112 protein-coding genes and 4 tRNA genes (2 of these 116 cut by a window edge) are annotated in these 115343 nt (G+C 55.4%); 33 read left to right on the top strand and 83 right to left on the bottom strand.

The window, feature by feature from the left end; genetic code table 11:
• The 6 genes from Q8O73_RS01540 to Q8O73_RS01515 form a co-directional block, all read right to left on the bottom strand.
• A protein-coding gene (locus Q8O73_RS01540) for a UPF0262 family protein (RefSeq protein ID WP_305553874.1) crosses the window boundary here: on the bottom strand, positions 1–177 show its start. Its footprint begins 312 nt before the window's first position; the window shows 177 of its 489 coding nt (coding positions 1–177); it begins with the start codon at positions 175–177; its stop codon lies beyond the left edge, outside the window.
• A gap of 38 nt (positions 178–215) precedes the next feature.
• Positions 216–1511, bottom strand: coding sequence for a histidinol dehydrogenase (hisD, locus tag Q8O73_RS01535; protein WP_305553870.1), 1296 nt, complete (start codon positions 1509–1511; stop codon positions 216–218).
• Complete coding sequence (gene hisG, locus Q8O73_RS01530; RefSeq protein WP_305553867.1) at positions 1501–2163, bottom strand: ATP phosphoribosyltransferase; 663 nt, start codon at positions 2161–2163, stop codon at positions 1501–1503. Before hisG ends, hisD begins: the two co-directional genes overlap by 11 nt.
• A 59-nt stretch (positions 2164–2222) precedes the next feature.
• Positions 2223–3509, bottom strand: a complete 1287-nt coding sequence (gene murA, locus Q8O73_RS01525; RefSeq protein ID WP_305553864.1) for a UDP-N-acetylglucosamine 1-carboxyvinyltransferase — start codon at positions 3507–3509, stop codon at positions 2223–2225.
• Positions 3510–3569: 60 nt separating this feature from the next.
• Positions 3570–4124 (bottom strand): dCTP deaminase, encoded by a 555-nt coding sequence (gene dcd, locus Q8O73_RS01520; protein WP_305553861.1) that lies wholly within the window; start codon positions 4122–4124, stop codon positions 3570–3572.
• 112 nt (positions 4125–4236) lie between these two features.
• A complete protein-coding gene (locus Q8O73_RS01515) occupies positions 4237–4437 on the bottom strand; it encodes a hypothetical protein (RefSeq protein WP_305553858.1) in 201 nt (66 codons plus the stop codon).
• A 172-nt stretch (positions 4438–4609) separates the two neighbouring features.
• Between Q8O73_RS01515 and Q8O73_RS01510 the strand changes: the two genes are divergently transcribed.
• Positions 4610–4684: transfer RNA gene (locus tag Q8O73_RS01510), tRNA-Thr, on the top strand.
• Positions 4685–4707: 23 nt separating this feature from the next.
• Positions 4708–4782: transfer RNA gene (locus Q8O73_RS01505), tRNA-Thr, on the top strand.
• 83 nt (positions 4783–4865) lie between these two features.
• Here Q8O73_RS01505 and Q8O73_RS01500 read toward each other — a convergent pair.
• Both Q8O73_RS01500 and Q8O73_RS01495 read right to left on the bottom strand, forming a co-directional pair.
• Entirely contained in the window at positions 4866–6143 is a 1278-nt protein-coding gene (locus tag Q8O73_RS01500; RefSeq protein ID WP_305553855.1) for an oligosaccharide flippase family protein, read from the bottom strand.
• Between the two features lie 6 nt (positions 6144–6149).
• The gene (locus Q8O73_RS01495) at positions 6150–7181 is read right to left on the bottom strand and encodes an NAD-dependent epimerase (RefSeq protein WP_305553852.1); all 1032 of its coding nucleotides are present in this window, start codon (positions 7179–7181) and stop codon (positions 6150–6152) included.
• Positions 7182–7402: 221 nt separating this feature from the next.
• Here Q8O73_RS01495 and Q8O73_RS01490 point away from each other — a divergent pair, with 221 nt between their 5' ends.
• Together Q8O73_RS01490 and Q8O73_RS01485 are read left to right on the top strand one after the other, a co-directional pair.
• Positions 7403–8176 (top strand): putative metalloprotease CJM1_0395 family protein, encoded by a 774-nt coding sequence (locus tag Q8O73_RS01490; RefSeq protein ID WP_305553849.1) that lies wholly within the window; start codon positions 7403–7405, stop codon positions 8174–8176.
• 301 nt (positions 8177–8477) lie between these two features.
• The gene (locus Q8O73_RS01485) at positions 8478–9131 is read left to right on the top strand and encodes a response regulator transcription factor (RefSeq protein ID WP_305553846.1); all 654 of its coding nucleotides are present in this window, start codon (positions 8478–8480) and stop codon (positions 9129–9131) included.
• Between the two features lie 70 nt (positions 9132–9201).
• On the opposite strand, the gene Q8O73_RS01480 is transcribed toward Q8O73_RS01485, so the two are convergent.
• From Q8O73_RS01480 to Q8O73_RS01450, 7 genes are all read right to left on the bottom strand, one after another.
• On the bottom strand, positions 9202–11166 hold the full coding sequence (locus Q8O73_RS01480) for a response regulator (RefSeq protein ID WP_305553843.1): 1965 nt from the start codon (positions 11164–11166) through the stop codon (positions 9202–9204).
• Between the two features lie 116 nt (positions 11167–11282).
• On the bottom strand, positions 11283–13043 hold the full coding sequence (asnB, locus tag Q8O73_RS01475) for an asparagine synthase (glutamine-hydrolyzing) (protein WP_305553840.1): 1761 nt from the start codon (positions 13041–13043) through the stop codon (positions 11283–11285).
• Positions 13043–14068: a glycosyltransferase gene (locus Q8O73_RS01470; protein WP_305553837.1), complete on the bottom strand. Its 1026-nt coding sequence runs from the start codon at positions 14066–14068 to the stop codon at positions 13043–13045. Before Q8O73_RS01470 ends, asnB begins: the two co-directional genes overlap by 1 nt.
• Positions 14065–15096, bottom strand: coding sequence for a glycosyltransferase family 4 protein (locus Q8O73_RS01465; RefSeq protein ID WP_305553834.1), 1032 nt, complete (start codon positions 15094–15096; stop codon positions 14065–14067). The genes Q8O73_RS01470 and Q8O73_RS01465 overlap by 4 nt, the downstream gene beginning before the upstream one ends.
• Before the next feature lie 6 nt (positions 15097–15102).
• Positions 15103–15858, bottom strand: a complete 756-nt coding sequence (locus Q8O73_RS01460; RefSeq protein WP_305553919.1) for a glycosyltransferase family 2 protein — start codon at positions 15856–15858, stop codon at positions 15103–15105.
• Positions 15859–15863: 5 nt separating this feature from the next.
• The gene (locus Q8O73_RS01455; RefSeq protein WP_305553831.1) at positions 15864–16823 is read right to left on the bottom strand and encodes a glycosyltransferase family 9 protein; all 960 of its coding nucleotides are present in this window, start codon (positions 16821–16823) and stop codon (positions 15864–15866) included.
• Between the two features lie 2 nt (positions 16824–16825).
• Complete coding sequence (locus Q8O73_RS01450) at positions 16826–17872, bottom strand: glycosyltransferase (protein ID WP_305553828.1); 1047 nt, start codon at positions 17870–17872, stop codon at positions 16826–16828.
• 163 nt (positions 17873–18035) lie between these two features.
• On the opposite strand from Q8O73_RS01450, the gene Q8O73_RS01445 reads away from it, so the two are divergent.
• Positions 18036–18941, top strand: coding sequence for a folate-binding protein YgfZ (locus tag Q8O73_RS01445; RefSeq protein ID WP_305553825.1), 906 nt, complete (start codon positions 18036–18038; stop codon positions 18939–18941).
• A 46-nt stretch (positions 18942–18987) separates the two neighbouring features.
• On the opposite strand, the gene ppdK is transcribed toward Q8O73_RS01445, so the two are convergent.
• The 6 genes from ppdK to Q8O73_RS01415 form a co-directional block, all read right to left on the bottom strand.
• Positions 18988–21657, bottom strand: a complete 2670-nt coding sequence (ppdK, locus tag Q8O73_RS01440; protein WP_305553822.1) for a pyruvate, phosphate dikinase — start codon at positions 21655–21657, stop codon at positions 18988–18990.
• Between the two features lie 47 nt (positions 21658–21704).
• Positions 21705–23768 carry a glycine--tRNA ligase subunit beta gene (gene glyS / locus Q8O73_RS01435; protein WP_305553819.1) on the bottom strand — a complete coding sequence of 688 codons (2064 nt, stop codon included), beginning with the start codon at positions 23766–23768 and terminating at the stop codon, positions 21705–21707.
• Between the two features lie 3 nt (positions 23769–23771).
• Positions 23772–24647 carry a glycine--tRNA ligase subunit alpha gene (locus Q8O73_RS01430; protein ID WP_305553916.1) on the bottom strand — a complete coding sequence of 292 codons (876 nt, stop codon included), beginning with the start codon at positions 24645–24647 and terminating at the stop codon, positions 23772–23774.
• A 258-nt stretch (positions 24648–24905) separates the two neighbouring features.
• Positions 24906–25115, bottom strand: coding sequence for a hypothetical protein (locus Q8O73_RS01425; RefSeq protein ID WP_305553816.1), 210 nt, complete (start codon positions 25113–25115; stop codon positions 24906–24908).
• 59 nt (positions 25116–25174) lie between these two features.
• Positions 25175–25972 carry a tRNA1(Val) (adenine(37)-N6)-methyltransferase gene (locus Q8O73_RS01420; protein ID WP_305553813.1) on the bottom strand — a complete coding sequence of 266 codons (798 nt, stop codon included), beginning with the start codon at positions 25970–25972 and terminating at the stop codon, positions 25175–25177.
• A gap of 9 nt (positions 25973–25981) precedes the next feature.
• A complete protein-coding gene (locus tag Q8O73_RS01415; protein ID WP_305553810.1) occupies positions 25982–26233 on the bottom strand; it encodes a DUF2007 domain-containing protein in 252 nt (83 codons plus the stop codon).
• Positions 26234–26405: 172 nt separating this feature from the next.
• On the opposite strand from Q8O73_RS01415, the gene Q8O73_RS01410 reads away from it, so the two are divergent.
• Both Q8O73_RS01410 and Q8O73_RS01405 read left to right on the top strand, forming a co-directional pair.
• On the top strand, positions 26406–27416 hold the full coding sequence (locus Q8O73_RS01410) for a polyprenyl synthetase family protein (RefSeq protein WP_305553807.1): 1011 nt from the start codon (positions 26406–26408) through the stop codon (positions 27414–27416).
• A gap of 86 nt (positions 27417–27502) precedes the next feature.
• Positions 27503–27579, top strand: a tRNA-Pro gene (locus Q8O73_RS01405).
• 68 nt (positions 27580–27647) lie between these two features.
• Here the strand turns inward: Q8O73_RS01405 and Q8O73_RS01400 are convergent.
• Positions 27648–28352 carry a TetR/AcrR family transcriptional regulator gene (locus Q8O73_RS01400; RefSeq protein ID WP_305553804.1) on the bottom strand — a complete coding sequence of 235 codons (705 nt, stop codon included), beginning with the start codon at positions 28350–28352 and terminating at the stop codon, positions 27648–27650.
• On the opposite strand from Q8O73_RS01400, the gene Q8O73_RS01395 reads away from it, so the two are divergent.
• The 5 genes from Q8O73_RS01395 (at position 28347) to Q8O73_RS01375 (ending at position 32719) form a co-directional block, all read left to right on the top strand.
• Positions 28347–28967, top strand: a complete 621-nt coding sequence (locus tag Q8O73_RS01395) for an NAD(P)H-dependent oxidoreductase (protein WP_305553801.1) — start codon at positions 28347–28349, stop codon at positions 28965–28967. The genes Q8O73_RS01400 and Q8O73_RS01395 overlap by 6 nt on opposite strands.
• Before the next feature lie 164 nt (positions 28968–29131).
• Positions 29132–29208: transfer RNA gene (locus Q8O73_RS01390), tRNA-Pro, on the top strand.
• 348 nt (positions 29209–29556) lie between these two features.
• Entirely contained in the window at positions 29557–30612 is a 1056-nt protein-coding gene (locus Q8O73_RS01385) for a TRAP transporter substrate-binding protein (RefSeq protein ID WP_305553798.1), read from the top strand.
• A gap of 108 nt (positions 30613–30720) precedes the next feature.
• On the top strand, positions 30721–31308 hold the full coding sequence (locus Q8O73_RS01380) for a TRAP transporter small permease subunit (RefSeq protein WP_305553794.1): 588 nt from the start codon (positions 30721–30723) through the stop codon (positions 31306–31308).
• Positions 31309–31327: 19 nt separating this feature from the next.
• Entirely contained in the window at positions 31328–32719 is a 1392-nt protein-coding gene (locus Q8O73_RS01375; protein ID WP_305553791.1) for a TRAP transporter large permease subunit, read from the top strand.
• A 77-nt stretch (positions 32720–32796) separates the two neighbouring features.
• Here Q8O73_RS01375 and Q8O73_RS01370 read toward each other — a convergent pair whose 3' ends face one another.
• Positions 32797–33933 (bottom strand): DUF2336 domain-containing protein, encoded by a 1137-nt coding sequence (locus Q8O73_RS01370; protein WP_305553788.1) that lies wholly within the window; start codon positions 33931–33933, stop codon positions 32797–32799.
• A gap of 262 nt (positions 33934–34195) precedes the next feature.
• Here Q8O73_RS01370 and Q8O73_RS01365 point away from each other — a divergent pair, with 262 nt between their 5' ends.
• Positions 34196–34591: a cytochrome c family protein gene (locus Q8O73_RS01365; protein ID WP_305553785.1), complete on the top strand. Its 396-nt coding sequence runs from the start codon at positions 34196–34198 to the stop codon at positions 34589–34591.
• 57 nt (positions 34592–34648) lie between these two features.
• Here the strand turns inward: Q8O73_RS01365 and Q8O73_RS01360 are convergent, their stop codons facing one another.
• Positions 34649–35380 (bottom strand): hypothetical protein, encoded by a 732-nt coding sequence (locus Q8O73_RS01360; RefSeq protein ID WP_305553782.1) that lies wholly within the window; start codon positions 35378–35380, stop codon positions 34649–34651.
• 118 nt (positions 35381–35498) lie between these two features.
• Positions 35499–36323 (bottom strand): SUMF1/EgtB/PvdO family nonheme iron enzyme, encoded by an 825-nt coding sequence (locus Q8O73_RS01355; protein WP_305553781.1) that lies wholly within the window; start codon positions 36321–36323, stop codon positions 35499–35501.
• Positions 36324–36719: 396 nt separating this feature from the next.
• On the opposite strand from Q8O73_RS01355, the gene Q8O73_RS01350 reads away from it, so the two are divergent.
• The gene (locus tag Q8O73_RS01350; protein ID WP_305553779.1) at positions 36720–37037 is read left to right on the top strand and encodes a hypothetical protein; all 318 of its coding nucleotides are present in this window, start codon (positions 36720–36722) and stop codon (positions 37035–37037) included.
• 84 nt (positions 37038–37121) lie between these two features.
• Here the strand turns inward: Q8O73_RS01350 and Q8O73_RS01345 are convergent, their stop codons facing one another.
• The 6 genes from Q8O73_RS01345 to Q8O73_RS01320 form a co-directional block, all read right to left on the bottom strand.
• Positions 37122–37550, bottom strand: a complete 429-nt coding sequence (locus Q8O73_RS01345) for a universal stress protein (protein WP_305553777.1) — start codon at positions 37548–37550, stop codon at positions 37122–37124.
• A 14-nt stretch (positions 37551–37564) separates the two neighbouring features.
• Complete coding sequence (locus Q8O73_RS01340; RefSeq protein WP_305553775.1) at positions 37565–40168, bottom strand: TRAP transporter permease; 2604 nt, start codon at positions 40166–40168, stop codon at positions 37565–37567.
• A gap of 181 nt (positions 40169–40349) precedes the next feature.
• The gene (locus Q8O73_RS01335) at positions 40350–41327 is read right to left on the bottom strand and encodes a TAXI family TRAP transporter solute-binding subunit (RefSeq protein ID WP_305553773.1); all 978 of its coding nucleotides are present in this window, start codon (positions 41325–41327) and stop codon (positions 40350–40352) included.
• 214 nt (positions 41328–41541) lie between these two features.
• A complete protein-coding gene (locus Q8O73_RS01330) occupies positions 41542–42390 on the bottom strand; it encodes a 3-keto-5-aminohexanoate cleavage protein (protein WP_305553771.1) in 849 nt (282 codons plus the stop codon).
• Positions 42387–43727: an aspartate aminotransferase family protein gene (locus tag Q8O73_RS01325; protein ID WP_305553770.1), complete on the bottom strand. Its 1341-nt coding sequence runs from the start codon at positions 43725–43727 to the stop codon at positions 42387–42389. The genes Q8O73_RS01330 and Q8O73_RS01325 overlap by 4 nt, the downstream gene beginning before the upstream one ends.
• Entirely contained in the window at positions 43724–44629 is a 906-nt protein-coding gene (locus Q8O73_RS01320) for a MurR/RpiR family transcriptional regulator (RefSeq protein WP_305553769.1), read from the bottom strand. The genes Q8O73_RS01325 and Q8O73_RS01320 overlap by 4 nt, the downstream gene beginning before the upstream one ends.
• Before the next feature lie 276 nt (positions 44630–44905).
• Between Q8O73_RS01320 and Q8O73_RS01315 the strand changes: the two genes are divergently transcribed.
• Entirely contained in the window at positions 44906–46009 is a 1104-nt protein-coding gene (locus Q8O73_RS01315) for a response regulator (protein ID WP_305553768.1), read from the top strand.
• Here the strand turns inward: Q8O73_RS01315 and Q8O73_RS01310 are convergent.
• Both Q8O73_RS01310 and Q8O73_RS01305 read right to left on the bottom strand, forming a co-directional pair.
• Positions 45994–47802, bottom strand: a complete 1809-nt coding sequence (locus Q8O73_RS01310; RefSeq protein WP_305553767.1) for an asparagine synthetase B — start codon at positions 47800–47802, stop codon at positions 45994–45996. The genes Q8O73_RS01315 and Q8O73_RS01310 overlap by 16 nt on opposite strands.
• 11 nt (positions 47803–47813) lie before the next feature.
• Positions 47814–48119 carry a ribbon-helix-helix domain-containing protein gene (locus Q8O73_RS01305; RefSeq protein WP_371135025.1) on the bottom strand — a complete coding sequence of 102 codons (306 nt, stop codon included), beginning with the start codon at positions 48117–48119 and terminating at the stop codon, positions 47814–47816.
• A gap of 18 nt (positions 48120–48137) precedes the next feature.
• On the opposite strand from Q8O73_RS01305, the gene Q8O73_RS01300 reads away from it, so the two are divergent.
• A complete protein-coding gene (locus tag Q8O73_RS01300) occupies positions 48138–48914 on the top strand; it encodes a phosphodiesterase (RefSeq protein WP_305553766.1) in 777 nt (258 codons plus the stop codon).
• Positions 48915–48923: 9 nt separating this feature from the next.
• Here Q8O73_RS01300 and queG read toward each other — a convergent pair whose 3' ends face one another.
• From queG to Q8O73_RS01250, 10 genes are all read right to left on the bottom strand, one after another.
• Positions 48924–50054: a tRNA epoxyqueuosine(34) reductase QueG gene (queG, locus tag Q8O73_RS01295; RefSeq protein ID WP_305553765.1), complete on the bottom strand. Its 1131-nt coding sequence runs from the start codon at positions 50052–50054 to the stop codon at positions 48924–48926.
• A 111-nt stretch (positions 50055–50165) separates the two neighbouring features.
• Positions 50166–52655 carry a TonB-dependent siderophore receptor gene (locus tag Q8O73_RS01290; RefSeq protein ID WP_305553764.1) on the bottom strand — a complete coding sequence of 830 codons (2490 nt, stop codon included), beginning with the start codon at positions 52653–52655 and terminating at the stop codon, positions 50166–50168.
• 146 nt (positions 52656–52801) lie between these two features.
• Positions 52802–53794 carry a FecR family protein gene (locus Q8O73_RS01285; protein ID WP_305553763.1) on the bottom strand — a complete coding sequence of 331 codons (993 nt, stop codon included), beginning with the start codon at positions 53792–53794 and terminating at the stop codon, positions 52802–52804.
• Between the two features lie 122 nt (positions 53795–53916).
• Positions 53917–54453, bottom strand: coding sequence for an RNA polymerase sigma factor (locus Q8O73_RS01280; protein WP_305553762.1), 537 nt, complete (start codon positions 54451–54453; stop codon positions 53917–53919).
• 138 nt (positions 54454–54591) lie between these two features.
• A complete protein-coding gene (gene queF / locus Q8O73_RS01275; protein WP_305553727.1) occupies positions 54592–55059 on the bottom strand; it encodes a preQ(1) synthase in 468 nt (155 codons plus the stop codon).
• Positions 55060–55061: 2 nt separating this feature from the next.
• Entirely contained in the window at positions 55062–56204 is a 1143-nt protein-coding gene (gene tgt, locus Q8O73_RS01270) for a tRNA guanosine(34) transglycosylase Tgt (RefSeq protein ID WP_305553724.1), read from the bottom strand.
• Positions 56201–57253 (bottom strand): tRNA preQ1(34) S-adenosylmethionine ribosyltransferase-isomerase QueA, encoded by a 1053-nt coding sequence (gene queA / locus Q8O73_RS01265; RefSeq protein WP_305553721.1) that lies wholly within the window; start codon positions 57251–57253, stop codon positions 56201–56203. Before queA ends, tgt begins: the two co-directional genes overlap by 4 nt.
• Before the next feature lie 86 nt (positions 57254–57339).
• Positions 57340–57885, bottom strand: a complete 546-nt coding sequence (locus Q8O73_RS01260) for a queuosine precursor transporter (RefSeq protein WP_305553718.1) — start codon at positions 57883–57885, stop codon at positions 57340–57342.
• A 228-nt stretch (positions 57886–58113) separates the two neighbouring features.
• Positions 58114–59643, bottom strand: coding sequence for an inorganic phosphate transporter (locus tag Q8O73_RS01255; RefSeq protein WP_305553715.1), 1530 nt, complete (start codon positions 59641–59643; stop codon positions 58114–58116).
• A 175-nt stretch (positions 59644–59818) separates the two neighbouring features.
• Entirely contained in the window at positions 59819–63349 is a 3531-nt protein-coding gene (locus Q8O73_RS01250) for an AsmA family protein (RefSeq protein ID WP_305553712.1), read from the bottom strand.
• Between the two features lie 331 nt (positions 63350–63680).
• Between Q8O73_RS01250 and Q8O73_RS01245 the strand changes: the two genes are divergently transcribed.
• The 4 genes from Q8O73_RS01245 to Q8O73_RS01230 all read left to right on the top strand — a co-directional run bounded on the left by Q8O73_RS01245 (position 63681) and on the right by Q8O73_RS01230 (position 66945).
• Positions 63681–64517, top strand: coding sequence for a DUF2189 domain-containing protein (locus tag Q8O73_RS01245; RefSeq protein ID WP_305553709.1), 837 nt, complete (start codon positions 63681–63683; stop codon positions 64515–64517).
• Positions 64518–65024: 507 nt separating this feature from the next.
• A complete protein-coding gene (locus Q8O73_RS01240; protein WP_305553706.1) occupies positions 65025–66107 on the top strand; it encodes a lipid A deacylase LpxR family protein in 1083 nt (360 codons plus the stop codon).
• 72 nt (positions 66108–66179) lie between these two features.
• Positions 66180–66617 carry a MerR family transcriptional regulator gene (locus Q8O73_RS01235; protein WP_305553703.1) on the top strand — a complete coding sequence of 146 codons (438 nt, stop codon included), beginning with the start codon at positions 66180–66182 and terminating at the stop codon, positions 66615–66617.
• Positions 66544–66945, top strand: a complete 402-nt coding sequence (locus tag Q8O73_RS01230; RefSeq protein WP_305553698.1) for a carboxymuconolactone decarboxylase family protein — start codon at positions 66544–66546, stop codon at positions 66943–66945. Before Q8O73_RS01235 ends, Q8O73_RS01230 begins: the two co-directional genes overlap by 74 nt.
• An 84-nt stretch (positions 66946–67029) precedes the next feature.
• Here the strand turns inward: Q8O73_RS01230 and Q8O73_RS01225 are convergent, their stop codons facing one another.
• The 3 genes from Q8O73_RS01225 to Q8O73_RS01215 all read right to left on the bottom strand — a co-directional run bounded on the left by Q8O73_RS01225 (position 67030) and on the right by Q8O73_RS01215 (position 70582).
• A complete protein-coding gene (locus Q8O73_RS01225) occupies positions 67030–68433 on the bottom strand; it encodes an FAD-linked oxidase C-terminal domain-containing protein (protein WP_305553695.1) in 1404 nt (467 codons plus the stop codon).
• 114 nt (positions 68434–68547) lie between these two features.
• Positions 68548–69732, bottom strand: a complete 1185-nt coding sequence (locus Q8O73_RS01220; RefSeq protein ID WP_305553692.1) for a VWA domain-containing protein — start codon at positions 69730–69732, stop codon at positions 68548–68550.
• 4 nt (positions 69733–69736) lie between these two features.
• Positions 69737–70582 (bottom strand): MoxR family ATPase, encoded by an 846-nt coding sequence (locus Q8O73_RS01215; RefSeq protein WP_305553689.1) that lies wholly within the window; start codon positions 70580–70582, stop codon positions 69737–69739.
• 249 nt (positions 70583–70831) lie between these two features.
• Here Q8O73_RS01215 and Q8O73_RS01210 point away from each other — a divergent pair, with 249 nt between their 5' ends.
• On the top strand, positions 70832–71818 hold the full coding sequence (locus Q8O73_RS01210) for a helix-turn-helix transcriptional regulator (RefSeq protein ID WP_305553686.1): 987 nt from the start codon (positions 70832–70834) through the stop codon (positions 71816–71818).
• A 55-nt stretch (positions 71819–71873) separates the two neighbouring features.
• Here the strand turns inward: Q8O73_RS01210 and Q8O73_RS01205 are convergent, their stop codons facing one another.
• The 3 genes from Q8O73_RS01205 to Q8O73_RS01195 form a co-directional block, all read right to left on the bottom strand.
• Positions 71874–73145, bottom strand: coding sequence for an MFS transporter (locus tag Q8O73_RS01205; RefSeq protein ID WP_305553683.1), 1272 nt, complete (start codon positions 73143–73145; stop codon positions 71874–71876).
• 56 nt (positions 73146–73201) lie between these two features.
• Positions 73202–73900: a TetR/AcrR family transcriptional regulator gene (locus Q8O73_RS01200; protein WP_305553680.1), complete on the bottom strand. Its 699-nt coding sequence runs from the start codon at positions 73898–73900 to the stop codon at positions 73202–73204.
• A 108-nt stretch (positions 73901–74008) separates the two neighbouring features.
• Positions 74009–74257 (bottom strand): DUF2798 domain-containing protein, encoded by a 249-nt coding sequence (locus tag Q8O73_RS01195; protein WP_305553677.1) that lies wholly within the window; start codon positions 74255–74257, stop codon positions 74009–74011.
• A 97-nt stretch (positions 74258–74354) separates the two neighbouring features.
• Here Q8O73_RS01195 and Q8O73_RS01190 point away from each other — a divergent pair, with 97 nt between their 5' ends.
• Positions 74355–75311, top strand: a complete 957-nt coding sequence (locus Q8O73_RS01190; protein WP_305553674.1) for a LysR family transcriptional regulator — start codon at positions 74355–74357, stop codon at positions 75309–75311.
• On the opposite strand, the gene Q8O73_RS01185 is transcribed toward Q8O73_RS01190, so the two are convergent.
• The 3 genes from Q8O73_RS01185 to Q8O73_RS01175 form a co-directional block, all read right to left on the bottom strand.
• Positions 75263–76144 carry an MBL fold metallo-hydrolase gene (locus tag Q8O73_RS01185; protein ID WP_305553671.1) on the bottom strand — a complete coding sequence of 294 codons (882 nt, stop codon included), beginning with the start codon at positions 76142–76144 and terminating at the stop codon, positions 75263–75265. The two genes, Q8O73_RS01190 and Q8O73_RS01185, sit on opposite strands and share 49 nt — an antisense overlap.
• 26 nt (positions 76145–76170) lie before the next feature.
• The gene (locus Q8O73_RS01180) at positions 76171–76614 is read right to left on the bottom strand and encodes a TIGR01244 family sulfur transferase (RefSeq protein ID WP_305553668.1); all 444 of its coding nucleotides are present in this window, start codon (positions 76612–76614) and stop codon (positions 76171–76173) included.
• 62 nt (positions 76615–76676) lie between these two features.
• Complete coding sequence (locus Q8O73_RS01175; RefSeq protein ID WP_305553664.1) at positions 76677–77330, bottom strand: peroxiredoxin; 654 nt, start codon at positions 77328–77330, stop codon at positions 76677–76679.
• A gap of 191 nt (positions 77331–77521) precedes the next feature.
• On the opposite strand from Q8O73_RS01175, the gene Q8O73_RS01170 reads away from it, so the two are divergent.
• Positions 77522–78343 (top strand): hydrogen peroxide-inducible genes activator, encoded by an 822-nt coding sequence (locus tag Q8O73_RS01170; protein WP_305553661.1) that lies wholly within the window; start codon positions 77522–77524, stop codon positions 78341–78343.
• Between the two features lie 74 nt (positions 78344–78417).
• On the opposite strand, the gene Q8O73_RS01165 is transcribed toward Q8O73_RS01170, so the two are convergent.
• Entirely contained in the window at positions 78418–78861 is a 444-nt protein-coding gene (locus tag Q8O73_RS01165; RefSeq protein ID WP_305553659.1) for an Lrp/AsnC family transcriptional regulator, read from the bottom strand.
• A gap of 137 nt (positions 78862–78998) precedes the next feature.
• Between Q8O73_RS01165 and Q8O73_RS01160 the strand changes: the two genes are divergently transcribed.
• Positions 78999–79889: a DMT family transporter gene (locus Q8O73_RS01160; protein WP_305553656.1), complete on the top strand. Its 891-nt coding sequence runs from the start codon at positions 78999–79001 to the stop codon at positions 79887–79889.
• Between the two features lie 64 nt (positions 79890–79953).
• Here Q8O73_RS01160 and alaS read toward each other — a convergent pair whose 3' ends face one another.
• From alaS to Q8O73_RS01060, 20 genes are all read right to left on the bottom strand, one after another.
• Positions 79954–82614, bottom strand: a complete 2661-nt coding sequence (gene alaS, locus Q8O73_RS01155) for an alanine--tRNA ligase (RefSeq protein ID WP_305553653.1) — start codon at positions 82612–82614, stop codon at positions 79954–79956.
• 174 nt (positions 82615–82788) lie between these two features.
• Positions 82789–83301: a GNAT family N-acetyltransferase gene (locus tag Q8O73_RS01150; RefSeq protein ID WP_305553650.1), complete on the bottom strand. Its 513-nt coding sequence runs from the start codon at positions 83299–83301 to the stop codon at positions 82789–82791.
• Positions 83302–83330: 29 nt separating this feature from the next.
• Positions 83331–83471 (bottom strand): entericidin A/B family lipoprotein, encoded by a 141-nt coding sequence (locus Q8O73_RS01145; RefSeq protein WP_305553647.1) that lies wholly within the window; start codon positions 83469–83471, stop codon positions 83331–83333.
• A 158-nt stretch (positions 83472–83629) separates the two neighbouring features.
• Positions 83630–83806 carry a DUF1328 domain-containing protein gene (locus tag Q8O73_RS01140; protein WP_305553644.1) on the bottom strand — a complete coding sequence of 59 codons (177 nt, stop codon included), beginning with the start codon at positions 83804–83806 and terminating at the stop codon, positions 83630–83632.
• 98 nt (positions 83807–83904) lie between these two features.
• Complete coding sequence (locus tag Q8O73_RS01135) at positions 83905–84045, bottom strand: entericidin A/B family lipoprotein (RefSeq protein WP_305553641.1); 141 nt, start codon at positions 84043–84045, stop codon at positions 83905–83907.
• Positions 84046–84269: 224 nt separating this feature from the next.
• Positions 84270–85352 carry a recombinase RecA gene (gene recA / locus Q8O73_RS01130; protein WP_305553638.1) on the bottom strand — a complete coding sequence of 361 codons (1083 nt, stop codon included), beginning with the start codon at positions 85350–85352 and terminating at the stop codon, positions 84270–84272.
• Positions 85353–85509: 157 nt separating this feature from the next.
• Positions 85510–85989: a nickel-responsive transcriptional regulator NikR gene (gene nikR / locus Q8O73_RS01125; protein WP_305553635.1), complete on the bottom strand. Its 480-nt coding sequence runs from the start codon at positions 85987–85989 to the stop codon at positions 85510–85512.
• A 331-nt stretch (positions 85990–86320) separates the two neighbouring features.
• Positions 86321–87220, bottom strand: coding sequence for a DMT family transporter (locus Q8O73_RS01120; RefSeq protein ID WP_305553632.1), 900 nt, complete (start codon positions 87218–87220; stop codon positions 86321–86323).
• A 125-nt stretch (positions 87221–87345) separates the two neighbouring features.
• Entirely contained in the window at positions 87346–88485 is a 1140-nt protein-coding gene (locus Q8O73_RS01115) for a sulfotransferase (protein ID WP_305553629.1), read from the bottom strand.
• The gene (locus Q8O73_RS01110; RefSeq protein WP_305553626.1) at positions 88482–89225 is read right to left on the bottom strand and encodes a hypothetical protein; all 744 of its coding nucleotides are present in this window, start codon (positions 89223–89225) and stop codon (positions 88482–88484) included. Before Q8O73_RS01110 ends, Q8O73_RS01115 begins: the two co-directional genes overlap by 4 nt.
• A 48-nt stretch (positions 89226–89273) precedes the next feature.
• Complete coding sequence (locus Q8O73_RS01105) at positions 89274–89540, bottom strand: hypothetical protein (RefSeq protein WP_305553623.1); 267 nt, start codon at positions 89538–89540, stop codon at positions 89274–89276.
• Positions 89537–90919, bottom strand: coding sequence for an arylsulfotransferase family protein (locus tag Q8O73_RS01100; RefSeq protein WP_305553620.1), 1383 nt, complete (start codon positions 90917–90919; stop codon positions 89537–89539). The genes Q8O73_RS01105 and Q8O73_RS01100 overlap by 4 nt, the downstream gene beginning before the upstream one ends.
• A 319-nt stretch (positions 90920–91238) precedes the next feature.
• A complete protein-coding gene (locus Q8O73_RS01095; protein ID WP_305553617.1) occupies positions 91239–93740 on the bottom strand; it encodes a PAS domain-containing sensor histidine kinase in 2502 nt (833 codons plus the stop codon).
• Between the two features lie 207 nt (positions 93741–93947).
• Positions 93948–94838: a class A beta-lactamase gene (gene bla, locus Q8O73_RS01090; RefSeq protein ID WP_371135024.1), complete on the bottom strand. Its 891-nt coding sequence runs from the start codon at positions 94836–94838 to the stop codon at positions 93948–93950.
• Between the two features lie 93 nt (positions 94839–94931).
• Positions 94932–96002 carry a flagellar biosynthesis protein FlhB gene (gene flhB, locus Q8O73_RS01085; RefSeq protein ID WP_305553614.1) on the bottom strand — a complete coding sequence of 357 codons (1071 nt, stop codon included), beginning with the start codon at positions 96000–96002 and terminating at the stop codon, positions 94932–94934.
• A 29-nt stretch (positions 96003–96031) separates the two neighbouring features.
• Positions 96032–96796 (bottom strand): flagellar biosynthetic protein FliR, encoded by a 765-nt coding sequence (gene fliR / locus Q8O73_RS01080; protein WP_305553611.1) that lies wholly within the window; start codon positions 96794–96796, stop codon positions 96032–96034.
• Between the two features lie 35 nt (positions 96797–96831).
• Positions 96832–97101: a flagellar biosynthesis protein FliQ gene (gene fliQ / locus Q8O73_RS01075; RefSeq protein WP_305553608.1), complete on the bottom strand. Its 270-nt coding sequence runs from the start codon at positions 97099–97101 to the stop codon at positions 96832–96834.
• Positions 97102–97266: 165 nt separating this feature from the next.
• Positions 97267–97587, bottom strand: a complete 321-nt coding sequence (gene fliE / locus Q8O73_RS01070; protein ID WP_305553605.1) for a flagellar hook-basal body complex protein FliE — start codon at positions 97585–97587, stop codon at positions 97267–97269.
• A gap of 34 nt (positions 97588–97621) precedes the next feature.
• Complete coding sequence (flgC, locus tag Q8O73_RS01065; RefSeq protein WP_305553602.1) at positions 97622–98029, bottom strand: flagellar basal body rod protein FlgC; 408 nt, start codon at positions 98027–98029, stop codon at positions 97622–97624.
• Between the two features lie 29 nt (positions 98030–98058).
• The gene (locus tag Q8O73_RS01060; RefSeq protein ID WP_305553599.1) at positions 98059–98463 is read right to left on the bottom strand and encodes a flagellar basal body protein; all 405 of its coding nucleotides are present in this window, start codon (positions 98461–98463) and stop codon (positions 98059–98061) included.
• A 295-nt stretch (positions 98464–98758) separates the two neighbouring features.
• Between Q8O73_RS01060 and csrA the strand changes: the two genes are divergently transcribed.
• The 5 genes from csrA to fliP all read left to right on the top strand — a co-directional run bounded on the left by csrA (position 98759) and on the right by fliP (position 101131).
• Entirely contained in the window at positions 98759–99022 is a 264-nt protein-coding gene (gene csrA, locus Q8O73_RS01055; RefSeq protein WP_305553596.1) for a carbon storage regulator CsrA, read from the top strand.
• A gap of 108 nt (positions 99023–99130) precedes the next feature.
• Complete coding sequence (locus Q8O73_RS01050; RefSeq protein WP_305553593.1) at positions 99131–99556, top strand: EscU/YscU/HrcU family type III secretion system export apparatus switch protein; 426 nt, start codon at positions 99131–99133, stop codon at positions 99554–99556.
• A complete protein-coding gene (locus Q8O73_RS01045; RefSeq protein WP_305553590.1) occupies positions 99546–99866 on the top strand; it encodes a hypothetical protein in 321 nt (106 codons plus the stop codon). Before Q8O73_RS01050 ends, Q8O73_RS01045 begins: the two co-directional genes overlap by 11 nt.
• Before the next feature lie 108 nt (positions 99867–99974).
• Positions 99975–100343: a flagellar biosynthetic protein FliO gene (locus Q8O73_RS01040; RefSeq protein ID WP_305553587.1), complete on the top strand. Its 369-nt coding sequence runs from the start codon at positions 99975–99977 to the stop codon at positions 100341–100343.
• Positions 100340–101131 (top strand): flagellar type III secretion system pore protein FliP, encoded by a 792-nt coding sequence (gene fliP / locus Q8O73_RS01035; RefSeq protein ID WP_305553584.1) that lies wholly within the window; start codon positions 100340–100342, stop codon positions 101129–101131. Before Q8O73_RS01040 ends, fliP begins: the two co-directional genes overlap by 4 nt.
• Positions 101132–101167: 36 nt before the next feature.
• Here fliP and Q8O73_RS01030 read toward each other — a convergent pair whose 3' ends face one another.
• The 10 genes from Q8O73_RS01030 to Q8O73_RS00985 form a co-directional block, all read right to left on the bottom strand.
• On the bottom strand, positions 101168–102490 hold the full coding sequence (locus tag Q8O73_RS01030) for an SEL1-like repeat protein (protein ID WP_305553580.1): 1323 nt from the start codon (positions 102488–102490) through the stop codon (positions 101168–101170).
• Positions 102491–102561: 71 nt separating this feature from the next.
• Entirely contained in the window at positions 102562–106020 is a 3459-nt protein-coding gene (locus Q8O73_RS01025) for a hypothetical protein (protein WP_305553577.1), read from the bottom strand.
• Positions 106021–106022: 2 nt separating this feature from the next.
• Positions 106023–106748 (bottom strand): flagellar motor protein MotB, encoded by a 726-nt coding sequence (locus Q8O73_RS01020; RefSeq protein WP_305553574.1) that lies wholly within the window; start codon positions 106746–106748, stop codon positions 106023–106025.
• Positions 106748–107572, bottom strand: a complete 825-nt coding sequence (locus Q8O73_RS01015; protein WP_305553571.1) for a flagellar motor protein MotB — start codon at positions 107570–107572, stop codon at positions 106748–106750. Before Q8O73_RS01015 ends, Q8O73_RS01020 begins: the two co-directional genes overlap by 1 nt.
• Positions 107573–107613: 41 nt before the next feature.
• Entirely contained in the window at positions 107614–108273 is a 660-nt protein-coding gene (locus Q8O73_RS01010; RefSeq protein ID WP_305553568.1) for a chemotaxis protein CheZ, read from the bottom strand.
• 17 nt (positions 108274–108290) lie between these two features.
• Positions 108291–108677: a response regulator gene (locus tag Q8O73_RS01005; protein ID WP_305553565.1), complete on the bottom strand. Its 387-nt coding sequence runs from the start codon at positions 108675–108677 to the stop codon at positions 108291–108293.
• Positions 108678–108867: 190 nt separating this feature from the next.
• Positions 108868–109578: a MotE family protein gene (locus tag Q8O73_RS01000; RefSeq protein WP_305553562.1), complete on the bottom strand. Its 711-nt coding sequence runs from the start codon at positions 109576–109578 to the stop codon at positions 108868–108870.
• 183 nt (positions 109579–109761) lie between these two features.
• Positions 109762–110403: a DUF6468 domain-containing protein gene (locus Q8O73_RS00995; RefSeq protein ID WP_305553559.1), complete on the bottom strand. Its 642-nt coding sequence runs from the start codon at positions 110401–110403 to the stop codon at positions 109762–109764.
• Complete coding sequence (gene fliM / locus Q8O73_RS00990) at positions 110403–111524, bottom strand: flagellar motor switch protein FliM (protein ID WP_305553556.1); 1122 nt, start codon at positions 111522–111524, stop codon at positions 110403–110405. The genes Q8O73_RS00995 and fliM overlap by 1 nt, the downstream gene beginning before the upstream one ends.
• A gap of 39 nt (positions 111525–111563) precedes the next feature.
• Entirely contained in the window at positions 111564–112091 is a 528-nt protein-coding gene (locus tag Q8O73_RS00985; protein ID WP_305553554.1) for a flagellar basal body-associated FliL family protein, read from the bottom strand.
• A 326-nt stretch (positions 112092–112417) separates the two neighbouring features.
• Between Q8O73_RS00985 and flgF the strand changes: the two genes are divergently transcribed.
• The 4 genes from flgF to flgH all read left to right on the top strand — a co-directional run.
• Entirely contained in the window at positions 112418–113158 is a 741-nt protein-coding gene (flgF, locus tag Q8O73_RS00980; RefSeq protein ID WP_305553551.1) for a flagellar basal-body rod protein FlgF, read from the top strand.
• Positions 113159–113223: 65 nt separating this feature from the next.
• A complete protein-coding gene (gene flgG / locus Q8O73_RS00975; RefSeq protein WP_305553548.1) occupies positions 113224–114009 on the top strand; it encodes a flagellar basal-body rod protein FlgG in 786 nt (261 codons plus the stop codon).
• Between the two features lie 37 nt (positions 114010–114046).
• Positions 114047–115000, top strand: coding sequence for a flagellar basal body P-ring formation chaperone FlgA (gene flgA, locus Q8O73_RS00970; RefSeq protein ID WP_305553545.1), 954 nt, complete (start codon positions 114047–114049; stop codon positions 114998–115000).
• Positions 115001–115097: 97 nt separating this feature from the next.
• Positions 115098–115343: the start of a flagellar basal body L-ring protein FlgH gene (gene flgH / locus Q8O73_RS00965; RefSeq protein WP_305553542.1), read on the top strand. 528 nt of this gene lie beyond the right edge of the window; only the first 246 of its 774 coding nucleotides appear in the window; it begins with the start codon at positions 115098–115100; its stop codon lies off the right edge, out of view.

Here is a 115343-nt window from a genome sequence, read left to right as displayed (position 1 = left end):
CAGATGCACAGAATACGGGCCTTCAAACCCGCCTGCCGGTTCAAAATGATTGTCTTCGAGCAGGTCGTAAATCGCCACGGCCTGTTCATGTTCGACCTCGGGGCGGCGACGGACGGTATATTTTTCGTCCAGATAGATCCCGGCGATGGATTGGGTGTTTAATGTGCCTGTTGCCATCTCTATCTCCTGCGCCTTTGCCCCTGTTGAGTCCCAGCTTACATGCGGTTGGACCGGATCGCTACTGAAAGTCCATGCGCCTGCAAACCTTCGCTTTCGGCCAGCCTGATTGCCGCCGGGCCAATTTTTGCCAGGGCCTCGGGCGTGCATTTGATCAATGACGACCGTTTGACAAAATCCAGAACGCCCAACCCCGATGAAAACCGCGCAGATCGTGCCGTTGGCAACACATGGTTTGGCCCGGCGACATAATCGCCGATGGCCTCGGGCGTGTAGCGGCCCAGAAAAATCGCCCCGGCATGATGGATCTGATCCGCCATGCCATCCGGGTCATCCACCGCCAGTTCCAGATGTTCCGGTGCCAGCCGGTCCACCAGTGCCGGAGCCTGCGACAAATCATCAACCAGAACAATTGCACCAAAGTCGCGCCAGCTTGCCCCGGCAATTTCGGCGCGTGGCAGGGTTTCCAGATGTTTGTCAATCGCCACCTGAACCCGGTCGGCAAAGCCGGCATCATCGGTAATCAAAATCGATTGTGCCACCGGGTCATGTTCCGCCTGCGACAGCAAATCTGCCGCCACCCAGGCCGGATCATTGCTGCCATCTGCCACCACCAGAATTTCCGACGGCCCGGCGATCATATCAATACCGACCTGCCCGAAGACCCGGCGTTTGGCCGCCGCCACAAAGGCATTGCCCGGCCCGACGATCTTGTCCACCGGTTTGATGGTTTCGGTGCCATAGGCAAGGGCGGCCACCGCCTGCGCCCCGCCAATCCGGTAAATTTCATCCACCCCGGCAATGCGGGCAGCGGCCAGAACCAGCGGGTTCATTTTATCATCGGGGGTCGGCACCACCATCACCAGCCGCGCCACCCCGGCGACCTTGGCGGGAATGGCATTCATCAGAACCGATGACGGATAGGACGCCAGCCCCCCCGGCACATAAAGCCCCGCCGCCGAGACCGCCCGCCAGCGCCAGCCCAGTTCGACGCCATCGGCATCGGTATAGCGCGCATCTTCGGGCATCTGTTTTGCGTGATAGGCCCGAATGCGGGTCGCCGCCGTTTTCAGGGCCGCCAGCAAGTCCGGCTCGATAGATGCCAGGGCCGCATCCACCTCGTCCCGGCTGACTGCCATATCGGCGGCCGAGATATTCACCCGGTCAAACCGGTTGGTATATTCGACCACCGCCGCATCGCCGCGTTTGCGCACATCAGCAATGATATCGGCGACAACGGCGTCAACATCGGCATCCGATTCGCGCTTCATCCCCAAAAGATTCTGAAAGGCGGATTCAAAATCCGCATCGCGCGTGGAAAGTCTAAGCACCATTGCACACCTCGGAAAAACGGTCGATCCACGGCTGAATTTCGGTCGGGCGGGTTTTCAGCGCCGCCCGGTTGACGATCAGGCGCGATGTCACATCGGCGATATGTTCGATTTCACGCAAGCCATTGGCGCGCAGGGTATTGCCGGTTGACACCAGATCGACAATCCGGCGGCACAGGCCCAGCGTCGGGGCCAGTTCCATCGCGCCATTCAGTTTGATGCATTCGGCCTGAACGCCGCGTGCCGCAAAATGACGGCGGGTCACATGCGGATATTTGGTGGCAACCCGGACATGCGACCAGCGCGACGGATCATCGCCCTCGACCATTTCTTCGAGTTCCGCCACGGCCAGACGGCAATGACCGATATTGAGATCCAGCGGCGCATAAATTTCGGAATAATCAAATTCCATCAGCACATCATTGCCGCACACCCCGATATGGGCGGCGCCAAAGGCCACAAAGGTCGCAACATCAAAACTGCGCACCCGGATGATATCGATATTGGGATGGTTGGTGGCAAAACGCAGCGCCCGGGATTTCGGGTCGTCAAAGGCGGCCTCGGGTTCGATCCCGGCGGACCGGACCAGCGGCATTACCTCGTCAAGAATGCGGCCCTTGGGCAGGGCCAGCACCAGCTTTGCGTCGTCACTCATCACTTGTTCGCCTTGCATGCATTTCAATCCGACCTGCGGGGCAATGATGCCCCGTGCCGTTATCCCTTGACCCGTTCGATCTGCGCGCCGCAGGCCGCCAGCTTTTCTTCCAGCCGTTCATAGCCGCGATCCAGATGATAAACCCGGCTGATCACGGTTTCGCCTTCGGCGGCCAACCCGGCCAGCACCATCGATACCGATGCCCGCAAATCGGTTGCCATGACTTCGGCACCGGACAATTTTGACACACCGCGCACGATTGCCGAACGGCCATGCACATTGATGTCCGTACCCATGCGGCTTAATTCCGGCACATGCATGAACCGGTTTTCAAAAATGGTTTCCGTGATCATGGATGCGCCATTGGCCACCGCCATCAGCGCCATGAATTGCGCCTGCATGTCCGTCGGGAAACCGGGAAAGGGTTCGGTCATCACATCGACCCCTTTCAGGGTCGCACGGTTGCCGCGCACGATCATGCCCGTGTCGGTTGCCTCAACCACCACCCCGGCCATCCGCATGACATCGATCAGGGCTTCGACCAGATCGATCCGGGTGCCGGTCAGTTCAATCTCGCCACCGGTAATGGCGGCGGCAATTGCATAGGTGCCGGTTTCAATGCGGTCCGGCACCACCGAATATTCCGCCCCGTGCAGGCGCGGCTTGCCGGTGACTTTCAGGGTATCGGTGCCGATCCCGTCAATTTCAGCGCCCATCGCCACCAGACAATGCGCCAGATCAATAATTTCAGGTTCCCGTGCGGCATTGGCAATCACCGTCACCCCGTCGGCCAGCGATGCCGCCATCAGGGCATTTTCGGTGCCACCGACGGTGACTTGCGGAAACAGGATATGGCCGCCCTTCAGGCCTTCGGGCGCACGCGCCTCGATATATCCCTCGGTCAGGATGATTTCAGCGCCCATTGCTTCCAGCGCCTTGAGGTGCAAATCAACCGGGCGGTTGCCAATCGCACAGCCACCAGGCAAGGACACGCGGGCAACGCCGCAACGGGCAACCAGCGGCCCCAGAACCAGCACCGATGCCCGCATTTTACGAACCAGATCATAGGGGGCGGTGGTCGAAACGATTTCCTTTGCCCGCATGTCCAGAACCCGACCGGTATGGCCGCCATTGGGTGCATGACCGTTCAGATGCAGGGACACACCATGCTGGGTCAGCAATTTGGCCATCGACGTGATATCGTCCAGATGCGGCAAATTTGACAGCGACAGGGTGTCGTCTGTCAGCAGGCTGGCGGCCATCAATGGCAGGGCGGCATTCTTGGCACCGCCAATGGCGATTTTACCCTGCAACCGGCGACCACCGGAAATCTTGATCTTGTCCATTCAATCCTCATCCGGTCGCGCCTGTGCGCGACAATTTTGTCTGTGTGCGTGCTGCGTTTATCACAAACGCGGCAATGTCACACCTTTCTGGCCCATATATTTTCCGGCGCGATCCGCATAGGAGGTTTCGCACAGGCTGTCGGCTTTCAGGAAAATAAACTGACAGGCCCCTTCATTGGCGTAAATTTTGGCGGGCAACGGCGTGGTATTGGAAAATTCCAGCGTCACATGCCCTTCCCATTCCGGTTCCAGCGGCGTGACATTGACGATAATACCACACCGCGCATAGGTCGATTTTCCCAGACAAATGACCAGTGTGTCGCGCGGAATGCGGAAATATTCCACCGTGCGCGCCAGGGCGAAACTGTTGGGCGGGATCACGCAGACATCGGTCTGACGGTTGACAAACCCCTGATCGGAAAAATTCTTGGGATCGACAATCACCGAATCGACATTGGTGAAAATTTTGAATTCATCGGCGACACGGGCGTCATAGCCATAGGAACTGACACCGTAGGAAATCACACCTTCTCGGCGGAACCCGTCCACAAACGGCTCGATCATGCCGTTTTCCTGCGCCTGCTGGCGTATCCAGTGATCTGGCCGTACCGACATTTTCACGCCCTCTGTTTTAAATTTGCCCTTGCGCCCATCGTTTTACCCGCCCCGGGCCTGCAAGATCAACCAGCCGATGCACCGTCATGGATTTGGCGATGATTTTTTGTCGTCAGGATGCCTTGTCGTCACCATCATCTGCGGCCTCGGACAGATTGGCATCATCATTGTCACTGCCATTATTGTCGTCATCGGCCTTGCGCGATCTTTGCTGTTGCTTGCGCCGTGCCAGATTGGCGCGCAGGGCTTCGGCCTCACGTTTCAGGCGCTGGGGTGAGGGGATCGGTTTGGGTTGTTTCTTTTTTGGGGTCATCTGACAATCTGCTGATAATTTTCTGTTTCCACCAATGGTCAGGCCTGCCTTGCAAAACGGCTTGAACCCGGTGAAAGGCAAGACCGGAACCTTCCGGCACTTTGCGCACATATTCGGGCTTGACCAGACGCTAGGCAGTAGCCTATAACCCGCCCGCACTGCAAGGGTTCTTGCTGCCGTAGCTCAGGGGTAGAGCACTCCCTTGGTAAGGGAGAGGTCGAGAGTTCAAATCTCTCCGGCAGCACCATTTCCCACCCCGCCCTGCATCATGCTGCCGTAGCTCAGGGGTAGAGCACTCCCTTGGTAAGGGAGAGGTCGAGAGTTCAAATCTCTCCGGCAGCACCATTTCCAAAATCGACATTATTGCCCGATGGCGGCAACAGGTTAGCTTCGGGATAATACAGACGTCTTGTCTCGCCCCAGATTTCTCAAAACAGATTGCGTACTGACATTAGCGTCGGGTCGATACCAAGTGTTTTCCGGCACAGTATCGCAAGCATCACCGGATATCCGGCAATCGACAAAGATGCGACGGTCACACCTCCGCCCAGACCATATTGTTGCATGGCAACAAACAATCCAACCAACGTGACAACCGCCCAGACTGCAACGATTTTGGTCGCAGCCCGGTGGATTCCTGTCATATTAAGCAAGGAAATCCCCGGCCCCGCGGCAGCATGAATGATGTATGCAATCAACATCATGCGCAAATATGACACAGCCCCTTGGTAAGCATCCCCAAATACAGATAGCAAAAAAGGAGCAAATACATAGAAAACTGTGCAAACCGGCAATGCAACAGCCATGGAAAAAGCCGTTGCCCTGGTTACCAGAGACTGCAATTCTTTGTTGTTACCTGCTGCCATAGCCTTTGAAAGAAAAGGTGTTATGACCGAATTAACCGCTGTAAGTGCAAATGCAACCAGCATGGCAAGGCGCATGACAGCACCAAGTTCGCCAGCATCAAATGCGGAGAGGAGCATACCGGCAAGAATAACCGGGGACTGATTAAGAAGTGCTATCGACAAATTAGAGAAAAGAACATTCCATCCAAGCTGCAGCCAATGGCGAATTTCTTTCATTCCAATATTAAAATGCCCTTGCCAGTTGATATGCCGCCCCTTTATCACCAGCCATAGGCACGTCATATTGGCGAAAAAAAGTGCGGCAGCATAAGCACCAATGATGGAAAGCAAGGTAAGCTTCTCGGTCAGGGCAAACTGTAGCAGTAGCAATATTGTACCAAATGCGAATGGTCGTGCAATCGCCTCGCTGGCAACAGCTCTTGATACATTTGCATCGGCACGGATCGCGCTTTGCATAACCGCAAGACCGACTGAAAGCGGCAAACATATTCCGGCTGACAATCCGATCCACCACGAATAGTCGCGAATATAAATCAGGATGCCGCACAAAATCGCGCCACCCAGGATTGAGAGAAAGCCAGAAAACAACAGGACGAAACGCTGCATGCCACTGACAAGGTTTTTGCGGCCTTCCTGCCTGTATTTAGGCAAGAACCGGACAATTGCAGCATCCATCCCGAATGTCGCAACAGGAGTGGCGGTAATAATCAATCCGAGAACGACGCTAAAAAAGCCAAACAGTTCCTGCCCGCCATATCGCGAGATAAAGACACTGGCCAAAAACATCATCCCGGCGGAAAATGCGTTGGCGAACAGGACGAAGAAACTGGCGAATTTCACGAGAATTTACCCGTAAAAAGTCCGATACCATTCGACAAATTTTGTAATCCCGGTTTCGATGGATGTTGCAGGCTTGAAACCCACTGCATCGGTCAGGGCCTGCACATCGGCATAAGTGGCCGGAACATCACCTGCCTGCAAGGGCAGCATGTTTTTTTGTGCCGTCTGCCCCACAGCCTTTTCCAACGTTTCAATCATATGCATCAGTTCAACCGGATTATTGTTGCCGATGTTAAACACCCGGTAGGGTGCCGAACTGGTGGCCGGGTCCGGTTTGGCCGGGTTCCAGTCGGGATTGGGGGCCGCGATGGTTGAAATGCAGCGATACACACCTTCGACGATATCATCAATATAGGTGAAATCGCGGCGCATCTTGCCCTGATTGAACACATCAATCGCCCGGCCTTCCATGATCGCCTTTGTAAACAGGAACAGCGCCATGTCGGGCCGCCCCCACGGTCCATAAACCGTGAAAAACCGCAAACCGGTCGTCGGCAGATCATAAAGATGGCTATAGGTATGGGCCATCAGTTCATTGGCCTTTTTCGAGGCCGCATAAAGGCTGATCGGGTGATCGACATTGTGATGCACCGAAAACGGCATTTCGGTATTCATGCCATAGACGGAACTGCTTGAGGCATAAACCAGATGCTTCACACCGTTATGGCGGCATCCTTCCAGAATATTGGTAAAACCGACCAGATTGGCATCAATATAGGCATGCGGATTTTCCAGTGAATAACGCACCCCGGCCTGCGCTGCGAGATTAACCACATAGGCCGGTTTTTCGCGCGCAAACAGATTGGCGATGCCGTCACGATCTTCAAGATTCATTTTCACAAACCGGAAACCGTCACGCCCTTCAAGCTGCGCCAGCCGGGCCTTTTTCAGATTCACATCGTAATAATCATTCAGATTGTCGAGACCGATCACATTGCTGCCCTGATCCAGCAGCTTGCAGCACAAATGAAACCCGATAAAGCCGGCAGCCCCGGTCACCAGCACGGTTTCGTTTGCAGGAATGACAAATGACGACATGATTGATCCTTGAAAATACCTCTGGCGCCATGATCCTCGAACCGGACCTGTCGCCAAACAACCTGCAAAGGCAGGACACATAAAGCCCCGTGCTTCCTCTAACAGCCCGCAGCAAACCGTGCAAGTCCAAGCCGTCCCATTCAGGGCAATCGGACCGTCCTCACAACGCACAAGACTCAATACCGCATTTCTGTTATGGTTTTGTCTGTTTTGACGGGTGAATGGAAAACGGTCCAGCCATGATGATTGGCTCTGGCAGTCTGGTTTCGGCGCAGGATAACGGGCGGCTCGGGATTGTTCTGAATGCTCAGGAAATCTCGAAATCGCCACAAGGGCAGGTTCTGACACGCTATCAGGCCGTCGAACTGGCACGCCCGGCTCCTTTGACTCCAGTGCCCCCGGCTGAAAATACCGGGACGATCACACAAACAAAACTGGTTGATCCGCGCACCCTGACCGCTGCACAGGCCCGCGATGCCGGTCTCAGTACATCAGAATATCGCGAAGCCCTTGCAGGCGATCAAGACGATCCTGAAGCACCGCCGACGTCCCAAACAACCGACAGCGACAGCCCCTTTGACCTCAACCCTGCGGAAAAAGCCCGTGTGACCGAATTGCAATCGCGCGATGCGGCGGTGCGTCAGGAAGAAACCCGGCATGCGGCGGCGGCCGGTCAATATGCTTCTGCCCCGCAATATCAATATACGGTTGGTCCGGATGGCAAATCCTATGCTATCGCCGGGCATGTTGACGTCAAAATCAATACCAGCGGCAGCCCGGAAGATGTTGAGCGGGCGATATCGATACTGCAAAATGCGGCCATGGCCCCCAATGCCCCCTCCGGGGCCGATATGGCGGCTTATCGAAAAGCCACCCTGCTTCAGGGCACAAACGGCGGCAAGATGGAAGAAACAGCAAACCCATCCCGTCAGAATGACATCGCGTTTCGTCCTGAAACTCAGCCCCCCGGATTCATGATTGATTTTGGCACCTGACAAAACACCCCTTGCGGGTTTTGGGCGGCCAAAAAAGAATTGTTGCAGCAATGCCCTATGCGACCGGCAGCATACACGAAAACAAGCCCCGAAACTTACCACCCTTTGGTATAGTAACCCTTGCAAGAAGATGACTCTCCTGTTTGACAGAACCGCAGAATTATTTAATTCTGCGGGCGCGCGCTGACACCGCACGGGGAAATTTATTATTTTGCACATTTCGCATCGTCAGGATGCGGGATCGCACGGCTGAACAATCATCATGATTGAACTCAGACCACAAAAGGTACGGCAAAAAAACATGAACATCCTGCTTGCAGACGACCATGATCTTGTCCGAGACGGCATCACGTCCTTCCTGAAAACGGCGGCACCTGATGTTGTGATCTCACAGGCAAAAGATTTCGGCGAAGCCTTGGCCATTGTCGATAGCGAGACGGCCATCGAACTGACCATTCTTGATCTCAATATGCCGGGCATGAACGGGTTGTCGGGACTGACGGTCATGCGGCAGAAGCACCCCAATATTCCGGTGGTGATTTTGTCCGGATCGGTCAAGCGCGGGGATGTTCTCAATGCGCTTGAACACGGGGCGTCGGGTTATCTTCCCAAAACCCTGTCGGGAAAATCCCTGATCAATGCCTTGCGTCTTGTGATGTCGGGGGAAAAATACATTCCCTCTGCGTTGCTGGAAGATGATGGCGGCACGATCCGTCCGGGTGAAATTGATCTGGATGGCCTGACGCCGGACAATCCTTTACGACGCCTGACCAACCGCGAACGCGAGGTTCTGGCCCTGCTGACCAAAGGTCTTTCCAACAAGGAAATCGCCAAGCAGCTCAGCGTGCGCGAAATTACCGTCAAGGTCCATCTGACCGGTATTTTCAAAAAGCTGGGTGCCGCCAACCGTACCCAGGCAGTCAAAATTGCCATGCAACTGGGATGGGAAGCCTGACAGGTTTCAATCCTTGCATATATGTTCTGCAAAAACCCGGCGCATTTGCCGGGTTTTTCCTTAAGGCCTGTCAGGGCACCAGAACCTGTTCCAGTTCCCGGATTGTCGCCAGCAATTCCTTAAGATTCAGTGGCTTTGCCATCACCGTCACCGGGGCATCATCGCCCAGCACCAGGGGTTTATCCGCATCGCCTGGATGACCGGTCATGACGATGACCGGCAAGGATGGATTGCGTTCGCGCAAGGCCCGCACCAGCGTATTGCCATCCATATGGGGCATGCGAATATCGGTAATCAGGATATCGGGGGACGTAACGCCCGCCATGGCAAGGGCATCATCCCCATCGCTGGCCGCTGTCACGGCATAACCCTGCCCTTCCAGATAGGCCGCGATGATTTCCATGGCGTCCACCTCATCATCCACCACCATCACCCGGACCCCGCCTTTGCGCTTTGGATCGGAAGATTTTTTTATTTCCGACACCGGCACAGACAACAGATCATCGGCACCATTTTGCTGTTCGGAAGAAGGACCCACCTGCACCGTGGGCAGGACAATTTCAAAACAGGCCCCGTCCCCTTCATTGCGGGCCTCAATTTCCCCGCCCATGCTTTCAATGATGCCAAAACTGACCGACAGGCCAAGCCCCGTCCCCTTGCCCACATCCTTGGTCGTGAAAAACGGATGAAAAATCAGGTCTATGGCGTCTTCGGGAATGCCGCCGCCATTATCATTCACGGCGATACGCAACAATTCCTCGTCCGGGTCCACCATTGCCGTCACCCGGATCAGACCGCCGATGCTGTTGGTATCGCCCTGATTTTCGACAATGGCATCCCGCGCATTGGTCAGCAAATTGACAATCACCTGTTCCAGCTGCACCAGACGTCCGGAAACCTGACAATTTTCAAGCGGGGCAACAACATCGACCGTAATCCCGGCCAGATGGCAATCATGTTCCACCATATCGATTGCCCGCATGACCGCCTGCACCGGATTGAACAATTCAAAATCATCTTCGTCCGGTCGGCTGTAAATGCCCAGATGGCGAATGATTTCCGCCATGCGTTCGGTCTGGTCACTGATCAGACCCAGTTTTTCCTGCTGGAACCGTGGTTGAACCTGTTCAATTTCATATTGCAGCAAACAGGTATCGGCCGCCATGCGGATGACATTAAGCGGCTGGTTCATCTCATGGGCCACCGATGCCGCCATTTCGCCCAATGTCGCCAGCTTTGACGTCTGGACAAGTTGCCGTTCCACCTTGCGCCGTTCTGTCACATCTTCGGCGACAATCAGCATTGCGGCTTCGCCCTCGTGGGTAAAGGCAATCGCCGATACTTCCAGTTCGACAGTGTCGCCATTTTCCCGACGATACAAAATGACGTAATCCGCCCGGCCATTATAACCGCGGGCATAACGGTCAATATGTTCCTGCATGATTTCGCGGCTGTCGGGATGAAGCATTTCAAGAATGCTGCGCCCGATCAGGGCGTCGGCATTCTCCACCCCCAAAATCGCAACACCCTGCCGGTTGATATAGGAAATCTGATCCCCGGTCAGAACGGCAATCAGTTCCGGGGCCAGTTCCACCAGCTTGCGATATCGTTCTTCGCTTTCTTTCAGGGCCCGTTCTGCACGGGACCGTTCAATCGCATAGCGGATGGAGCGGCGAATGATCCGGCCATCGGGGAATTCCTTGGTCAGATAATCTTCTGCACCGTGTTGCAGGGCCTCAAAGGCCAGTTCTTCATCCTTGTGCCCGGTCAGAACCACAATCGGAATCTGACCATCCGCATCGCGAATACGGCGAATTGTCGCGATCCCCGATGAATCGGGCAATGTCAGATCCAGCAAAACGACGTCAAACCGTCCCTCGCCATCATGCCCGGCCAACACGGCAAGGGCAGATGACAGATCGACGACATGACGAATGACGAACTGTTCACCGGTTTCTTCCAGCAAGGTCTGCACCAGAAAAGCGTCACCAGGATTATCTTCAACCAGTAAAATTCGGAATTGTTGTTCTGTCATGTTTTCCGGTGTCAGTCAGAGGATGTATCAGGGATCAATATGCGCAGTTCTATCATGCGATGACACGGCATGCTTCACAAGCATCAGGTTATACCATCCACAAGACATCACCCTGCTTACCGAGACAGGCTCTCGAAAACATTGCCTGCCGGAGCATGGCCCAGAACATTGCTGCGATGCCAAAGCGCATAGAACAGCAAATGCCACGCCGCAGCTCCTTCCTTTTTCCCCGGCGTCACAAACAGTTTTTCGACCATGCCGGGACGGGCAATTTCCTCAATACCGGGCTGGGTGGCGACCAACGGCCCCAGTCTTTTGCCTTCCTTGCCAATCCATTCGCCGACAGGCACGGTAAAACCACGTTTTTTGGTAAATGGCTTTGCCACTGGCAAACAGCGATCCAGCCAGTTGCGGAGCATGAATTTTCCGGTACGCCCCCGAATTTTCAGCCGGTCCGGCAGACGATAGGCAAATTCGGCGACTTCCGGATCCAGAAACGGCGTGCGCCCCTCAAGTCCATGTACCATCAGGCAACGATCCAGCTTGATCAATAAATCATTGGGCAGCCAATCGGCGCAATCAACAGCCTGGGCCACGGCAAGACGACTGCGCCTGCCCCGCTTTTCCCGTATTTCGGCAGAGACCATGCCATCGCGCCAGCCGCGTATAATCTCGGGCCGCAACACATCCAATCCGTCGAAGGTCCCTCTGGTGCGCATTCCCCGACCACCCAGCAGAAACGGTCGCATGACAGAACGATAGCGCCCGTAACCCGCAAACATCTCATCCCCCCCTTCGCCGCTCAGCACAACCTTGAAATCACGGGCGACTTCCCGTGCCAGTTTGAAGGTCGGCAAAATGGCGTAATCGGCGGCAGGATCATCCATTGCGGCGGCAACTGCGGGCAGCAAAGACCAGAAATCACACTCGTCAAACATAACCTCGACATGGCGTGCATTACAGGATTTGACCACCTCATGGGCCTGTTCACGTTCATCATAGACACTTCCGGAGTCAAAGGCTGCCGTATAGGCCCAGACCGGACGTTCGTTCAGGCGGCTCATCATGGCCAGCAGGGCCGCGCTATCCACCCCACCCGACAAAAACATGGCATAATCGACATCAGACCGTTGATGCAGTCGCACCGTTTCCTCAAATACCCGATCCCAATCGACCAATGCTTCCTCAAGACTGATACCATTCACGCCCTGATCACTCAGCACCAGACGACGATGGCGATCAACAATCCGTCCGTTTTTCAAAACAAGCGTTTCACCGGGCAAGAGCCGTTCAATACCGGTAAATATGGTGTCACCACCTGTGGTGAATTGTAGCTGCAACACTTCTGCCCGCGCCTCGGCCCGCACTTCCGCCCCCGCCAGTCCAGCCACAATCAAGGCATGCGGTTCGGAGGCAAAGGCAAAATAGGCATCGGTTTCAACGTAATATAACGGCTTGATCCCGAACGGATCCCGACACAGGATCAGGCTGTTATCCTGTGGATCATGAATGGCGAATGCGTACATGCCGCGCAGAAGATCAAACCCGGCAACACCATCACGCGCATAAAGCCGCAAAGCAATCTCGCTGTCCGATCCGGTTTTAAATCCGGCCTCACCCAGATCGCGGCGTAATTCGACATAATTATAGATTTCACCATTAGCGACAAGAACCGATCCGTTTTCATGAAAGAGGGGTTGATCGCCCGAAGCAAGATCAATAATCGCCAACCGGGTCTGTACCAGCCCGACCGCCCCCTTGACATAACGTCCGTCACCATCCGGCCCGCGATGCGCAAGCCCGTCCCGCAAACGGTCCAGAATTTCCTCAGATGGGGATTGTCCCTTCTTGCCAAAATACCCTGCAATGCCGCACATCAGCCCACAATCCCGTCAAAAAATTCTTTATAACACCGAACCACGATCTGTTCTGTGAATTGCGTCTCGAAAGCGGAGCGTCCGTTGACGGTCAAACGCTGCTGCAATGCCCGATCATGGATAACTTCGGACAAATCGGCAGCAAGGGCATCAATATCCTCAAGCGGCGATAAAAGTCCGGTTTCACCTTGTTCAATCAGCTGCAACGGTCCCTGACTTGCCTGCGCAACCACCGGGCAGTCATGCGCCCATGCTTCGATTACCATATTGCCCAGCGGCTCATAACGAGATGATGCGCAAAAAACATCACACGTTGCAAACAATGCCGCGACATCTCGCCGCCATCCCAAAAAACGAACCCGGTTCTCAATCCCCTCATCTCTCGCAAGTTGCTGCAAATCCTTTTTCAGATCGCCGCTACCCGCAATCCACAAATAGGCATCAGGAACTTTGCGAAACGCCCGGATCAGATTGTCAAACCCCTTGCTCTCATGCAGCCGACCAAGGCCAAGCACCAACGGCACATTGTCGGGGGTATCAAATAACGCCCGGTCCAACGGCCCAGCGACCATCGCATCAACGAAATTTGGCAAATAATGGGCACGTTCTGCAGGCCAGCCATTTTTAACGATATAATCAACTATATCGTGTGTATTGCCAATCAGATGGTCAAAATTTCTGAAATTTTTCAGTTTGTAATAACCACCCAAACGCGCAACCCGAACATAATCGCCTGTTGGCATCATCCGGCTGGCCCGGTTCATCCATGTCAGGACGATCTTGGGTTTGTGCTGCTTTACCAAACGGCGTAACCCAAATGGTGTGCGCAGATCAAACCTCCCACCAAAAGGCAACTCGGCAAAGGGGACACCGGCGGCTTGCAATATCTGGTTGCGGGCTTCATTCGGTCTGATTGCGCAAAACTGGTCGATCCCGGCACGCTGAAACCCGCATGCCAAACGCACAAAAAACTCTTCAGCGCCACCCACCGCACTCCCGGCCATGGCCTGCAACAGGTACGTCACTGCGCCAACCTTTCAAAAGCTTGCGCCACCTGATCCCAGTTCCAAGCACGCCCTGAAGACAGGGCCGCTTTATGTTGACGCAACCAAAGAGAATTGTCATTCAAGAGGTTTGCAGTATACCGTGCAAAAAGATCGTCATCATCGGTCACAAATCCGGTTTCACCATCGACAATGCGTTCCGCAACACACCCGATATCCTGAACAACACAAGGAATACCCATCGCCTGAGATTCTGCCAAAGCAAGACAAAAAGTTTCACCTATATCCCCACGATAAGGCATAACGCGTGCGATCTTCATTTCTTCAATTAGTTGTGCTTTTGGAACAGGTCCGCGCAAGATGATTCCCTTGTTCCGCAACGTTGCAGCATGATCCAGTATCTCTTTCATTCTCTGCGCTTTTTGATCACCTGTGACCCCATAAGTTTGAGGTCCGGCAAATAGGTGTAATTCTGCATCCGGCGATAAGGGATGTATTTTTTGCGCCCACAAATCCACAAGCCAGTTCAAGGAACGAAGAGGATTAGAAGTAAATATTGCTCGTTTTCTGGATATCGCAGATTCCGAACATACTTCAAGGAAACGGTCCTCAATTCCACAGGGAATCACAACGCGTTCAGCAGAAGGCACCCACGCAGGACATGTCGCCAAATGATAAGCGCCCGAAAAAACAATTACAGGATTTATCCGCCACAGAGGTAGAAGATAGCGCCATTTTAACAAATATCCTGCTGGATTATGTACCCAAAATACATTGCGTTTAGCTCTCGGCATTGCACCGATCAAACGATGTCCACGGTTGGCTATATAAATATCCACACTATCAGGAAATCCTCTGCCAATTGGCTGCCATTTCACTCCGTTATTCTCATGTAATTTAGTACAATTATTTATAACGGTCACATCATGTCCGCGAGCAGACAGTGCTTCAGCAAGCGAAATGAATGCCGTTTCTGCTCCACCTAACGCTCGTTGGCTAAGGGTAAAACCGTCAAAATGGATACCATCATCCGCCAAAATGATACGCATAGCAGTCTATTTATCCTCATATTTTGCCTTGATGTATGAAATTATGGGGAACAAACCTGCAAAAAGGGCAACAAGAAAACCCAATCCTCCCTCGCGATATCCCTTGCGAAGAAAATAGCACTTAAAGAACCGCATAATCATTCGACGAAAATTATTTACAAATGACCCTATGCTGCCACTGTCCCGCAAATCAGCAGCTCGGGCGGTGCTATAGCTGTCAAGACGCCGAATCATGTCAGAGATATTACGATCAACATAATGGCGAACAGGATGACGCAGACTTGGCCCTTTCACACCGTCAAATTTTACAGCAGGGTGTACACGTTGCGGCCCCCAATGTTTGATTCCTCGGCGAAATAACCCCCCATATGCAGGTTTGCCAAAGGACGCCCCCCACCCGTACCGAACCAGTCTTGAACCGATATAATTATCGACTGGCAGATCATGATACGCATAGGAACTGAACTTAACCGTTTGACGTATTTCTTCTGCGAGTTCTGGCGAAACATGTTCGTCTGCATCAACTTCGACAATCCAGTCCCCACCAGCTTGAGAAAGCGCAAAATTACGACGTTCACCTTCAATTTCCCACATTCCAACAAAGACTTTTGCCCCAAATGACGTTGCGATCTCTGCTGTCATGTCCGTGCATTTATCGCATAAAACGATGATTTCATCGGCAAACGATACATGTTCAAGACAAGAAGGTAATCTAGCCTCTTCGTTATGAGCCGTAATTACGACCGAAATTTTCGGAGACATAACAATCACTTTTGCATATCCGTCTTTGCCAATAAATTTTCTGCTGCTTTGATAACTCTATCAACAGGTAATCCATCCATCAAACTGTCAGATGACCGCCAATTTGCCCCACCCGACCAAATCTCGTCATAACTCATGTCAGTGCGAACAAAAGCCGTTTTTCGACCATATGGCCCATAATTTTCTGGACGGCTTGGCCCAAACAATCCCAGTGTCGGCACAGCAGCGGCAGCCGCCATATGCATGAGGCCACTATCATTTCCGACGTAAAGGTCTGCACGTTGCAGACAAGCTTGAATTGTCAGAAGATTTTCATCCCCAAAAATAACAGTGCGATGATTTTCATTCACTGAGGCAATAACAGATTCAGCAATCCTACGCTCAGCAGGAGCCCCAACCAAAAGGACGTGCGCCTCCGGCAACAACCCGTCGAAGTCGGTAAGCTTGACAATAGCCTCGGAAAAAGAACGCGCCGGCCATATTTTCCCCCCCCAATTTGCAGCAGGACCGATAACAAGCAATTTTCGACCATGCAATTTTAAAATTTCTTCAGCTCTCGCATCATCTTGCGGTCGTGTCCAGATTTTGGGCAAGGGTGGCGGCATCACACCAATCAGCCGCCCCAACTGTTCCACCCGGTGGATACTGTCATCATTGCCGTTAAGGACGATACGTTTGCGGCCCGGCAGGGTATAGGCAATCGCACTGCCGCGCAGATCAATGATGATATCCCACCAGGTGCCGACCACCGACTTCCACAATTTCCACCAATGCCCGCCGCGTTTTTGCTTGGGCATTTCGATGATGCGGTCCAGCCCCGGTACCGCTTCAAAAATCGGGGCGGCAACCGGGCCGCAGGCAATTGTGACTCGAATATCTGGATATGTTTCGACAAAATGGCGCAAAACCGATGTCGAAAGCACCGCATCGCCCAACCGGTTCGAGGTGATAAACAACAACCGCAAGGTCAGAATTTCTCCAGATCGGCGGCAACATCCTGCCAGACGCGCACATCCTTGCATGCCGCCGCGGACAGGCTGTCAAAGAATGTTTTATCGCCCAGCAACTGGGTCACGACATTGCCATATGCCGGCGCATCGGGAACGATATAGCCGGTCCGTCCGTTTTCAAGGCGGTCATTGGCAATGCCGCCAAACGACACCACCGGCGTCCCGGCGGCCAACGCATCGCACAGCCATTGCCCGACATGGTCGTGCGCGGTCGCCCCTTTGCCTTTGCCCTTGCCATGATGCAACCATGCCCGCGCCCCGGCGATCCGGGTTGCCATGTCCTGTTCGGCCATCGGTTTGCAAACGCGAACACCCTTGCCAAGGCTGTCGCGCACCAGATCGGCCACCGCGTCGGAAACCGGGCTTTCAAGTCCTGCCAGCGCGTCACACAGATCGGCGGAATAAACTTCCAGCACAGTGTCATCTGTGCCGCGCAGCACATGATCATTCCATGTGGCAATAATATCAACCAGCCCGTCCTGCCAGCCCGCCACCGTAACGGCCACAGGCTGACGCGCGGCAAATCCGGTATGATCCTGCCCTGCCGCCACAAAGGCCGGGCAGGCACCGGGTGCCGTCACCCGGGCGGCAATTGCCAGATCATCGGCAAAGGCGGATTTTTGGCGTTTGTCGGGGAAAAACAACCGGGCCTTGTGCGACAACATCGTCAGCCGCGCCCCGGCATCGTCCAGCAATGCCACATCGCCATCAAACCAGAGCCAGCACCCGGCCCCCCTGACAATCGAAGAATGCGCCAATAATACCGGATCACGCCACGCCAGGACGCGGTCCATGCCCAATCCGTCAAACGGGGCAGCGTCGCTGTCAATCTGCCGCCATGCCACACCGTTCAGGTCCAGATCAGCCCCCCCGGCACGGCGGGCTTCGACCCGGTGCCCCAGGGCGGCGAAACCTTCGGCAAGGGCAATAAAGCCGCGTTGCCGCGCACCAAGTGGCCGGGCAGTGCGGTCATCGGGATCAAAGCCGATAGAACGATCAAGCATCAATATTTTCATATCTGCGTTCTAAAGGATGGCCGGGGCCTTGCCAAGGCCTGCCGTCAACACATCATCAGATTATGCCCCATCCATGCCCGCCCTTGCCAAAGCCGTCGCTTTACCCCACATTTCGGCCAACGAATTCCGATACAACGGAGCCTTTTCAGAAATGAGCGAGACATTTTATACCAAGCTTTCAGACCGCGCCGTTATCCGCATCAGCGGTGCGGACCGGACCTCTTTTTTACAGGGCCTTGTTTCCAACAATGTCGAGAAAATCACCCCCGATGCATCAGGTTACGGGGCATTTCTGACACCGCAGGGCAAGTTCCTGTATGATTTTTTCATGTATTGGCAGGATGACAACAGCCTGTTGATCGAATGCGAAGGTGGTGAACGCGCCCAAAGCTTTTTCAAAAAGCTGCGCATGTATAAATTGCGGTCCAAAATCGAGCTTGAGGATGTCAGTGACGGTTTTGACGTGCTGGCAGTCTTTGGCAAGGATGCCCTGCCCGCCCTTGGCCTGCCGTCCGAACGCGGTGCCACCGCCGCCTTTGGCCCCGGCATCAAGGCGGTTGATCCAAGGCTTTCGGCCATTGGCGCACGGGTTTTGCTGCCCAAAAACAATATCGGCCTTTTAACCGGGACCGGTGCAGTTGAAAGCGATATCGAGGCCTATCACATTGCGCGGGTTCAACTGGGCCTGCCCAACGGCAGCGAGGAACTGGAAATCGAAAAAGCCATCCTGCTGGAAAACGGGTTCGAGGAACTGGGCGGCGTTGATTTCAAAAAAGGCTGTTATATGGGGCAGGAACTGACGGCACGGACCAAATATCGCGGTCTGGTGCGCAAGCGCCTGTTGCCGTTTGAGTTTACCGGCCCCGCCCCGGTGCCCGGCGACCTGATTATGGCCGATGAACGCGAAGCCGGCGTGATCCGCAGCATCCACGGGACATCGGGCCTTGCGATGATCCGTCTTGAACGCATCGCCAATGAGGCGCCGCTGATTTGCGGCGAGGCCCGCATCACCGTGAAAGTGCCAGATTGGGCGGTTTTGCCCGAAGTTGTGGCCTGAGACAAAAGCAAACGGCGGTTCTTTTGGAACCGCCGTTGATCTTTTGTCAGCCTGCCTTTTTCAAGGCCGCCTGTGCGGCGGCAAGACGGGCAATCGGTACGCGATACGGCGAACAGGATACGTAATCAAGGCCCAGCGTTTCGCAAAAGGCAATCGAGGCCGGATCGCCGCCATGTTCGCCGCAAATGCCCAGTTTCAGGTCGCCGCGGGTTTTGCGGCCCCGTTCGGCGGCAATCGCCACCAGTTCGCCCACCCCTTCCTGATCCAGCGACACAAACGGATCACCGGCAAAAATATCCTTGGCGATATAGGTATCGAGGAAATGCGAGGCATCATCGCGTGACAGGCCAAAGGTCGTCTGGGTGAGATCGTTGGTGCCGAAACTGAAAAATTCGGCTTCTTCGGCGATGTCACCGGCCCGCAAGGCGGCACGCGGCAATTCGATCATGGTGCCGACCAGGAATTTCAGGCTGGCGGATTGTTCCGTTTCGACTTCGTGCGCGACGCGAATGATCGCGGCCTTGAGGATTTCCAGTTCCTTTTTGCCAACAATCAGCGGGATCATGATTTCCGGGATTACCGGGGTGTTGCCACCCTTGCCGACTTCGACCGCCGCCTCGAAAATCGCCCGGACCTGCATTTCATAAATTTCAGGATAGCTGATCCCCAGACGGCAGCCGCGATGCCCCAGCATCGGGTTGGCTTCGGACAAATCCAGCAACCGGCGACGCACCACCGTTTCCGATACCCCCGCCGCCTTGGCAACTTCGGCAATTTCATGATCGCTGTGTGGCAGGAATTCATGCAAGGGCGGGTCCAGCAGACGGATTGTGACTGGCAGGCCCGACATGATGCGAAACAGATCGATAAAATCCTTGCGCTGATAGGGCAGCAATTTGGCAAGGGCCGCACGACGTCCGGCCTCGGTATCGGCCAGAATCATCTCGCGCATCGAAACGATGCGTTCGGGATCAAAAAACATATGTTCGGTCCGGCACAGGCCGATCCCCTCGGCCCCGAAACCGCGTGCGGTTTCGGCATCATCGGGGGTTTCAGCATTGGTGCGCACCCGCAGGCGGCGCACACTGTCGGCCCAGACCATCAATTGCGAAAAATCGCCCGACAGATCGGGCTTCAGGGTTGCGACCTCGCCCAGCATCACCTGCCCGGTGGCGCCATCAAGGGTGATGATTTCGCCTTCTTTGAGGGTGACGCCCCCCGATGTCAGGGTGCGGTTGGCATAATCGATGCGAATTGCACCGGCACCACAGACGCAAGGTGTGCCCATGCCACGAGCCACCACGGCGGCGTGGCTGGTCATGCCGCCGCGTGCGGTTAAAATGCCTTCGGCGGCGTGCATCCCGGCGATGTCTTCGGGGCTGGTTTCAATCCGCACCAGAATGACCTTGCGGCCCTTGTTATGCACCCAGTCTTCGGCAGTTTCGGCCGAAAAGACAATCTGGCCCGATGCCGCCCCCGGCGATGCCGGAAGGCCGGTGCCAATCACCGATTTGCGGGCATTGGGGTCCAATGTCGGGTGCAACAACTGATCAAGTTGCGACGGATCAACCCGCAACAGGGCATCGGTTTGCGAAATCACCCCTTGTTCGCACATTTCAACGGCGATGCGCAAGGCGGCCTTGGCGGTGCGTTTGCCCGATCGGGTTTGCAGCATATAGAGTTTGCCGGACTCAACGGTGAATTCCATATCCTGCATGTCGCGGTAATGGGATTCCAGACGGTCCCGCACCGCCACCAGTTCGGCGAAAACGCCGGGCATGGCTTCTTCCATCGACATCAGGTCCGATCCGGATTCCGTCCGTTCGATTTTGGTCAGCGGGGCGGGTGTTCTGATCCCGGCCACCACATCCTCGCCCTGGGCATTGATCAGATATTCGCCGTAAAAACGGTTTTCGCCAGTGGATGGATTGCGCGAGAAACAGACGCCGGTGGCGCAATTTTCGCCCATATTGCCAAACACCATCGCCTGCACATTAACCGCCGTGCCCCAGCTTGCCGGGATGCTGTGCAAACGGCGATAGGTATTGGCGCGCGCATTCATCCAGCTTCCGAAAACAGCACCAATTGCGCCCCAAAGCTGTTCGCGCGGGTCCTGCGGAAAGGGACGGCCCAGTTCCTCGGCGACCTTGGCCTTGAAGGCCTGAACAATTTTCTGCCAGTCGTCGGCCCCCAATTCGGTATCAAGGACAAAGCCGTGGTCTTCCTTGTGGACTTCGAGGATTTCCTCGAAATGGTAATGATCCACACCCAGAACCACATCGCCATACATCTGAATGAAACGGCGATAACTGTCATACGCAAAACGGCGATCCCCGGAGACCGCCGCCAAACCTTCGACCGTATCGTCATTCAGGCCCAGATTAAGGACCGTATCCATCATACCGGGCATCGAGGCCCGCGCCCCGGAACGCACGGAGACCAGCAACGGGTCGGACGCATCGCCAAATTTACGCCCGACGAGGGTTTCAACCTTGCCAAGGGCGGCCTCGACTTCGTCATTCAGGCTGTCGGGATAGGTTTTGTCATTGTCGTAAAATGCGGTGCAGACTTCGGTGGTAATGGTAAATCCGGGCGGGACCGGCAATCCGAGATTGCTCATTTCTGCAAGGTTTGCCCCCTTGCCGCCCAACAATTCACGCATTTCAGACCGTCCTTCGGCATGACCACCGCCAAAGCCGTACACCCATTTCGTCATCTTGCCTGTTCCTCATCTGGCATTGGGCACGGTGCCCGTCGCCGCCCTTATGATTCGATTTTTGAAAAATCGGCAATGTCGTGCAATGCAGTGCGAATTTGCGCCAGCAGTTTCAACCGGTTGGCGCGTTCATCGGCATTGTCGCTATTGACCGTTACTTTTTCAAAGAAGGCATCGACCGGCCCGCGCAATTGCGCAAACGCGGTCATGGCATCGGCATAATTTTCTGCCCGCAACAGCGGCAAGGCCTTGTGCCGGACATCGACAAGTGCCTGATACAAACGTTTTTCCTCATCCTGCACCAGAAGGTCGGCGGAAACCGGCGCATCATAGGACGCGCCATCTTTCTTTTCCTCGATCCGCAGAATGTTGGATGCCCGTTTGTAGCCAGCCATCAGATTGACACCGCTTTCGCCCGACACAAAATCGGCCAGCGCATCAACCCGTGCCAGCAGGCGGACAAGATCATCCTCGCCATCCAGTGCGAAAACAGCCGACACCAGATCATGGCGCACGCCCTGTTCCCTGAAATGCACTTTCAGACGATCCGCAAAGAAATTCAAAAGGTCTTCTACCGCGCCATCATTGCGAATGGTGGCGGGATATTGTGACACCGCAAAGGCAAAGATACGGCGCAAGGGCAACCGCAATTTGTTTTCCAGCACAAGGCGGATCACCCCCAGCGCCGCCCGGCGCAGGGCAAACGGATCCTTGGAGCCGGTGGGTTTTTCATCAATGGCAAAAAAACCGGCAAGGGTATCAAGCTTTTCCGCCAGGGCAACCGCCACCGACACCGGCGCAACCGGACAGGCATCCGACGGACCGGCCGGGGCATAATGCCCGGCAATGGCCGCACAGACCTCGGCGGCTTCGCCGTCATTCTGGGCATAATATTTGCCCATCAGGCCCTGAAGTTCGGTGAATTCAACCACCATGTTCGAGACCAGATCGGCCTTGGCCAGCAAGGCGGCCCGATCGGCCATCGCCCCATCACAGCCCGGAATATCGGATGAGACTTCGCGGGCCAGTCCGCGCAACCGCAAAACCCGGTCCGACAATGATCCCAGTTTGGCGTGGAACACGATTTTTTCCAGTTTCGGCAGGCGCGATTCCAGCGTGGTTTTACGATCCTGATCCCAGAAAAACTTGGCGTCATGCAGGCGGGCGCGCAGGACGCGCTCGTTCCCGGCGATGATCTGGGCGTTGTGATCGGCGGTCACCATGTTTGATACCGTGATAAACCGCGCCGCCAGATTGCCGCTGGCATCTTCCAGCACGAAATATTTCTGGTGTTCGCGCATCGAGGTTTCCAGAACCTCGCGCGGGACGTCCATGAATTGTGCGTCGATCTTGCCCATCACCGGCACCGGCCATTCCACCAGCCCGCACACTTCATCTAGCAATCCCGGATCGCTGACCAGTTGCAGGCCTTCTGCGTCCGCCAGTTTCTGACATCCGGCCAGAATGACCGATTTGCGGTCTTCGCGGTCCAGCATCACCTTGGCAAAGGCCAGTTTCGTTTTGTATTCATGGGCATTGGCAACCGCAAAACCCGCCGGGGCCAGAAAACGATGGCCGCAGGTGACATTGCCCGCCGTAACCGGCCCGAAGGATACCGGCACCACGGCCCCGTCAAACAGGCACAGGATGCTTTGCAATTGCCGCACCCAGCGCACCTTCTGATCGGCCCAGCGCATGGATTTCGGCCAGGGCAGCTTTGCCATCGCGTCTTCGATAATGTCTTTGAGGACATGCGCCGTTGCGCGGCCCTGTTGTTCGACAATCGCAAACAGAAACACCCCCTTGGGCGTTTCGCGTTGTTCGCATTGTTCCAGCGTTACGCCATTGCCGGTCAAAAACCCGGCAATCGCCTTTTCCGGCGCATCGGCACGCGGGCCACGGCGTTCTTCGCGCAGGTCGGGCTGTTTTTCCGGCAATCCGTCAATGATCAGGGTCAGACGGCGCGGTGTTACCAGCGTTTCAACCCGCTCAAACGCCAGATCGGCGGCGGCAAGGCCATCGGTGACCAGTTTTTGCAAATCTTCGGACGCACGGGCCTGCATCCGGGCCGGGATTTCTTCGGAAAACAGTTCAAGCAGCAATTCAGCCATGACTTATGCCCCTTCTTTCAAATGCCCGCGGGCACGAAGCCATGCTTCGCAGCAGGATTTCGACATGTCGCGGACACGGCCGATATAGGCCGCCCGTTCGGTGACTGAAATCACCCCGCGCGCGTCGAGAAGGTTAAAGATATGGCTGGCTTTCATCGCCTGTTCATAGGCCGGAAGCGGCAGGCCGCGGTCGATATTGACTGCGCATTCGGCCTGTGCGTCCTTGAAATGACGAAACAGCATCTCGGTATTGGCGACCTCGAAATTATAGGCCGACTGTTCCTTTTCATTTTGCAGGAACACATCGCCATAACTGACCCCCTGGCCGTTATAATCAAGGTCATAGACATTTTCGACGCCCTGAATATACATCGCCAGACGTTCCAGCCCATAGGTCAGTTCGACTGGCACCGGATCGCATTCAAACCCGCCTACCTGCTGAAAATAGGTGAACTGGGTGACTTCCATCCCGTTCAGCCAGACTTCCCAGCCCAGCCCCCATGCGCCCAGCGTCGGGCTTTCCCAGTCATCCTCGACAAAGCGGATGTCATGGGCCAGCGGATCAATCCCCAGATTGCGCAGGGATCCCAGATACAATTCCTGCGCATTGGGCGGGGACGGTTTCATCAGGACCTGAAACTGGTAATAATGCTGCAACCGGTTGGGGTTTTCGCCATAACGGCCATCGGTCGGACGGCGTGACGGCTGCACATAGGCCGCGTTCCAGCTTTCGGGACCCAGGGCGCGCAATGTGGTCGCCGTATGAAAAGTTCCGGCCCCGACTTCCAGATCATAGGGCTGCAAAATCACGCATCCCTGATCGGCCCAATAGCTTTGCAGGCGAAGGATGATTTCCTGAAATGAAGGGGGACGTTGCAACCCGTCAAGCGCCATTGCGCAAACTCTCTATCCAGTGTGAAACAAAAACTGCGGCAAGCTAGCGTTCTGCCCCCTTGTGGTCAAGAACGCAAAAGCCCTGAGACGACAGGAAATGCGCACCCGGACCCGCATATTGGCCCCCACCGGCAGCATTCAATATCGCAATGCAGCATAGCAATCGGGCAGTTTGAGGGCAAAGCCAACAGAAAACAGGCGATCTCAGACCAAAGTCGGGTTATCCCTGCCTTGGACCAGACCCTATTTTTCACACAGATGGGCATCGCCATCCGCATGATAAACCCCGCAATAGCGGCATTTTTCCATATCATGGGCAATCGGCGCACGCTTGTCCTGCCCGGCCTTGGGCTGAGCGGCGCGGCTTGCCGCCTTGTTGGCAAAAAATTTAAAGCCGTACCAGACGATGGCAATGATCGCGGCGGTAAACAGAATTTTCGATAAACTCAGCATTAAAGCATATGTTCCGTCTGACGGTTATGGACCGTCCTTTATACAGGCCCGATCCCGATTTAGAAACCGGGCAATGGCAAGGTAGAACGCAAAAGCGTTTCGGTTTCGGGCAAATAATCGCCATTTTCGGCATGCAGCACAATACCGCGCCGCATCGTCAGGGGCGATGATACCCCCTTGCGGGCCGAGACAATCACCCGCATCGGCGCATCTGAACTGTGTTTGCTCCAGATCGGGTAAATGGTCATATCGCCCGCCCGGCCATATAGCAGGGCAATGATCCGATCCAGATGATCGGCGCGATGCACCAGCGTAATCCGGCCCTTTTGCCGCACCATTTTCAGACAGAACCCGATCCAGTCCTTGAGGTCCGCCGTGCCTTCCTGATGGGCTTTGGCCCGGCTTTCATTGGCCGGGCGCGTTCCCCCGGCATAATAGGGCGGATTGGAAATCACCTGATCGAAACTTTCGGCAATCAGGGGCAAGGTGCGGTCATTGATGTCGCCCTGCATCGCCGTTACCCGTCCGTCAAAACCGTTTTCGACGATATTGCGACAAAACAGCGCATAAAGATCGGGTTGCAGTTCCACCCCGGTCACGTGCGCCTGCGCCAGACGCCGCGCCACACAAAGCCCGGCCGACCCCACCGCCGCCCCGACATCCAGAATACGTGCCGTCCGGGTACCCGATACCGACACCGATGCGGCCAGCAACACCGCATCCACCGCCGCCCGATATCCGTCAATGGGCTGTTTGAGGATCACCGATCCGCCCAGCAGGAAATCATGGCTGATCCGGTCTTCGGGAAAACCGTTTTCCAGGGGATCGGGTTTGTCGGGCACTATTTCAGGCGTCATGATCATGTCTCAGATATCGTCGGCATCGGGGAGGGCCGCCGCATTGTCCTGCGCCAATTGCTGTCGCGCAATATCAAGGGCATAGCGCGCCCTGCTGGCGTCATCGCCATCAACCACCAGGCGTCGCGGCAACGCCCCGATCGATCCATCCAGAATACTGGCGTGATAATCAAAGATCAGGCTTTCAATGCCTTCCTGTGCCAGCACCGCCTGCGCCCAGCTCAGCTCTATCGGATCGTTACTGCGAAAAAGTTCGATCATATGTCCCCAACATCCTGCAAAATGGCGTCCTGCCTGCCTGGCATGATTTGTCTACTTGACCGCCAATGCCCGGCATCTCTATGTTGAGCCCACAAGTTAAACGACCCAGTCATCAGCGTTACCCGCGCCACAAGGTGCGGTCAAGGCGCGAGAATTTGTTTCGGATGTCAGTGTGAACAATACCGCGACGCAAAAAAAGGCCCAACCGGGCCTTGAGACCCTGACCCACCTTGTTGATGCCGATATGAAACGGGTCAATCAGGTCATCATCGACAATATGCACAGCGATGTCCCGCTGATCCCGCAACTGGCAAGCCATCTGGTCGCCGCAGGCGGCAAACGCATGCGCCCGATGCTGACCCTTGCCTCGGCCCGGCTGTGCGGATATCACGACGGCAATCTGGCGGTTGATATGGCGGCCTGTGTGGAATTCATTCACACCGCCACCCTGCTGCATGACGATGTGGTCGATGAAAGCAATCTGCGCCGCGGGCAGGCATCGGCCAATGCCCTGTTTGGCAACGAAGCCAGTGTTCTGGTCGGCGATTTTCTGTTTGCCCGTGCCTTTGTCCTGATGGTCAAGGGCGGATCGTTAAGGGTTCTGGACATTCTGGCACAGGCATCGGCGGTGATTGCCGAAGGCGAAGTGTTGCAATTATCCACCGCCAACGACACCGCCACCACCGAACAATCCTATCTTGATGTTATCACGGCCAAAACCGCCGCCCTGTTTGGCGCGGCATCGCAGATTGGGGCGGTGATTGCCGGTCGCGCCCCTGAAGATGAAATGGCGCTTCGCCATTATGGCCTTCATCTGGGTACGGCGTTTCAGCTGATTGACGATGTGCTGGATTATTCCGCCCATCAGGCGACACTGGGCAAAACGGTTGGGGATGATTTCCGCGATGGCAAAATCACCCTGCCGGTCATCATCGCCTTTGCCAAGGGCACAGAAGAAGAAAAGATATTCTGGCGGCGTTGCCTTGAAGACCAGAATTTCGAGGAAGGCGACCTTGACCGCGCCCAGATTCTGATCCGCAAATATAACGCGCTGGAAGCCGCAATGGACCGGGCGCGGGAATATGGCCAGAAGGCGATTGACGATCTGGCCCGGTTCGAGGATGGGCCGATCAAGGATGCGATGATCGAAGCCGTTGAATTTTGTATTTCCCGCCCCTATTGAGGGCCGCAATATTTGTCCGGGCAGGCATGTGCAGAAAATTCTTGCGCGTTGCCGCAATTCCGATTATCACCCGGCACGCAGAATGACGGAGCGTAGCTCAGCCTGGTAGAGCACTGTCTTCGGGAGGCAGGGGTCGGAGGTTCGAATCCTCTCGCTCCGACCATCATTCAAGGCCCTGAAATCTTTGATTTCGGGGCCTTTGCACTTTTCCAGCGGACGCTTCATGCTTACTCAGACGTTTCGGCCAACCATGGCAAGGATTGTTTCAGAAAGTTCGTCCTCCGCCTGCTTGGGCGTTATATCTCCCGCTGCGGCGGCATTTGACAAGGCATCAGCTGCCCCCAACATCGCCCAAAGCCCGGCAATGGCAATAGTCCCTTTCCCGACAAACGGGGTAAAGACATCCCGGCATTTTTCAATGAAAATCACCTGATATTCCCGTTTGATTTTTTCAAGTTCAGGTGCACCTGCCAATGCGGCAATCACGCCCGGTATTTCGTTGCCTTGTTGCAGCACGCAGCCAACATACGAGGCCGCAATCACAGATGCTTTGCCTCTCAGAGTCGGTTCACTTTCCCGAAGTGCGGCGTCCATGACCGCCGTCTGCCGCGCATCATATTCCTTATAGAGTGCCGCGAGCAAGCCGTTCCGCGAGCCAAAATGATCGTAAACGACAGGTTTTGTCACACCAGCCTGTTCTGCGAGGTGCCCAAGTGTAAGGGCATCCGTGCCTTCTTTACGGATCAACTCCCACGCAACATCCAGAAGCTGGCGCTTGCGATCTTCTCGGGACAAACGGCGACGCGGCGGATTGGTCATCTGATGTTTCATTAATCTGCACTTGACATTTTTATATACCAAAAGTAACTTACTAAAAGTATATAAGATTGTTTTCTTATTCGCAATCCAAACAAAACAGGAGCTTTCAAAATGCATGCCCTGATCGTTGTTGCACACCCCAACGCCAACTCGCTTACCCACAGCCTCGCCACGCATGTGGCAGAGGGCATTGAATCATTTGATCCCGCCAATTCCTTTGAAATTGCAGACCTGTCGGCTGAATCTTTTGACCCAAGATTTACCTCAGCCGACCTTTCCGCCTATTTTAAGGAAATACCATTCCCCGCCGATGTTGCCGCCGAACAGGCAAGAATTGACCGCGCAAATGCGCTTGTGCTGGTTTATCCTGTTTACTGGTGGTCAATGCCGGGAATTCTCAAGGGATGGATTGATCGTGTTTTCACCAATGGCTGGGCCTATGAAGAAGGCCCGGACGGAAAAGTGACCAAAAAACTGCAACACATGCAGATCCATCTGATTGCACTGGGTGGTGCCGATATACGGACCTATGCCCGGCATGGTTATTTTGGCGCAATGAAAACACAGATTGATCATGGGATATTCGATTATTGCGGCCCCAAAGTGATAACATCCGAACTTTTGATCCAGTCGGAAACCCAAGATCCGACCGCGCATTTGAGAAATGCCCATACCATCGGACGAAACATCTTCGCTCCCCCCAAACAGAGCAAAACGGCAGATGCCGCCTGAACAAACCGCATCCGATCTGGTGCCTCCCATATCAATCTGTCTTTGCGCTTTGCCGGGAAAACATTGGTGCACAATCTGGCCCCGCGCAGAGCAGAATTCGGCCTTCCAGCTATGGAATCTGCTTGAACTGGCCGGGCAGACAGGATAGACAATCGCGACACTGACGGAGCGTAGCTCAGCCTGGTAGAGCACTGTCTTCGGGAGGCAGGGGTCGGAGGTTCGAATCCTCTCGCTCCGACCATCAGTTCAAACCCTCGAATCTTTGGATTCGGGGGTTTTGTTTTTTATCACATTCATAAGACATGACAGAATTTGATAAGAGATATTCTTTAACTTTACCATTTCCTAAAATACGCATTACCATACGGATTTCTGCATTTTTCAGGAAATCAATCCGTTTTTGCAGGTTTTTGCGGATATTTTATGTCGCAAAATCGCAAACAAACTTGCCCAAATTTGTCAAATGCGTTTAGCCTTGGGCCACCAGATTGCAAATACAGCACATTGGCCCAAAAACACGTTCGATAAAAATAAAGCTGTCCTGTTTTTTGGTAATACCAATTTCGGACATCCAGGGAGGAAGAAACGAATGAAACTCAGCACTGTTTTAAAATCCACCGCCTGTTTTGCGGTTCTTGCCGGTGTCACCCTTGCCGCGACCGGGGCGGATGCCCAGGAACGGGTGCGCTGGAAAATGGGATCGACCTATGCCGGCAGCCTGACCCAGCTTGGCACCCTTGGCAAACGGGTGGATGAACGGATTGACGCCGTATCGGGCGGCAATATCCAGATCAAATTCTATGAACCGGGTGCCCTCGTTCCGGCACTTGAAGTTTTTGATGCGGTATCAAGTGGATCAATTGATGCGGCTTTCTCGACACCGGGTTATTGGGCGGGCAAGGTTCCGGCCCTGCAATTGTTCGGGGCGGTGCCGTTTGGTCCGCAGGCCGGTGAATATCTGGCATGGGTCAAGTTTGGCGGTGGTCAGGAAATTTTCGACGAACTGTATGGCCGTCATGGTATCAAGTCGCTGTTTTGCGGCCTGATCGCGCCCGAGGCATCGGGCTGGTTCGCCAAGGAAATCAATTCGCCCGAAGACCTCAAGGGCCTGAAAATGCGGTTCTTTGGCCTTGGGGCCAAGGTGATGGAAAAACTGGGCGTCTCGACCCAGCTTTTGGCCGGTGGCGATATTTATCCGGCACTGGAACTGGGCACCATTGACGCCACCGAATTTTCAATGCCGGCCATCGACCTGAAACTGGGTTTCCATCAGGTTGCCAAATATTACTATTTCCCCGGCTGGCATCAGCAATCCACCCTGTTTGACCTGATGATCAACAAGGAAAAATGGGACAAGCTGTCCGATACTCAAAAGGCCCAGATTGAATCGGTCTGTGCCGACAATATCGGTTATGGTTTTGCCGAAGGCGAAGCGATCCAGTTTTCGGCCCTGAAAGAACTTCAGGAAAAGGGCGTTCAGATCAAAAAATGGTCGCCTGAAATGCTCGATACCATGCGGACCGCATGGGAAGAAGTCGCCAGCGAAATGTCGGCCGAAGATGCCGATTTCAAAATCGCCTATGACAGCCTGCAATCTTTCCGGACCGATTACAAAATCTGGAAAGACATCGGCTATCTCGACTGATAACCCTTGCCGCCTGATCCGGGCGGCACATGGCTGTCTTTCAGAAGGGGTCGGGTGCCTCATGGTCCCCGGCCTCTCCTGTACATGAAGACCTGAAAGGGGGGCCTCATGGAAACCTTACTGAACATCACAGACCGGATTGATGGTGTGATTACACGGATTGGCCGGATAGCATCCTTGCTGGCGATTCCGTTGATGCTGACCATTCTGTATGATGTCATCCAGCGCAAATTTGGCGGACAAGGGTCGATCAAGCTTCAGGAACTGGAATGGCATTTTCATGCCGCCCTGTTTTTGTTGTGTTTCGGTTTTGCCTATATCCGCGATTCCCATGTTCGCATTGAACTGATCCGCGATACTTTACGCCCACGCACCCGCGCCATCATGGAAATGGTTGGCGGCATTTTATGCGTTTTGCCGTTTTGCGGGCTGGTTTTGTATTTCGGTTTTGATTTCGTGCATCGGTCCTTTGCCAATCACGAAGTGTCATCGGCGGCCACCGGACTGACCCATCGCTGGATCATCAAATCGATGGTACCGATCGGCTTTGGTCTGCTGGCCTGTGCCGGAATATCGATTTTCCTGAAATGTTTTGTCTTTGTCTTTGGCCCTGAACGGTTGCGTCAACGGTCCGGCTTTTATGTCGGTACCCATCACGCCGATCTGGGTCAGGTCATTCCGAAACTCAAAGACTGATCGCGGAACGGGGTTTTAAATGGCTGACTTCTATATCGAGGACTGGTTTCCGCTGATCATGTTTGCCATGCTGGGCATTCTGGTTTTCACCGGCCTTCCGGTTGCTTTCATCATTTCCGGCATCGGGATCGCCTTTGGCCTTCTTGGCATGGCCTATGATGTTTTTTCCTTCATCGAATTTTTCAACATCGTTTCGCGCATCTGGGGTGGCATCGCCGAAAATATGGTGATGGTCGCCGTGCCGATGTTTATTTACATGGGCACGATGCTGGAAAAAAGCGGCGTTGCCGAAGACCTTCTGGAATGTCTGAGTGTTCTGTTGCGCAAGGTCCCCGGCGGGCTTGCCCTGTCTGTCACCCTGATGGGGACGATCATGGCGGCAACCACCGGTATCATCGGTGCATCGGTGGTCATGATGACCTTGCTGGCCCTGCCGGTGATGATGCGCCGCAACTATGACACATCCCTTGCCACCGGTACCATTGCCGCATCGGGCACGCTGGGCATTCTGATCCCGCCCAGCATCATGCTGGTGCTGATGTCCGACCTGATGTCGGTTTCAGTCGGCAATCTGTTTCTGGCGGCCATCCTGCCCGGTCTGGTTCTGGCCGGTCTTTATGCCGCCTATATTTTCATTCGTTGCCAGATCAACCCCGCCCTTGCCCCGCCCCTGCCTGATTCCGAGGCGGTCGAAGGCATGGAACTGGTGAAAATGGTGTTGCGCAGCTTTATCCCGCCGGTTTTGCTGATTGTTCTGGTTCTGGGGTCCATCTTTGGCGGCTTTGCCACCCCGACCGAGGCATCGGGTGTCGGCGCTGTTGGCGCAACCTTGCTGGCGATATTCAAACGCCGCCTGAATTTCAAGGTGCTTCAGGATGTTTGCGAACGGTCCGCCCTGACCGGGGCGATGCTGTTCTTCCTGTTTGCCGGGGCAACGGTATTTTCCTATGTCTTCCGGTCGCTGGGTGGCGATGATCTGGTGATTGACCTGATTGAAGGATCGGGTCTGGGGCCATGGGGCGTTTTGCTTCTGTTGATGCTGATTGTTTTCATCCTTGGCTTTTTCTTTGACTGGGTGGAAATCACCCTGATTGTCCTGCCGATTTTCGCCCCGATCATCGGCTTGCTGGATTTTGGCGATCATTTGACTGTTGCCGGGATCGAAGCCAGCCAATCCCATATCCTGACATGGTTTGCCGTGTTGATTGCGGTTAATCTGCAAACCAGTTTCCTGACGCCACCCTTTGGCTTTGCCCTGTTTTACTTAAAGGGGGTCGCGCCCAAATCGGTGCGGATACAACAGATTTACAAGGGGATCATTCCCTTTGTCCTGTTGCAGTTACTGGGGCTTGGTCTGGTGATGTATTTCCCTGCCATCGCCCTTTGGATGCCCAATACCCTGCTGGAATAACCATTTGATCTGCACAACAAAAAAGGCACCCCGAACCATCGCGGGTGCCTTTTTCTTATGGCCGGAACGGAGAAAATTCAGTGATGAATGGCTTTTTCACCGGGTAACTGCAACATCCGGCCCATCAGGTAATCGACATCATCCGAATCGAATTCAACGCCCAGATCGCCATATTGCGTCAGGATGCGTTCGATCATTCGCCGTGAATACCGTTCACGATCCTTTTCCCCGCCATCCAGCGTGGTTTCGCGGGCAACCTCGATTGCGGCACGTACGCCAGGGAAGAAATTACGCGGCATGTCAGCCTTGTTATAAATGGCTTCCAGCCCGCAGGTTCCGGAATCGTGGATCAAGACCCGGGTATTGACCAGTGACACCCCGGCCCGCCGGGCCAGGGCGGCCTCGAAAAATGAAATATCGCCCATGCACATCGCCCGCAAGACAAGGCCGCTGGTCAGGCGATTGTTGGTATAAAGATGTTCCACCAGAACTTCGACATCGCGGTCCCCGGCATCCGGGCCCAACAGGCCGATGGTCGCACTTTCCTGCGACTGGGTCATTACGGCATTCACGATGCCTTCGGGGATATGGCCGCGTGAAATCAGTTCACCGCGCAACCGGTCCGACACCAAAGTCACCAGACGTTCGGCAATGGTGATCGGCAGGCGGTTGCGGGCAATTATCGGTTTCTGGATGCGCTCGCTATGCCCGAAATCATCGACCACTTTTTGCAGGGTCTGTTCGCTGATTTCCGCGCCATTATTGGCCATCAGATCGACCAGAACATCTTCATGCCCCATTTCGACCAATGCCCCGGCGACCGTTTCAGAAACACTTTGCCGTCCGGCAATCGCCTTTTGTTTGGCGACGTTATCGGCATTGTTGCCAATAATATCGACAAGATCATCGTCGCTGAGAACTTCGGAAAATTGCAAAATGGGCAGCGAAACATCATCAACGTCGCGGGCCAGACTGGCGGCGATATCATGAGGGACCAGCGGCGTCTGGCGCAAATTGCGCGCCAGTGCCTTACGCACCAGCACCTCGGCATCGCGCATCATGATCCGGAAAATGTCTTCGGCCAGAATGCGTTCGCTTTCCGACAGCACATCCGTTGTGAAATCGCGACTGATTTTTTCCGCAGTTTCCAGCCGGTTTTTGCCTGATGGATCGGCGATCAGCCTGTTGAGATCATCTTTGGTAATGCGTGGCACAGCGTCTCTCCTGATGCAACCGGCGAAACGGGCCGGTTGCGACAAAATAAATCATACACCGAACAGCCCGTTGACTAAACGCAATTTATTCCCAACTTACATCCATTAGAATGTGGGTATCGTAAACAAGAACGTCCACCTTTTTAATCATTCTACAAATTGTTGGAGTTTGATTGCCTTTTAAGCCGGTGACATCCAATACTGCCGCCACCTTGCGATCAGATTTCGGTACGGTACCACAAGCCAGATAGAGAGACCCGCCATGAAATTCGTCAAAATTCTCGCCCTCACTGCTTTTGCCATCGTCGGCAGCACTGCCGTCGCGTCTGCGGGCGATGCCGCCAATGGGGAAAAAGTTTTCAAAAAATGCGTCGCCTGTCATTCCGCCGAACCGGGCAAAAACAAGGTCGGCCCGTCGCTTGCCGGTGTTTTCGGCGAGGCTTGCGGCCATGTTGAAGGCTATAAATTTGGTGCGGGCTATCTCGCTGCCTGCGAAAAGGGCTTTTCGGTCGATGAGGCTTTTCTGGTTGATTACCTGAAAGATCCGTCTGCCAAACTCAGCGAAATTGCCGGATCGAAACAGCGGTCGAAAATGACTTTCAAGCTGAACAAAGACGCCGAAATTGCCGATGTGATTGAATATCTCAAGACGCTTTAAAGCCCTTGCCAATTTCCGCACGACATTTAAACGACCGGCCCCGCGCCGGTCGTTTTTTTAACGCCGCCGCGCCAGTTCGGTATTCACCGCCCGCATCTGGTCTTCGACCCGAATATCAATTGTTGATGTGACCTCCAGATCGCGGTCTTCATAAACATCGCGATCCGGATATTTGGCCTGCCATGCGGCCACGGCCAGATCCCGGGCGCGGATCAGTTGTTCAATTTGCGGCCGGTAAAAAACCATCATCCCGGAAACCCAGCGATTGACCGGCCATGACGGCTTGGCATGATCAATGATGAAATTATCCAGCATTGCCACCACCGAGTCGGCGTCATACCAAATTTCGCCCGTTACCCAACGGTTGGTGGTGAACAAACGTTGCGCCAGTCCAAACCCGTCCATCGAAATCGCCACCAGATGCGACAGCGCATCATTGGGACCATCGGGCAGAACAACGCCGTCAATTGCCAATGGCGTTATGCCATCGGGCATGCCGCGCGGGCGCATGAAAGTGTGAAAATGCCCGTGTTCGTCCCATTCACGCTGCGCATCCTTGGGATGGGCATGATAATAAAACTGGCCATGATTGATGCGGTCATAGACATCACCGTCAGGGTAATGGGACCATTCAAAGAACGGGTCTGCATCCCGGATCAGTTCCCCGACGATATTATCGCCAGTCGCCGCCAGAACCCGCTGACATTCCATAACGTCACGTCCGGCGGCCTGCATTTTTTGCAGAAGGCCGGTTTCGATTTGTGCCCAGTCTACGGTTATTTCTGTCATCGTCTGGTCTCATGTTTTGCACGACGATCCCCACCTGCACCGTACACCCGATCATGACCTTACCCGTTTCAAATCGCAAGGGCGAGACACGCACGGTCAAAAAACAGTGACCCGCCGGTTATGGGGCAATCGTTGTGCCATGAACCACCCGGAACCCGATCAGGATATGACGTAAATGTTCGGCCCGGCTGTGGCGTGCCGCCGGGCGACAGACACCGCATCCGCGATCATCCCATGACCCGCCCTTGACATAACGATAGCCCGCCTGCGCCGCCGCCATAGTCCATTCAAACACCTGCCCGGCCCCGTCATACAGACCATATGGACCGGCCTCGTATTGTTTGACCGGTCGGGTATCAAACGGCCCGGCATCGGCACTGTTCAGGCGTTTGGGATCGAAAATATTGCCCCACGGGTAAAATATACCATCGGGGCCACGCACGGCTTTTTCCCATTCCGCCTCGGTCGGCAGACGCCAGACCTCGCCAGTTTTGCGGCTGAGCCAGTCCACATAGGCCCGCGCATCCTGCCACGACACCAGAACCACCGGATGATCCCCACGTCCGGGCGGAGGTGCGCCATTTTGCCAGATGAAAGGCCGGGTCGCCTCATATCCCTGCACCAGCCCGAAGCTGTCCCACAATTCCTTTTCGACCATCGGCGCAGGATGGCCGGTATCGCGGACAAAGGCGGCGTATTGGTCATTGGTAATGGGCGTTGTCGAAATATCAAATTCCGGCAAATAAATTCGCCATTTGGGCATTTCGACATCATACCAGCGATGCCTGCGCGTCACATCGCGCCCATAAATCTGTTCATCCAGACGATAGGCATATTCGCGTTCCAGATCATCCGATCCCTGCCAGAACCAGCCTGCGGCGATCTGCGACATTTCCGGCACGATCAAATTGCCGTCCGTCGCCCGCGCAGATTGACCCGCCATGACGATGAAGGTGGCAACTATTGCGCCCCCCCATCGGAGCACCCTTTTTTGACAGTCGGCTATCTTCAATGTTTGCGTTCCTCCCTGTATGCCAGAGATGGTATGTGCCCGTATCGGTCCCCTGTCTGTGTCAGTCATCACGGGAAAGGCAGTTTATACTGACACAAATGTGAAAATCTGTCGTTCCATCAAAAAACCTGCGCGCAAATTAACGGGTCCATCCCTTTTAAAAGCATGGACAAGGCCGGAACACGAGACTTTCACCCAACAGTGAGCGCAAGTGACCCCCGCAAAGACCTTGTTTGGCGCATTGTCAGGAACGAGGTTGCAATCGGGAAACAGCCTTTTGTCCTTTCCCGTCATCACCCGTTTAACATCCGTCAGAAAGAGGCTTCCATGTCTTCGCACAATTCGACTTTTGCCAAAGCCACCCTGATTCCCGCCATCGCATTCGGGGCCACCCTGATCGGTGCGGTTCCGATGGCGTCTGCTGCGCCCAATCAGGTGCCGGTTGAAATTGCGTCCTGCGCGCCTGCCAATCCCTGTGCCGCAAATCCCTGTGCCGCCAACCCGTGTGCTGCGGCAAATCCTTGTGCTGCAAATCCGTGCGCAGCAAATCCCTGTGCCGCGAAAAAATTGCCGGTCAATCCCTGTGCGGCAGCAAACCCCTGTGCCGCGAATCCGTGTGCGGCAAACCCGTGTGCCGCCAACTAAACTGTTGGGGGAACTGTTTCGCACGACGGCAAAAAACAGGGCGGCCCGCAAGCCGCCCTGTCTGACATTCCGAAACAACCGGGTTTAGTCGCGCACCACCATCACCGAACAATCGGCATGGCGGACCACCCGTGCGGCATTCGGGCCCAGCAGATAGTCCTTCAATTCCGGGCGATGCGCCCCGATGATGATCAGGTCGCATCTGGTTTTCTTCGCCATCTGCAAGATCACCTCGTAAATCGTGCCCTGCCCGATAATGTGCTGTACCTTGAGGGTCGCGGGGATATGTGCCGATACAAAATCGTGCAGGCGCTGATTATAGATATCAAGCACCTTTTTTTCATATCCCTTGGGGAAGAACTGCCCGACCATCGACATGCCAACAGTTGGCACGACGGTCAGAATATGCAGGCGCGCACCAAAGATTTCAGCCTCCTTGATCGCAACCGGAATGGTCTTTTTCCACGATTCATCGTGATCAAGATCGACCGAAACAAGGATATCCTTATACATTTCCCGATCCTTTCTCAGGCAGCTTGCGCCGCGTTTTCAAAACGACGGCGGCGGCGCTGAAGGAAGATGATCCCGCCCAGAACGACAAAGGCTGGCAGGAAGAAAACCTCTTTGGGCGGTCGGTCAGCATCGGTTTTGATCGCGGTGATTTCAAAATCGAAATCAAGTCCGGCCTTTTCCGCCGGTCCGCCAAACACCAGATTGTCGATGAAAACACGGCCATCTTCTTCGCGAATTTCCATACCGGCATGATACAGACGATCATGCCCGGAAACTTGCGGCCCCAACGGCAACATCACCGCCTTGCGAACGTCTTTTCCCTCAAGATTGATCCCTTCCACATCAATGCGAAGATTTGCATCTGCGGGCAGGGCTTCGACTTCGGCCAGAATGGTTTCAGGATGAAGATCGTCATAGGGCGGTTCGATCATATCCAGCCAGAATCCCGGCCGGAACAAGGTAAACGCCACCAGCAACATCACCGCACTTTCCCACAATTTCGACCGGGTGATGAAATAGCCCATCGTGGCCGCGGCAAAGACCAGCATGGCAATCGTCGCCACAATGATCACCATGACCACCTGAAACGGATGATCCAGCCCGATCATCAGAAGTTGCGTGTTAAACAGAAACAGGAACGGCAATGCCGCCGTCCGCATACTGTAGAAAAACGCAACAAAGCCGGTTTTCATCGGATCGGCCCCCGATATGGCCGCCGCAGCAAAGGATGCCAGCCCGACCGGGGGGGTCACATCGGCCATAATCCCGAAATAAAAGACGAACAGATGCACGGCAATCAGCGGTACCAGAAGACCGTTTGCCGCCCCCAGTTCGACAATCACCGGGGCCATCAGGCTTGACACCACGATATAGTTTGCCGTGGTCGGCAAGCCCATACCAAGGATCAGACTGATTACCGCCGTAAAGATCAGGATCAGCATCAGATTGCCGCCGGAAATCAGTTCGACAAATTCGACCATCACCTGACCGATGCCGGTCAACGACACCGTACCGACAATGATACCGGCCGCCGCCGTGGCGACGCCAATACCGATCATATTGCGTGCACCGGTCGCCAGGCCATCCACCACATCCTGCAACCCGTTACGGATTTCCGACAGGTGATCGGGCTGTTTACGGAACCATGCCTTGACCGGTCGCTGGGTCAGCATGATGAAAATCATCAACATGGTTGCCCAGAAGGCCGACAGCCCGGGTGATTTCATCTCGATCATCAGGAACCAGACCAGCACAACCACCGGCAACAGATAATGCAAACCCGACTTGGCGGTTTCACCAAGCGCGGGTAATTCCAGCACCGGCTGATTGGGATCATCCAGTTCCAGATCGGGATATTTTGACGCAAAGAACAGACCGGCAAAATAAATCGCCGCACATTCCACCGCCATAATCCAGCCGATCGCATCGCCAAAAATCTGTTTCTGGATCAGGATGCCGTAATAGATAACACCCGCCAGAATGATCAACGTGCACACGAACAACAAGGACCGGATCACAGTCTGTTTTGCGGTCGTGATTTCGCGCCGCGGCAGGCCCTGCATGTTGGCTTTCATCGCTTCGAGATGGACGATGTAAATCAGCGCGATATAGGAAATCGTCGCGGGCAGAAACGCATGTTTGATCACTTCGGGGTAAGGAATCCCGACATATTCAACCATCAAAAAGGCCGCGGCCCCCATGACGGGTGGCATGATCTGACCATTGACCGACGATGCCACTTCTACCGCCCCGGCCTTTTCACCGGAAAACCCGACGCGCTTCATCAACGGAATGGTAAAGGTGCCCGTCGTCACCACATTGGCAATCGATGACCCGGAAATCAGACCGGTCATCGCCGAGGCCAGAACGGCCGCCTTGGCCGGTCCGCCGCGCAAATGACCGAGGGCCGCAAAGGCCACCTTGATGAAATAATTCCCGGCCCCGGCCTTATCAAGCAACGAGCCAAACAGCACGAACAGAAACACAAAACTGGTGGAAACGCCGAGCGCAATGCCAAACACACCCTCGGTCAGCAACCACTGATGCGACATCGCCTTGTTAAAGCTTGCCCCGCGCCATTGCAGGACGTCAGGCATCCAGGACGCATTGCCAAAAAAGATATAACCCAGAAAAAGCAGGGCGACGATCATCAGAGGCGGGCCAAGTGCACGGCGGGTCGCCTCCAGCAACATGACAAGCCCCACACCGGAAACAACAAGGTCCATTGTCGTCGGCAGGCCGGGTCGCCCGGAAAGTTCGCGGTAAAAAATGTAAATATAGGCCGCACAATAGGCCCCGACCAGCGCCAGAACCCAATCCTGAATCGGCACATAACTGCGTGGTGAATTTTTCAGGGCCGGATAGGCCATAAAGGCCAGAAAAATCGCCAGCGCAAGATGGATCGATCGCGCTTCGGTGTCATTAAACACCCCGAAATTGATGATAAAGGGCAATGGCGAGGCCAGCCAAAGCTGAAATAACGACCATCCCACCGCCACAAACAGCATCAGCCGGGCTGTTATCCCGACGGGCTGACGCGCCCCGGTATCCGATTGCGCAATCAAATCCTGAAGATCCTGATCAAGGTTCTCCGGATTGACGCCTTTGTTTTCTGTCATCACAAACACCCTGTCAAAAACGGCGTTATTATTTTCCGTCACCCAAAACAAAAAAAGCGCCGCCGGTACAAATACCGGTCGCCCGCGCAAAGCATACATTGATTATGTTCAATTTTTTCATGCCCGACGGGCCGCAAAGAAACAGGCGGGAGGTACATTAGCACCTCCCGCCTGCACCTGATTACATCAAGCCAGCTTCTTTGTAGTATTTGACAGCACCATCATGCAACGGAGCAGACAGACCGTCCTTGATCATTTCTTCCTTGACCAGAACTTCAAAAGCCGGATGCAGCTTTTTGAAGTCGTCAAAATTATCGAAAACCGCCTTTACAACATTGTAAATCACGTCTTCGTCAACATTGGTTGACGACACAAAGGTCGCACCGACGCCAAAGGTTTTTACATCTTCCGGGTTACCGCGATACATGCCGCCCGGAATGGTGGCAACACGGTAATAGGGATTATCGGCGACCAGCTTTTCGATTTCGGCACCGGCAACTTCAACCAGAACCGAATCACAAGCCGTGGTGGCTTCCTGAATCGAACCGGCCGGGTGACCAACGGTGTAGATCATCGCATCGATCTTGTTGTCGCAAAGGGCCTGCGACTGTTCCGCCGGTTTCAGTTCGGATGCCAGTGCGAAATCATCAAGAGTCCAGCCCTTGGCTTCCATCACGACATCCATGGTGTCGCGCTGTCCCGAACCGGGGTTCCCGATATTGACGCGCTTGCCTTTCAGATCATCAAAGGTCTTGATGCCGGAATCGGCACGGGCGACCACGGTGAACGGCTCCGGATGGATTGAAAATACGGCGCGCAGACCTTCAAACGGGCCCTGATCGGCAAATGCGCCGGTTCCGTTATAGGAATAGAACTGAACGTCGGACTGGGCGACGCCCATATCAAGTTCATTGGCACGGATGGTATTGACGTTATAGACCGAACCACCGGTGGATTCGACCGAACACCGAATGCCATGTTCCTTGCGATTAAGGTTGACCAGACGGCAAATTGCGCCGCCCGTCGGATAATAAACGCCGGTCACACCACCGGTCCCGATGGTGATAAACCGGTTTTCCTGTGCCGATGCCTGACCACTGATCAGGGCAGCACCAGCCAGCGCCACAACGGCCCCGGCAACAGCAATAATTTTTTTCATCAGGATTAGCTCCCTTAACACCCTGTAATTGACTTTCAACTGCGCATGAATGCAGCAGCAGAAAAACGATGAAACATCAGATAAATCAGATGTTTCGACACGGGGATTATAGCCAGATACCGAAAAATTGAAACCCTTCTGCATCCGGGGCCACCCCGAAACGGCCCCTTTTCCGGGAAAAACCCCGGAAATTCTCCCAGACTTTTCCTGTGCGTTACCAGACCGGTCGCAACAGTTTTCTTGCCATATCGGCATCGGCAATCGTGCGCCCGGTCAACACAACACCGGCATGCGCCTGTGCAATCAGGGCAGCATTATCCGGCGCAGATGTGCCATCGGCCAACAGATGATTATTCTCAAACCCGATCCGCGCATGCCCGCCCAGTGCAACCGCCGTCATCGCACAGGCATTTTCAAACCGGCCAAACGCGCACATCATCCAGTTCGACACATGATCCGACCGCCCCAAATAGGGCAGTAAATCTGCAGGCGTTGATTTTTGCCCGACACTGTAACGACCCAGAACATACAAAACCGGCAATTGCCTGCCGCCGATCACACCGCGTTCAACCAGATCGTCAAACCGCACAATGTCTTCGGGGGCATAAAGGATGAATTGCGGTAAAATATCTGCCTCGCGCAAAAAGGCGCAAAAATCACGGAGTTTATTTTCATCCCCACCATCGGGCGCAATTTCACGCACTGCCAGCGATACTGCTTCGGGTTTCAATTCCCGTACCATCGCCATTTGCTGATCGGCGGAATAAATCCCCACCGCCTCGCTGGTAACCTGAATCAGCAAATCATTGCCAATTTCGGCGCGGATGGCATCCATCGATGCCCGATAGCGCCCGATATCGAGGCTGTGCCCCCCGGCATCATCGCGCACATGCAGATGGATCACCGACGCCCCGGCCGCCAGACAGTTTTTCGCCTCTCTCGCCACGTCTTCCGGGCTGATCGGAATAGTTGGCAGATCAGCCTTTGTCTTGCGTGCCCCATTCGGGGCAACAGCAAGAATGGCCGGAAGTTCCATCCAATCGGGCGGCGTCCGTTCGCTCACGACAATCCCTCTTTGGCAAAAACTTCCTGCACGGACCGGTCAAACAGATCGACGATCTCGCCGATCTGGTCTTCGGTCACGATATAGGCCGGGGCAAACAGCACATGATCGCCACGTTGCCCGTCAATGGTGCCCCCCATCGGATAGCACATCAGTCCATTGGCAAAGGCGGTCTGTTTGATTTTCGCATTGATTTTCCGGGCCGGATCAAACGGTTCTTTGGTTGCCCGGTCGGCAACAAATTCGACCCCGCGAAACAGGCCGCGTCCGCGAATATCGCCAACAAACGGATGATTTCCAAACCGTGCCGTCAGGGCATCCTGCAACACATCCCCCTGTCGACGGACATTTGCCAGCAAATCGCGGTTGCGAATGGCGCGTTGTGTTGCCATCGCCGCCGCACAGGCCGTCGCATGCCCCTGATAGGTATGACCATGCTGGAAAAATCCGGTGCCATTGGCAATCGCCCGATGGATTTTGCCCGATACCAGAACCGCACCAATCGGCTGGTACCCGGCCCCCAATCCCTTGGCGAGGGTTTGCAGATCACCTGTGATGCCTTCCTGTTCAATCGCATGCAGGGTGCCGGTGCGCCCCATCCCGCACATGACTTCATCGAGAATCAGCAATACCCCGTACCGGTCACAAATTTCGCGAATGCGTTTGAAATATCCCGGTACCGGTGCCACTGCGCCTGCGGTTGCCCCGACCACCGGTTCGGCGACAAAGGCGGCAACATTGCCGGTTCCCAATGACAGAATTGCATCTTCCAGTTCGTTGGCAACGCGCAGACCGTAATCTTCTGGTGTTTCGCCCGGTTGCTGATCGCGATAGGCATAACAGGGGGCGATGTGGCTGGCGGGAATCAACAGGGGTTCAAATTGTCGCTTGCGCCACATATTGCCGCCCACCGCCAATGCGCCCAGCGTATTGCCGTGATAACTTTGCCGCCGGGCAATGACGAATTGCCGGTCCGGTTCACCGATTTCAAGGAAATATTGCCGCGCCATTTTCAGGGACGCCTCAATCGCCTCGGACCCGCCCGACACAAAATAAACCCGTTCCATACCCGGCGGCGCATGGGCAATCAGATCATCGGCCAGTTCTTCCATCGGATCGGACGAGAAAAACCCCGAATGCGCATAAGGCAGTTTGCGCACCTGTTCGATAATTGCATCCTGCACTTCGGCATCAGAATGCCCCAGGCACGATACCGCCGCCCCGCCACAGGCATCGAGATAGCGTTTGCCATCTGCGTCGGTGATGTAAATGCCATCGCCCGAAATGGCACGCGGCGGTTCTGTGATGCTGTGACGGTGCAATACATGGGATGTCATGATCGGGAATTCCGTTTGATACCGGCATCCTGCCAGTAGGTGTCAAAAACAGCGAGTTGTTCTTCGGCGCTGGCAATTTGTTGCAGTGCGCCTTCACCGCCACGCGCCACCAAAAGGGCAACCAGTGCCTGCAACACAGACACGGCGGCGGTAAAACTTTGGAAAAAAGACGGGGACCCATCGGCAATCACAATCGTCACCGCCGCCTGCACCGCAATCGGTGCCACATCGGAATCGGTAACGGCAATGATGGCTGCCCCCTGGGCCGCGGCAAATTCGGTGACTTTCACCGTTTCGCTGGTATAGGGCGCAAATCCAACCGCCAGAACGACATCCTTGCGCCCCAGACCGCGCAATTCATCGCCAAAGGTTCCCGCCACCCCCTCCAGCAATGTCACATCATCGCGAAACAGCCGACAGGCATAGGCAAATTGAAACGCCGCCGGCCAGGCACCGCGTCGCCCGACGACAAATACCCGTCTTGCCTGTTCCAGATATTCGCAGGCACTGCGCATGGCGCGTCGGGCCTCTGGTCCAAAGGACCGCAACAGATTATCGGTTTCCTGCCGGGCGATTTCACCCAGAAGTGCGTCTTCGCTGTGATCTTCGCCCGCGCTGCGATGCTGTAATTGCCAGGCGCGCCCGGCATAACTGGCGGGCAAATCACGCAGACGGTTTTGATAACCCAGACGAAAATCCTGATAACTTTCCAGACCGATGGTTTTCATCAGGCGGACAATGGCACTGGGCTGAATATCGGCAGCACGGGCCAGCGACCGCATGGATTTCAGGGCAACATCATCAGGGTGATCGAGCATATAGCGCGCCGCTTTTTGCAATTGCGGGCTCAGATCGCCATACCCGGCAATCAGCCTTTCGCGCAGATCGGCATAGACACCCATATTCCGACGCACCCCATACCTGAATAACCGGCGCAATTAGGCCATAACGCCCCTATTTTCACAACAAATGTTTCATTAAACTTTTAAATGAAACATTTGTTGTCGATTTTGTTTCAGATCCCATCGGGAAAAAACGCCTGCATCCGCTAAAAAACATGGACTTATTCTTAAAAATCCCGAAAATGTTTGCTACGCAGGGCAAACCGGATTGTTTCAATGCATCTCTCATAAAAATACCTGCAATACGGGACTGGGCACCGAATCGACAAGGTGGCCATGAAAAAACAACTTTTTGAAGCCCTGACACGCGCCAATGCGGGAATTGCCCTTTTTGATGCCGATGAACGCATCATTTTTTCCAATCCCGCCTGGACCCAGATGATTACCGGTCTTGCCGAAGAAGACCTGCTGTTCAATGAAACCATGCTGGATGATGGTTTCATGCTGTCGGTTTGTCTGGTCCGGCCCTTTGACCACACAGCACAGAACGGCAAACCTTCCGCCGATATTCCTGACACCGCATTCCGAAACGCCGGAACCGTGATCATTGCCGATGACAGTGCATCAAACCGCATGGTGGCGCGCCGCATTCTTCAGGCCGAAGGTTATGCGATCCTTGAGGCCGTTGACGGGCAGGCTGTCCTTGACATGCTGGCAAGCGGGGTGGAGGCCGATCTGATCCTGATGGATGTGGAAATGCCTGATATGGACGGGCTGCATACCACCCGCCGTATTCGCCATCTGGCCGGACCAACCGCCCGGATTCCGATTATCGCCCTGTCGGCCCATCAATCCCGGGATTGGGCGATGGTCGCCCGTCAGTCCGGCGTCAATGATTTCATCAGCAAGCCGATTAACCGTGCCGGATTGCTGGACGCCATCAACAACCTGCCCCCCTGCCGCCCGGCACCGGTTGACAGGCAGGCTTCCATGGCGCCTCCCCCAACTTTGCGGGCGCGGAACACACCGCCAATCCCGCGACACCGGGCCCCGCGCCATGTCGCCCTGCCAACCAGCCCGGTGCTTGATACCCGCACCCTTGACCAGCTTTATCTTGATGCCGGTGCCGAAGGCGCATCCTGTGGTATTGACCTGTTTATCAGCGAAACCGAATCCCGCCTTGTCAGCATCGACAATGCCCTGTCGCGGGCCGACCTTGTGGCGGTACGCGATGAAATTCATATCCTGAAAAGCACATCGGGCACCTTTGGCCTGCGCCAGTTATCGGAATTATGCGCCGCCACCCAGCAGGCCTTTGATCAGGACCACGACGATCCGGATAATGCCTTTGCCATGTCCCGGCAACTGGTTCAGCTTGCCCCGACGGCCCTGACCGCCCTGACCCTGTATCGCCGCAGCCGCAGCTATGCCGGGGTGTGATCACGCCACCATACCCGCCACGCCATCAGGGCCCACAGGGACAAACCGGCGGTGAAATCCTGATGGTGCGTGGCGCGATGCCACAAATCCTGACGCCGTGCCTGCGTCACGGGCAAATCTTCAAACAATCCGTCCAGAACCCGATCCCCCCACAAAAGCGGACATATCTGCATCAGCCAATCATCAACCGGCGGGTTAAACCCGGTTTTGCTCGCGACAAGATATCCTTTGGGCACCATTGGCCCGACCACTTCGCGCCACAATGCCTTCCCACCCCTGCGCAAATGATCCTGTGCCGGAACCGACCGGGCCATTTCCACCACCGCCCTGTCCAAAAGAGGCGGGCGATATTCGACCCCGAACGCCATGCCACACCGATCCGACATCGCCAATTGATTGCCCGGCAAGGTGACTTTGCGATCAAAATTCATCATTGCTGTCGCCAGTTCCCCCGGCAACAGACCATCTGGCATATCATCCCCCAATAACGCAGCAGACAATTCGGCAATCCCGCAACGATTGTTCCAATGAGCAAACGCCCCGGTCGCATCCTGCCTGATACCGCTTAAAAACCGTGCAACATGGCCGTTTCCATCATCCGCAACCTGTGCCGTCATCCACCGCATCCACCCCGGCAGGCGCAGGGCGTATGGGATCAACCGGGCGGCCTGATACCGGGGATAGCCGCCAAACAGTTCATCCCCGCCATCGCCGGTCAAACAAACCGGGGCGATTTGGGCGACATGTTCGCTTAGCATATGATGCAGGATCATCGCGGGATTGCCAAAAGGTGCGCCAAAGGCCCTCAGCCCGGCCTGCAAACGCCAGAGCAAATCTTCGGCCTGCACGGGTGCCGGAACAATTTTCAAGGTCATGCCAAGATGAGCAGTCAGACTTTGCGCCCGCGCCGTTTCATCGGCCTTGCTGCCGGGAAACCCCATCACCAGCCCGACCGGCAGATCACGCCCTGAACGGCGTGCGATCTTGCAGGCCAGTGCGGCCACCCCGGCACTGTCCATGCCGCCCGACACCAGACAGGCAACCGGACAATCCGCATCCAGCGCCCCGGCAACGGCATATTCGACCACCCCCGCCAGATCGGCGGCATCGGTCCGACCTGTGTCAGACATCTCATTGATCCGGGCCGTCGTAACCTTACCCTCGCACCATTGCAGGATTTCACCCGGTCGCAATTGCCGCACTCCGACAAAGGGTGTCAGTGGTGCGGGGACAAACAAATGCGCCATATAAGGGACAAATAGCCGATCCGGCGCACTTTCATGATCCGCCAATCCCGGCACGGCCAAAAGTTCGGAGGCAAAACGCAGATGTCCATCAGCCCGCACCGCAACATATAATGGCTTGATCCCCATCGGATCGATGCCAAGGGTCAGACGGCGTTCGATACGATCCCAAATCGCAAAGGCATAAGGCCCGGATAATGCCGCAATTGCCGCCAGACCACCCTGTTGCCAGACCGCCAGAAACAATTCGGCATCGCTGCCACTGCGCAAGCCTTCCTTGCCGGCGGCCAGCATATCGGCCATCACGGCACGATGACCGGCAAGATATCCGTTGAAAATCAGGACATAGCGTTGATCGGAACTGATCAGGGGTTGGTGCGCGGCAGGAGATGGATCGGTGGTAATCAGGCGACGATGCCCCAAAACCGCATGCCCGTCGCCCTGTTGCCACACCGTCCCGAAATCCGGGCCGCGATGCTGCAACCGATTGGTGGCCTGCACCACAAGATCATACCCGCAAAAATCCGTCGCCCCCGCCAGACCGCACATGGTTGGGCCCGTTATTGCGGCGGATCAGACGGCGGCTGTCGATCCAGCCTGCCTTGCAAATCGCGCAGCACATAAAGGCGCAGGGCGCTGGACAAATTGCCTTCACGCCCGGCATCCACCCGCACAACCAGTTCGGCCATGCTCAGTGCCTCGCGATGGGCGATTTCCTGCAATATCTGCCAGAATTCATCTTCCAGCGAAAAACTGGTGCGGTGCCCGGCGATTGTCACCGATCTTTTGCGAACCTCGCCCTTCATCGCGCTATCTGTCTTTCCAACCGTCTGAAATTTGATCATCATGCCCGTGCAATGGCGCATTCATGATAAGGCACCCTTATGAAATTCATACATCTTTCCGATACCCATCTGCGTGCCCGAGATGATTTTTCGCGCCTTCCGCATCCGGGTGAGACCCTGCGTGCGGTCATTGACGAGATCAATGCCTATCATGCCGACGCCGAAATTTGCGTTCTGACCGGTGATCTGACCCATCATGGCCGCCCCGATCAATATGATCATATTGCCGGTTTGCTCTCAACACTGACCATGCCCGTGATTGCCATTCCGGGGAATCATGATGTGCGCGGGCCAATGATTGATGCCTTTCCCGACACACCGGTCGATGAAAACGGATTTATCAATTTCGGGCGTACGGTCGGCGGCATCCGGTTTGTGATGCTTGATAGTGTGGTGCCCGGCACCCATCATGGTACCTTGTGCCCGGCCCGGCTGGACTGGTTATCACGTGAACTTGACCATTATCGCGATCTGCCAACCTTTTTGTTCATGCATCACCCGCCGCTTGAAATGGGGTTGCCGTTTCTTGATTCAATCCGGATGGAAAGCGACGTGGCACTGGCGCATATCCTTAAGGATCACCCCCAGGTCAAATACATGTTTTTCGGCCATCTTCACCGTCCCTGTACCGGTGTCTGGCAAGGTATTCCCTTTGCCGTTGGCGGCAGCAGCCATAAGGGGGAGCCGTTCGACATGCGCCATGAGAAAGAAGAAGAACTGGTGGAACGGGCGCCGCTCAAACCAATGTTTGGCATCGTCCTGACCGATGATCTTGGCAATGTGCGATATCACTATGACATGGTGCAAGGCACCTGACACAGCCTGCTATGCCCATTCGGCCAAAACATCCGGGTCGGTTTCACCCGCCGCATATTGTGCGCGGATTTGTACGAAATCAGTGGCATTCATCAATTGCGACAGCGCCCAGACCGCACTGCCGCGCACAAGCGGACTGTCATCCATCAGCAAGGCCTCGATCCGCCCGGCCAGATCACCCGCCCCGCTATTGCCAAGGGCGATCAGAACATTGCGCAGAAATTTGGCCCGCCCGATACGTTTGATCGGCGATCCGGCAAAAAAGACCCGAAACGCGGTATCATCCATATCGATAAAGTCAATCAGGCGGGGGGCTGTCAAATCTGTCCGCGCCACAAACGCCATTTCACTGGTGCGGCTGGCAAATTTGTTCCACGGACACACCGCCAGACAATCGTCACAGCCATAAATGCGATTGCCGATTGCCTTGCGAAATTCAACCGGGATCAATCCGTCATGTTCGATCGTCAGATAGGAAATGCAGCGCCGGGCGTCGAGTTTATAGGGGGCGGGAAAAGCATCGGTCGGGCAGGCCGTCAGGCAATTCTGACATGACCCGCAATGATCCACTTCCGGTTCGCTTGGCACAAAATCAATGGTGGTAAACACCTCGCCCAGAAACAGCCATGACCCAAACTGCCGCGACACCACATTGGTATGTTTGCCTTGCCAGCCAAGGCCCGCCGCCTGTGCCAATGGCTTTTCCAGAACCGGGGCGGTATCGACAAAGACCTTGACCTGTTCGCCCTTGTGGCTTTGCTCTATCAGCCAGCGCGCCAGATGTTTCAGCCGTTTTTTGATCAGGTCATGATAATCGCGGTTTTTGGCATAGGACGCGATCATCGCCCGGTCGGGATGATCGAGCAACGTCAGCGGGTCTTCTGCCGGGCCGTAATTGCAGCCCAGCACAATCACCGATTTGACATCGGGCCACAAATCGCGCGGATCGCGGCGACGCGGCAGCCGTTCAGGATCATTCATCCAGCCCATCGTGCCATATTCACCACCCGCGACAAATTCATCCAGACGGTGCTGGTTGCGTTCATCAATTTCCGGACGCGCCACGCCACAGACATCAAAGCCGATTTCACGGGCCTTGGCCTCAAGCGCCTCAAAGGTGATGGCAGCGGCAACCGACATGGCAGATCATCCGTTTCCGGTTTTCTCTCTCAGTGCTGCCTTATATAGATTTATGCCAAAAACGCAAAAGGCCGCAGTACGGGGCGGCGGCCTTTTACGAGGTTATCAACCCTAGAAGCGATAGCGCAATGTCGCAAGAACCGTGCGTTCCTCGCCATAATAGCAATTGTCAGACCATTGGGTAATCAGACAGGATGCGACATAATCCTCATCCATCAGATTGTTCACATTGAGCCGGAAATCCGCATTCGTTATGCCGATCTGCGACAAATCATAATTCAGAACCAGATCAACCAGGGTGTAATCCGGCACCATGATGGTATTGGCTTCATTCCCTGCTGTTTCCCCGATATAGCGCACACCGGCCCCAATACCGAGACCATCCAGCGTCCCGGCGGTAAAGCGATAATGTCCCCACAATGACGCCATATGTTCGGGAACCTGTTGCGGACGATTACCATCCTTGACCGAACCCGGCGCATCATAGGAAGCGTCGGTATAGGTGTAACCGGCAACAACACTGAAAGAATTGGTCAGATCACCACGCGCCTCAAGCTCCAGCCCCTGTGATTCAATTGTCCCGATCGGTTCATAGGCAAATGTCGTGTTGTTATAAATCGCAACATTTTCCTGATCGATATGAAACAACGCCGCGCTGAACATGGCAGAACTGCCTGTCGGCTGATATTTCAGACCAATCTCATATTGGGTTCCCTCGGTGGGTTCCAGCGGTTTGCCCGATGCATCACTGCTCAGACTGGGGTTGAAAGATTCCGAATAATTGATATAAGGCGCAATGCCGTTATCAAACAGATAAAGAATTCCCGCCCGCTTGGTCAGTTTGCTGCGATCTTCGCCCTGCTCGACATTGGTCAAACGGTTCAGATTACTGGTTTCCACCCAATCCTGCCGCAGGCCAAGCGAGAACCGCCAGTTTTCATAAGAAAACTGGTCCTCGGCATACAGCCCGGCCTGTTCCAGAGAACGGCGGTTACTGTTGGTAATTGTGCCCAGCGCCACCCCCGGATTGCCATAAACCGGATCAAAGGGATTGATGGTCGATGCCCCGGTAAAGAGCCATTTATTTTCGGTTCGGCGGTTTTGATAATCAAAACCCATCAGCACGGTATGATCAACATTCGCCGTTGTAAAATTGGCCTGGGCCTGATTATCAACGGTAAAAGCCCGTAAATCTTCGTCACCACCGCCATAAGTGCGCGTCAGTTCGTTGGTCGCACCGTTCCATCCGGTCTGATAAATCTGGTCAAGGTGAACATCGGCGTCCAGAAAGCGGAAATTCTGGCGAACAGCCCATGTATCGTCAAATTCATGTTCAAATTCGTACCCAACCATATTCTGGGTGCGCTCGTAACTTTCCAGTGACGGGTCCCCGTCAAAGAAAGAGTTCGGGATATATTGCCCATTGCGCGGGAACAATGTGCCTTCTGATGGTAAACCGTTATGTGTGCCGCCTTCCGGATCCTTCTGAAAATACCCCATCAGGGTGATACGTGTATCGTCACTGACATTGGCGGTCAGCGACGGCGCAATCGTATACCGTTCTTCTTTGGTACCATCGAACTGCGTATCGGACGCATCGGCCTTACCCACCAGACGATAAGCCAGTTTTCCGCTTTCGGTCAGAGGCCCGGTCACATCAAATCCGACACCCCGCTGATTTCGGTTGCCATAGGAAACCTCGACTTCGCCCTGCTGTTCAAACAAGGGCTTCTTGCTTGACAGCGCGACAAGCCCCCCCGGTGAACTGCGGCCATAGAGAACCGATGCCGGTCCCTTGACCACATCGGCACGTTCGACAAAATATGGATCAATCTGCATCGAGCTATAGGTTGAATCATCACTCATGGTTTTCAGGCCATCGAGATAGATGTTGTCGATGCTGCGATCAACCAGACCACGCAGAATCACATAATCATAACGGTTTGAGGCCCCGACCTGCCCGGTAAAGGCACCGGGGGTGTATCGCATCGCCTGCATCACGGTTTGCGATCCCTGATCTTCAATCTGATCCTTTGTTACGACCGATATGCTTTGCGGCGTTTCAATCAGGGGCCTATCGGTTTTTGTCGCCGACAGAGAACGGGTTGCACCATAACCTTCGGTCGGGCCGGTTGCAGTTTGGCGGGTGCCGCTGGCCTCAATCCGCACCGGGTCCAGAATGGAATCATCCCCGGTCCCTGCCGCCAGTTTTTCAATCGTCACCGTACCATCAGCAGTATAACGCCATGAATAACCGGACCCGGACAGCAACCGGGTCAGAGCCTGATCAATGCTGAAAGTGCCGGTTATTGCCGGGGCGGCCACCCCATCCATCCCTTGGGACGGGAAAAACAATTGCAAACCGGCCTGATCCGCCAATGCAGTCAGTGCGGTATCAAGACCCTGTGCCGGGATATTGAACGAAATGTCCTGCGACTGGGAAATTTCGCGGAACGCCACACCCTCCCCGGCACTGCTTGCAGGTGCCGGAACCATCAGCGTCATGCCCGATATCAGGGTCGACGCCAACAACAAAGTCCGCATTTTGTTGTGTCGAATGTTGGAATTGGTGGCTGAAATCCGCCCAGGCCGTGCGTTCATTCGATAAAACCTTTTCGTCTGATCCCATTTGATGCGAATGAAAACAAGAATGGTTTTCATTGCGATTACAGGTAAGACGAAATCCCGCATTCGGACTTGCAGCAGAAATTTTCAGTTTTTTCAATTTTTATGGAATTCATCAGAATTCAGTAGATCAGCGTCGCCAGTGGCGTTGCAAAAACTCGGGCCGGGGTCGTCTGGGCAAGAGAGACCAGCAAGGCATCAATCGCCGCCAGATCAAACACGCCTGTCACCTGCAAATCACGCAACCCGTCATTCATCAAGATAATCCGGCCTTTGTGATACCGTTGCATTTCAGCAATCACCGATCCCAACGGCTGGCGATTGAAAATCAGTTTGCCGCGCCGCCATGCCAATATGGTCGCTGTATCGCTATCCTGCGGAGCCGAAACACCTTTGCCCTGACCATAAATCACTTGTTGCCCGGCAATCACCCGCACGGGTTGCCGACCGTTCAGGCTAACATCGACAAGACCTTCCTCCACATGAACACTGGTCAGCCCGCCGTCATTTAACTGCACACCATAAAGGGTGCCAATAGCCGTACTTGACCCCTGTCCGGCCCGCACGACAAAAGGCCGCTCAGGGTCTTTGGCAACATCGAAAACCGCCTCCCCCGCCATCAGATGGATATTGCGACCATTCCCGTCGAAATCGACCGAAATCGCCGACGCCGTGTTCAGATACACCGTCGATCCATCAGGCAGGACAACATTTTTGCGTTCACCGACCCCGGTGGCGTGATCGGCAAACAACCCGGCCAGCGGCCCAATGGCCGGTGTCAGCACCGATATTCCCAAAACCACCACCAGCAAACAGGCGGCAATCGCCATCGCCCCACCGATCGTTTGTCGAACCGGCAACCGGGGAGTGAATTTGTGTTTTGCCTGCTGGTGGGCCTGTTGTGCCTGCGCAGTTTCACCAACCCCGTGCAACAGGGTGCGGGCCTCGATCAGGGCTGTTTCATGGTCCGGGCTTTCTGCCCGCCAGCGTACAAAGGCATCCTTATCCGCCGCCGTGATCCGGTTTGATCCCAGCAGCACCAGCCATTCAATCGCAGCATCGCTGATTGCACGGCGGTGTTGTGCATTGTCATCCTGGCTGTTTTTGTCCGACAAACCGATCATCCTGACCCTGTTTTCAACCCTTTGGCCCACCAAAGTCTTTTGTTATCCCGCAACAAAAAACTCCCCTGTTACATAGACGTTCCCGCACACCCAATCACGCAGTGATTGTCATATTATTTTTCACCCTGTTTTTGATCCATCCGCCAAAGTTCATCGCGGCAATGGCGCAAGGCACGTGACATATATTTTGCCACCATGCTTTCCGACACCCCCAACCGGGCGGCAATCACGGCATAAGACAGGCCTTCGACGCGAAACATCAACAGGGCACGCCTGGCATTTTCCGGCAACTGATTCAGGGCCTGATCCAGCAGGGCAATCTGTTCACGATCCAGCGCCAGAGTTTCGGGCGAAGGTTTGGGGTCGCAGATATTTTCGTCCGGCGCATATCCGGTCAGTGGGCCGGATATGCGGCCTTCGCGACGCATCCAGTCAATCGCGATATTGCCTGCCACCCGATAAACATAGGCGCGTGGATTATCGATATCACCAGTATTTTGTGAGGATGTGGCCAACCGGACATAGGTGTCCTGGGCAATATCGGACGCGCAATCGCCATCACCGCCCATCTTCCGCGTCAAAAAACGCACAAGCTGTGCATAATTATCCTGAAACGCTGTAATCAGAACCGATGCGCTGTGCCGTCCCATAACCTGTCCTGGTCCCTGCACCAATGGCGCACCCGCCAGACATCTGTCAGGTGCGGTACATCAGATAACAAGAACATACCGGACGATCAATGAGAATAATTATCAATTGTAACAAATTGCCCTTTTGTATAGGGCCACCTAACCCCGCCCGCGATAGGGCGGCACACCCTGATCCGGAATCCACACACCCGCCGGAGCCGGACCGGTCTGGTAAAACACGTCAATCGGAATACCGCCACGCGGATACCAGTAACCGCCGATACGCAGCCATTTCGGGGCTAGAAGATCGGCGATGCGTTTGCCGATGCTGACCGTGCAATCTTCGTGAAACGCACCGTGATTGCGAAACGAGGTCAGAAACAGTTTCAGGGATTTGCTTTCCACCAGCCAGCCATCGGGGATGTAATCAATCACCAGATGCGCAAAATCCGGCTGGCCGGTGATCGGGCACAGCGATGTAAATTCGGGTGCGACAAACCGCACGCAATAATCGGTTCCGGCCTGCGGGTTTTGCACCCGTTCCAGAACGGCTTCTTCGGGACTGGAGGGCTGTTTGGTATCCCCGCCCAGCATCGTCAGATTCTGGTAAATATCCTGATTGGCCATGATTAATCCTCGATAATCGGCATAGGATCAATATCCCCGCCTTCCTGTCCGGCATAAAAATCGCGGGCAAAATCGGCCATCCGTCCGGCCTCGATTGCGGCGCGCATATCGGACATCAAATCCTGATAATAATGCAGGTTATGCCAGGTCAGCAGTACCGCCCCCAAAATCTCGTTTGCCTTGATCAGATGATGCAGATAGGCACGCGAATATTGGGTGCAGGCCGGGCAGCCGCATTGATCATCCAATGGCCGGTCATCATCGCGGTGACGGCCATTTTTGAAATTGACCGTCCCGCGGCGGGTAAAGGCTTGGGCATTGCGGCCCGACCGGGTGGGCAGGACGCAATCAAACTGATCGATCCCGCGCATCACTGCCCCGACAAGATCGGACGGTTTCCCAACCCCCATCAGGTAACGCGGCTTGGCCGCAGGCAGCATATCAACGCAAAAATCCAGCGTTTCAAACATCATATCCTGCCCCTCGCCGACGGCAAGACCGCCCACCGAATGGCCCGGCAAATCCAGTTCGGCCAGTTTTTCCGAACTTTCCCGGCGCAGATGTTCAAACATGCTGCCTTGCTGAATGCCATACAGGGCATACCCTTCGCGCTCGATGAACGCATCGCGGGACCGTTTGGCCCAGCGCATCGACATCCGCATCGATTCTGCGGCCTGTTGTTCGGTTGCGGGGTATGGGGTGCATTCGTCAAACGCCATGGTGATGGTCGATCCCAGCAAATGCTGGATTTCCATCGACCGTTCCGGCGACAGCGCAAATTTGCGCCCGTCGATATGGCTTTTGAACGTCACACCGTCTTCGGTAATTTTGCGCAAGGTGGATAAGGACATCACCTGATAGCCGCCGCTATCGGTCAGGATCGGCTTGTCCCAATTCATGAATTTGTGCAGGCCACCCAGACGGGCAATGCGTTCGGCACCGGGGCGCAACATCAGATGGTAGGTATTTCCCAGCAAAATCTGCGCACCGGTTTGCGCCACATTTTCCGGCAACATGCCCTTGACGGTTGCCGCCGTCCCGACCGGCATAAAGGCCGGGGTATCGATCACGCCGTGGGCGGTATGAATGCGGCCACGCCGCGCCTTGCCATCCTGGGCCAGAAGTTCATAACGAAACCGGGTCATTGTGCTTTTCCAACCTTGTTGGCGCATTCCAGAAGGCTGCAATCGCCATAGGAATAAAAACGGTATTTTTGGTCAATCGCATGGGCATAGGCCGCCTTCATGCGATCATATCCGGCAAAGGCCGAAACCAGCATGAACAATGTCGATTTCGGCAGATGAAAATTGGTCAGCAAGACATCCACCACCCGGAATCTATAGCCCGGCGTGATGAAAATATCGGTTTCCGCCGAAAACGGTTCAACCACCCCATCCTCGCGTGCCGCACTTTCGAGCAACCGCAACGATGTGGTTCCAACCGCAATCACCCGCCCGCCATCGGCATGGGTCTGATTGATCAGATCGGCAATTTCCGGGCTGATACTGCCCCATTCGGCGTGCATTTTATGGTCATCCGTATCATCGACCTTGACCGGCAAAAACGTGCCTGCCCCGACATGCAGGGTAATAGTGCGGCGTTTGATCCCGCGGGCGTCCAGATCGGCCAGCAATTCCGGCGTAAAATGCAACCCCGCCGTCGGGGCGGCAACCGCGCCGTCATGTTGCGCGAAAATCGTCTGATAATCGTGGCGATCCTGATCGTCGCCACCGGCCTCGCGGCGGATATAGGGCGGCAACGGCATCACGCCATATTTTTCAAGGGCGGCAATCAGATCGGCACCGGCAACGTTAAAGCGCAACAGCACTTCGCCGCCTTCCTGCTTGTCCATTACTTCGGCCTCGAAATCATCGGCGACCCTGAAAACCTCGCCAATGCGCAATTTCTTGGCCGGTTTGGCAAAGGCCCGCCATTGCGCCAGCCCTTCCTGTTTGTGCAGGGTGACTTCGATTTTCGCATCGCCGCGTTTGCCAAACAGGCGGGCGGGAATGACGCGGGTATCGTTGGAGATCAACAGATCGCCGGGGCGCAAAATATCGGGCAATTCGCGCACGATGCGGTCACGCATCGCCCCGCCGGTCAAATCCAGCATCCGCGCATTATGGCGCGGCGATACCGGATGTTCGGCAATGCAATCACGCGGCAAATCGAAATCGAACAGATCGACTTTCATCAGGCTTCCGTTTTGATAATGGATCGGCAAAAACAAACGAAGGGGCGTGTTATGCGCCCCTTCGCCGCAAACTCAAACCCGAAAAACTAGCTGCGCGCGGGCTGTGCGCCCATTTTCGGGGTGATCACCATCATCAGCAACCGGAACGGTGCCAGACAGGTCAGCGCCATGATCATCTTGGCGGCAAAATCACCCAGCGCCCATGTTTCCCACGGCAGGCCGGTTCCGGCAAAGGCGATGGAGAAAAACAGGGCGGTATCGACAAACGATCCGATGCCCGACGAGACCAGCGGCGCTTTCCACCAGGTCGCCTGTCGCAACCGGTCAAACACCGTCACATCCAGCATCTGCGCAATCAGAAACGCCGTGCCCGAGGCAATGGCAATCCGGGTATCGGCAACGATCAGTGACAACACCACTGCCAGGGCAAATCCGGCCAGCACAACCAGCCGGGCGGCCTGTGCGCCACGCGCCCGGTTGGTCAGATCGGTCACCAGAAACGCCACCGGATAGGTAAACGCCCCATAGGTCAGCCAGTCGGCCAGAACACCCGGCAACGGATATTCCACCAGAATGTTCGATGCAACAACCGTCACAGCCATTGCCAGAATGCCGATGATGATGGCTTTCATATCGCAGGACCACCTTTTACAAACGCGCATAACAAATCTCGCGGCCTCCCGAAGGGGCGACGATGCGCAACAGTTTCGCAAAATTTGGCTGCTATGTACGCCCCGGCCCACAGAACGTCAAGACATAACAGCATCCAAAAAACGATGACCGGCAGATGATGCCGGTCATCGCCGCAGATCGCGCAAGGTCCCAAGGGGAACAGGGACCCCGCCACGATTATCCGGCATTCAGATCATGATGCCACGAATGGTAAAGAACAGAACCGCCCCCAAAAACGCCCCGGCAGGAACCGTAATGATCCAGGCCGTGGCAATGTTGACGGCATAGCGGCGGCGTACCAGCAACCGTTTGACATATTTGCGTTCGGCGCGCCGGGCCTTTTCCGGGTCGATCTGGCGCAGGGCCTCAACATGCTGTTCTTCTTCGCTTAATTCCTCGTCGCTGGTGACCAGCATCGGCGCACGGTCCACCCGGCGACGGTGGCTTAGCACCTCGCGCAGGAAACCAACGCCAAACACCGCGCCAACCGCAATGTGGGTCGAACTGACCGGCAATCCAAGGCCCGAGGCAATGATCACCGTCAGGGCCGCCGACAGGGCAACAGTATAGGCGCGGATCGGATCCAGTTTGGTGATCTTGCTGCCGACCGTTTTGATCAGTTTTGGCCCGAACAGAATAAGTCCGGCCGCAATCCCGACCGCCCCGATCACCAGCACCCAGACCGGGATCGGCGCACTGGTGACGATCTGACCGCTGTCAATGCCCGACACAATCGCCGCCAGCGGCCCGATGGCATTGGCAACATCGTTTGATCCATGCGCAAAGGACAGCAAGGCCGCCGACACCACCAGCGGAATGCGAAACAGCGAGGCAATTTCCTTGCGCCGCCCGGTCATGCGGGCCGATGCACGATGTACCGCCTTGCGCACCGGGATCAGGGAAAGGACAAAGGCCCCCACCCCGATCATGAACACAACAAAGCCACTGACTTTCCAGATTTTGGAAACACCCTTGGTCATCAAATACATGGTGAAGGCCGATATCATAACCGCGACCAGCAACGGCACCCATTTACGCGCGGCAGCCACCCGGTCTTCGACAAATAAAATCTTGAATTTGATCAGGGCCAAAAACCCGGCGGCAATTAAACCGCCCAGAACCGGCGAAATCACCCAACTTGCGACAATTGCGCTCATAGTGCTCCAATTGACCGCTGCAATCCCGGTGGCGGCCATACCGGCTCCCATCACACCGCCAACAATTGAATGGGTGGTCGATACCGGTGCCCCGACCCATGTTGCCAGATTAAGCCACAATGCCGCTGCCAGCAGGGCCGCCATCATGGCCCAGACGAATGTCTGTGTATCGGGCATCTGGCCGGGATCGATGATGCCATCCTTGATGGTATTAACGACATCGCCCCCGGCTATGATCGCCCCGGCGGCCTCAAAAATCGCGGCAATGATCACGGCGGCGGTCATTGTCAGGGCCTTGGACCCCACCGCAGGCCCGACATTGTTGGCAACGTCATTGGCCCCGATATTAAGCGCCATATAACCGCCGATCACGGCGGCAGCGACCAGAAACCCGCTTTGGGGCAAGCCGCCGGTATGAAAGGCAACAAACGCACTGCATGCCAGAAGAAATACCAGCGCCAGACCAATCTTCGCACCAAGGGACGCCGTAGCATCAGCACCGGCCTGCATCCGGCGTTGCCACTTCAGGTCCTTATCAAGGGCGGTCTTTTTTACAACCATGATCAACCGTTATTGTCAGGGGGACTCGACGGCGGGATCATGTCGAAGCCGACAGGATTTGTTAAGGATTTTTTACGTTTTAATGACAATGGTCCAATATCAGGTGCCAAAACAGACAAAAGACGGCCCCTGACATGAGGCCGTCTTTTGTAAAATCACGATATGACAGACCGTTTTAACGGCCAAACTGATTCAGAATACCTTTCAGAACATCCTTGGGCTTGATCTTGCCAGACGATCCGTCATCGGTACTTTCCGATCCCGATGATGAACTGCTGCCCGATCCGCCCAATGCCTTACCCAAAAGATTTTGCAGGGCATTGATCGCCAGCTTGTCCATGCGGCCACTGATCGCCGGTTCGTCGATCTTGCCTTTGGCAAAAACGCTAAAAGGCGGGACTTCTTCGATCTTTTGGGAAAAATCAAAATCCGCCTGCGCATCCATCAGCCATTTGGGCAGATCAAGCGTCGCATCGGCATCCGCCGTCCCCACCCGTGACACGGCATCCACCCGGGTTGTTTTGGCAATGCCATTGGTGATGGTCATATCGGCATCCAGAGTTTGCAACAGATCGTTATTGCCAATCCCCTCAACGACCATCGCTTGCGGCCCCTGACTTAACAGGGCCTGCCAGTTGACTTTCGGGTCTGCCGAACGTTTGTCGGCATTGCTGAACCGGACATTTTGCATGGCAACACTGGCGGTTCCGTTCAGGCCATTGACCAGATTACGCGATGTATTGCCCGCCGCCGCCACATCAAAATTCGTCGATGCAATGCCAATGATCGTATCATTGACCACCCGCACAGGGGCAATCGCGGCAATTTGCGCCTGATCCAGCGTGCCTTTCAGGGCCAGTTTCGGGGTGTCGCTGCGCGCATCAAACGTGCCGGTAATGTTCAGCGGGCCTTCGCCCAGAATACCGGTCATCTTGTTGATCGTCATCAGACCCTGGTCAAGATTCACTGCCAGATCGGGATTCATCAGGCTGAAACTGTCAAAATCAAGCTGATCCAGCGCGATAGTGATATTGGCATCCAGCGACCGCAGGGCCGAGACATCAATCACCGCATCATCCCACGGTGTGCCGTCACGGGCATCGACCTGACGGATCAGGGTCGATACCGGCATATCAACAGCCGCACGGCGCATGCCGCTATTGCGGGGGGCCAGCGACGCCTGACGGGCCGCAGGCATAAATGGATCAATCTTCAACGTGCCGCCCTTCAGGGCAAGGTCAAGTTTCGACCGGGCACCACTGGCATCAAAACCGACCGTGCCAGTGCTGGCAAATTGTCCGATCGCCAGTTGCGCAATCTCGATCGCAACCTTTTCGGCATTGCCATTCACTTTGCCATCAAACACCAGACGCCCCAGATTGCCCGATGGCTGATATTCCGGCGCAATCAGCGGCAAGGCCCGGTTCAGGTCCGATGCCTGTGCAGTCAGACGGCCATTCAGCCCCGGCTGTGCGCCCAGAACATTTTGCAGCACCCCCTTGACCGCCAGTTGCATCACCGAATTGGATACCGACAGATCAATATCCGGCCCGGTAATTGCACCATTCAGCGTCACCGCCGCCTTGACGCCATTATATTGCGACGGGGCCGCCGGAAGCGTAATGCCGGTCAGCTTGACGAGTGATTCCAAATTTCGGGCTGTTACATCAAGTTGCAGGCTTTCAAATCCCGGTACATCCAGATCACCCCGGAAACGTCCCTTGGCATTCGCCGACAGGCCCGCCGCATCGGCAATGGCGAAATTATTCATCGCCAGAATGCCACTTTGCACACTGCCATCCAGCGCAATGCCGCGGATGCGCACGCCCGATGCCACCACCTCGTCAGCCCCCAGACGGAAATTGGCCGCCAGTCCCTTGATCGGGGCCAGAGCATCGCGGATGGCTTTAAGCATCGCCTCTTCGCCCAACGCCGAGGCACCGGAAGCAGAAGACGCGCTGTCGGTTTCCGAACCGCTTGCTGTGCCATTTCCATTCGCTGTGACCGTTGCCGGTGTCGGCAGATAATTGTCCAGATTGATCTGATCGAGTTTCAGACCGATCCCCAATGCCGGTAATCCACCATTGCCCATATTGGCAACGATGGCCCCGCGAATGGCAGTGTCGTCAATCCGCATATCGACATTGGAAATATCCAGTTTCGCGGCAGATCCCTTGATCCCGCCGGTCAGGGAAAAACGGCGCAACCGGTCGGCACGGATGCCATCAACATCCGCCCCCAACCAGCGAATAACCGCCCGGATATTATCCGACGCCACTTCATAGCGCAGATCGGCACTCAGATCGGGTTCTGCCCCTGAAACACTGCCAAAGACGCTCAGGCTGGTGCCGCCGGGCAGATTGGCCGATATCTCATTGACCGTCATCTGGCTGTTGGCAATGGCGGCATTGATCCGGGCCTGATGGATCGGTGTCTGGTTATAAACCAGCGTATCGACCTCGACATCAATCGACGCAAACAAATCCGCCGGAATGGCCGGAACCGGGCCGGTCGTCACGACCCGCCCCTGTGACGGAATGGACAGACCGTCCGGGGTAGTATCTTGCTGTTCGGTCGCCGCAACCGGGGCAGAGGCCGCATTGTCCTCTTCAACCGCTGCGGCCTGCGCCAGAGCCAGGATGGCATCAAGGTCAAGCTGGTTGAAGCGCAGGGCCAGATCGGCATTCAGTTGCGGTTCCTGATCAATCGACAGGGCACCGGTACCGCGGGTTTCGCCAAACCGCATGGTCAGGTCATTGACCGTCACCGATTTCGCATTGGCCGCCAGTTGTCCGGTCAGGCTGAACGGCTTTGCCGCCTGATCGGGAATGTCAGCACCTTCACCTGCAATGCGGATGGCGGCTTCTCGCAAATCGTCAAAACTGGCATTCAGTTGCCCGGAAAATCCCGGCAGATCACCCGAAAGATCAACCTGCCCGCCAATGTCAAAGCTGCCTTTCACCTTATCGATACCAACCCGTAACGCCACCGGAAAGGCGCTGGTCTGGCTGATCTGGCCAACATCCAGATTAAAGGTCAGGGGAATACCGCGATAAAAAACATAGCCCTCGCCTTTCAGCGGACCGTTCAGCGACCCGGCCGTCACATCCAGCGTCAGGCCTTCGATCCGTTCCTCGCTGCCGGGGCTGCGGTAAATGATGGTTGCGTTTTCAACCGACAAACGGTCAATTTGCACCGAACTTGCAAGATCGCCATCAGAACTGCGCGCCGGTTCGGCTGATTGTTGCGGCGCAGGAGCATCCCCGGTCGAGGTATCCGGTCCCACAATGTTTCCGGCATCCGAACCATCGGCCATTGCAGGCCCAAAAACCAGATTGTTGTTACCATCGGCAAAGGTTTCAATCGCAATCACCGGATCGATCAGGCTGATTTCCGTGACCTGCACATTGCCGGTCAAAAGCGGCATCAGGGCCACAGACACCCGAACTTCCTGCACCGACACCATTTCGGCATCGGTCGCACCGGGCACATTGCTGAGTGCGACGTCATTGACCGACAAGGCCGGAAACGGCAGCAGGGACATCGACAGATCACCGCGAATATCAAGCGTACGCCCGGTCGCATCGCGGACCGCCGTCGATATCTGGGATTTATAGCTGTTCCAGTCGATCATCGACGGAATAATCAGCAACGCTGCGATGACGACGACCAGCAAGGCCCCAATGACGGCAAGAATTTTTTTCAACGATCCGGCTCCGTTTTATCTGCCCGCAGTTCCAAGTCTTTACATATATCAGGTCTTTAAAGACCATCGCCACATCAGCGTCAATTTACATTGCAGTAAAAAATGGCTTTCTTTTGATTATTACCCATTACCCCGCCCTGTTTTCAAATCCTGTGGCGAGCCATGACAGGGGCAGGTTCTCATTTGGGCGTCATCGCCGGTTAATCAAGGCGGGGCTGGTAAATCCGTCATGAACTGCTAATATCACAAATAGAAAAACTAAAAAATCCGTTCAGGACATTCAAGGCGGTTATCAGCCTTTCCATAATGTATCCGTTCAGGGAGGACGTTTATGACTGGCTCCACCATCGAAACACCCGCAACCGGGGCCTTTCCCGAACAGCGTGGCATCATCATTCGCGACGTTACCAGCGACCAGTCCGGCAAATGGCTTGAGGCCGGATGGCGCGATTTCAAACGCGCCCCGGCGATTGGCCTGACCTATGGCGGGTTAAGTGTCATTGCCGGATATGTTATTCTTCTCAGCCTGTTTCAGTTGGGCCAACCCTATCTGACCTTGCCGCTGGGGGCCGGTTTCATGCTGGTGGCCCCGATTTTTGCGGTTGGTCTTTATGAAACCAGCCGTCGCCTTGAAATGGGCGAAAATGTCACCTTGTGGCACAGCCTGAATGCCTTTCGCCGCAATCCGGGGCAACTGGGCGCGATGGGTGTATTGCTGATGCTGTTTTTCCTTGCATGGACGCGCATTGCCATGTTGCTGTTTGCGCTGTTTTACAATGGGTCGGTGCCGCCGCTTGAAACACTGGTCTGGCAAACCTTCTTTGCCCGTGATGCCATTGTCTTTCTGATCACCGGATCGGTGATTGGCGGCTTCTTTGCCCTGTTTGCCTTTGCGATTTCGGTGGTTTCAATCCCGTTACTGGTGGATCGCAATGTCGATGTGATTACCGCCATCGTCACCAGTGTTGCGGCATTCCGCAAAAACTGGCGTGTGCTGACCGGCTGGGCGGCGATGATCGCCGTACTGGCAGCTTGCGGCATGGTGGTTTTCCTGCTGGGACTGGCCATTGTCATGCCGCTTTTGGGTCACGCCAGCTGGCACGCCTATCGCGGGCTGGTCGATACCACTGATTCCAGCGTTGATCGTCTGCGCCGTGCGGTGCCCTGATCCTGTCATCACGACAAAAAACCAAAACGCCGCCCCGGTTTCGGGGTGGCGTTTTTGTTATCAGGTCGGCGCTTTGGCCGGTTTGACCGGTCGCACTGAAAACATCCGGAAATCTCTGCCCAATTCAAGCCTTATTGCGCACAGAATATGCGATTGTTCGCGTGTTCTGTACACAAACCCTGCCTGTCTTGTACCTGCCCTGTCGCTCAACAATCCCGAGGATATCGGTGTCGCATAACTACCTTGTCTACAGCAATGGTGATCGTCCGGGGACCTGGGTTTTTGCGCCGGACGGGATCGAAAAAACGATTGATGTCGCCGGACGCTTTTCCGTCAATAACAGCCTTGCGATGCGTGATGCACTGCCGCAGGAATGCGGCCTAACGATTTCACCCCCCGTTCCCTCAGTCTTTATGCTATCTCTGCACCGCACAGGCATCGACTGCGTAAAATACGTACCGTCATTGATTTCCTGTCGAAAAAACTGCGTTCGGAAACAAAATGATCATGGCTGATTTGAATCGCTCCCTGCTTGCGACCCTGTGTGCATCGGCATTTCTGGCCGGTGGCATGACCACAGCGGCCTTCGCGCAGGAAAACACAGCACGCGGCCCGCAATCGCAGCGTACCCCCGATGATAAATGGGGCCTTTCAGTGACGGTCGAAAATGACATGTTCACGCCCAATGGCAGTGACCAGCACTATACAAACGGTGTGCGATTTGCCGCAATTTCGCCCGAAGACAGTGCGCCCGACACGGTACTGAACGTCGCCAAGGCGATCCCGTTTTTTGCCTCCAACGGTCGCATCCGGACCAGCTATGCCTTTGGGCAAAACATGTATACACCCAAAGACATCAAAATTGCCGAACCCCAACCCGATGAACGCCCATGGGCCGGTTGGCTTTATGGCAGTGTCGGCCTGTTGTCCGACACTGGTCTGGAACGCAGCAGCAGTGATGATTACGCCCGGATTGATACGCTGGAACTCACTCTTGGCGTGATCGGCCCGGCATCGCTGGCCGATAAAACCCAGACCTTTGTCCATAAAGTGGTCGATAGTCCCGAACCGCAGGGCTGGGACAACCAGCTGAAAAACGAACCAGCCCTTGGCCTTGCCTATGAACGCAAATATCGCAGCTGGTTTCAGGAAGATTATCTGGGTATCGAATTTGACGCCACCCCGCATGCCGGATTCAATCTTGGCAATGCCTTTACCAATGCCGAAATCGGCGCGATGTTCCGGATCGGCCATGATTTGCCTGCCGATTATGGCCCGCCCCGCATCCGCCCCAGTATGCCCGGAACGGATTTTTTCAAACCCGATACCGATGATTTCCCATTTTCGGGATATCTGTTTGCCGGGGTTTCAGGTCGCTGGGTACTGCGCGACATCACGCTCGACGGCAATACCTTCGCCGACAGCGCCTCCATCGACAAGGAACCGCTGATCGGTGATTTACAGATCGGGGCGGCCCTGATCATCGGCCAGACCCGCCTGTCCTATACCCATGTTTACCGTACCCGTGAATTTGAAGGCCAGGGCAGCGGTGATCAGTTCGGCGCGATATCCCTGTCGATGCGGTTTTAACCCCGAAAAACCGCTTGACCTCAAGTATACTCTAACCTTTAGCGTCCTTTGCGTTGAAACGGAAAGGTAACCATGAAGATTGGCGAACTGGCAAAACGCAGCCGATTATCAGTCCATACGCTGCGCTACTATGAACATATCGGGCTGATGCCTCCGGCAGACAGGGATGCTTCGGGTCATCGTGACTATGATGAAACGATTCTGATCTGGATCGAATTTCTGGGTCGCCTGAAAACCACAGGTATGCCAATCCGCGATATGCTGACCTATGCAAAATTGCGCAATAGCGGCCCGGCCACAGAGAAGGCACGACACGACCTTCTGGTGGATCACCGGGCACATGTGCAAGCGTGCATGAACAATCTTCAGGCCAACCTTCTCGTCCTTGACGCCAAAATCGCGGACTATGCCGCGACCATGCAAAGGATGCAAAACGATGACGCAACAGAGTCCGACTACCGAAACCCGGTTCAAGCGCGGCCAACGCGCACTGGCACAAATCGACGGTGACGGCGGCCAGAAGGTTATTGACGCACTGGCCGATATCGCCCCCGATTTTGCCCGTTATCTGATCGAATTTCCGTTTGGCGACATCTATAACCGCCCACACCTGGGTTTGCGCGAACGCGAAATTGCCACCATCGCGGCCTTGACCGCAATGGGCACAGCCACCCCGCAATTAAAGGTACATATTACAGCAGGGCTTAATGTTGGTCTGACGCGCATCGAGATTGTCGAAATTCTGATGCAAATGTCGGTTTATGCCGGATTCCCGGCGGCCTTGAATGGTCTGTTTGCCGCAAAGGAAGTCTTTGCCGCGCATGACCATGCCGCCTGATCCCGCATAATATATTATATCTGAAACAGAACGACCCAGACTTTTCCGAACTGCGTCGTTCTGTTTTCAGACAAGGCCAACGGCCTATATCCCCGGCACCAGTTTGCCCGGATTCATCAATCCTTGCGGATCAATGGCGTTTTTAATCGCCCGCATCAGGGCGATGGTATCCGCACCATGTTCGGCTTCCATGAAATCCAGCTTGCCAAAGCCAATGCCATGTTCGCCGGTACAGGTTCCGCCCATGGCAAGGGCCCGTTCGACCATACGGTCATGCAGACGTTTGGCCTCGGCCATTTCGACCGGGTTTTCCGGGTCGAGCAGGATCAGGGTATGGAAATTGCCATCGCCGACATGGCCGACAATCGTGCAGGTCAGGGGCGAGGCATCGCAATCGGCCTGGGTCTGGGTGATCGCCTCGGCCAGACGGGAAATCGGCACGCATACATCGGTCGGCATACCACGCTTGCCCGGTTCCAGTTGCAGGGACGCATAATAGGCCTTGTGCCGTGCCGCCCACAATCGGGTACGGTCTTCGGCTTTGGTGGCCCACTGAAATTCTTCCGCACCAAATTCGGATGCCACCGATTCCACAAATTCTGCCTGTTCCTTCACACTGGCTTCGGTGCCGTGAAATTCAAAAAACAGGGTCGGGGCTTCTTTATGATCGGTCTTGGAATAATTATTGATCGCCCGGATTTGCAAGGCGTCCAGCAATTCAATCCGGGCAACCGGAATGCCTGCCTGAATGGTCAGAATGGTGGTATTGACCGCCGCCTCGACACTGGGAAAGGCGCAAACCGCGGCCGAAATCGCTTCGGGGATGCCATAAAGTTTCAGGCCGATTTCGGTAATCACGCCCAGCGTGCCTTCGGACCCGACAAACAACCGGGTCAGATCATACCCCGCCGATGATTTACGCGCCCGGTTGGCAGTTTTGATGATTTTGCCATCCGGTGTGACCACCGTCAGATTCAGCACATTGTCACGCATGGTGCCATAACGCACCGCATTGGTCCCCGACGCCCGGGTCGCCGTCATCCCGCCGATCGAGGCATTGGCCCCCGGATCAATCGGAAAAAACAACCCGGTATCGCGCAGATATTCGTTCAATTGTTCGCGCGTTACCCCGGCTTGCACCCGGCAATCAAGGTCTTCATTATTGACGGCCAGAATGGCGTTCATCCGCGACATGTCGATACAAATTCCGCCGCGCAACGCCACCACATGCCCTTCCAGCGACGATCCAGCACCATAAGGCACAATCGGCACATTGTCGGCGGCGCACAGACGGACAATTTCGGCGACTTCTTCGGTCGTGGAGGCAAAGGCCACCGCATCGGGCGGCGATGCCGCGTGCCAGCCCTCATCCGTGCCATGCTGTTCCAACACGGCAGGGGCTGTACTCAGCCGCTCCGCCAAAAGCCCCCGCAAGGCATCGATCAGGCTGGCAGGCACAGCGGCCCGTTGGTGGCAATGGTCAGACATGGAAATTCTCCGGTATTCTGGCGTGGATATATTTGCCCTACCTTAAGGACTCAGGCAGGAAATTGGTATTACCTTTTGATGGTGGAGCAGGAAAAATACCGCACGATACCCAGACTACCGGTTCAACTCCCCGGTCATCCGGTCCAGCCCGGCCAGGGTTAACGGATACATCCGCCCTGACATCAGTTTATGCAAAATCCCCACCGATCCATAATAGCCCCAGCCGTCTTCCGGCTGCGGATTGATCCAGACGGCGTGGGGGAAACGGTCCAGCAACCGTTGCAGCCACACTGCGCCTGCTTCGGCATTCCAATGTTCGACCGAGCCCCCCGGATAGGTGATTTCATAGGGGCTCATGGTGGCATCCCCGACAATCACCAGTTTGTAATCCGGGCCATAGGTATTGATCACATCAAGGGTCGGCACCTGTTCGGTACGGCGCCGCGCATTGTCTTTCCACAATCCTTCATAGGGGCAATTGTGGAAATAATAATATTCCAGATGTTTGAATTCGGTGCGCACGGCGGAAAACAGTTCCTCGCACACTTTCACATGGTCATCCATCGACCCGCCAATATCAAACAGCATCAAGACCTTGACCGCATTATGGCGTTCGGGCCGCATCTGCACATCCAGCCATCCCTGACGGGCGGTCGATGAAATGGTGCCGGGCAAATCCAGTTCGTCTGCCGCCCCGGTCCGCGCCCATTTGCGCAGGCGGCGCAACGCCACCTTGATATTGCGTGTACCGATTTCAACAGAGTCATCCAGATTGCGAAATTCGCGCCGGTCCCAAACCTTGACCGCGCGACGATGGCGGGATGTATCCTGCCCGATCCGCACCCCTTCGGGGTTATAACCATAGGCCCCAAAGGGCGAGGTCCCGGCAGTGCCGATCCATTTATTGCCGCCCTGATGACGGCCTTTTTGTTCTTCCAGACGCTGCTTGAGGGTTTCCATCAGTTTGTCCCAACCACCCAGCGCCCCGATCTCGGCCTTTTCGGCCTCGGTCAGGAATTTCTCGGCCAGTTTGCGCAACCAGTCTTCGGGAATTTCGGCGGTGATGCCCTCCATGCCATCGGCAAGGCCGTCCAACCCCTTGAAATGCGCGCCAAACACCTGATCGAACCGGTCGAGATGGCGTTCATCCTTGATCAAAGTCGCCCGCGCCAGATAATAGAAATCCTCCACCGCATATCCCGCCACCCCCTGCCCGACAGCATCAAGCAATGTCAGATATTCCCGCAGGGAAACCGGCAGGCGGGCTTCTTTCAGTTTGTAAAAAAAGCCGGTGAACATCGGCCTAGCGCCCCTCGCGTCGCGCCATGAAGGCAAGGCGTTCAAACAGATGCACATCCTGTTCATTTTTCAAAAGTGCGCCATGCAGCGGCGGCACGGCCGTTTTGGCATCCTTGGCCCGCAGGGCTTCGGGTGGCAGATCTTCGGCCATCAGAAGTTTCAGCCAGTCCAGCAATTCCGAGGTCGAGGGTTTTTTCTTTAACCCCGCGACATCGCGCACATCGTAAAACAGGTTGAGCGCCTCGGCCACAAGCCGCTTGTGAATGCCGGGGAAATGCACATCGACAATCTGCATCATGGTTTGGGGGTCGGGAAAGCGGATGTAATGGAAAAAGCAACGCCGCAAAAAGGCGTCGGGCAATTCCTTTTCATTGTTCGAGGTGATGATCACAATCGGCCGGTTGACCGCACGGACCATTTTTTGCGTTTCATAAACATAAAATTCCATGCGGTCGAGTTCGCCCAACAGATCGTTGGGAAATTCAATATCGGCCTTGTCGATTTCATCAATCAGCAACACCGGGGCGTCGTCGGCCTCGAACGCCTCCCACAGCTTGCCCTTGACGATATAATTGGCAATGTCATGCACCCGTTCATCGCCCAGTTGGCTGTCGCGCAGACGCGATACGGCGTCATATTCATATAATCCCTGCTGGGCGCGGGTGGTGGATTTGATCGACCATGTGATCAGGTTCTTGCCCAGAGATTTGGCGATTTCCTCGGCCAGAACGGTTTTGCCCGTGCCCGGTTCGCCCTTGACCAAAAGCGGACGCTGCAAGGTGATCGCGGCATTGACCGCCACCATCAGATCGCCCGTGGCGACATAGCGTTCGGTGCCCTGAAATTTCATCTTTCTGCCCTGTCCCGCATTGTTGACGTTTACGTTAACTTACGACGCAGGCAGGCGCACGGCAAGGGCGCGATGGGAAATCTTGCCGTTTCCCGGTGCCATGCAATCGTAACTTCTTGAACGTCTGGATCGAATACCATAACATGTTGCGAAATCTGAAAATTCAGGTCCGTTCCATAATAGTGGAGCATGGGGGAGTTACAAAGCTGCGCCATTGTGATCATGCAATGTCGGTAGGGGGAAGCTTGGGTGACGTACCTTGAAAACCATCAGATTTTATCATCGCGTGATTTGCATGAAACCCGTGCGCTTCTGGCGGACTTAAATGCGATCCATACCATTGATCTGATCGGTCGGCAGACCGAGATTGATGTTGCGGTTCATTGTGCTTCTTTCTGTGACTTGAATCTGTTGCATGCGTCCTTTGGCGATTGCCGCATCCAGATTCAGGCACCCGAAAGCAGCAGTGATTCCATGTTTATGCTTGTCCCGACCAAGGGGGCCGGAACGGTTCAACACCGGGGGCAAGATTATGACATATCGCCGGATCAAGGGCTGTTTCGGGACATGCGCGTGCCCCTGTCGGCATGCGAAGAACAATTCGCCTGTCTTGGTATCGAATTACCTGTCGAAATTCTAAAAAAACACTGCGAGACACTGGCAGGCAATGCAACATCAAGGATTGATCTTGAATTTGATACCAGTCTGGATTTGCGCAAACCGGGCGAGCGGCATATCCGCGATACCTTGCATTACATCGCCAATGCGCTGGACGGGCCATTACGCAATCTGGACAATGCCATTGTTCTGAACGGTTTTCAGGATTTGCTGCTGACCAATATTTTGATGCTGCTGCCCAATTCCTGTTCGGACTTCCTGCATCAGAAACCGCAATCCGCCGCCATACCGCACTATGTCAAACGGGCCCGCGATTATATTCATGCACATGTCCAAACCGCGATCACGCTGGAAAAACTGGTGCAACATGCCGGATGCGGATACCGGACATTGCAGATGGCCTTTAACGAGGCTTATGGCATGCCACCGATGGCTTATGTCAAATCGGTGCGGCTGACCCATGCGCATCATGATCTTCTGAATGCAGAAGACGGCGTCACGGTGTCCGATATTGCGGTCAAATGGGGCTTTGTCCATATCGGGCGGTTCGCACAAAACTACGCCAGACAATTTGGCGTTTTGCCGTCGCAAACTTTGGGGCAACGGCCCCGAAACTGACCCTATCCTGTAGCAAAACGGAACGTCGGCAATCGCCGTGGGCGGGGATGGCCGGTCAAATGTCCGGAGCGACGGCTGAGGAAGCACGCAAACGCAGCCTCACCCACGTCAAAATCCCGGCGACACAGATCATCGCACAGACAAACCCCAGAAAAAACGGTGCGGTCGCGGCAATCCCGGCCAGAACGCCGCCAATCAGAACGGCAATCGCCTCGGCCAGCACATGCACGGACCGATACACGCCCAACGCCTGCCCCTGTTCATGGGCCCCGGCGGCGTTGGAGATAAACAGGCTGGTCGTTACCTCGCACCATGCAATGCCAAAGGCCGCAAGGCTCATCGGCACGAAAATCCAGATCAGATCATCGGGCAGCAAAAATGTGATCAGGCCAATCGCCAGAAACAAATGACCCAGCGCCCCGACCCCGACCAGACCAAACCGTTTCTGGCTGCGATCCACCAGCAAGCCTGCGGCAATCAGCGGAATTGAAATGATTGCCGCTGCCATACCCAGATAACTGCTTGAGACATTTTGGGTTTGCACCAGATAAACCCCGAAAAACACAAAGAAGATATAAACCGCGATATAGCTGAAAAAGGTCACGCTAAAAGCTGGCAGCAAATCGCGGTCGATCAGGGTGGCCCAGACGGATCGGCGGGCAGGAACCGCCGGGGCCACCTCTGTTTCCGCACCTTTACCGCGCCGCCGTGCATAACCGGGAATGCGCAACGTGACATAAACCACCAGTAAATTGATGGCGAACATCCCCGCAGCAAAGAAAAACGGCAGGGCAACATTAAAGGATGGGTGGATGGCCGGATCCGACAAAAACCCGCCCAGAAGCGGCCCGATGATCCAGCCGACATTGATCGCCACCGTGATCAGGCCAAAATTGCGCACCTTGCTTTCGGTCGTGCTGATATCGGATGCCACCGATTGCGCGATTGCCATATTGCCCTCGCACAGGCCCGAAACAAACCGCCCGACCAGAACCAGTGTCAAACTGCCGCTTGCAACGCCAATCGCGGTGATCACATAGGATGCCCCCGCCCCGAACAGGGATGTCAGCAATACTGGCCGCCGCCCGATCCGGTCCGACCAGCGTCCCAGAAACGGTGCACCGATAAATTGCCCGATCGGATACAGCGCCATCGCAATACCCAGCAAAATCGTGCGGTGTTGTTCGGGCACCGACGGGTCGAGGAACCCCAGTTCGGGTTTCAAAAACATCGGGCTGAACACCGGATAGGGCAGACTGAATCCGGCAAAACCAAACAGCACGGTCAAAAAGACCGCAAACATCAATTTCTTTTCCTGATGAGGCATCGGAAGGCTCCGGTCAGCCAGGCGGGATGATGGTGCCCGGCGACAACAAGGGGGAATTAAACGTCAAGATAACGGGCAGCAATCCGCGCGACAGATTGCCGCGCCGCATCGCCTGCCATGCCCGCCCCGATCAAAAGATCGGTCAGGCAATCGCAATAGGTTTGTTCGGACCGGTCGCGCAACATTGTGCCATAATGCGCCACGGTGACATCGGACTGGCCCAGCGCATTCATGCCAAAGCCCAGCGCCCAGCTGCCGATATTGAGAATACCGGTACGATCAGGGGCGGTTCCGCCCTGATCCGTATGATCCGTATCTTGGGCCGCTTCTTCCAGAAAGGCCTGAAACATTCGGGTCATCTGGTCGATTTGGGCCAAAAGCTGTTGATGGCGGGCCACCGTGGCGCGGTTCCAGATTGACGGAGCAAGGGCCAGATATTCCGCCTCGAACAATTCGGGATGGCGGATCGAAAACCGCACATCCAGCAAGCTGGCTACTATGAATTTTTCAATTGCCGGACCATCATGAGCGCGCGCGGTTTCAAAAAATGCTGTGCGTCGCATCACCGCCCGGCTGGCAAGCCCGATCAGCAAATCTTCCTTGCTGGCGAAATGGGCATAAAGGGTACCCACCGCAATGTCGCAAGCGCGCGCCAGATCGGACATTTTCAGTTCAAAAAAACCGAATTCGGCAATCAGATCCTGTGTTTTATCCAGAATTGCTTCTTCACGGTGCTGTCGTTTTTCGCTGCGCATGGGATGCGGCTCGTATTTTTTGATTAAAAATCGAATTTGGTTCACTTTCATAAATGAACCAAATTCAATTTGCAAATCTTTGTTTTTCACAAGCCTGCCCTGACAGATTTATTGTGCCGTTTCAGCCGGATATGACCGGTCCACCAGCAGACGGGCGATTTTCTGAACGGTTGGCGCACTGATCAGCACCAGCGAGAAAGCCACCGGCCATGCCAACACAAAAGAATGGCCCCAGCGCAGGGCGAATCCGGCATCAATGCCGGTATTGATAAGGGTGACAATGCCGCTCATCAGGGAACTGAGCCACAGCGACATCAAAAACGAAAACACAAAACGAAAATAACGGGCGGGGACCATCAAACTTGCTCCTGCGATAGGGGTTGGTATGACGCCCATCTTGCTTTATTATCATTTATGGAAACAGACCATATTAATGAAAATTGGATTTCCATAAATGGAACATTCATCACAGCTTGATGATCTTGCCCTGTTCATCCGCATCGTCGAACAGGGCAGCCTGCGCAAGGCCACGCAGACCCTTGCCATGCCGATTGCCACCCTGAGCCGCCGCCTGCAAAAACTTGAACAGAAACTGGGTTGCAAATTGCTGATGCGCGGGGCGGCACGGGTCGCACTGACAGATGCCGGGCAGGCCTATTTTGACCAGTTGCGCCCGGCTTTGGCCGAGGTATCACGCACCCTTGATGCCATCGAAGCCCGCCACAGCGACCTTGCCGGCCCCTTGCGTCTTGCCTTACCGGTCAATCTGGCGCGTTCATGGCTGGCCCCGTTTTTTAGCACCTTTTTGCGCAATCATCCCAAAATCGCCATGGACCTGACCCTGTCGAACCGCATCCTGCCCGTGATGGACCGGCCGTTTGACGTCGCAATCCGGGTTGGCAAACAAAGCCAGAAATCGCTGATCACGCGAAAAATCTCGTCAACCTTTCTGGTGCCCTGCGCCTCGCCTGCTTATCTGGCCGCCCACGGTACGCCCAACCATCCCGATGATTTGCGCGACCATGCCCTGATTGTGGCAAGCCCCCTGCGCACATGGCGGCTGCATGACAGGACCACCGGCAAGGAGGAGATTTTCACCGTCGAGAGCCGGTTCAGTGTCGATGAAATCGAACTGGCCGCGATGATGATCGAAGACGGGCATGGCATTGGCCTGATCCCCAACAGCACCGTTGGCCCGGCATTGACCGCCGGGCGGCTGGTGGCGGTGCTGCCCGATTGGCAAACCGAACAACGCGACATTTTCGCCGTCTGGCCCGAAACCGATTTCATGCCAAAACGCCAACGCGTTTTCATCGATGCCCTTGTCGCCTTTGCCGCGCAAAACCCGGTCGATGGGGGCAATCAATCCCAATGCGCCCCGGTCAGCACATCAAGCGGCAGTTTGATATAGCGCCTGCCGTTCGATTCAGGTTCCGGAAGGCGACCGCCATTCATGTTGACTTGCAACGCATGCAGAATCAGCTTGGGCATTGGCAGGGTGGCGTCACGGGCATCACGGACAGCGACGAATTCGGCCTCGGTCCTGTATCCCGCCAGATGAATATTTGTTGCCTTCTGCCCGGCCACGGTGGATTCCCATTTCGGTTCGCGTCCACCCGGTTGATAATCATGGCCGGTAAAGATGCGTGTTTCATCGGGCAGCGCCAGGATCGCCTGAATCGAGTTCCAAAGTACCTTGGCGTTGCCGCCCGGAAAATCCGCCCGCGCCGTGCCGCTATCCGGCATGAAAAGCGTGTCATGCACAAAGGCCGCATCGCCGATCACATAGGTGATCGAGGCCAGCGTATGGCCGGGCGAAAACATCACCTTTGCCGGAATGGTGCCAACCATAAAGGTTTCACCATCCGCAAAAAGCCTGTCCCACTGCGAACCGTCGGCGGGGAAATCCGGCCAGTTGTAAAAGCCTTTCCACAGCTTCTGCACCTCGGTCACCTTTTCGCCAATAGCCGTCGGTGCGCCGGTCCTGTTTTTCAGATAGTGCGCCGCCGAAAAGTGGTCGGCATGGGGATGGGTATCGAGAATCCATTGCACATGATACCCCTTGTTTGCCACGAAACGCAGGATTTCGTCGGCATGTTCGGTGCCGATCTGGCCGGATTTCTCGTCATAGTCATAAACCGGATCAATGATCGCGCATTCTTTGGTCGCAGGGTCTGCGACCACATATTGCACCGACCAGGTGCGGGGATCGAAAAAACCGGTTACTTCGGGTTTGGCGAACATGGGGGTCTTCCTTTCGCAGGAAATTGTCAGGGGCACCGGAACGGCGTGTGATGCGCGGCAAGCCAGATCAGCACATCCGAGGCGTCGCAGCCCCGCTCATTGGCAAGCGCCACAAGCTGTTCGGGGGTGATTTCTCCGGCAAGGATTTCGCCGATAGCCCAAAGCGTGAAAGACCGCGCACCCGAACGGCAATGGGCAAGGACGGGGCCGGATGCAGCCCTGAGCGCGGCCCGGAAGGTTCCGGCGGCTTCGGCGTTCAGCGTCGCCCCTGCCACCGGAAGATAGAGATAGCCGAGCCCGGCGGCCTGCGCAGCCGCACGGGTCGCCGCCTGCTGTGGCTGGCCGGGTTCCTCGTCGTCGGGGCGATTATTGACGATGGCAACAAACCCCCGGGCAATGATCCCGGCGATATCCGCGCTTGAAATCTGGCCGGTGATGAACAGTTTGTCGGTGATCTGGATCGGTGTCATTCCAATATCTTTTCCCAAGGGGATGGAGAACAGCAGGGGCCACAAGACCCCTGCTGACGGGGTCAAAGCATCCGTGTCGAGAAATACCAGTCCACCGTGTCATAGCCCTGATCGGCCCGGGCTTCGGCTTCTTCCGGGGTTTTCGGAGGCGGGACAATAACCGGCTTGCCGGGTACCCAGGCCTCGGGCATGGCGCAGCCATTGGCATCGGCCGTCTGCAATGCGACAACCAGTCGGTGGATTTCCGCCACGGCACGACCGGCATTCATCGGATAATAAAGCATCGCCCGCAGAATGCCCTCCGGATCGATGACAAAAGTGGCACGCACCGCCGCCGTATCCGAGGCACCGGGCATGATCATGCCATAGTCATGGGCAACCTTCATGCTCAGGTCAGCGATAATCGGAAAGCCGATATCCGTACCGAAATTCTGCTTGATATTCCGCGTCCAGGCGATGTGCGAATGGGTGCTGTCGATCGACAGGCCAAGCAAGGCGGTGTTGATCGCGGCGAATTCAGGTTGCAGTTTGGCAAAGCCGATGAATTCGGTGGTGCAGACCGGGGTAAAGTCCGCAGGATGCGAAAACAGAACCAGCCATTTCCCTCGAAAATCGCCAAGGGTCTTGCGACCATGGGTGGTGGGCGCATCAAAATCTGGGGCCGGTTCGTTCAGGCGCGGCAGAATCGCCGCTGCGGTCGGGGTTGTATCGGTCATCTTGAAACCTTTCTGGCTCATATTTGCGATGCACCAGAAATAAAGTATTTACTAATATATGGGAAATTGATTATATGACTAATCGTCATTCAAAAAACAGATAACAACCCATGCCCAGCCTTCGCCAGCTTCGCTTTCTGACAGCACTTGCCGATACGCTGAATTTCTCGCGTGCGGCCTAAATTTGTCATGTGACCCAGTCAACACTGTCTACCGGTCTGAAAGAACTGGAGGGACGGCTGGGTGTTGTCCTTGCCGAACGGACGCGCCATTCCGTGATGATGACGCCAACAGGCACAGAAATCGCGGCCCGTGCACGCAAGGTTCTGGCCTCGATCAAGGATATCGAAACCGTTGCACGACAGCGCAGTGGTGCCTTTCAGGGCGAGGTTCGCCTTGGCGCAATCCCGACAGTGGGGCCGTTCCTGTTGCCCCACGCCCTGCCGCAAATCCGACGCCGGTGGCCGGATTTGCGCATCTTCCTGCGCGAGGAACTGACCGACAGCCTTGTGGAGGGTCTGACAGCGGGGCGGCTTGATCTGATCCTTGTCGCCCGGCCCTATGAACTTGGCGATGCCATTGTCCAGCCGCTGTTTCAAGACGGTTATCAGCTTGCTGTCAGCAACAACCACCCCCTTGCCATAAAAGGTGCCGCCAGCCCCGACGATCTGTCACAAACCCCGCTGCTGTTGCTGGAACGTGGTCACTGTTTGCAACGTCACGCGCTTTCGGCGTTTCCGGGAACTGATCTCAGGGTGGATGACAGCTTTGCCGCGACAAGCTTGCCGACGCTGATTTCGATGGTCGAAGAGGGGCTGGGCATCACCCTTTTGCCGGACCTGGCCGTGGATGCCGGGGCCACCCGAGGACATGAGGTCACGCTGCTGCCATTGCCCGGTTGCTGCCCCCGTGAAGTCGCTCTGGCCTGGCGTCCCGGCTCGCCCCATGCGACAGAGTTCGCGCAAATCGCGGCTTTGTTCCGCGACATTCGTGTGACGCAGCACTCTGAATAACATCCGTCCTTACTATAAATCTTCGAGAGGACAAGCTATTGAACTGTAAAACATTGCTTTACAGTTCTGCGGCCCTATACCGCCCGCAACGGCGGCGGACGGCGCGGGATCGGTTTGGATTTGACAATCGAGGTGTTGGTTTCGGCCTTGTCAACAATCTGGTCCAGCAACCCATCGAGTTGCGACATCGAACGGAAATAAAGCCGGGCAATATAACAATCCTCGCCGGTTACCTTGTCGCATTCGCCAAATTCCGGCATGTCCTCGATCATTTTCTGAACGATATGCAGTTTGCCCGGCAAAGGCCGGATGCGAACAATCGCTTGCAGGGGATAGCCGAGGGTTGCCGGATCGATATCAATGGTGAATCCCCTGATCACGCCACGCTCTTCAAGCCTGCGCACCCGTTCTGATACGCTGGGTGATGAAAGCCCTACCCGTGCCGCCAGTTCCTTCAACGACAAACGGGAATCGGCAAGCAAAGCCTCAACCAGCCGCTGGTCAATTTCATCAATCACTTTTATTATCTCCGCAAATTTTCAAAATAGCCTAATTTAATAAACAATATCGCATAATATGCCTTCGCCAAAGCATGGAAAATGATCCCGGAAAAAGCGATTCTGAGGACATCCCGCTTACCCATCGGAGGCATTCCATGGACAACACACTACGCGGCACGGTCGAAATGACTGCTGCCATGACGATTTTGGGCACCATTGGCTGGTTTGTCATCGTTTCCGGGCAACCGGTGATGGATGTGGTGTTCTGGCGGTGCGTTTTTGGCGCGGCAACACTTTTGATTCTGTGTGCGGCAACCCGATTGCTGCGCGGGGCAATCACCTTGCGCCTTATTGGGCTTGCCGCCCTTGGCGGGATGGCAATTGTTGTGAACTGGCTGTTGCTGTTTCAGGCGTACAAGCTGGCTTCAATCTCGGTCGCCACCGTGATTTACAATACCCAGCCCTTCATTCTGGTCGGGTTTGGGGCACTGTTTCTGGCCGAACGCCTGACAGTAACAAAACTCGGCTGGCTGGCGATTGCCTTTACCGGCATGATTTTGATCGTGCAGGGAAAACCCGATGGCGGCATGGCGGGCACGGATTACTTTGCCGGGATTGCCATGGCACTGGCGGCGGCGTTTTTCTGGGCGGTTGCCGCCCTCATCACCAAGAAACTGACCGGCACCCCGGCCCCGATAATCGCCCTTGTTCAGGTCTGCGTCGGCATCCTGATGCTGGCCCCGTTCGCCAATCTCGCCACCCTGCCTGCCAACGCCTCAAGCTGGGGTGCGCTGGTTGCTATTGGGGTTATTCATACCGGAATCATGTATGTTCTGATGTATGGCGCAATTCAAAAATTGCCGACCCATTTGCAAGGATCGCTGACTTTCATCTATCCGCTGGTTGCCATTCTGGTTGACTTCATCGCCTTTGACCAACGTCTCCAGCCGACCCAGATTGTGGGCGGTGCCGCCATCCTGTTTGCCGCCGCCGGGATGAATCTGGGGTGGAAATTATGGCGGGGGGATACCCTTGCCCTGAAATAAACGGTAACAGAAAAGGGGACCAACTGGCGGTCCCCTTTGATATTCCGGTTATATGGGCCGCGTATCAGCCCGCAATCGAAGCCTCGATGGCCTTGAGCGCCGCATCGGCGGCACCGGCATCCGGGCCACCGCCCTGCGCCATATCGGGGCGGCCACCGCCGCCCTTGCCGCCCAGTTTTTCAACCCCGATCCGCACCATATCGACCGCATTGTATTTTTCGGTCAGATCATCGGTCAGGCCGACCACGATGGAAGCCTTGCCGCCTTCAACCGAAATCAGGGCGGCAATACCCGATCCCATCTGGCCGCGCAATTCATCGACCATGCCTTTAAGGTCTTTGGCCGGGATGTCTTCAAACACCCGAAGCGCAAGTTTGACACCGTTAACCTCGGCAAAGGCATCGGCTCCGCCTGCCCCGCCGCCGCTGGCCGCAGTGGCGAGTTTCTTGCGCAGATCGGAAATTTCGCGTTCCAGACGGCGCCGCTCATCCTGAAGGGCGCGCACCCGGTCGGGCACATCATCGGGTGCCGATTTCAGATCGGCGGCCAGACCCTGTAACAGACGGTCGCGGCTGGCGACATAGGCGGCGGCATCGGCCCCCGACAGGGCTTCGATCCGGCGCACACCCGACGACACCGCGCCTTCGGACACGATTTTGAACATGCCGATATCGCCGGTGCGCTGAACATGCGTTCCGCCGCACAGTTCCAGCGAATAGGCATATTCGCGGTCTTCGGGCAGGCCCATCGACACAACGCGGACTTCATCGCCGTATTTTTCACCAAACAGCGCCATCGCGCCGATTTCAATGGCTTCGTCCGGGGTCATCAGGCGGGTGGTCACCGCGCTGTTTTCACGGATCAGGCGATTGACATCGGCCTCGATCACCGCCATTTCGTCGGCACTGACCGGTTTGGGGTGCGACACGTCAAAACGCAGGCGATCCGGGGCAACCAGCGACCCTTTCTGGGTGACATGGCCGCCCAGATGTTTGCGCATCACCGCATGCAAAAGATGCGTCGCCGAATGGTTGGCCCGCAAGGCCGACCGGCGGGCATGATCGACGCGAAATTCCGCCGCATCGCCCGGCTTGATTGATCCTTCAACAACCATGCCAAGATGCACATGCAGACTGCCCAGTTTTTTCTGGGTATCGGTGATTTTGATCACCGCACCCTTTTCGGTTTTGATGATCCCGGCATCGCCCATCTGGCCACCGGATTCCCCAAAAAACGTGGTCTGGTTGGCGATGATGGCAATCTGCGCATCCCCCGCACTCACCCCGTCCACTTCCTTGCCATCGGCAATGATCGCGGCAATCACGCCTTCGGCGGTTTCGGTTTCATAGCCCAGAAATTCGGTGGCCCCGACGCGGTCCTGAATATCGAACCAGACTTCTTCGGTCGCCGTATCGCCCGATCCCGACCATGCGGCGCGCGCCTTGGCCTTTTGTTCGTTCATCGCGGCGGCAAAACCGTCTTCGTCAATGCCGATCTTGCGCGGTTTAAGCGCATCGGCGGTCAGATCCAGCGGAAAGCCATAGGTGTCATACAGCTTGAAGGCAACATCGCCGGGCAGAACAGCCCCCTCGCCCATATCACCGGTGGCGTCATCCAGCATTTTAAGGCCACGGTCCAGCATGGTCTTGAAACCCTGTTCTTCGAGTTTCAGGGTTTCCTCGATCAAGGCCTGGGCGCGATTGAGTTCCGGGAAGGCCCCGCCCATCTTGCTGACCAACGCCGGAACCAGTTTATACATCACCGGATCATGGGTGCCGATCATGTGCAGGTGCCGCATGGCACGGCGCATGATGCGGCGCAGAACATTGCCGCGACCGGCATTGGACGGCAACACGCCGTCCGCAATCAGGAAACTGGTGGAACGCAAATGATCGGCCACCACGCGGTGCGACACATTATGCGGCCCGTCGGGATCGGTATTGGTGGCATTGGCCGATGCCTCGATCAGGGCACGCATCAGATCAATATCGTAATTGTCGTGCTTGCCCTGCAAGACCGCCGCAATGCGTTCCAGACCCATGCCGGTATCAATCGACGGCTTGGGCAGATTCACCCGTTCGCCACTGGCCATCTGTTCATATTGCATGAAGACCAGATTCCAGATTTCGATGAAACGGTCGCCGTCTTCCTCGGCACTGCCGGGAGGGCCGCCCCAGATTTTATCGCCGTGATCAAAAAAGATTTCCGAACAGGGGCCGCACGGGCCGGTATCGCCCATCGACCAGAAATTGTCCGAGGTCGGAATGCGGATGATGCGATCATCGGACAGACCGGCAATCCTTTTCCACAGGCCATGCGCCTCGTCATCGGTGTGATAAACCGTGACCAACAGTTTATCAGCCGGAAGACCGTATTCTTTGGTGATCAGGTTCCATGCATATTCGATGGCGTTTTCCTTGAAATAATCGCCAAACGAAAAATTGCCAAGCATCTCGAAAAAGGTGTGATGGCGGGCGGTATGGCCGACATTTTCAAGGTCGTTATGCTTGCCCCCGGCGCGCACGCATTTCTGCGAGGTGGTGGCGCGGGAATAATCGCGGTGTTCCTGCCCGGTAAAGACGTTCTTGAACTGAACCATCCCGGCATTGGTAAACATCAGAGTCGGATCATTGCGCGGCACCAGCGGGCTGGAGGATACAACCTCGTGACCGTTCTTGCGGAAATATTCCAGAAACGTGGTGCGGATATCGTTAACAGTCTGCATCTCTCTCCAACCCGGAAAACGCGGAACAGGGACACCCGGCCCTGCCGGATGCGACTGCCCTATTTAGCGGCTAGGTCCTGGCATGTCCAGTCAGGTAAGGGGTTACAGGCGACTTGATGTAGAATTAAGTATGCTGACCGGCCACTGCCTAGGCCCCCAGGTCGATTATGGCGATCATACCGGGCGTTGAAAATGCACCCGGTTCATCTTTGCAATAAATCCGACTTCGGAAAAGCCAAGCCTTGTCAAAAGCTTGCGCGAAGGTTGATTATCGGGATGGGCAAAGGCACCAAGCACCTGAAGGTTCGGCAGCATGATCGCAATATTTAGGGCGGTTTCAGCCAGTTCGCCACCCAGTCCCCGTTTCCGAACATCAGGATTAAGGAAATAACCAAGCTCCGGCCCCCAGCCGGGATCGAAAGGGTCAGTATAAAGCCCGCCCCAGCCAACGATCCGACCATTCTTACGTTCACGCACGACCCATGGAGCAAAACCGTCCCTGCGACGAAACCATTCATGGACCATCACCCGCTTGCGGCAGGCGATGAAATTTGGATCATGATGGGTAAACTGCATGGCATCAGGATCGCCCAGAAAGGTATACAAATCTGGTATATCAGCACGCACGGGTGGAGAGAGAAGCAACCTTGGAGTTTGTAGCTCCCTTGCAAAGTCTGCCGTTGGCAAATTTGTTTCCTTTCGCAGGTAGGGGGAAATTAGTCTGCCGCCCCCTGAATTTTCTCGCCCAGTTTTTCAACATCACGCCCGAAACCCTGCGCGGTTTCGCAGGCCGCCAGTGCGGCCCCAAGACCGGCGATCAGGGCCAGAACCAGAATACGTTTCAAGATGGCTGACATCGTTTTTTCTCTGCCTTCTGCGACATGTTGATCTTGCTGGCCTCTTGGCCCTCATCCCCTATTTTGTCGGGGGATGAGGCACATGGCAACTGCCTTTCTGCACATGCAAAAACGGGCGCACCATGGCACGCCCGTTTTTGGGATCGGTCTGTTGTCTGTCAGATTGGTGGGCTGCGACCACGCAGGGCATTGATCAGCAACGAAACCAAAAACAGCACGATAAAAACAAAGAACAGGATTTTGGCAATCCCGACAAAGGTCCCGGCCAATCCGCCAAAACCCAATACGGCGGCAACAAGGGCCAAAACCAGACAAAATATTGCCCAACCTAACATCGATAACACTCCTGTGTTTGTGTCATGCAGCCGTCAAAGGCTGCCTGTTTTCAAAAGGTCTGTCCCCACAAACCAGTGTGATCGTGTGTAATCAGGTTTTATTCGGCCGTATTCTGAATACCTTCGCCCAGTTTTTCTACATCGCGCCCAAAACCCGCACCGGTTTCACAGGCAGCAAGACCTGCTCCGAAACCTGCGATCATTGCAAAAGCCAGAAAGCGTTTAAAAAATTTCGACATGTTAGTCTCCAGTCTTTCCAGACATGTTGATGATAGCTCCACGATTTAAACGCGCGGGCTTTGTTTTTGTTCCAAAAAGTACGGAAAGGGAAAATCCGGCCCGCCTCTTTGGCGCGCAAACCGTTGATGAAGAGCCTGCACTGCAATAAAGTTTATTTGAAGGCAAAACAAAAACGGGCACCCGAAGGTGCCCGCTGAAATTTTGGCTGAAACCGTTGCAACGCTCAGTCGTCGTTACTGACTTCCAGTTCGCCGTCTTCACCATTATGGGTCATTTTTTCCGCGATCAGACCGGCACTTTCGCGAATGGCACGTTCAATTTCGGCGGTCATTTCAACATTTTCGCGCAAAAAGGTCTTGGCATTTTCACGGCCCTGACCAATGCGGGTGGAATTATAGGAAAACCACGAACCGGATTTTTCAACAATCCCGGCCTTGACGCCAAGATCAAGGATTTCACCCATCTTGGAGACGCCTTCGCCATACATGATGTCGAATTCAACCTGCTTGAACGGCGGGGCCATTTTGTTTTTGACAACCTTGACCCGCGTCTGGTTGCCGACAACCTCGTCACGATCCTTGATCTGGCCGATGCGGCGGATGTCCAGACGGACCGACGCATAAAATTTCAGGGCGTTGCCGCCGCTGGTGGTTTCCGGGTTGCCAAACATCACGCCGATTTTCATGCGGATCTGGTTGATGAAAATCACCATGCAATTGGACCGCGCCACCGAACTGGTCAGTTTGCGCAACGCCTGGCTCATCAGGCGGGCCTGAAGACCGACATGGGTATCGCCCATTTCGCCTTCAAGTTCGGCCCGCGGCACAAGGGCGGCCACCGAATCGACAACCAGAATATCAATCGCGCCGGACCGCACCAAGGTATCGGCAATTTCAAGGGCCTGCTCACCGGCATCGGGCTGCGAAATCAGCAATTCGTCGATATTCACACCCAGTTTGCGGGCATAACCGGGGTCCAGCGCATGTTCGGCATCGACAAAGGCGCAGGTGCCACCGGCCTTTTGGGCCTCGGCAATCGTGTGCAGCGCCAACGTGGTTTTACCCGAACTTTCCGGCCCGTAAATCTCAACGATACGTCCGCGTGGCAAACCGCCAATGCCAAGGGCAATATCAAGCCCCAGCGATCCGGTTGAAACCGATGCCGCCTCGACGGCAACTTCACGCTGGCCGAGCTTCATCACCGAGCCCTTGCCAAATGCGCGTTCAATCTGCCCAAGGGCGGCTTCCAGTGCCTTCTGCTTATCCATTGTATCCTTATCCACCAAATGCAGCGCGGTCTGAATCATCGCACAACTCTCTTATTCCACAGGGCCGGGTTGGATGCAACGCAGGCGGTTACCCAGGCCAGAATGCGGAACGCCACCGCTTGAAAACCAGAACATAAAAGGAACATTTGCACAGTTTGAAAAATGTTGCAAGTTTGTTCTTTTGCGGTTTAAGGAATCAGGTGGTGATTTTCAGATGTTCGTGACGGTGGCCATGCCCCGTTGCATCGTCGCCATGCGCATGGGAATCGATATGCAATTCGCCGGGCACCACATAAAGATGCCCGTGGCGCACCCCGGCCTGCGCCAGAACCTGATCGGCGAAAGCACGGATTTCGGACAATTGCCCGCGCAGGGTAACGCTTTCCAGACAGGTATCGTGATCGACATGAAAATGCACGGTCGAGACCGTCAGGTCATGATGGGCATGCTGCGCACTGATCAGGCGGCTGGCCAGCATGCGTTCCTGATGGTCATAAACATAATTCAGTACCGCAATCCCGGCAACATCCCGGCCCTCGGCCAGTTGTTTTTGTTGCAATTTCTCGCGGATCAGATCGCGAAACCCCTCGGACCGGTTGGTATAGCCCCGACCCTCAAGATAGCCGTCAAAGGCATCCATCAGATCATCTTCAATCGAAACCGTCACGCGGGTCATGTCCGTGTCCTGATCATTTTTCCCAAATATCGAATAACTTTATCTTATCACCGCACGGGGATCAAACATCACGCAATAGCACGCCCTGTCATTGGTCAAGGCGCCAAATTCCCTCGAACTCTGACCAATTCTGACAATGGAAAGATACAAGATGACATCGGAAAAATTCATAAATATGGTTATCTTGTTTGCAGGGATTGGACTTTAAAGTTCCCTTACTTGGCCCCTTGCAAATGTTTGCTCGTGTCCCGCAGACATTTTGTCTGCTGCTTTCCTTGGCAGCCGTATCCATTAAAGATACGGCTGTCTTTTTTTTTCAAAATCTTGCGCATCACGGCCAGAACAGCAACGCCACCCCGGCAAAAGCCAGAAGAGTGCCCAAAATCGCCTGCAAACCGACACGCCTGCGCAGCACCACCATTTCATAGACAATCAGCAACACCGGCGGCAGCGCCATCAGGGTGGAGGCAATGCCGACATTGGCATTCTGCACCGCCGTCATCGAGAGCCAGATGCCCATCGCAGGCCCGATAAACGCGCCCAGCATCAACCACCCGGCCACATCCCGCGCCGTACAGGCCACAATTGTCCGCCGCACCCGCCCCATGATCACGGCAAGGCCCCACATGACAATCACGGCAACAAGGGTGCGTATCCATGTCGCCGACAGGGCGGAATAGCCATCAACCAGCGCATATTTCGCCGTGATCAGATTGGCAACCTGACCAACCGCCCCGCCCAGCCCGCACAGAATCCCGATCAGATATTGACGACCATCCAGCCCGACCGGACGGCCTGACCGCATCATGATCACGGTCAAGATGCCGCCAAGGCCCAGCGCAATCCCGGCCATTTCATGCGGGGCAAGGATTTCATCGAACAAAAACCACGCCAGAACAGACCCCATAATCGGCACCGAGGACATCAGCAACATCGAAAGCCGTGCGCCGAGCATGACAAAGGCCTGAAACAGCATGGCATCGCCAATCACCAACCCCAACAGCGAAGAAAGCGTCAGCCAGCCCACCTGCTCCATCGTCGCCGCATGGGGCCAGGGTTGCCCCTCGACAATCCAGTGCAGCACGATCAGACAGGTCATCGAACAGGCCAGGCGTCCACGATTGACTGCCTGCGCTCCGGCCTTGCCGCCGATATTGGAAAAAATCATGCTGGACATGGCCCAGCTAATGGCGGCGGCCAAGGCGGCGGCTTCGCCCAGAAAGGGGATCATGGATGTCTCGACAAGATGGTGGTGATTATTGTCAGATGCAGCGCGAACCAAAGCATCACAATAACCCGCTTGGCAACTGTAAAATCAGGGTGAGAATGGAATTGACAGAATGCGGGCAAACAGAATCAATACCCGAACCGCACCGCGGATGAAGCTGTCAGGTCGCGGATCAGGGCGGTGTCCCGGTCATCGAATTTCGGGCGGTAATAATTCGGGGCGTGAATGGTCGGTGCCACCGCATCAATAATCGCCCCGGCATCGGGCAGGGCAGCGTGATCAAACAGTTTTTGCAAATGTTCACGCGGGGTTTCGACGAAATCCTCGTAACGCACCACAAATGTCGCCATCTTGAGCGCCGGATTGGCGGCCAGCCGGTCGGCCAGATACCCATGAATGTCGTTCCAGTACCGGGCCCAGCCTTCGACCTCGTGCCCGCTTTTCCATAAATCAATAACCTTGCGGGTCATCGTCTCGTTGCCGGTATGGATCGGGCGACGATCAAGGCCGAATTCGTAATGCCCAACACGCTGCATATGGCGCAAGGCGCGGGGATTTCCGGTTTCGCCCTTGCAAAACAGATCATGCTGTTTGGCAAGCGAGGCAATGTGCCAGACCGGATCGCGCACCGGCAGCACAAACCGCGCATCGGGAAACAACCGCAACAGATATTCCAGCCGAGTCACCAGATAATTGGCCTTGGAAACATAACGCGCCGCCCCGCGCACATGGATCAGCTTGCGTATATGGTCGCGATAAAATGTCTCGAACGCCGCATTGTCGGTGGTGGCATCCAGAACATTGTTTTGTGCCGGGTCATGCAGATGATCAAAAAACGCCATCCACAGGACCTCCTCGAACGCCTCGGGGCTTTCGGGGGTGATATTGATGCCATCGGCATGGGTGCGTTCCACCGCCACGGTTTTGCCACGCGGCGCCAGATCGACAAACTTGTTCCACAGATAGGGGGTAAAGACCGGCGGATAATCGCGGTAACGATGGGATGCCACCGCCGGATGCTTTGCCAGCGTTTCCAGCAAAATCGTGCTACCGGACCGCGCCAGTCCGGCGACGAAAACCGGCTTTTCAATTTTGATGTCAGCAATCGCATCGGCGGCCAGACGGGTTTCAAAATTGCCCAGCCCGATCCAGCTTTGCGGGTAGCGGGCCATCAACCCGCTGATAAAATCATCCCAGCGCGAAACGTGAAAGCCGCCATCATTGCTGCTTGTGGTCTTTTTGCCGGTCTTGCTTGCCCTGATGTTCATTCGATGCGAAACCCCTTTTTCACACCCAGCGATACCAAAATCAGGGCGGCAAAAAATGTCAGTTCCCATGTCCGGGTCCAGCCCGGCCCGGCCGCAATGATTTCCTGCACCGGCAAATCGAATTCAACCCGTTCGACCGGCGTTTCGTCCGGCAGATATCCGGCCGGATTGCCAATCAGCACATTCCACCATTCGCGGTGATGCAATACCGGGATCGGCGCATCCAGCGACACACGCACGGTTTGTCCGGCATCCATAGCAGGCAGTTCAACCACCGGACAATCCCCCTCGCCCCACAGGGGCGGGGTGGTATCAACCTGTTGCACGGTCGCGTCTGCGGGTTCGGCCGTGATGTTAGGCGATGTGCCGGAAGCAGGACAGGCATACCCATATTGTCCGCCCAGCCAGACAATCAGCGCCAGCGCAGGAAGGGAAGCTGCGACCGCCGGACCCACAACCACCGCAACCAGTTTCAAGGATTGAGCCAATTGTTTTTTGGCAAGCGCCATGCCCGCCTCAAAATCATCCCCGTCATCGGCAGCAAGGGCGCGGCGCGATGCGGCCAGATCATCCTTGACGGCCCGGATGCGCTTTTGCGGCGATAGCAGCATATAAAGCGCCATCGAAATCACCGCACACAACGCCGCCCATACCAGCACACGGCCAAACGGCCCGATCAAACCGGCCATCAGACTATCAAAAAGGTGAAACGCCGGGGCGGGCCAATCAAAAATTCCCATGACATTATCCGTTCAGACCAGAAAAGGCGGGAAGCCATGCCGCGATACTTACGCGGCATGATCCTTGTGTTCTGCGGTTACCGTGGTCGCGGCATCACGCGCTGCCGCCGCATTCTTGCGCTTGCGCATCATTTTGCGGATCGGCCACAAAACAACGAAACCAACCGCCACCACAACAGCCGCCAGCAACGCCCACAGCGCCCCCAGCAGACTTAACCCCGCCCCCGGCCCGACATAGGCATGGGCGGGCATGGAGACGATCAGGGCCGCCCCGGCAAGGGCGGTAGCAGCAGAATATTTCAGGAAGATTTTCATGGGTTTTCTCCGGTGTTATCGGGAACGAACAGGCGCATACGATCATCGGAAATACGTTCTGCCTGGGACACCACCGGGATCAGGCGCGTGCCCGGCTTTTCGGGATCATCGCGGCGGATCGGGTTGTAATATTCCCAAACCACATCGCCATCGGCGGTGACTTCCAGCAACCGACCGCCGGAAGATTCAGTCATCAGGGTATTGCCATTGGGCAGGCGTTCCTGATCGGCACGAATATCGCTGTCGAACGGATCGTCGGCAGTGCCGCGATATTCCCAGGTGATGGCATTGGTGATCGGATCAATCTGGATCACGCGGGATTGACCGGCATCGGGGTCGGCCATCTGCCCCTGATTGTCAAACAGCAGGATCTCGCCATTTTCCAGAATATCCGGGTCATGCTGCCCAAACCACGGGCCGCGTGTCGCCCAGACGATTTTTTCGGCATCCATATCCAGAACAGCAATGACGCCCATATCGCGGAAAGACAGCAAAACATCGCCTTCCTTGCCATGCGGGAATACGGCGGCACGGGCGGCGTCAATGACTTCGATGGTGTTGGTATGCAACACATCATCTGCCGAAAACCACGGCACAAAATCCAGATAATGCGCATAGGAGGATTCCAGCAGCGCATCCAGAATCGAAACCCGTTTAAGTTCTTTTCCCTCGGGCGAGAGTTGCACCGCGAAATCATCCAGACGCGGGGTACGCAACGGATCGCGGTCCTTGTATTCGTTAAAGCGGAATTCATGGGTCAGGGCATAAACAAAGCCCGCTTCATCAAACGAAAAATCGTGGTGGGCCTCGCCCAGATAACCCCACACCACATTTGACTCACGATCCAGCCGCGCCAGACCATAACCATACGGCGTGTCACCTGCGGCGGTATATTGCACAACAATATCACCATCCGGCAGCATCTTGGCAGTATGCCAGTGCATAAATTCATCGCGCTGCGGGTTTTTGATCGGCGATGTTTCTTCATCATAAAAGGCGCTGAACGGCGCACGCCATTCATGGACGATATTCCCCTCCATATCGACCAGAACCGCATGCGGCCCGTCACCCGATGAATACAGGGTCAGGCCCGGCTGGACGCGGGCGGAGTCATGGCGGGTCACACCCGTTTTGTCATTGCGCTGCGGCGCCCAGAAATCCAGACGTTCGACCGATGTATATTTCGTTTGCTGTTCCCACAGGGCCTTGCCCCCGGTCCAGGCATCACGCAAATACCGGTAAGGTGGCGTTTCCGACAGAATGATCAGGGCCCCGGCGATAAAACTCAGCCCGGCAAGCCCCGCGACAAAGACCGTGAAGAAAATCCTGTCTCCGGTTTCATTCCCGACAGCATCGGGCTTTTCAGAAGAAGACGTCACGCAACTATTCTCCAGATATCAACTACCTTAAATTTAAAATCCCAATCCGGCGACAATGGGGTCAAGATGCCGCCAAATGCGACAAACCCGCCATTTTTCGCCTTTTTTGTGTCCGACATGGTGACAATGGGAAAATTTAAAGCCGCCTGCTTCGACCTTGACGACGCACAGTACGGGCCGCGTCTTACTGCCGATCCGGCCAAACGTCACGAAAATTTAACTGGCTTTTGAAAATAAAGCGAAACAACGCGCCAAAAGGTCAGCGGCTTTCAACCAGGGGGAATTTGGTCGCAAAATTTTGCACAACCGGAAAAAGGAACTACAAGACTTCCTTGACCTTGGTCGCAAGGTCTTTCAGCGAAAAGGGTTTGGGCAGGAAATGGACGCCATTTTCCTCGTCCAGTTCATCGCGATAGGTGTCTTCGGCATAGCCGGAAATAAATATCACCTTCAGATCGGGGCGCTTTTCGCGCAACATCCTGATCAGGCTGGGCCCGTCAATGCCGGGCATCACCACATCCGAAATCACCAGATCAATCGTCTTGTCGGTTTTGGCCAGGACTTCCAGCGCGTTTTCACCGTTGCTGGCCTCCAGCACATCATAACCCTTGCCGCGCAGGGCACGCGCACCAAATGTCCGCACCGCGTCTTCATCCTCGACCAGCAGGATCGCCCCCGTTCCGGTCAGGTCGCGTGACGGCGCATCTTCTGCCGGGGTCTGGGAGGCGGCCAGTTCTTCTTCGCTGGCCTCGTACCGCGGCAGGTAAATGGTAAAGGTGGTACCAACCCCCATTTCACTGTGGACCGTCACAAAGCCACCGGTCTGGCGGACAATGCCATACACGGTAGACAGGCCAAGCCCCGTGCCCTCGCCACGCTGTTTGGTCGAAAAGAACGGCTCGAAAATGCGGGTCAGGTTATCCTTGGGAATGCCAATACCGGTATCGGATACATCAATCCGCACATAATCGCCCGGCGGAATGACTTCCGTCCCGGAATGGATGGTTTCATCGACAATTTCATTGCCGGTCTTGACCGTCAGTGTGCCGCCATTGGCGGCCATCGCATCGCGGGCATTGACCACCAGATTAATGATCACCTGATCGAGTTGCCCCGGATCAACCTTGACCAGACCGATATCGCGCCCATGCGAGACTTTCAGGTCAATTTTCTCGCCAATCAGGCGGCGCAACAGATTGGACATTTCCGCCAGCGCATCGGTGATATTGACCACCTTGGGCTGCAAGGTTTGCCGACGTGAAAATGCCAAAAGCTGCCGCACAAGATTGGCAGCACGGTTGGAATTTTGTTTGATCTGCATGATATCGGCAAAACTGGGATCGCCCGGCCCGTGCCGCGACAGCAACAAATCGCAAAATCCGATCATCGCGGTTAGCAGATTGTTGAAATCATGCGCCACCCCGCCGGCCAATTGCCCGACCGCCTGCATTTTCTGCGACTGGGCAAATTGTTCCTCAAGGTTCTTTTGTTCGGTGGTATCGAGGAAATTCAAAAGCAACGCCCCGCTTTCGCCCGACCGTCCGGCAACCCGTTGCAGATAAATCTGTGCTGCCATCGCCCGCGATCCCATAAGCCGCGCCTCGATCTGGCCGCCACGGCCCATGCCCATTACGGCCTTGGACAAATAGCGCGCTACCTCGTCGCGGTCTTCGGGCACGATCAGTTCCAGAATCGAACGACCAATCACATTTTCCGGGCGTTGTCCGGCGGCGGTGGCAAAGGCGCGATTGGCATCGGTTACCGTGCCGCTCATATCGGCCAGAACAATCGAAAGCGGACTGTCATCAAAGAACCAGCGCACCCGGCGTTCGGTTTCAGCCAAGGCATGTTCCCATTCATGGGCGGGCATCGGATCGGGGAAGATCACTGCCTGACTGCGGATCGGGCCGGTGCCCGGCGCATTGATCGAATGGGTGATGAAACATTTGATCGGCTCGCCCCCGCGAACCTTGAGGCGAACCTCGCCATTCATGCCATCGCCAACAATCAGATCGGCCAGTTCGACCGCACCCTTGTCAAAATCTTTGGGTTCCCCACCCAGCCATGCCGCCAGACGCCGGTTCAGATACAAAATCCGGCCTTCTTCATCCAGCCCGCACACACCGACCGGCAGCCGTTCGATCATCTGTTCGGACACTTCATGCCCGGCACCATCCGCCATGCGCGATGCCACACCACCGACCGACCCCGCATCTTCAACCGATACCGGCAATTGCGCCACCGGGGCCGCCGCCTCGTACATCAGGGCATGCCCCTGATGGCGGACATATTCGGGCAGGGATTCCGGATCAATTCCATCTACCGTCCACAACATTTTGCTGCGTCGGCTATTGGCCGGGGTCACCGCCAGCCGTAATCGTGCGCGTGGCGTGACCGGGCTGGCGTCTTCGTCCTCGGCCACCGGGTCGGCATCTGACAGATCATCGCTGATAAAGGCCGGTTGCGGGCCACGCCGGGCCGAAGGCAGATCAAGGAAAATTTCACCGGCTTCGCCACGCATCGCACGCGCCCGCAAGGCGGCCAGTTCCGACCCGCCAATATCGAAAAAACCCAGTCTGGCTTCGAGTGCAGCCAGCATGTCTTCGCCGGGATCAATGCCAAGTTTGTGGGAAAAGGCCGGATTCGCATAACGGGTGCGGCCATAGGAATCGATCAGTGCCACCCCGATATCCGAGGCCGACAACCCGGCAATCAGCGGTCCCAGATCGGCATCATCCTTGCGCCCCCGCACCGAAAGCGACAGGGCCGTGACAGCCATAATGGCAACGCCGGTGACCATGCCACCAACGATCCACATCATGCGCGCGTCCAGCCCCGCCTTCGCCATGACCTGTAACAGGACATGCACGAAGGCGATAAACGCGACACTTACAACAAGGAGAAGCCCCCTAAACAGCACGCGACCGCCTTTATTACCAATAGGTTATTGCGACAGATATACTTTTAGCTGCTATTGGCCCCACTGGCTAGCCACAAGTTGGTACCGGCAAAAGGGCCAACCGCAAGATTACGGACGGCAAAGTGTTGTTTCAAGGGCAGTGCCGATTTCGGCAATCGCGGCATTGCGTTCCGCCATCGTCGCCTCGGTCCCGGTGATATACAAAGCCACAATCGCCGGACTGCAATGCGGCGGCCATATTACCGCGACAATATTGCGTGACCCAAAACCGCCGGCCCCTGTCCGGTCGCCGATTTTCCAATCCGCGGGCAATCCGGCACGCAATAATGGCCCACCAACCTGATTCCCCACCAGCCAGTCTTCAAGTTGCTGACGCGATGCCGGGGCAAGGACGTCACCCAACACCAGTTTGCGCAGATTTGCCACCATCGCATTGGGTGTAGTCGTATCGCGCAGATCGCCCGGTGTGGCTTCATTCAATCCGGTTTCGCGGCGATCCAGCCGGGTCACGTCATCACCAACCGACCGCAAGAATTGCGTCAGTCCTTCCGGACCCGAAAGGCTGTCGAGAATAAGGTTCGCTGCCGAATTATCGCTTGTGCGCATGGTGGCGTCGCATAATTCGGCAATGCTCATGCCATCGCCCCCGGTATGATTTTCGGTTACCGGCGAATATGTGACAAGATCGGATTCCTCAAAGACAATTTTGCGATCAAGGGTTTCATCGCCCTGATCGACCCGCGCCAGAACCGCCGCGCAGGCCAAGACCTTGAACGTGCTGGTCAGGGGGAAACGGTCATCGGCCTGATATTGCCAATTGCGTCCGGTCTGTTCGTCATAAACCGCAAGACCAAGACGTGCGCCCAGACGTTTTTCAATATTCTGGACTGTAACCATCAACGGATCTTGTGCCAATGCTGTCCGGGGCATCGCCAACAGGGCAATGGCGATCAGGGAAACCGATATCAGCCCCGATACAGGGCGATGGAACGCAATCATGCGATCTTATCCTTCAAAACCAAAACAATATCCGGCACGACAAGCATCGCGCAGACCGCAAAAAGAACGGAAATTTTGGCAAAATTTTGGGGGTCAGCGCATTTTCTTGCCGCGCAGGCGGAACACGTAACTGATGATTTCCGCAACCGCCTTGTAATGTTCGGGCGGGATTTCCTGATCGATTTCCACAGTGGCATAAAGTGCACGGGCCACCGGTGCGTTTTCAATGATCGGAATTTTATGTTCGTCGGCAACTTCGCGGATTTTAAGCGCGATATTATCCTGCCCCTTGGCCAGACAGACCGGTGCCGTCATCGCCCCGCCGTCATATTTCAGCGCCACGGCATAATGGGTCGGGTTGGTAATCACAACGTCGGCACTGGGAACATTCTGCATCATGCGGCGCTGGGCGCGCTGCATGCGGATTTGGCGGACTTTGGCCTTGATTTCCGGACTACCTTCGGTCTGCTTGAATTCGTCCTTGATTTCCTGCCGGGACATTTTCATCGATTTGTTGAATTCATATTTCTGATAGGCAAGGTCGGCTCCGGCAATGACGGCGGTCAGGCACACCGCCGCAATCATCAAAATCACCAGCATCTCATAAAGCCGCGCCAGCATTTCATCGACGCTGAGTTGCGGATACAGTTCGACATCCATCAGTTCCGGCACAATCACAAAGCCCAGAACCGCGCCGACCACTGTGATTTTTGTGATGTTTTTGACGAATTCGACCATATTCTTCATCGAGAAGATGTTTTTGGCTCCCTTGAGCGGGTTCAGCTTGCTGATATCCGGTTTTATTTTTTCGCCGGAAATCACCAGCCCGTTCTGCACCAGACTGCCTGCCATTGCAAAAAACATGAACAGCGCAAACGGCAGGCCCAGAACCAGCAACATGTCCCACAGAACACCCCCCATCAGGGTTTGGAGGCTTTCAGGGTCAACATGAAATTCGTGGGGCCGCTGAATAAATTTCAGGGACATGTCGCTCACCGAACTGGCAAGGCCTGGCGCCAGCATCACCATCACCAGCGCACCGGCAAACAACATCATAAAGTTGCCGACTTCTTTCGACGTCGCGACCTGCCCCTTTTTTCGGGCATCCTCAAGCTTTTTACTTGTGGGGTCTTCTGTTTTTTGGCTGTCGTCTTCTTCGGCCATCGCGTGATTTTCACCGATCCTGACGGAAATCAGGGATTGATGAAATCCTCCAGACTGTTTTCAAAATAGCCGGTAAACACCATCATCATGGAGGGCAATGTCAGCGCAAGCAAGATCAAAGCAAAGGCGATTTGCAACGGCATGGCAACAAAAAACACCGGCAATTGCGGCATCAGTTTATTGAGAACACCAAGGGCGGATTGCAACACAATCGCCACCACCAGAAACGGTGCCGCCATTTTCATTCCGACAACAAAGGTTTCATTAATCAGGCGCGAGAAAAATTCGCTCATATCGCCTGCGGGCAATACCCCCCCCGGCGGAAACAGGGAATAACTTTCAAACACCGCCTGAATCATCAAATGATCCAGCCCGGTGGCAAAAATCAGAACCAGCCCGACTTGTGTCAGAATGCGGCCCGTCACCGCACTTTGTTCCCCGGCAATCGGGTCGCTGCTAAAGGCGTTCGCCATCGAGGAGGTATAGGCAATAACCGTCCCGGCGATTTGCAGGGACGACATCAATATTTGGGCAAATAATCCAAAAAACAGACCGATGGTAATTTCAAACCCCAGATGCAAAAGCAGGGTTGGTGCATCGGCGGGCTGTTCGGGGATCAGGGGGGATGCCAGTGGCGATACCACCACCGCCACCCACACGGCAAACATCAAACGGATCCGTGCCGGAACCATGCCAGATCCGATACCGGGCATCACCATAAAGGCCGAACCGACCCGCGCAAAGGTCATCAGCACCACATAAAGATCAAGAACAAGCAGATCCTCAAGCGACATGGAGCGTTAAAATCCTTTGCCTGTCAGAGGCTGTGCTAATTGGGCAGACCGATGAAATGGTCCACCATGCGGTTCATCAATTCTGTCATTTCCGTCATCATGAAAGGTAAAAGAACCAGCAAGGCGATAAAAATTACCAGAATTTTAGGCACGAATGTCAGGGTCATTTCCTGAATTTGCGTCAGGGCCTGCATCAGCGCAATCACCAGACCAACCCCCAGCGCAATCAGCATCAAAGGCGTGGTTACTTTCAGCAACGTCCAGATTGCATCATAGGCAACATCCATGATTTCTGCCTGACCCATTCTGTCGTCCTTCTTTGTCTGCCGGTTTATGCCAGAATTATCTGATTGCCTTCATACAGGAACACCCTGTCTTAACGCCACGACTTCCTGAAACACCCCGACCTAAAAGAAAAAACCGCACAGATGTGCGGCCCTTTTTCTGCGCAAGACCGGCCATTTGCGGCCCTAGATCGGCATGCGCAGAATTTCCTGATAGGCCTGAACCGCCTTGTCGCGCACCGAAACAACCGTGCGCAGGGTGACTTCGGCGGCAGAAACAGCCGTCACCACATCATGCAATTCGGCCTTGCCGACGATGGCTTGCTGGGTGATTTCCTCGCTGGCCATCATGGTTTCGCGGCTTTCGACTGCGGCATCACGCACCATATCGGAAAAACTTTGCCCCGGATTGACCGCCTTGCCGCCAACCGTTTCTGCCACAGTGGCACTTTCGCCGCTGGCAGCACTGCGATAGGCAGAAATTGCATTGTTGAAATTGGCGATCATAACGCGGGCTCCTTAAAGCGGTGCGCTTTACAGTTTAACGGATAATGTCCAGCGTCTGCAACAACATGCTGCGCGAGGATTCAATAACGTTCAGATTGGCTTCGTAACTGCGCTGGGCTTCGCGCAGATCCATCATTTCAACCAGGGTTTCGACATTCGGGGTCTGGACATAACCGCGTTCATCGGCGGCCGGGTGGCTGGGTTCGTATTTCAGTTTGAAATCCGACTTGTCGGTGAAAACCTTGTTAACCCGCACCATTTCCGCACCAACTTCGCGATCCATCGCGTTTTTAAAGGTCACCAGTTTGCGGCGATACGGGTCCTGACCGGGTGCCGTCGGCAAACTGTCGGCGTTGGCCATGTTTTCAGCGGCCACCCGCAAACGGATGCCCTGAACCTTCATGCCGGCGGCGGAAATTTTTAAGGCGCGATACAGTTCCATGCCCGTTTATCCTTTACCCTGTCTGATTATCAGCCCGCGCGACCGGCGGCAGTTTTGATCATTTCGCTGTGTTTGGTGTAAAGCCGGGTCATGGTCTGATAATCGATCCGGTTTTCATTCATTTTCACAAGCTGTTCTTCAAGAATGACGGCATTTTTGCCGGGTGCGACTTCATAGTTCTTGCGCACTTCCTGATCCTTGAAATTCTGGGGTTTTTTCAAACCTTCGCTGTGGCCTGCGACGGTCGTGGCCATTGCCAACTGAAACTGGCGGTCGCCGCCAATTTTGGCCGGGTCGAATTCCTTGAGGTCATCGGGGCGGAAATTGGGCGTATCGGCATTCGCAATGTTCTGCGCAAGGACGTTCTGGCGCTGGGTGGTATACGCCATTTTCTCCTTGAGATTGGCGAACATGCTAAGCTTGTCGATATTCATTGCCTGTTCCTTTCATGACCGGCCCAGTATCGGGCGCGCAGGTAAAGCCGAAGTTAACGTCCGCGCGGGGCCATCCCCTTCCCGGCAATCCTTGCCCCGGCCTGCCGGGAAAAAGCCGGGATATATTCTTCCTTGCATGTGGCGTGCCACTTCGGGCAAAACGTTGTTAGCGCCGACCTTTGGCAGTTTCCCTATCCGCACCACCACTGGACCGCAGGCCTCAAACCGGGCATAGTAAGGTGTCGCAGAAAACCGGATCGCGGCCCGGACCGTGCTTTGAAAACCAGGACATTCCATGCTCTATCTCACACGAAAAGTCGGCGACTCCGTCATTATTGATGACAATATCGAAGTCACGGTTGTCGAAGTCCGGGGCAAAACCGTCAAACTGGGATTTACCTTTCCTGAAAATGTTCAGGTGCTGCGGCGCGAGCTTTTTGATCGCATTCAGGAAGAAAACCGCTCGGCAACCGCCAGCGTCGATCTGGCCCGTCAACTTGCCGGGCATTCTGCCACGACCAAATCTGCCGCACCGGTTTCCGACGACGACGCCGATTGATCACAGTCCCTGCCTTGCACCGCATATTTGCACGGCAACGATTTATTGACGATCCCTGCCCTATGGTCGAGGCTGCATGGTGAAACGCACCGCAACAGACCGGCAAAAATGACCCGTGACCCATCCCGCAAAAGCCTGATGTCGCACCGCGACAGTCACAAGGCGGAAAATCTTGCCGCACTTGGTCAAAAAGATCAGGTGGCGGTGGCACTGCGCTATGACAAGGGCAGCGATGCCGCGCCAATCCTGAGCGCCAAGGGCCAGGGTGCAATTGCGGAACAGATTTTGCAAGTCGCCTTTGCCAATGGCATCCGGGTGCGCCGGGATGCCGATCTGGCCGAAATTCTGATGGCGGTGGATGTCGAAAGCGAAATTCCACTCGAAGCCTTTGCCGCCGTCGCCGAGATTTTGAATTATATCTACCGGTTAAACCGGATTTACGGCCCGGATACCGGGACCAGACATACCGATAACGACCATATTACGCCCACGCCCCCAGACAGCAGCAACCGGGAATATGACAATGAACGTTGAACAGTTTAAAAACGATCTGAAACGGGTTTTGTCGCTGGTTGCCGCCAGCCAGCGATTTCTGGAGCAAGGCAAGGTCGTCGAACTGACCGCCCTTGAAAGCAAGATCGCCGATCTGTGCGCCGAGGCGAAAAACCTTGCCGTCGAAGACCGTTCGCAAATTGTCCCGCATCTGGCCGCCTTGCAAAATGATCTGGCCGAACTGGAAAACAGCATGCGGGCCGAACACGGAAATTTGCAGCGCCAGTTGAAAGGCCTGAGCAACAATACACAGGCCCTTAATGCCTACGCGCAGGCCGCCCGCACCCGATAACCGGCTTGATTGGCCCGTGACACTTGCGCAGGCAACGCGACCGGGGTAATCCAGAAACGTCCGCTCAGACCATGACGCGGGCAGGCAAACAGGGGATCATCGGCTCAGATGGAATTTGGTGCATATTTTCGCTTTGTGCTGGCACTGGTTTTTGTGCTGGGCCTGATTGGTGGCATCGCCCTTCTGGCGCGTCGTCTGGTGCCGGGTGCGCGCACCATCAACCGCGGTTCGGTGCGGCGTCTTGCCATCATCGAAGTTCTGTCGATGGATACCAAACGCCGCCTTGTGCTGCTGCGCCGCGATGATACCGAACATCTGGTGATTATCGGCCCCACCGGCGAAACGGTGGTTGAACGCAATATCGGCACGCAATTTGACCGCGTTCTGGCCGATACCGATCAAAATGCCCCTCTTGACGACGACACCATCGCCCTGCCGGACCGGCAAGATCAAAACACCCCAAGGCACCCGGCATGACCCAGAAATCCGCACAAGCCCCCCACCCTTTCAGACCGCGGCTTTTATCCCGGCTGGCAATCTGGTCGGTTTTGCCCTTGCTGGCGATTTTTCTGGGGGGGGACAGCGTTCAGGCGCAAACCTTCAATCTTGATCTGGGCGATGGTCCCGGCGTGACATCCAGCGGCCAGATCATTCAGTTGATCGGCCTGATCACCATCCTCAGCCTAGCCCCGGCCATTCTGGTGATGGTGACATCCTTTACCAGGATTATTGTAGTGCTGGGCCTGTTGCGCACCGCGATTGGCATTCAGCAATCCCCGCCCAATCAGGTGATGGTCAGTCTGGCGCTGTTTCTCACCATGTTCATCATGATGCCAACGATGGAACGGGCATGGGACGAAGGCCTTGAACCAATGATCAATGGCCAGATTGATGAATTTGAAGGTTTTGAACGCGCCACCCGCCCGGTCCATGATTTCATGATGGCGCAGGTACGCGACCGCGATCTGGAACTGTTCGTCAATATTGCCAATGTCGAGGTCAGCGGACCGGAAACCGTGCCGCTGCGCGCCCTGATCCCGGCCTTTATGATCAGCGAATTGCGCCGCGCCTTTGAAATCGGATTTTTGCTGTTTATTCCGTTTCTGATCATCGACATGGTGGTCGCCAGCGTCCTGATGTCGATGGGCATGATGATGCTGCCCCCCGTCATTATCTCGCTGCCGTTCAAACTGATTTTCTTTGTGCTGGTCGATGGCTGGTATCTGATTGCCGGGTCGCTGGTGCAAAGTTTCGGCCCCGGATAACCGGGAACCGCACCACCAGACTCAATCCGGCATTTTTCAGGATTTGCGAGGTTCGCCGAAACTGTTTTTGGGCAACGGTTTCAGGCCGAATGTACCGCGACGCGGTGCCGGTTGATCCTGTAACATCCGGTCAGATTCCCGGACTTCGTCGGCATTCATGCGAGATCGCACCGTTTCCATTTCGCGCCAAGCCTGGCTGTTGGGCGATGGGGACGCCAGTTTCAGCCAGTAATACGCCCGGACATTATCCTGCCGCACGCCGCCGCCAATCGCATAAAGACGGCCAAGGGCGGCCTGCCCGTTTGCCGATCCCTTGCGGGCCGCACGTTCATACCAGCCCGCCGCCCGCACCATATCGACCGGCACGCCCAGACCATGTTCATACATCACCCCGATCAGGTGATAGCCACCGGGATGGCTGAGTTCGGCAAGATCCATGGCAATATCAAGGGCTGCCGCATAATCGGCTTCGCGGTGCGTCACCCCGAAAATCAGGATTTGTGCCATCTGGTATTTGGCCGACACATCGCCCTGTTCACAGGACTGCATCAACATCGTCCAGCCACGATTGAACAGTTTCAAATCGCTGCTATGGCAGAAATACATCGCCAGATTGGCCTGGGCATAGGCGTCGCCCTCGTTCGCAGCCATTTCAAACCAGCTGATCGAGGCTTCGACATTGCGTTCCGCACCCAAACCAACGCCCAGCGCATAGCCAAGGGCCGATGCGGCCTCGACATTGCCGGCACGGGCGGCACGCAAATTATATTCAAATGATTTCGCCGGATCGCGTTTGACACCGCGCCCTTCAAGATACAGATACGCCAGCACACTGGCCGCCGACACATCATCTCCGTCACAGGCCTGTTGCAACAAATCAACCGCACGGGCGGCATCCTGTTGCACACCCCAGCCGTTCAGATAACACACGCCCAGATTATATAGGGCCGCCGCAGAACCCTTTTCTGCGGCTTCGCGGAACCATTCGGCGGCAATTTCGGTATTTTCCGGCACGCCAAGACCCTTGGCATAGAGATAGCCCAGATTATTGGCCGAAATCCCCTCGCCTTCCATCGCTTCTTCGCGGAACCAATAGGCCGCCTCGCGGTACCATTGCTGTCCTTCGCCCTGATCGCGGGCGACACCAATACCCTTGGTACGCATAAAGCCGTAACAGACGGCAGCAAAGGCACGACTTTGACGGTGAATCTGGTCCAGAATGCGGCGCGTTGCCCCTTCATCACGCGGCATGCCAACGCCGCGAAAATTCTTCAAGGCAAGCGAAAGCTGGGCAAAGATGTCGCGTTCGACCTTTGCCTCGTCGTAAAAGACCATTTTAAGCGCACGATCCATCGACATCCCAATGCTTTCGCAGAAACACAACAGCACAATATCACGGAGAAAATCCGCAATACAGCCATTATTCCATTTCAGTTTATAGCACTAAGCTGCGTCTTTTCCAACTGGTCACGATAGGTTGCCAGAAACCCCTTGAAATTCTCTACTTCCTCGATCTTGCTGGTCAGGGTGCGATAGTCAATCAGCCCCTGTGTCGGCGAGGATGTAATCAAATTGAATGCCTCGGCATAGGGGCCTTGCGCCATCACCACCCCGTATTTGCGTTTCAGGGTATTGAGTTCACGTTCGCGCCCGGCCATCGCCAGATTGACCGCCCAGTTCAAAACATATTGCGACCGCTGATCGCCAAAATCCGCCACCATGCGCCCGTCATCCTCGCCAACCAATCGCTGAAAGGTTTCGGCCGACGACAGATAATCCTGTGTGGCGCGATAATAATCGATGCGCAAATGTTCTGCTTCTTCGGAGAAATCCCCCTCCAGCAAGGCAATGGCATCCTCCCCACGGAAAACATCCAGAAGGGCGCGTGCTTTCAGATGACGGCGCTGGGTTGCCAGTTCGTCACCGATATCGTCAGTGACGTCGCTTTCTTCCAGCGCACGAATGGCGTCTTCGGGTTTGCTGTCAAGCAGGTAAACCAGCCCCAATCGCGCCCCGACCCGGGCCTTCTCGCGACCGGCAAGGCGGAAATTGACCTGATGTTCCAGCAAATCCTCGGCACGATCAAACAATTCGACACTGACCATCCGGTCGGCCAGACGGCGAATCAGTTCATCCCCCGGTTCGCCTGCCGGGGTCAGTTCGCGGAACTCGTCATACAGCGCCACCGCCTTGATCGCAGAAATATTATTGATTTCATCCCCCAGATACAGGGCGGAAAAAGTCGTATGCATTTTTTCCGTCACCGCCGCGGTCTGCGGATGATTGGGAAAGAAAATGGCGGCCTGCCGCAACGTATTCAATCCGCCGCGATAATCCTTGTTTTCAATCTGCAATTCGCCCAGACGTCGCAGAACTGCCATTTCAAAATCATCGCCGCGCCATGCGTAACGCAGTCTTTCAAATTGCTCGATGGCATCATCAATCGTCAGGCGTTCAAGACGCATCAGCAATTCGGTACGGTCGAAAATCGCATGGGCGCGTGCCTTGCGGTTGGGGCCATCGGCCACAATGTCCCAACTTTCAACCGCCTGTTCAAATTCACCTGCTTCCTGCTCAAACACACCTTTCAGATACTGGATATCCATAATCTTGCGTGGCGTAATCGGGGTTGTGACCAGCATTTTTTCAATCAAATCCATGCCTGCACGGGCATTATTGACCAACAACGCCTGTTCCGCCGCCAAAGGCCCCAACCGCAACAGCAATTCCGGCGGATAATCTTGCAGAATGCGGATTGAATTTAGCAAATCACGCGCACCATCATTGGGGCGCCCGCGCGCCGCTGACGTCAAAGCCCGCCACAATTGAATTTCAGGAATATCGACCAGACGCGGATCATCCAGAATGCGGGCGGCTTCGTCATATTGGCCATCCAGAAATTTCACCGCCCCTTTCAGGGCGCGAAACTCGCTTTTTTGCCCGATCAGCGGATCATCCTGTTCCATCATTTCGATCAGGGCGTTGGCTTCGGGGCCCAGGCCATTGGCCATATAATAATGCGCCATTTCAAGGCGGGCCTTGTTACGATGCTCATCCCCCGAACTGATCGTCGCCTGACGCAGGGTCTTCATCGCCTCGACATAATTGTCCAGCCCGCCATCGCGCCAGGTTTCAAGATCAAAAATACGGCCCTCATTGCCATCCCCGGTCCGGGATCGTACCCCGGTGGCCGAAGCCAGCAACCGCGCCCCTTCAGGCGAAATATTCAAACCATTCGCTGCCGTCACCAAAACGGCATCGCCGGTATCACGCCCCATCACCTGAACACGATCCGTCACCGGCACCACAACCACCCCCTGCACCGACGGCAGAACCTCGAATTCAGGGTAATTCAGTGGAAATTCAATGCCATATCCCGGCTGACGGGTGGGAACGACCCGCAATGAATCCCCGACTTCGGGGTCATTGACCGGGATCGTACCGGAAATGCCATCCAGCGGCACAACAAGCCGGGCACGGGTCTGTTCATCCAGTTCAATCGTCGGCCCCAGTCGTTCGACTGGCTGCATCTTTCCCTGTTGCAAGGTCACGGTCCAGCCACCATCAAGGCCCGGCGTCGTATAAATACCAATCCCTTCGGGGATCGTCATGCGCAAAAGACTGCCATAGGGGCTGGGTATCTGTTCGATCACCCCGATGATCTGGGTGGCATCCAGCCGGACTTCGCTCAGATCAAGGTCGGCACGGGTATCAAACGCCACCCACAGAAACCCTGCCCGGCTCCAGATCGCCGCGGCAGGCAGGCTGGTAAAGGGAAATTCAAGGTCCATTTGCGCAGGCGTTTGTGTCACCGACACCAGCAAGGTCCCGATACTGGGCTTTTCTTCTGCAAGCCCGACCATATCGGCAGGAAGTGCCTCTTCCCCTGCATCCGTACCGGTCAGAACAGGCGGTTCGGATGGTGTTGTCGGATCGACCGGTGTCGATGACGGTTCAGGTGCCGTCTCTGTCACCGCCGGGGCGGCAGGTGGCGTTATCGCCGTTGGGGCTGCTGCGGTTTCATCATCGGCCACCGGGGCGGGTGCACCGGTTCCGGGTGCCATCACATCAACGACCACACTGTTGCCGGACCGGAAATGCCGTAACGGGCGGGACGGATCGGTGGCGATCACCACATTTAACGGATCGCTGCCCCCCTGTTGCAGTTGCACACCGCGCGGCAACCGCCGCGAAAGACCGTCGGCATCAATGCGCGCCGGGGCATCAAAGGCAATCACCCCCTGCCCTTCGGGCCCGGACAGCGTATAATCAACTCGGTTCGGCCAATCAAACACCAGACGGTAAAAGGTCGGGTGCCGCCCAATCCGAACATCCAGCAATGGTGCGGCGATGGGCGCAGATGCTTGCGGAACCGGTGCCGGTGTTAGTGCAGAAGCAGGAGCAGGAGCAGGAGCAGGTGAAGATGGCATCGCAACAGGCGGCGGTGTTGGCGATGGCGCAGGTGCCGCAGGCGGCGGAGCAGGTGTCGGTTCCGGTTCACGGTCCAGCATATCCAGCACGACATTGGTGCCGACATTAAAAGCGCGAACTTCGTAATCATCGCGCAAGACAAAGGCAATGGTCCGACCATCCGGATCAAAAAAAGCATCGGAAATATAATTCGACACCGGGCCAATCACACCATTGAGCGACGCAATGATCGGGCGATCAAACCGCACAATCAACTGATCCCCAATGATTTCGGCGCTGTAATCGACCTGTTGCCCCCATTGCAGGACAATGCGGCCATAACCGTCATGCGCGCCTGACCGGATCAAAACGGGATCAGAAGACTGGGCATAAGACACAGGAATTACGCCCGGCGCAACGGCCAAACTGGCAGTCGCGACGGCAACTGCCAGCCACAGTTGCGCAAACCCGTATCGCATCTTCAAGAACCTCCGATACCGCTCCCGCTGTGGGGTTCGATGACGATGTCGACGCGACGTGCGAGTTCAAATCGTTTCTGTTCGTCTTCCAACAACGGCAAGCGGTCGTACCTTGATGCCGCAAATCCGTAAATATTTATGTAATCGGTGTATCCCGATCTTTTCAATTCGTTTGCCACCTCGGCGGCACGTGCCAGCGACAATTCCCAATTCGAGGCATATTGCCCCCGCCCGCTCAGCGGTCGCGGGTCGGTATGCCCCTGAACCCCGACACGGTTGCCAATATTGCGCAACACCCCGCCCAAGACAAACAGGGCCTGTTTGGCGTTGGCCGTCATTTCGGAACCACCACTCAGAAACAGGATATCACCCGGCAGGGAAATAACCAGTTTGTCGGCTTCGCGTGACAGGGTGGCCGATGACAAAAACGGGTTGCCGTCGATGGCGTCATCGATCACCGCACTGAGATAATCAAGATTCATTGCCGGTTTGCGATAAACCCGCGGAATATTCATTTGTGCCAGCGGTTCGTCATTCGGTTTGACCGGGGCCGGACGAATGGCCTGTGACAGGGAATCCACAACCTCGTCCCAACGGTCGATCTTGACCTTGGACATGGCAAACAACATGACAAAAAATGTCAGCAATAACGAAATCAGATCGGCCAGACTGAGCATCCAGGGCGGTGGCCCCTTGGGGGCATTGTCACGTTTGACTTCGTCATCCATCAATTATTACCCCCCGACGCAGGCGGCACCAGTTGCAACGGCATCGGCGCACCATCATTGTTGGGGGTCGCAGGCGGAATTGCCAAAGGCACGGGCGTTGCATCCGGCGTCCCCGGTATCGTGCCGGGTACAGTCGGAATAATGCTTGGCGGGGCGGATTGCGACGGATTGCGTTCATCCCAGAAAAACCGGAACGTCACGATGAACGGGTCGGCCCCGGGATCAAGCCCGACAAAAAAGGCATCCTCTGGCGCGCCCTGATCAATCAATTCGCGGGCGAAAGCCCCGGCCCGTCCGATTTCAAGACTGTTGGCAACCTCGACCACGCCACGGGATGCCACTTCGGCCCCCATGACCATTTCCATTTCATAGCGCAGCAATCCGCCGTCATCGGCCAGAATTTCAGCAAGCCGGGCCATGAAATCACCCTGTCGGGTGCGGACCAAAATGGAATTTTGCTCGAACAACTGATCGACATGCATCATCACTTCCATCAGTTTGCCCGGCTGGATAACCTGCACCCGGACGATCTTGATGGCGGTTTGAAACAAAATGCCAATCTGGTTTTGTGTTTCTTCCGCCGACAAAACCGGACCTTCGATCGACGTCACGGTTTGCAAACTGGTGGTCGGGGGCAAAATCGAGGCGAAAGCCGACGAAAGGCTTTCCTGCACCTTGCGGGTTTTGACTTCTTCAAAGGTGGAAATGGTATTGAGCAGGATGAAAAAAGCAAGCAACAGCAGATAAAGCGACAGAAACAACGCCACCGACCCGTTGGTTGGCGGCGAGGGTTTGCTGGGGGCGTCGTCTTCGATCTCAGCCATGCCCTGTCTTCAATCTGTCGGTGCCATTCACTATATTGCGATCAATTGAACATCGCATCAATATCGGCCTGGGAAACACCCTTGCCTTCAAGCTGCGGGCCGTTCAACAGCGCAGCTTCGCCTTCTGCTTCTTTTTTCGTGCGGGGATTTTGTTCGGCAAAACGGGCGATTTCATCGCCAAACGCCGACACCAGACCCTCAACCCGTTCCTCGATACTTTTCAGGGCCTTGATCACCTTGGTCGTCCGCTGACCGGTGATGTCCTGAAAATTACAGGCTTCGTAAACCCGCATCGTCGCCCCGGTAACGATTTCCGCCTGTTCGGGCGGCAATGTCGCGGCAAAGGCTTCGAGCGCATCCATGGCATCAAGAATTTCATGGGTGGCACCCGCCGTTGCATCAACAATGGCGTCAAGTTCATCGGTCGCATTGGGAATATATTCGGATTTGATATCGTCCGGGCGCAATGACGCAATTTCGGATTTCATTTTCCGAATGATATGCGACAGTTCGTCCAATTCCCCGAAAATGCGGGTTTGGTCGGCAGATGCCCCTGCCCCGGGGGGCAGAAATTTCGCCAGCGTCTCGATCAGATCGGAAATTTCTTCAACATTGAGGTCCCCGCCTTCAAGGCGGGTTTTCAATTGCGTCAAAAGATCGCGAAGATGCGCGTCATCCACCAAAACGGTATCGCGGGACATCCGTCCCGCGCCCCTTTTTAAAAATCGCCGATAACCGTGGTGAGTTTGCCCTTGAGCGTTTCGGCATTGAACGGCTTGACGATATAGTTCGACACACCGGCTTTCTTTGCCATCACCACATTCTCAGTCTTTGCTTCGGCGGTGATCATAATGAAGGGAAGATCCTTCAATTTTGCATCCGCACGGACTTCTTTCAGCAACTGAAGACCGGTCATCGGCTCCATGTTCCAGTCGGAAATCACCAGACTGAACGGCTTTTCACGCAGCTTGCGCAACGCCATACTGCCATCGGTCGCTTCTTCGATGTTGGTAAAGTTCAACTGCCGCAAAAGATTGCGGATGATACGCAACATTGTCTTGTAATCATCGACAATCAAAATCGGCATATTGGGATCGACGGCCATTTACCACTCCATCATGCTGTCAACCGGGAAAACACCCCTAAGGTGCAAGGCTCTTATTATCGTGATGTACCCATTTAATAATGGTTAATCAAGTATTTTCACATTGTTAGGTTGGTATTCCATTCGGAACAATCAAGAAAAAAACAGCAATTTTTATCAAATTATTTCAATCTGCCCCTGATAAAACGAACTATTGCAGCGACAGCATATTGATATCCTGTTTGTAAGCCAGTTCCGTGGTCAGCGCACGCGCCCGGTCCGGTGTCATTTCCGCCAGAACCGCCGCCGTATTTGCCTCGCGCATGCCCAGCGCCACCTGCAACAGAATTTCCATATCCAGTTCGTTCCAGATGCGGGCGGCATCCTTGGGCTTCATTTTTTCATAAACACTGACCAGCTTTTTGATCCGGTCGTCTTCCTGGGCTTCCTTGGTTTCAACCAGACCTTCAATTGCGGTTTGCAGCGTTTTCATTTCTTCGATCTTGGCATCGATCCGCGCCTCGGCCGCGGCCAAAAGGCTTTCGCGCTCGTCCAGACGCTGTTCCTTGCGGGTCAGTTCAGCGCGCCGAACTGACAAATTCTGCAACAAATCAATTTCTTCCTGGGTAAACAGGGTCGGATCGCCGCCAAAATTGGGGACCGGCGCATCCTGTGCTGCCGAGGCATCTTCCTGATCCAAAGCAGGCGACATCGCAGGGTCATCCAGCCCCGGCTCACCCGCGGGGGCGTCATCACCTGTGGGAGGAACGGCGTCCTGCGCCACGGCCTGCTGCATCATGGTTACAGACGGTGCAGAAACGGCATCTTGATCCTGCCCGGCATCAAAAAGACCCGTGACTTTCACAGAAAGCACGGCAATCCCTACAAGGATCAATAATGGCAAGACACGAACAGAAGACATACACACACCCAGCCGATGATTAAAAACGTCACATATCCGGCACCACAACCATAACGGCCAGCCGACCGATCCTTGACCAGACAGGTTGACAGGACATTAACACCCGCCAGCCTGCTGATATTCAACTTCTTTCGTCAGGGGCACCAATCCCCTGACAACAGGGACTCCACCTTGCTCCGTCTCTCAGCGCACAGATCGCAACGCCGCCAGCAATTCCCGTTCGGCATCTGACCGGCCGGAATCTTCGTCCTCGTCATCCTCAATCGCGACATTGCCATAACCGCTGCCAACGGGACTCACAGGCCCTGTCGGGGACCGGGCGCTGCCAAGGCCGCTGCGCCCGGTTTGCATTTCGGCATCCCGGACCATCCGCGCAGCCAGTTCCTCTGCCCGTGTTTCAATGCCGACACGGTCATCAATGATGTCCTTGTCATCGGCCCTTGACGGTTTCAGGGACGACATCGCACCAAGACCATCGGCCTTGTCACTTCCCTTGCGGCTGGCATTGACACCGGCGGCCGCTTTTTCAAGACGACCGGCAATGCTTTCGCCGCGATCAATCATAAATGACAAATCTTCGTTCAGGGCGCTGGCGCGTTCGATATCCTCGCGCAGTCTGTCGCCCGTTTGTCCGGCCATTTCCTTAAGCCCGCGGATCGAACTTTCGGCCCGTTCGGTTGCGGCATTAAACGCCGCCAGAAATTGTTCCATATCCTCGCGATTGCGCCGGAACGCCCCCAGACGCCGGTTCAGGATCACCGCATAGATGATGGTCGCGATCAGCAACACAATCATCAGGAGATCGAGATAAAACTCGAAATCCATTATCTGCTCTCCTCACTGTTCTTGCGGGCCCGTTCGCGCACCTGAATAGCGATGCGGTCCCCCTTCCGGCCCATCATACCCCGGAAAAGTGCAACATCGCCGCACCGGACTTCGACCGGCGATGTCGGACTGGTATTGAGCAGCATACGATTGCCGACTTCCAGATTAATCACATCCCCCAATGCCATGACCTGTTCGTCCAGCACAGCCAAAAGATTAATGTGGGTCTGCCACAATTCATTGGCAAGGTGATTTTCCCAGATCGAATCCCGGCCGAATTTTTCGCCCATGAACATCTGAAGCAGCAATTCACGTACCGGCTCCAGCGTCGCATAGGGGATCAGCAATTCAAGCCGCCCGCCACGGTCTTCCATATCGATGCGCAATTTGGCGACAATCGCGGCATTGGCATGCCGGGCAATGGTGGCGAAACGCGGGTTGGTTTCAAGGCGTTCAAACCGGAAGGTCACCGGTGACAGCGGATCAAATGCCGCTGACAGATCACCCAAAACCACATGGATCATCCGTTCCACCAGATTGCGTTCAATCGTGGTATAGGGGCGGCCTTCAATGCGCATCGCCGCCGTCCCGCGCCGCCCGCCCAGCAACACGTCTACAATCGAATAAATCAGGGCCGAATCAACGGTCAGAAGACCATAATTGTCCCATTCCTCGGCCTTGAACACACCCAGCATCGCAGGCAGCGGAATGGAATTAAGATAATCGCCAAAACGCAGCGACAAAATATTATCAAGCGAGACTTCGACGTTGTCGGATGTAAAGTTACGCAGCGATGTGGACATCATGCGAACAAGGCGGTCAAACACCACCTCAAGCATCGGCAGGCGTTCATAGGCAACCATCGACGAATTGATGATTGCCTGAATGCCCGACTGGTCGCCACCGCCACCGCCATCGTCAAAACCCAGAAGACTGTCGATTTCGTCCTGGTTCAGAACCCGTGCCGAGCCGGGACCGACGACTTCTTCGTCATCGCCGTCTTCGCCCAGCATGGATTCCCATTCGGCGGCCATATCATCGCCGCCGTCCTCACCATCTTCGTCATCGCCTGCCATCGCGCCCCATTCGGCAGCAAGGGCGTCTTCATCTTCGTCTGCCATCGGCGAACTGTCCCTGGATCCTGATCACATCTGTACCGGTTATTGCACCAGCATTTCCTTGAACAACACATCGTTTATCTTGGCCGGTTTGGCCGCCGCACTGACACGCAGCAACAATTCCTCGCGCAGGCGGAACATTCCTTCGGACCCGGCAAGGTCATCGGGGCGAAGCTCACGCAAGTATACCTGAAAATTATCAACAATGCGCGGCATGATCTGTTCGATCTGCGGTACCATCAACTGATCGGCAACTTCAAGGCTGACGCGGATTTTCAAATAGGACTGACGACCCGGCCCGGCATTGAGATTAACCAGAATTTCCGGTAAATCGATAAAACCGACATTTTCGGGAACTCCGGGGGCCTGTTCAATCGCATCCTCGGTAATCACTTCCTCGGTCTGCGTGCCGTCGCCCAGCAGCATATCAATAACCGGCTGTAAAACACCGGTGAAATAAGCCGCCGCCGCCCCGCCCGTCAAAAGCAGAATCAGAAGAATAATGACAACGATCAGCTTTTTGCTGCGTCCGCCACGGGCCGGTTCCATATCATCGACATCGTCGCCCATTTGTCTTTTCTATCCTGTCGCAGGTTAATCGTCGCAGCGGCCATACATTCCGCCATGCTTACAGCCATACCCGCATCCCGTTAATATTAGGTTGCCACCCCACGATAGCAACAGCCACGCCGCCGGAAAACCCCTGCCCCGGAAAAGAATACCACCCATACCGGCATTTACGGCGGCAAGACCTGCCCCGCCTGTGGCATATCAGGACCGGCAAGAAATTCCCACTGCAACAAAATTTAACAATTTCAATATCTTGATTAAATTGGCACAGCATTCGCTTTGATGGGGCAAACGATCCTGATCTTTGACCTAAGGAATGCCGCATCATGGAAAATACAGGTTACATCGCCCTGTCGCGCCAAAAGACATTGCGCAGCAAGATGAATACCCTGTCGCAAAATCTGGCGAACATGAACACCACTGCTTACAAGCAGGAAAACATGATGTTCACCGACTGGATTGCGCCCAACAAGGATGCGCCGTTCCGGGGCGAACGCAAAATCGCGCTGGTGCAGGATATTTCGCAATATCGCAATACCGAGGTCGGCAAGATTGAACATACCGAAGGGCCGCTGGATGTCGCACTCAGCAAGCCCGATCTGTTTTTTGCCGTCGAAACCCCCACCGGCATTCAATATACCCGCAACGGCAATTTTTCGATGGATCCCGGCGGGCAGCTCGTCACTTCGGAAGGATATCCGGTGCTGAGCGACGCCGGACAACCACTTTTCTTTAACGAGGCCGACAACCAGATTGAAATCAAGGGTGACGGTACGGTCAGCACCGATGTTGGCCAGATTGGCCGCCTTCAGGTCGTGACCTTTGAAAATATTCAGGCCATGAATTCGGTTGGCGGTTCGCTTTATGAAACCGAACAGGAACCCGAAGCCGTTTTTGAACCCGGCATTGTGCAGGGCGCGCTTGAAAAATCCAACGTCAATCCCATCACCGCGATGGTCGATATGATCGAGGTTTTGCGCACCTATCAATCGGTCACCAAATCGATTGAAAGCGAAAACGAGCGCCTGCGCGGCATGATCAGCAAATTGGGCAATGTCCGGGCCTAGGCACCGGATAAACAGACAGGACAGGCCCCGGACAATATTTCCGGGTGCATCAGGAGGATACAGTAATGCGGTCACTCGATATCGGAGCCCTGGGGATGATGGCGCAATCCACCAATGTGGATGTTACGTCACACAATATCGCCAACATGACCACCACCGGCTATAAACGCCAGCGCGCCGAATTTCAGGATTTGCTTTATCAGGATTTGCGCCGGGCCGGGTCGCCATCGGGCGACACCGGCACCATTGTTCCGGTCGGCGTGCAGGTAGGTCTTGGCGTCAAGACCGCCGCGATTGGTCGCTATATGGGACAAGGCACGTTGGCCCTGACCGAAAACGAACTGGATGTGGCCATTCAGGGGCGCGGCTATTTGCAGATTGATCTGCCCAGCGGCGAAACCGCCTATAGCCGCGACGGCACTCTCAAGGTCGATGCCGATGGACAGCTTGTCACCAAGGACGGTTATGCCATTCAGCCGGGAATCAACATTCCCGACAATGCGCGGTCTGTCACCATCAATGCATCTGGCGAGGTGTTCGCCGAAATTGACAGCCAGGTCGCCCCGCAAAATCTGGGACAAATTCAGTTGGCCACCTTTATCAACCCGCCCGGCCTTGATGCAATCGGGGACAATCTGTTCCTTGAAACCGAAGCATCCGGCGACCCGGCTGTCGGCAATCCCGGCGCGGTGGGTTATGGCACCCTGCTTCAGGGATATCTTGAATCCTCGAACGTCAACGTGGTTCAGGAGATCACCAACCTGATCAAGGCACAGCGCGCCTATGAGATGAATTCAAAATCAATCTCGACCTCGGATGAAATGATGGGTACCATCAGTAATCTGCGTTAAACGAAAATAAACGCTGCACCCCGATAATGTCAGGATCATGATGATCCGTCCCTTTGTCCTTGTTTTTGCAGTTCTGTTTTTTGCCCTGACCAGTCCGGTTGTGGCACAGGGAACAGCTGTGCTGTTAAAACCGCAGGCCAATGTCACCGGTTCCTATGTAACACTGGGCGATATTTTTAGCGGCCTGACACCGGAACAGGAAGAAATTGCCGTCGCGCACGCCCCGCAACCGGGCCGTCAGACGGTACTGGATTATCGCTGGTTGGCCGGAATTGCGCAGCGCCACAAGGTTGCGTGGCGACCCAGCACCACTGCCGACCAGATTTTGATCATCCGGGACAGCCAGACCATCAGCATCGGTGAAATCACCGATGCCGTTGAAGAATCCCTCGTCGAATATGGTATTCCCGAACCGTTCATCGTCGATCTGAGCGGTGAGACCTTTCGCATTCACATTCCCGTCGATAATGCCGCCGCCATCACGATCACCGGGCTTGATGTCAATCGCCGGACCGGTCGTTTCATTGCCGAAGTCACCACCGGCGACGGCACAGCCCAGCGGCGCAGCTACCGCATGAACGGCAAATTTTACCCTGTCGATCTGATCCCTGTTCTGGTTGATGGTTTGCAACGGGGCGATGTCGTACGCGAAGACCAGATTGTTTTGCGCAAATTCCCCAGCGAACGCTTGCAGGCAGGCATTATCCGCAATGCCGATGAACTGATTGGCAAACAGGCCCGCCGCGCCGTTCGCCCGAACGAACCGTTATCGGCGCGTGATTTCACATCTCCAATCCTTGTCAAACGCGGTGCGCTTGTCACCATCCGGCTGGAAACCGCCAATATGTCATTAACTGCGCGCGGCAAGGCCCTCGAAGACGGGTCCGAGGGCGATGTCATCCGGGTGGTCAATCTGCAAAGCAACAAGACCATTCAGGTCGAAGTCATCGCCGATAACGAGGTGCGCGCCATTCAGGCGATGTCACAATAATCCCCCTGTTGTTCCACCCGGCAATCATTGCCGCAAAGCATTCCGGAAACTGGCACGTTCGTTGCTTTGTATCCTGTGCGGAACCCAGGAGGAAAAAATGGCCCGTCTTAAAATCCCGTCATCCTTGCGGCACACTGCCGTCCTTGTTGCCCTGATTGGCGCGACAACCCTGTTGTCGGGTTGTAATGCCATGAAACGCCTGTCCGAAGTTGGCGAGGCGCCGAAGCTTTCGGGCATCGATAACCCGACCCAGTCGCCGGATTATCGCCCGATCAGCATGCCGATGCCCGCCCCGCAGGTTGCCGAAAGCAACCCCAATTCATTATGGCGTTCAGGCGCACGG

The organism is Thalassospira sp. (assembly GCF_030690045.1).
In the GTDB taxonomy this organism is placed as follows: domain Bacteria; phylum Pseudomonadota; class Alphaproteobacteria; order Rhodospirillales; family Thalassospiraceae; genus Thalassospira.
Note: the sequence above shows the minus strand (reverse complement) of the source record. Positions and strands in the feature narration are given on the sequence as shown.

Excerpts from the sequence above, each read along its gene's own strand:
- Q8O73_RS01135 (WP_305553641.1), bottom strand. The coding sequence starts at position 84,045 with ATGTCGAAATTTTTTAAACGCTTTCTGGCTTTTGCAATGATCGCAGGT.
- Q8O73_RS01105 (WP_305553623.1), bottom strand. The coding sequence starts at position 89,540 with ATGAAAATCTTCCTGAAATATTCTGCTGCTACCGCCCTTGCCGGGGCG.
- recA (WP_305553638.1), bottom strand. The coding sequence starts at position 85,352 with ATGATTCAGACCGCGCTGCATTTGGTGGATAAGGATACAATGGATAAG.
- glyS (WP_305553819.1), bottom strand. The coding sequence starts at position 23,768 with ATGGCTGAATTGCTGCTTGAACTGTTTTCCGAAGAAATCCCGGCCCGG.
- Q8O73_RS01495 (WP_305553852.1), bottom strand. The coding sequence starts at position 7,181 with ATGTCGTCATTTGTCATTCCTGCAAACGAAACCGTGCTGGTGACCGGG.
- Q8O73_RS01480 (WP_305553843.1), bottom strand. The coding sequence starts at position 11,166 with ATGACAGAACAACAATTCCGAATTTTACTGGTTGAAGATAATCCTGGT.
- Q8O73_RS01315 (WP_305553768.1), top strand. The coding sequence starts at position 44,906 with ATGAAAAAACAACTTTTTGAAGCCCTGACACGCGCCAATGCGGGAATT.
- Q8O73_RS01010 (WP_305553568.1), bottom strand. The coding sequence starts at position 108,273 with ATGTCCCGCGATACCGTTTTGGTGGATGACGCGCATCTTCGCGATCTT.
- Q8O73_RS01420 (WP_305553813.1), bottom strand. The coding sequence starts at position 25,972 with ATGACGCCTGAAATAGTGCCCGACAAACCCGATCCCCTGGAAAACGGT.
- Q8O73_RS01000 (WP_305553562.1), bottom strand. The coding sequence starts at position 109,578 with ATGTCTTCTGTTCGTGTCTTGCCATTATTGATCCTTGTAGGGATTGCC.
- Q8O73_RS01050 (WP_305553593.1), top strand. The coding sequence starts at position 99,131 with ATGACCCGTGACCCATCCCGCAAAAGCCTGATGTCGCACCGCGACAGT.
- Q8O73_RS00985 (WP_305553554.1), bottom strand. The coding sequence starts at position 112,091 with ATGGGCGACGATGTCGATGATATGGAACCGGCCCGTGGCGGACGCAGC.
- fliR (WP_305553611.1), bottom strand. The coding sequence starts at position 96,796 with ATGTCGCTTGAGGATCTGCTTGTTCTTGATCTTTATGTGGTGCTGATG.
- Q8O73_RS01300 (WP_305553766.1), top strand. The coding sequence starts at position 48,138 with ATGAAATTCATACATCTTTCCGATACCCATCTGCGTGCCCGAGATGAT.
- fliP (WP_305553584.1), top strand. The coding sequence starts at position 100,340 with ATGACCCAGAAATCCGCACAAGCCCCCCACCCTTTCAGACCGCGGCTT.
- alaS (WP_305553653.1), bottom strand. The coding sequence starts at position 82,614 with ATGCAGACTGTTAACGATATCCGCACCACGTTTCTGGAATATTTCCGC.
- Q8O73_RS01355 (WP_305553781.1), bottom strand. The coding sequence starts at position 36,323 with ATGGCGGGTCAATCTGCGCGGGCGACGGACGGCAATTTGATCGTGCCG.
- Q8O73_RS01175 (WP_305553664.1), bottom strand. The coding sequence starts at position 77,330 with ATGACCGATACAACCCCGACCGCAGCGGCGATTCTGCCGCGCCTGAAC.
- Q8O73_RS01045 (WP_305553590.1), top strand. The coding sequence starts at position 99,546 with ATGAACGTTGAACAGTTTAAAAACGATCTGAAACGGGTTTTGTCGCTG.
- flgG (WP_305553548.1), top strand. The coding sequence starts at position 113,224 with ATGCGGTCACTCGATATCGGAGCCCTGGGGATGATGGCGCAATCCACC.
- Q8O73_RS01515 (WP_305553858.1), bottom strand. The coding sequence starts at position 4,437 with ATGACCCCAAAAAAGAAACAACCCAAACCGATCCCCTCACCCCAGCGC.
- Q8O73_RS01200 (WP_305553680.1), bottom strand. The coding sequence starts at position 73,900 with ATGCGCAGCGAAAAACGACAGCACCGTGAAGAAGCAATTCTGGATAAA.
- tgt (WP_305553724.1), bottom strand. The coding sequence starts at position 56,204 with ATGACCCGGTTTCGTTATGAACTTCTGGCCCAGGATGGCAAGGCGCGG.
- Q8O73_RS01445 (WP_305553825.1), top strand. The coding sequence starts at position 18,036 with ATGAGCGAGACATTTTATACCAAGCTTTCAGACCGCGCCGTTATCCGC.
- Q8O73_RS01120 (WP_305553632.1), bottom strand. The coding sequence starts at position 87,220 with ATGATCCCCTTTCTGGGCGAAGCCGCCGCCTTGGCCGCCGCCATTAGC.
- Q8O73_RS01260 (WP_305553718.1), bottom strand. The coding sequence starts at position 57,885 with ATGAAAGCCATCATCATCGGCATTCTGGCAATGGCTGTGACGGTTGTT.
- Q8O73_RS01240 (WP_305553706.1), top strand. The coding sequence starts at position 65,025 with ATGGCTGATTTGAATCGCTCCCTGCTTGCGACCCTGTGTGCATCGGCA.
- Q8O73_RS01490 (WP_305553849.1), top strand. The coding sequence starts at position 7,403 with ATGGAAAACGGTCCAGCCATGATGATTGGCTCTGGCAGTCTGGTTTCG.
- Q8O73_RS01375 (WP_305553791.1), top strand. The coding sequence starts at position 31,328 with ATGGCTGACTTCTATATCGAGGACTGGTTTCCGCTGATCATGTTTGCC.
- Q8O73_RS01145 (WP_305553647.1), bottom strand. The coding sequence starts at position 83,471 with ATGTCAGCCATCTTGAAACGTATTCTGGTTCTGGCCCTGATCGCCGGT.
- Q8O73_RS01190 (WP_305553674.1), top strand. The coding sequence starts at position 74,355 with ATGGAACATTCATCACAGCTTGATGATCTTGCCCTGTTCATCCGCATC.
- Q8O73_RS01060 (WP_305553599.1), bottom strand. The coding sequence starts at position 98,463 with ATGAATATCGACAAGCTTAGCATGTTCGCCAATCTCAAGGAGAAAATG.
- Q8O73_RS01140 (WP_305553644.1), bottom strand. The coding sequence starts at position 83,806 with ATGTTAGGTTGGGCAATATTTTGTCTGGTTTTGGCCCTTGTTGCCGCC.
- Q8O73_RS01115 (WP_305553629.1), bottom strand. The coding sequence starts at position 88,485 with ATGAACATCAGGGCAAGCAAGACCGGCAAAAAGACCACAAGCAGCAAT.
- Q8O73_RS01340 (WP_305553775.1), bottom strand. The coding sequence starts at position 40,168 with ATGACAGAAAACAAAGGCGTCAATCCGGAGAACCTTGATCAGGATCTT.
- Q8O73_RS01195 (WP_305553677.1), bottom strand. The coding sequence starts at position 74,257 with ATGGTCCCCGCCCGTTATTTTCGTTTTGTGTTTTCGTTTTTGATGTCG.
- Q8O73_RS01425 (WP_305553816.1), bottom strand. The coding sequence starts at position 25,115 with ATGCTGAGTTTATCGAAAATTCTGTTTACCGCCGCGATCATTGCCATC.
- Q8O73_RS01400 (WP_305553804.1), bottom strand. The coding sequence starts at position 28,352 with ATGCATTTTGAAAGCTCCTGTTTTGTTTGGATTGCGAATAAGAAAACA.
- hisG (WP_305553867.1), bottom strand. The coding sequence starts at position 2,163 with ATGAGTGACGACGCAAAGCTGGTGCTGGCCCTGCCCAAGGGCCGCATT.
- Q8O73_RS01180 (WP_305553668.1), bottom strand. The coding sequence starts at position 76,614 with ATGACACCGATCCAGATCACCGACAAACTGTTCATCACCGGCCAGATT.
- flgC (WP_305553602.1), bottom strand. The coding sequence starts at position 98,029 with ATGGAACTGTATCGCGCCTTAAAAATTTCCGCCGCCGGCATGAAGGTT.
- Q8O73_RS01320 (WP_305553769.1), bottom strand. The coding sequence starts at position 44,629 with ATGGGTGTCTATGCCGATCTGCGCGAAAGGCTGATTGCCGGGTATGGC.
- hisD (WP_305553870.1), bottom strand. The coding sequence starts at position 1,511 with ATGGTGCTTAGACTTTCCACGCGCGATGCGGATTTTGAATCCGCCTTT.
- Q8O73_RS01465 (WP_305553834.1), bottom strand. The coding sequence starts at position 15,096 with ATGCGTATCATTTTGGCGGATGATGGTATCCATTTTGACGGTTTTACC.
- queA (WP_305553721.1), bottom strand. The coding sequence starts at position 57,253 with ATGAAAGTCGATCTGTTCGATTTCGATTTGCCGCGTGATTGCATTGCC.
- queF (WP_305553727.1), bottom strand. The coding sequence starts at position 55,059 with ATGGCCAATCAGGATATTTACCAGAATCTGACGATGCTGGGCGGGGAT.
- Q8O73_RS01255 (WP_305553715.1), bottom strand. The coding sequence starts at position 59,643 with ATGGTTGTAAAAAAGACCGCCCTTGATAAGGACCTGAAGTGGCAACGC.
- Q8O73_RS01450 (WP_305553828.1), bottom strand. The coding sequence starts at position 17,872 with ATGCTTGATCGTTCTATCGGCTTTGATCCCGATGACCGCACTGCCCGG.
- Q8O73_RS01230 (WP_305553698.1), top strand. The coding sequence starts at position 66,544 with ATGACGCAACAGAGTCCGACTACCGAAACCCGGTTCAAGCGCGGCCAA.
- Q8O73_RS01020 (WP_305553574.1), bottom strand. The coding sequence starts at position 106,748 with ATGGATGACGAAGTCAAACGTGACAATGCCCCCAAGGGGCCACCGCCC.
- csrA (WP_305553596.1), top strand. The coding sequence starts at position 98,759 with ATGCTCTATCTCACACGAAAAGTCGGCGACTCCGTCATTATTGATGAC.
- Q8O73_RS01350 (WP_305553779.1), top strand. The coding sequence starts at position 36,720 with ATGTCTTCGCACAATTCGACTTTTGCCAAAGCCACCCTGATTCCCGCC.
- Q8O73_RS01220 (WP_305553692.1), bottom strand. The coding sequence starts at position 69,732 with ATGTTCACCGGCTTTTTTTACAAACTGAAAGAAGCCCGCCTGCCGGTT.
- Q8O73_RS01015 (WP_305553571.1), bottom strand. The coding sequence starts at position 107,572 with ATGGCTGAGATCGAAGACGACGCCCCCAGCAAACCCTCGCCGCCAACC.
- Q8O73_RS01360 (WP_305553782.1), bottom strand. The coding sequence starts at position 35,380 with ATGACAGAAATAACCGTAGACTGGGCACAAATCGAAACCGGCCTTCTG.
- Q8O73_RS01310 (WP_305553767.1), bottom strand. The coding sequence starts at position 47,802 with ATGTGCGGTCTGGCGGGGGCGACGGATTTTTGCGGGTATGATCTTGTG.
- Q8O73_RS01460 (WP_305553919.1), bottom strand. The coding sequence starts at position 15,858 with ATGTCTCCGAAAATTTCGGTCGTAATTACGGCTCATAACGAAGAGGCT.
- flhB (WP_305553614.1), bottom strand. The coding sequence starts at position 96,002 with ATGGCCGAAGAAGACGACAGCCAAAAAACAGAAGACCCCACAAGTAAA.
- Q8O73_RS01005 (WP_305553565.1), bottom strand. The coding sequence starts at position 108,677 with ATGGCCGTCGATCCCAATATGCCGATTTTGATTGTCGATGATTACAAG.
- Q8O73_RS01215 (WP_305553689.1), bottom strand. The coding sequence starts at position 70,582 with ATGAAATTTCAGGGCACCGAACGCTATGTCGCCACGGGCGATCTGATG.
- Q8O73_RS01160 (WP_305553656.1), top strand. The coding sequence starts at position 78,999 with ATGGACAACACACTACGCGGCACGGTCGAAATGACTGCTGCCATGACG.
- Q8O73_RS01235 (WP_305553703.1), top strand. The coding sequence starts at position 66,180 with ATGAAGATTGGCGAACTGGCAAAACGCAGCCGATTATCAGTCCATACG.
- Q8O73_RS01395 (WP_305553801.1), top strand. The coding sequence starts at position 28,347 with ATGCATGCCCTGATCGTTGTTGCACACCCCAACGCCAACTCGCTTACC.
- Q8O73_RS01485 (WP_305553846.1), top strand. The coding sequence starts at position 8,478 with ATGAACATCCTGCTTGCAGACGACCATGATCTTGTCCGAGACGGCATC.
- Q8O73_RS01305 (WP_371135025.1), bottom strand. The coding sequence starts at position 48,119 with ATGCGCCATTGCACGGGCATGATGATCAAATTTCAGACGGTTGGAAAG.
- Q8O73_RS01380 (WP_305553794.1), top strand. The coding sequence starts at position 30,721 with ATGGAAACCTTACTGAACATCACAGACCGGATTGATGGTGTGATTACA.
- Q8O73_RS01365 (WP_305553785.1), top strand. The coding sequence starts at position 34,196 with ATGAAATTCGTCAAAATTCTCGCCCTCACTGCTTTTGCCATCGTCGGC.
- nikR (WP_305553635.1), bottom strand. The coding sequence starts at position 85,989 with ATGACCCGCGTGACGGTTTCGATTGAAGATGATCTGATGGATGCCTTT.
- asnB (WP_305553840.1), bottom strand. The coding sequence starts at position 13,043 with ATGTGCGGCATTGCAGGGTATTTTGGCAAGAAGGGACAATCCCCATCT.
- flgA (WP_305553545.1), top strand. The coding sequence starts at position 114,047 with ATGATGATCCGTCCCTTTGTCCTTGTTTTTGCAGTTCTGTTTTTTGCC.
- Q8O73_RS01245 (WP_305553709.1), top strand. The coding sequence starts at position 63,681 with ATGACTGGCTCCACCATCGAAACACCCGCAACCGGGGCCTTTCCCGAA.
- Q8O73_RS01335 (WP_305553773.1), bottom strand. The coding sequence starts at position 41,327 with ATGAAAAAAATTATTGCTGTTGCCGGGGCCGTTGTGGCGCTGGCTGGT.
- Q8O73_RS01280 (WP_305553762.1), bottom strand. The coding sequence starts at position 54,453 with ATGGGACGGCACAGCGCATCGGTTCTGATTACAGCGTTTCAGGATAAT.
- queG (WP_305553765.1), bottom strand. The coding sequence starts at position 50,054 with ATGTCGGTTGCCGCTGCCATCACCTTTGAGGCGCTTGAGGCCAAGGCC.
- Q8O73_RS00995 (WP_305553559.1), bottom strand. The coding sequence starts at position 110,403 with ATGGATTTCGAGTTTTATCTCGATCTCCTGATGATTGTGTTGCTGATC.
- flgF (WP_305553551.1), top strand. The coding sequence starts at position 112,418 with ATGGAAAATACAGGTTACATCGCCCTGTCGCGCCAAAAGACATTGCGC.
- Q8O73_RS01225 (WP_305553695.1), bottom strand. The coding sequence starts at position 68,433 with ATGTCTGACCATTGCCACCAACGGGCCGCTGTGCCTGCCAGCCTGATC.
- dcd (WP_305553861.1), bottom strand. The coding sequence starts at position 4,124 with ATGTCGGTACGGCCAGATCACTGGATACGCCAGCAGGCGCAGGAAAAC.
- Q8O73_RS01025 (WP_305553577.1), bottom strand. The coding sequence starts at position 106,020 with ATGCGATACGGGTTTGCGCAACTGTGGCTGGCAGTTGCCGTCGCGACT.
- Q8O73_RS01325 (WP_305553770.1), bottom strand. The coding sequence starts at position 43,727 with ATGACATCCCATGTATTGCACCGTCACAGCATCACAGAACCGCCGCGT.
- ppdK (WP_305553822.1), bottom strand. The coding sequence starts at position 21,657 with ATGACGAAATGGGTGTACGGCTTTGGCGGTGGTCATGCCGAAGGACGG.
- fliQ (WP_305553608.1), bottom strand. The coding sequence starts at position 97,101 with ATGGGTCAGGCAGAAATCATGGATGTTGCCTATGATGCAATCTGGACG.
- Q8O73_RS01030 (WP_305553580.1), bottom strand. The coding sequence starts at position 102,490 with ATGTCGATGGATCGTGCGCTTAAAATGGTCTTTTACGACGAGGCAAAG.
- Q8O73_RS01110 (WP_305553626.1), bottom strand. The coding sequence starts at position 89,225 with ATGGGAATTTTTGATTGGCCCGCCCCGGCGTTTCACCTTTTTGATAGT.
- Q8O73_RS01095 (WP_305553617.1), bottom strand. The coding sequence starts at position 93,740 with ATGATGTGGATCGTTGGTGGCATGGTCACCGGCGTTGCCATTATGGCT.
- Q8O73_RS01345 (WP_305553777.1), bottom strand. The coding sequence starts at position 37,550 with ATGTATAAGGATATCCTTGTTTCGGTCGATCTTGATCACGATGAATCG.
- Q8O73_RS01385 (WP_305553798.1), top strand. The coding sequence starts at position 29,557 with ATGAAACTCAGCACTGTTTTAAAATCCACCGCCTGTTTTGCGGTTCTT.
- bla (WP_371135024.1), bottom strand. The coding sequence starts at position 94,838 with ATGATTGCGTTCCATCGCCCTGTATCGGGGCTGATATCGGTTTCCCTG.
- murA (WP_305553864.1), bottom strand. The coding sequence starts at position 3,509 with ATGGACAAGATCAAGATTTCCGGTGGTCGCCGGTTGCAGGGTAAAATC.
- Q8O73_RS01185 (WP_305553671.1), bottom strand. The coding sequence starts at position 76,144 with ATGTTCGCCAAACCCGAAGTAACCGGTTTTTTCGATCCCCGCACCTGG.
- fliE (WP_305553605.1), bottom strand. The coding sequence starts at position 97,587 with ATGATCGCCAATTTCAACAATGCAATTTCTGCCTATCGCAGTGCTGCC.
- Q8O73_RS01040 (WP_305553587.1), top strand. The coding sequence starts at position 99,975 with ATGGAATTTGGTGCATATTTTCGCTTTGTGCTGGCACTGGTTTTTGTG.
- Q8O73_RS01290 (WP_305553764.1), bottom strand. The coding sequence starts at position 52,655 with ATGAACGCACGGCCTGGGCGGATTTCAGCCACCAATTCCAACATTCGA.
- Q8O73_RS01205 (WP_305553683.1), bottom strand. The coding sequence starts at position 73,145 with ATGCCTCATCAGGAAAAGAAATTGATGTTTGCGGTCTTTTTGACCGTG.
- fliM (WP_305553556.1), bottom strand. The coding sequence starts at position 111,524 with ATGGCAGACGAAGATGAAGACGCCCTTGCTGCCGAATGGGGCGCGATG.
- Q8O73_RS01415 (WP_305553810.1), bottom strand. The coding sequence starts at position 26,233 with ATGATCGAACTTTTTCGCAGTAACGATCCGATAGAGCTGAGCTGGGCG.